At 67.1% G+C, this 111,650-nt stretch carries 118 protein-coding genes (2 of these 118 only partly in view); 51 read left to right on the forward strand and 67 right to left on the reverse strand.

The features are described from left to right. The 7 genes from coxB to cysK all read right to left on the reverse strand — a co-directional run. Positions 1-409, reverse strand: partial view of a cytochrome c oxidase subunit II gene (gene coxB / locus VF651_01245; protein ID HEX7964314.1) — the 5' portion only. It extends 899 nt beyond the left edge of the window; only the first 409 of its 1,308 coding nucleotides appear in the window; its start codon is at positions 407-409; its stop codon lies off the left edge, out of view. A 265-nt stretch (positions 410-674) separates the two neighbouring features. Beyond that, a complete protein-coding gene (bioD, locus tag VF651_01250) occupies positions 675-1,373 on the reverse strand; it encodes a dethiobiotin synthase (protein HEX7964315.1) in 699 nt (232 codons plus the stop codon). Beyond that, a complete protein-coding gene (bioC, locus tag VF651_01255) occupies positions 1,370-2,251 on the reverse strand; it encodes a malonyl-ACP O-methyltransferase BioC (protein ID HEX7964316.1) in 882 nt (293 codons plus the stop codon). The genes bioD and bioC overlap by 4 nt, the downstream gene beginning before the upstream one ends. Then, positions 2,248-3,036 (reverse strand): pimeloyl-ACP methyl ester esterase BioH, encoded by a 789-nt coding sequence (bioH, locus tag VF651_01260; GenBank protein HEX7964317.1) that lies wholly within the window; start codon positions 3,034-3,036, stop codon positions 2,248-2,250. Before bioH ends, bioC begins: the two co-directional genes overlap by 4 nt. Further along, positions 3,033-4,202, reverse strand: a complete 1,170-nt coding sequence (gene bioF, locus VF651_01265) for an 8-amino-7-oxononanoate synthase (protein ID HEX7964318.1) — start codon at positions 4,200-4,202, stop codon at positions 3,033-3,035. Before bioF ends, bioH begins: the two co-directional genes overlap by 4 nt. Next, positions 4,177-5,217, reverse strand: a complete 1,041-nt coding sequence (gene bioB / locus VF651_01270) for a biotin synthase BioB (GenBank protein ID HEX7964319.1) — start codon at positions 5,215-5,217, stop codon at positions 4,177-4,179. Before bioB ends, bioF begins: the two co-directional genes overlap by 26 nt. A gap of 184 nt (positions 5,218-5,401) precedes the next feature. Further along, complete coding sequence (cysK, locus tag VF651_01275; protein HEX7964320.1) at positions 5,402-6,883, reverse strand: cysteine synthase A; 1,482 nt, start codon at positions 6,881-6,883, stop codon at positions 5,402-5,404. Between the two features lie 107 nt (positions 6,884-6,990). Between cysK and VF651_01280 the strand changes: the two genes are divergently transcribed. Together VF651_01280 and VF651_01285 are read left to right on the forward strand one after the other, a co-directional pair. Further along, positions 6,991-7,683 carry a ComF family protein gene (locus VF651_01280; protein HEX7964321.1) on the forward strand — a complete coding sequence of 231 codons (693 nt, stop codon included), beginning with the start codon at positions 6,991-6,993 and terminating at the stop codon, positions 7,681-7,683. Between the two features lie 255 nt (positions 7,684-7,938). Next, positions 7,939-8,418 carry a hypothetical protein gene (locus tag VF651_01285; GenBank protein HEX7964322.1) on the forward strand — a complete coding sequence of 160 codons (480 nt, stop codon included), beginning with the start codon at positions 7,939-7,941 and terminating at the stop codon, positions 8,416-8,418. On the opposite strand, the gene VF651_01290 is transcribed toward VF651_01285, so the two are convergent. The 4 genes from VF651_01290 to recG form a co-directional block, all read right to left on the reverse strand. Then, positions 8,415-8,795 carry an ACT domain-containing protein gene (locus VF651_01290; GenBank protein HEX7964323.1) on the reverse strand — a complete coding sequence of 127 codons (381 nt, stop codon included), beginning with the start codon at positions 8,793-8,795 and terminating at the stop codon, positions 8,415-8,417. The two genes, VF651_01285 and VF651_01290, sit on opposite strands and share 4 nt — an antisense overlap. Before the next feature lies 1 nt (position 8,796). Then, positions 8,797-9,663, reverse strand: a complete 867-nt coding sequence (ubiA, locus tag VF651_01295) for a 4-hydroxybenzoate octaprenyltransferase (GenBank protein ID HEX7964324.1) — start codon at positions 9,661-9,663, stop codon at positions 8,797-8,799. 64 nt (positions 9,664-9,727) lie between these two features. Continuing rightward, the gene (locus VF651_01300; GenBank protein HEX7964325.1) at positions 9,728-10,276 is read right to left on the reverse strand and encodes a chorismate lyase; all 549 of its coding nucleotides are present in this window, start codon (positions 10,274-10,276) and stop codon (positions 9,728-9,730) included. Between the two features lie 19 nt (positions 10,277-10,295). Beyond that, positions 10,296-12,392, reverse strand: a complete 2,097-nt coding sequence (recG, locus tag VF651_01305) for an ATP-dependent DNA helicase RecG (GenBank protein ID HEX7964326.1) — start codon at positions 12,390-12,392, stop codon at positions 10,296-10,298. Between the two features lie 144 nt (positions 12,393-12,536). Here recG and VF651_01310 point away from each other — a divergent pair, with 144 nt between their 5' ends. Then, positions 12,537-13,079, forward strand: a complete 543-nt coding sequence (locus VF651_01310; protein ID HEX7964327.1) for a hypothetical protein — start codon at positions 12,537-12,539, stop codon at positions 13,077-13,079. A 3-nt stretch (positions 13,080-13,082) separates the two neighbouring features. Here VF651_01310 and VF651_01315 read toward each other — a convergent pair whose 3' ends face one another. Beyond that, positions 13,083-13,466 carry a RidA family protein gene (locus VF651_01315; GenBank protein ID HEX7964328.1) on the reverse strand — a complete coding sequence of 128 codons (384 nt, stop codon included), beginning with the start codon at positions 13,464-13,466 and terminating at the stop codon, positions 13,083-13,085. A 166-nt stretch (positions 13,467-13,632) separates the two neighbouring features. Between VF651_01315 and VF651_01320 the strand changes: the two genes are divergently transcribed. From VF651_01320 to VF651_01330, 3 genes are all read left to right on the forward strand, one after another. Next, positions 13,633-14,214, forward strand: coding sequence for a hypothetical protein (locus VF651_01320; protein ID HEX7964329.1), 582 nt, complete (start codon positions 13,633-13,635; stop codon positions 14,212-14,214). Positions 14,215-14,334: 120 nt separating this feature from the next. Further along, positions 14,335-14,856 carry a hypothetical protein gene (locus VF651_01325; GenBank protein HEX7964330.1) on the forward strand — a complete coding sequence of 174 codons (522 nt, stop codon included), beginning with the start codon at positions 14,335-14,337 and terminating at the stop codon, positions 14,854-14,856. A gap of 147 nt (positions 14,857-15,003) precedes the next feature. Beyond that, on the forward strand, positions 15,004-15,552 hold the full coding sequence (locus VF651_01330) for a hypothetical protein (GenBank protein ID HEX7964331.1): 549 nt from the start codon (positions 15,004-15,006) through the stop codon (positions 15,550-15,552). Between the two features lie 206 nt (positions 15,553-15,758). Here VF651_01330 and VF651_01335 read toward each other — a convergent pair whose 3' ends face one another. The 5 genes from VF651_01335 to VF651_01355 all read right to left on the reverse strand — a co-directional run bounded on the left by VF651_01335 (position 15,759) and on the right by VF651_01355 (position 20,091). Further along, positions 15,759-17,921, reverse strand: a complete 2,163-nt coding sequence (locus tag VF651_01335; GenBank protein ID HEX7964332.1) for a bifunctional (p)ppGpp synthetase/guanosine-3',5'-bis(diphosphate) 3'-pyrophosphohydrolase — start codon at positions 17,919-17,921, stop codon at positions 15,759-15,761. Positions 17,922-17,943: 22 nt separating this feature from the next. Then, complete coding sequence (rpoZ, locus tag VF651_01340) at positions 17,944-18,213, reverse strand: DNA-directed RNA polymerase subunit omega (GenBank protein HEX7964333.1); 270 nt, start codon at positions 18,211-18,213, stop codon at positions 17,944-17,946. 77 nt (positions 18,214-18,290) lie between these two features. Beyond that, a complete protein-coding gene (gene gmk, locus VF651_01345) occupies positions 18,291-18,914 on the reverse strand; it encodes a guanylate kinase (protein ID HEX7964334.1) in 624 nt (207 codons plus the stop codon). Then, the gene (locus tag VF651_01350; protein HEX7964335.1) at positions 18,911-19,228 is read right to left on the reverse strand and encodes a hypothetical protein; all 318 of its coding nucleotides are present in this window, start codon (positions 19,226-19,228) and stop codon (positions 18,911-18,913) included. The genes gmk and VF651_01350 overlap by 4 nt, the downstream gene beginning before the upstream one ends. Next, positions 19,225-20,091 (reverse strand): YicC/YloC family endoribonuclease, encoded by an 867-nt coding sequence (locus VF651_01355; GenBank protein ID HEX7964336.1) that lies wholly within the window; start codon positions 20,089-20,091, stop codon positions 19,225-19,227. Before VF651_01355 ends, VF651_01350 begins: the two co-directional genes overlap by 4 nt. 109 nt (positions 20,092-20,200) lie before the next feature. On the opposite strand from VF651_01355, the gene VF651_01360 reads away from it, so the two are divergent. The 11 genes from VF651_01360 to VF651_01410 all read left to right on the forward strand — a co-directional run bounded on the left by VF651_01360 (position 20,201) and on the right by VF651_01410 (position 28,699). Beyond that, positions 20,201-20,941 carry a PP2C family serine/threonine-protein phosphatase gene (locus VF651_01360; protein HEX7964337.1) on the forward strand — a complete coding sequence of 247 codons (741 nt, stop codon included), beginning with the start codon at positions 20,201-20,203 and terminating at the stop codon, positions 20,939-20,941. A 73-nt stretch (positions 20,942-21,014) separates the two neighbouring features. Continuing rightward, a complete protein-coding gene (gene rph, locus VF651_01365) occupies positions 21,015-21,728 on the forward strand; it encodes a ribonuclease PH (protein ID HEX7964338.1) in 714 nt (237 codons plus the stop codon). Then, entirely contained in the window at positions 21,728-22,324 is a 597-nt protein-coding gene (gene rdgB / locus VF651_01370) for an RdgB/HAM1 family non-canonical purine NTP pyrophosphatase (GenBank protein ID HEX7964339.1), read from the forward strand. The genes rph and rdgB overlap by 1 nt, the downstream gene beginning before the upstream one ends. A 6-nt stretch (positions 22,325-22,330) precedes the next feature. Continuing rightward, positions 22,331-23,500 carry a radical SAM family heme chaperone HemW gene (gene hemW / locus VF651_01375; GenBank protein HEX7964340.1) on the forward strand — a complete coding sequence of 390 codons (1,170 nt, stop codon included), beginning with the start codon at positions 22,331-22,333 and terminating at the stop codon, positions 23,498-23,500. Between the two features lie 34 nt (positions 23,501-23,534). Beyond that, positions 23,535-23,789 carry a Rho-binding antiterminator gene (locus tag VF651_01380; protein HEX7964341.1) on the forward strand — a complete coding sequence of 85 codons (255 nt, stop codon included), beginning with the start codon at positions 23,535-23,537 and terminating at the stop codon, positions 23,787-23,789. Positions 23,790-24,228: 439 nt separating this feature from the next. After that, the gene (rpmE, locus tag VF651_01385) at positions 24,229-24,444 is read left to right on the forward strand and encodes a 50S ribosomal protein L31 (protein HEX7964342.1); all 216 of its coding nucleotides are present in this window, start codon (positions 24,229-24,231) and stop codon (positions 24,442-24,444) included. Positions 24,445-24,613: 169 nt separating this feature from the next. Further along, positions 24,614-24,892, forward strand: a complete 279-nt coding sequence (locus VF651_01390) for a hypothetical protein (GenBank protein HEX7964343.1) — start codon at positions 24,614-24,616, stop codon at positions 24,890-24,892. A gap of 19 nt (positions 24,893-24,911) precedes the next feature. Continuing rightward, a complete protein-coding gene (locus tag VF651_01395) occupies positions 24,912-25,553 on the forward strand; it encodes a thioredoxin domain-containing protein (protein HEX7964344.1) in 642 nt (213 codons plus the stop codon). After that, positions 25,550-26,221, forward strand: a complete 672-nt coding sequence (locus tag VF651_01400; protein ID HEX7964345.1) for a PDZ domain-containing protein — start codon at positions 25,550-25,552, stop codon at positions 26,219-26,221. The genes VF651_01395 and VF651_01400 overlap by 4 nt, the downstream gene beginning before the upstream one ends. A gap of 201 nt (positions 26,222-26,422) precedes the next feature. Further along, positions 26,423-27,715: a citrate synthase gene (locus VF651_01405; protein ID HEX7964346.1), complete on the forward strand. Its 1,293-nt coding sequence runs from the start codon at positions 26,423-26,425 to the stop codon at positions 27,713-27,715. A gap of 189 nt (positions 27,716-27,904) precedes the next feature. After that, complete coding sequence (locus tag VF651_01410; GenBank protein HEX7964347.1) at positions 27,905-28,699, forward strand: FkbM family methyltransferase; 795 nt, start codon at positions 27,905-27,907, stop codon at positions 28,697-28,699. Here VF651_01410 and VF651_01415 read toward each other — a convergent pair. Then, positions 28,696-29,313, reverse strand: coding sequence for a hypothetical protein (locus VF651_01415; GenBank protein HEX7964348.1), 618 nt, complete (start codon positions 29,311-29,313; stop codon positions 28,696-28,698). The genes VF651_01410 and VF651_01415 overlap by 4 nt on opposite strands. A gap of 213 nt (positions 29,314-29,526) precedes the next feature. Then, positions 29,527-31,824, reverse strand: a complete 2,298-nt coding sequence (locus VF651_01420; GenBank protein HEX7964349.1) for a penicillin-binding protein 1A — start codon at positions 31,822-31,824, stop codon at positions 29,527-29,529. Between the two features lie 266 nt (positions 31,825-32,090). On the opposite strand from VF651_01420, the gene VF651_01425 reads away from it, so the two are divergent. Genes VF651_01425 through hemE form a run of 11 tightly spaced genes read left to right on the forward strand, consistent with a single transcriptional unit; the run spans position 32,091 to position 43,727 of the window. Continuing rightward, a complete protein-coding gene (locus tag VF651_01425) occupies positions 32,091-33,149 on the forward strand; it encodes a pilus assembly protein PilM (protein ID HEX7964350.1) in 1,059 nt (352 codons plus the stop codon). A 1-nt stretch (position 33,150) separates the two neighbouring features. Beyond that, the gene (locus tag VF651_01430; GenBank protein HEX7964351.1) at positions 33,151-33,741 is read left to right on the forward strand and encodes a PilN domain-containing protein; all 591 of its coding nucleotides are present in this window, start codon (positions 33,151-33,153) and stop codon (positions 33,739-33,741) included. Next, a complete protein-coding gene (locus tag VF651_01435) occupies positions 33,741-34,433 on the forward strand; it encodes a type 4a pilus biogenesis protein PilO (GenBank protein ID HEX7964352.1) in 693 nt (230 codons plus the stop codon). Before VF651_01430 ends, VF651_01435 begins: the two co-directional genes overlap by 1 nt. Then, positions 34,430-34,963 (forward strand): pilus assembly protein PilP, encoded by a 534-nt coding sequence (locus VF651_01440; protein HEX7964353.1) that lies wholly within the window; start codon positions 34,430-34,432, stop codon positions 34,961-34,963. Before VF651_01435 ends, VF651_01440 begins: the two co-directional genes overlap by 4 nt. A gap of 17 nt (positions 34,964-34,980) precedes the next feature. Then, positions 34,981-37,305, forward strand: a complete 2,325-nt coding sequence (gene pilQ, locus VF651_01445; GenBank protein ID HEX7964354.1) for a type IV pilus secretin PilQ — start codon at positions 34,981-34,983, stop codon at positions 37,303-37,305. A gap of 45 nt (positions 37,306-37,350) precedes the next feature. Continuing rightward, entirely contained in the window at positions 37,351-39,090 is a 1,740-nt protein-coding gene (locus VF651_01450) for a hypothetical protein (protein ID HEX7964355.1), read from the forward strand. A 16-nt stretch (positions 39,091-39,106) separates the two neighbouring features. Next, positions 39,107-39,637 carry a shikimate kinase AroK gene (gene aroK / locus VF651_01455; GenBank protein HEX7964356.1) on the forward strand — a complete coding sequence of 177 codons (531 nt, stop codon included), beginning with the start codon at positions 39,107-39,109 and terminating at the stop codon, positions 39,635-39,637. Between the two features lie 14 nt (positions 39,638-39,651). Further along, positions 39,652-40,731, forward strand: coding sequence for a 3-dehydroquinate synthase (gene aroB, locus VF651_01460; protein HEX7964357.1), 1,080 nt, complete (start codon positions 39,652-39,654; stop codon positions 40,729-40,731). Between the two features lie 3 nt (positions 40,732-40,734). Next, positions 40,735-41,889 carry a deoxyguanosinetriphosphate triphosphohydrolase gene (locus tag VF651_01465; protein HEX7964358.1) on the forward strand — a complete coding sequence of 385 codons (1,155 nt, stop codon included), beginning with the start codon at positions 40,735-40,737 and terminating at the stop codon, positions 41,887-41,889. Positions 41,890-41,937: 48 nt separating this feature from the next. Next, positions 41,938-42,660, forward strand: coding sequence for an orotidine-5'-phosphate decarboxylase (gene pyrF / locus VF651_01470; protein ID HEX7964359.1), 723 nt, complete (start codon positions 41,938-41,940; stop codon positions 42,658-42,660). Further along, positions 42,657-43,727 carry a uroporphyrinogen decarboxylase gene (gene hemE / locus VF651_01475; protein HEX7964360.1) on the forward strand — a complete coding sequence of 357 codons (1,071 nt, stop codon included), beginning with the start codon at positions 42,657-42,659 and terminating at the stop codon, positions 43,725-43,727. The genes pyrF and hemE overlap by 4 nt, the downstream gene beginning before the upstream one ends. Before the next feature lie 199 nt (positions 43,728-43,926). On the opposite strand, the gene VF651_01480 is transcribed toward hemE, so the two are convergent. After that, complete coding sequence (locus tag VF651_01480; protein HEX7964361.1) at positions 43,927-45,456, reverse strand: M48 family metallopeptidase; 1,530 nt, start codon at positions 45,454-45,456, stop codon at positions 43,927-43,929. A gap of 133 nt (positions 45,457-45,589) precedes the next feature. Here VF651_01480 and pepE point away from each other — a divergent pair, with 133 nt between their 5' ends. The 4 genes from pepE to VF651_01500 all read left to right on the forward strand — a co-directional run bounded on the left by pepE (position 45,590) and on the right by VF651_01500 (position 47,409). Further along, positions 45,590-46,318: a dipeptidase PepE gene (pepE, locus tag VF651_01485; GenBank protein ID HEX7964362.1), complete on the forward strand. Its 729-nt coding sequence runs from the start codon at positions 45,590-45,592 to the stop codon at positions 46,316-46,318. Between the two features lie 70 nt (positions 46,319-46,388). Continuing rightward, positions 46,389-46,514 (forward strand): 30S ribosomal protein THX, encoded by a 126-nt coding sequence (locus VF651_01490; protein HEX7964363.1) that lies wholly within the window; start codon positions 46,389-46,391, stop codon positions 46,512-46,514. 17 nt (positions 46,515-46,531) lie between these two features. Further along, on the forward strand, positions 46,532-47,011 hold the full coding sequence (locus VF651_01495) for an FKBP-type peptidyl-prolyl cis-trans isomerase (GenBank protein ID HEX7964364.1): 480 nt from the start codon (positions 46,532-46,534) through the stop codon (positions 47,009-47,011). Then, a complete protein-coding gene (locus VF651_01500) occupies positions 47,011-47,409 on the forward strand; it encodes a hypothetical protein (protein HEX7964365.1) in 399 nt (132 codons plus the stop codon). Before VF651_01495 ends, VF651_01500 begins: the two co-directional genes overlap by 1 nt. Here the strand turns inward: VF651_01500 and VF651_01505 are convergent. Beyond that, on the reverse strand, positions 47,406-49,175 hold the full coding sequence (locus tag VF651_01505) for a sulfotransferase (GenBank protein HEX7964366.1): 1,770 nt from the start codon (positions 49,173-49,175) through the stop codon (positions 47,406-47,408). The two genes, VF651_01500 and VF651_01505, sit on opposite strands and share 4 nt — an antisense overlap. Beyond that, the gene (locus VF651_01510) at positions 49,165-50,883 is read right to left on the reverse strand and encodes a sulfotransferase (GenBank protein HEX7964367.1); all 1,719 of its coding nucleotides are present in this window, start codon (positions 50,881-50,883) and stop codon (positions 49,165-49,167) included. Before VF651_01510 ends, VF651_01505 begins: the two co-directional genes overlap by 11 nt. Before the next feature lie 286 nt (positions 50,884-51,169). On the opposite strand from VF651_01510, the gene VF651_01515 reads away from it, so the two are divergent. Then, positions 51,170-54,043: a TonB-dependent receptor gene (locus VF651_01515; protein ID HEX7964368.1), complete on the forward strand. Its 2,874-nt coding sequence runs from the start codon at positions 51,170-51,172 to the stop codon at positions 54,041-54,043. 182 nt (positions 54,044-54,225) lie between these two features. Here VF651_01515 and VF651_01520 read toward each other — a convergent pair whose 3' ends face one another. Beyond that, the gene (locus VF651_01520) at positions 54,226-55,833 is read right to left on the reverse strand and encodes a sulfotransferase (protein HEX7964369.1); all 1,608 of its coding nucleotides are present in this window, start codon (positions 55,831-55,833) and stop codon (positions 54,226-54,228) included. Between the two features lie 71 nt (positions 55,834-55,904). Between VF651_01520 and rlmM the strand changes: the two genes are divergently transcribed. The 4 genes from rlmM (at position 55,905) to VF651_01540 (ending at position 61,446) form a co-directional block, all read left to right on the forward strand. After that, complete coding sequence (gene rlmM, locus VF651_01525) at positions 55,905-56,897, forward strand: 23S rRNA (cytidine(2498)-2'-O)-methyltransferase RlmM (GenBank protein HEX7964370.1); 993 nt, start codon at positions 55,905-55,907, stop codon at positions 56,895-56,897. Between the two features lie 43 nt (positions 56,898-56,940). Next, complete coding sequence (pepQ, locus tag VF651_01530; GenBank protein HEX7964371.1) at positions 56,941-58,266, forward strand: Xaa-Pro dipeptidase; 1,326 nt, start codon at positions 56,941-56,943, stop codon at positions 58,264-58,266. Positions 58,267-58,376: 110 nt separating this feature from the next. Next, positions 58,377-59,909 (forward strand): peptidase S10, encoded by a 1,533-nt coding sequence (locus VF651_01535; protein HEX7964372.1) that lies wholly within the window; start codon positions 58,377-58,379, stop codon positions 59,907-59,909. A 22-nt stretch (positions 59,910-59,931) separates the two neighbouring features. After that, positions 59,932-61,446, forward strand: coding sequence for a peptidase S10 (locus tag VF651_01540; protein ID HEX7964373.1), 1,515 nt, complete (start codon positions 59,932-59,934; stop codon positions 61,444-61,446). 56 nt (positions 61,447-61,502) lie between these two features. Here VF651_01540 and VF651_01545 read toward each other — a convergent pair whose 3' ends face one another. From VF651_01545 to VF651_01560, 4 genes are all read right to left on the reverse strand, one after another. After that, positions 61,503-62,792 (reverse strand): MFS transporter, encoded by a 1,290-nt coding sequence (locus VF651_01545; GenBank protein HEX7964374.1) that lies wholly within the window; start codon positions 62,790-62,792, stop codon positions 61,503-61,505. A 162-nt stretch (positions 62,793-62,954) separates the two neighbouring features. After that, positions 62,955-63,575, reverse strand: coding sequence for a DUF6502 family protein (locus VF651_01550; protein HEX7964375.1), 621 nt, complete (start codon positions 63,573-63,575; stop codon positions 62,955-62,957). A gap of 175 nt (positions 63,576-63,750) precedes the next feature. Then, on the reverse strand, positions 63,751-64,347 hold the full coding sequence (locus VF651_01555; protein HEX7964376.1) for a glutathione S-transferase family protein: 597 nt from the start codon (positions 64,345-64,347) through the stop codon (positions 63,751-63,753). A gap of 3 nt (positions 64,348-64,350) precedes the next feature. Further along, complete coding sequence (locus tag VF651_01560) at positions 64,351-65,115, reverse strand: TonB family protein (GenBank protein ID HEX7964377.1); 765 nt, start codon at positions 65,113-65,115, stop codon at positions 64,351-64,353. Positions 65,116-65,219: 104 nt separating this feature from the next. Between VF651_01560 and VF651_01565 the strand changes: the two genes are divergently transcribed. Next, on the forward strand, positions 65,220-66,308 hold the full coding sequence (locus VF651_01565) for a PA0069 family radical SAM protein (GenBank protein ID HEX7964378.1): 1,089 nt from the start codon (positions 65,220-65,222) through the stop codon (positions 66,306-66,308). On the opposite strand, the gene VF651_01570 is transcribed toward VF651_01565, so the two are convergent. From VF651_01570 to VF651_01580, 3 genes are all read right to left on the reverse strand, one after another. Then, on the reverse strand, positions 66,305-66,766 hold the full coding sequence (locus tag VF651_01570; GenBank protein HEX7964379.1) for an SRPBCC family protein: 462 nt from the start codon (positions 66,764-66,766) through the stop codon (positions 66,305-66,307). The two genes, VF651_01565 and VF651_01570, sit on opposite strands and share 4 nt — an antisense overlap. Further along, complete coding sequence (locus VF651_01575; GenBank protein HEX7964380.1) at positions 66,759-67,091, reverse strand: metalloregulator ArsR/SmtB family transcription factor; 333 nt, start codon at positions 67,089-67,091, stop codon at positions 66,759-66,761. The genes VF651_01570 and VF651_01575 overlap by 8 nt, the downstream gene beginning before the upstream one ends. 93 nt (positions 67,092-67,184) lie before the next feature. Next, a complete protein-coding gene (locus VF651_01580) occupies positions 67,185-67,877 on the reverse strand; it encodes a glutathione S-transferase N-terminal domain-containing protein (GenBank protein ID HEX7964381.1) in 693 nt (230 codons plus the stop codon). 201 nt (positions 67,878-68,078) lie between these two features. On the opposite strand from VF651_01580, the gene VF651_01585 reads away from it, so the two are divergent. Beyond that, positions 68,079-69,560: an oligopeptide:H+ symporter gene (locus VF651_01585; GenBank protein HEX7964382.1), complete on the forward strand. Its 1,482-nt coding sequence runs from the start codon at positions 68,079-68,081 to the stop codon at positions 69,558-69,560. Here the strand turns inward: VF651_01585 and VF651_01590 are convergent. Further along, positions 69,557-70,165, reverse strand: coding sequence for an NAD(P)H-dependent oxidoreductase (locus VF651_01590; GenBank protein HEX7964383.1), 609 nt, complete (start codon positions 70,163-70,165; stop codon positions 69,557-69,559). The two genes, VF651_01585 and VF651_01590, sit on opposite strands and share 4 nt — an antisense overlap. Positions 70,166-70,223: 58 nt before the next feature. On the opposite strand from VF651_01590, the gene VF651_01595 reads away from it, so the two are divergent. Then, positions 70,224-70,982 carry a class I SAM-dependent methyltransferase gene (locus VF651_01595; protein ID HEX7964384.1) on the forward strand — a complete coding sequence of 253 codons (759 nt, stop codon included), beginning with the start codon at positions 70,224-70,226 and terminating at the stop codon, positions 70,980-70,982. 139 nt (positions 70,983-71,121) lie between these two features. On the opposite strand, the gene VF651_01600 is transcribed toward VF651_01595, so the two are convergent. The 7 genes from VF651_01600 to VF651_01630 form a co-directional block, all read right to left on the reverse strand. After that, positions 71,122-71,619, reverse strand: a complete 498-nt coding sequence (locus VF651_01600) for an ATP-binding protein (protein HEX7964385.1) — start codon at positions 71,617-71,619, stop codon at positions 71,122-71,124. Between the two features lie 3 nt (positions 71,620-71,622). After that, on the reverse strand, positions 71,623-72,753 hold the full coding sequence (locus tag VF651_01605) for a saccharopine dehydrogenase C-terminal domain-containing protein (protein ID HEX7964386.1): 1,131 nt from the start codon (positions 72,751-72,753) through the stop codon (positions 71,623-71,625). Between the two features lie 85 nt (positions 72,754-72,838). Then, positions 72,839-73,279 (reverse strand): VOC family protein, encoded by a 441-nt coding sequence (locus VF651_01610; protein ID HEX7964387.1) that lies wholly within the window; start codon positions 73,277-73,279, stop codon positions 72,839-72,841. A 1-nt stretch (position 73,280) separates the two neighbouring features. Continuing rightward, a complete protein-coding gene (locus tag VF651_01615; protein ID HEX7964388.1) occupies positions 73,281-73,805 on the reverse strand; it encodes a DUF488 domain-containing protein in 525 nt (174 codons plus the stop codon). A 3-nt stretch (positions 73,806-73,808) separates the two neighbouring features. Beyond that, on the reverse strand, positions 73,809-74,330 hold the full coding sequence (locus VF651_01620; protein HEX7964389.1) for a hypothetical protein: 522 nt from the start codon (positions 74,328-74,330) through the stop codon (positions 73,809-73,811). Further along, on the reverse strand, positions 74,317-74,850 hold the full coding sequence (locus VF651_01625; protein HEX7964390.1) for a gamma carbonic anhydrase family protein: 534 nt from the start codon (positions 74,848-74,850) through the stop codon (positions 74,317-74,319). The genes VF651_01620 and VF651_01625 overlap by 14 nt, the downstream gene beginning before the upstream one ends. A 166-nt stretch (positions 74,851-75,016) precedes the next feature. Then, positions 75,017-76,150: a GGDEF domain-containing protein gene (locus VF651_01630; GenBank protein ID HEX7964391.1), complete on the reverse strand. Its 1,134-nt coding sequence runs from the start codon at positions 76,148-76,150 to the stop codon at positions 75,017-75,019. A gap of 100 nt (positions 76,151-76,250) precedes the next feature. On the opposite strand from VF651_01630, the gene VF651_01635 reads away from it, so the two are divergent. The 5 genes from VF651_01635 to VF651_01655 all read left to right on the forward strand — a co-directional run bounded on the left by VF651_01635 (position 76,251) and on the right by VF651_01655 (position 82,061). Next, positions 76,251-76,823, forward strand: a complete 573-nt coding sequence (locus VF651_01635; protein ID HEX7964392.1) for a LemA family protein — start codon at positions 76,251-76,253, stop codon at positions 76,821-76,823. Positions 76,824-76,827: 4 nt separating this feature from the next. Continuing rightward, positions 76,828-77,748, forward strand: a complete 921-nt coding sequence (locus tag VF651_01640) for a GIDE domain-containing protein (GenBank protein ID HEX7964393.1) — start codon at positions 76,828-76,830, stop codon at positions 77,746-77,748. Positions 77,749-77,834: 86 nt separating this feature from the next. Next, positions 77,835-79,871, forward strand: coding sequence for a M3 family metallopeptidase (locus VF651_01645; GenBank protein HEX7964394.1), 2,037 nt, complete (start codon positions 77,835-77,837; stop codon positions 79,869-79,871). A gap of 159 nt (positions 79,872-80,030) precedes the next feature. Then, the gene (xth, locus tag VF651_01650; protein ID HEX7964395.1) at positions 80,031-80,801 is read left to right on the forward strand and encodes an exodeoxyribonuclease III; all 771 of its coding nucleotides are present in this window, start codon (positions 80,031-80,033) and stop codon (positions 80,799-80,801) included. Between the two features lie 246 nt (positions 80,802-81,047). Then, on the forward strand, positions 81,048-82,061 hold the full coding sequence (locus VF651_01655) for a hypothetical protein (GenBank protein HEX7964396.1): 1,014 nt from the start codon (positions 81,048-81,050) through the stop codon (positions 82,059-82,061). Between the two features lie 69 nt (positions 82,062-82,130). Here the strand turns inward: VF651_01655 and VF651_01660 are convergent, their stop codons facing one another. The 3 genes from VF651_01660 to VF651_01670 all read right to left on the reverse strand — a co-directional run bounded on the left by VF651_01660 (position 82,131) and on the right by VF651_01670 (position 84,147). Continuing rightward, positions 82,131-82,823: a hypothetical protein gene (locus VF651_01660; GenBank protein HEX7964397.1), complete on the reverse strand. Its 693-nt coding sequence runs from the start codon at positions 82,821-82,823 to the stop codon at positions 82,131-82,133. Between the two features lie 189 nt (positions 82,824-83,012). Further along, positions 83,013-83,363: a DUF488 family protein gene (locus VF651_01665; GenBank protein ID HEX7964398.1), complete on the reverse strand. Its 351-nt coding sequence runs from the start codon at positions 83,361-83,363 to the stop codon at positions 83,013-83,015. Between the two features lie 127 nt (positions 83,364-83,490). Beyond that, positions 83,491-84,147 (reverse strand): CGNR zinc finger domain-containing protein, encoded by a 657-nt coding sequence (locus tag VF651_01670; protein HEX7964399.1) that lies wholly within the window; start codon positions 84,145-84,147, stop codon positions 83,491-83,493. Positions 84,148-84,236: 89 nt separating this feature from the next. Here VF651_01670 and VF651_01675 point away from each other — a divergent pair, with 89 nt between their 5' ends. Together VF651_01675 and VF651_01680 are read left to right on the forward strand one after the other, a co-directional pair. Continuing rightward, positions 84,237-84,686: a hypothetical protein gene (locus tag VF651_01675; GenBank protein ID HEX7964400.1), complete on the forward strand. Its 450-nt coding sequence runs from the start codon at positions 84,237-84,239 to the stop codon at positions 84,684-84,686. Between the two features lie 11 nt (positions 84,687-84,697). Beyond that, the gene (locus VF651_01680; protein HEX7964401.1) at positions 84,698-84,973 is read left to right on the forward strand and encodes a hypothetical protein; all 276 of its coding nucleotides are present in this window, start codon (positions 84,698-84,700) and stop codon (positions 84,971-84,973) included. On the opposite strand, the gene VF651_01685 is transcribed toward VF651_01680, so the two are convergent. The 3 genes from VF651_01685 to glmU are packed head-to-tail and all read right to left on the reverse strand — an operon-like array spanning position 84,974 to position 88,769. Continuing rightward, on the reverse strand, positions 84,974-85,522 hold the full coding sequence (locus tag VF651_01685) for a mechanosensitive ion channel domain-containing protein (protein HEX7964402.1): 549 nt from the start codon (positions 85,520-85,522) through the stop codon (positions 84,974-84,976). It lies immediately after the preceding gene. A gap of 41 nt (positions 85,523-85,563) precedes the next feature. Then, positions 85,564-87,390: a glutamine--fructose-6-phosphate transaminase (isomerizing) gene (gene glmS / locus VF651_01690; GenBank protein ID HEX7964403.1), complete on the reverse strand. Its 1,827-nt coding sequence runs from the start codon at positions 87,388-87,390 to the stop codon at positions 85,564-85,566. Between the two features lie 14 nt (positions 87,391-87,404). Continuing rightward, complete coding sequence (gene glmU, locus VF651_01695; GenBank protein HEX7964404.1) at positions 87,405-88,769, reverse strand: bifunctional UDP-N-acetylglucosamine diphosphorylase/glucosamine-1-phosphate N-acetyltransferase GlmU; 1,365 nt, start codon at positions 88,767-88,769, stop codon at positions 87,405-87,407. A gap of 90 nt (positions 88,770-88,859) precedes the next feature. Here glmU and VF651_01700 point away from each other — a divergent pair, with 90 nt between their 5' ends. After that, the gene (locus tag VF651_01700; protein ID HEX7964405.1) at positions 88,860-89,396 is read left to right on the forward strand and encodes a hypothetical protein; all 537 of its coding nucleotides are present in this window, start codon (positions 88,860-88,862) and stop codon (positions 89,394-89,396) included. A gap of 51 nt (positions 89,397-89,447) precedes the next feature. Here the strand turns inward: VF651_01700 and VF651_01705 are convergent, their stop codons facing one another. The 12 genes from VF651_01705 to rsmG all read right to left on the reverse strand — a co-directional run bounded on the left by VF651_01705 (position 89,448) and on the right by rsmG (position 99,000). Continuing rightward, entirely contained in the window at positions 89,448-89,867 is a 420-nt protein-coding gene (locus tag VF651_01705; GenBank protein ID HEX7964406.1) for a F0F1 ATP synthase subunit epsilon, read from the reverse strand. 14 nt (positions 89,868-89,881) lie between these two features. Continuing rightward, entirely contained in the window at positions 89,882-91,279 is a 1,398-nt protein-coding gene (gene atpD / locus VF651_01710) for a F0F1 ATP synthase subunit beta (GenBank protein ID HEX7964407.1), read from the reverse strand. A 41-nt stretch (positions 91,280-91,320) separates the two neighbouring features. Then, positions 91,321-92,184: a F0F1 ATP synthase subunit gamma gene (atpG, locus tag VF651_01715; GenBank protein HEX7964408.1), complete on the reverse strand. Its 864-nt coding sequence runs from the start codon at positions 92,182-92,184 to the stop codon at positions 91,321-91,323. Positions 92,185-92,202: 18 nt separating this feature from the next. Continuing rightward, on the reverse strand, positions 92,203-93,741 hold the full coding sequence (atpA, locus tag VF651_01720; GenBank protein ID HEX7964409.1) for a F0F1 ATP synthase subunit alpha: 1,539 nt from the start codon (positions 93,739-93,741) through the stop codon (positions 92,203-92,205). A 37-nt stretch (positions 93,742-93,778) separates the two neighbouring features. Further along, positions 93,779-94,324 (reverse strand): F0F1 ATP synthase subunit delta, encoded by a 546-nt coding sequence (locus tag VF651_01725; protein HEX7964410.1) that lies wholly within the window; start codon positions 94,322-94,324, stop codon positions 93,779-93,781. Positions 94,325-94,332: 8 nt separating this feature from the next. Beyond that, positions 94,333-94,806, reverse strand: coding sequence for a F0F1 ATP synthase subunit B (locus VF651_01730; protein HEX7964411.1), 474 nt, complete (start codon positions 94,804-94,806; stop codon positions 94,333-94,335). Positions 94,807-94,840: 34 nt separating this feature from the next. After that, a complete protein-coding gene (atpE, locus tag VF651_01735; protein HEX7964412.1) occupies positions 94,841-95,137 on the reverse strand; it encodes a F0F1 ATP synthase subunit C in 297 nt (98 codons plus the stop codon). A 42-nt stretch (positions 95,138-95,179) separates the two neighbouring features. Then, a complete protein-coding gene (gene atpB / locus VF651_01740) occupies positions 95,180-96,013 on the reverse strand; it encodes a F0F1 ATP synthase subunit A (GenBank protein HEX7964413.1) in 834 nt (277 codons plus the stop codon). Then, entirely contained in the window at positions 96,010-96,399 is a 390-nt protein-coding gene (locus tag VF651_01745; GenBank protein HEX7964414.1) for an ATP synthase subunit I, read from the reverse strand. The genes atpB and VF651_01745 overlap by 4 nt, the downstream gene beginning before the upstream one ends. 167 nt (positions 96,400-96,566) lie before the next feature. Then, positions 96,567-97,439, reverse strand: a complete 873-nt coding sequence (locus tag VF651_01750; GenBank protein ID HEX7964415.1) for a ParB/RepB/Spo0J family partition protein — start codon at positions 97,437-97,439, stop codon at positions 96,567-96,569. Positions 97,440-97,509: 70 nt separating this feature from the next. Further along, positions 97,510-98,295, reverse strand: coding sequence for a ParA family protein (locus VF651_01755; GenBank protein ID HEX7964416.1), 786 nt, complete (start codon positions 98,293-98,295; stop codon positions 97,510-97,512). Between the two features lie 60 nt (positions 98,296-98,355). Further along, positions 98,356-99,000: a 16S rRNA (guanine(527)-N(7))-methyltransferase RsmG gene (gene rsmG, locus VF651_01760; GenBank protein ID HEX7964417.1), complete on the reverse strand. Its 645-nt coding sequence runs from the start codon at positions 98,998-99,000 to the stop codon at positions 98,356-98,358. Positions 99,001-99,058: 58 nt separating this feature from the next. On the opposite strand from rsmG, the gene VF651_01765 reads away from it, so the two are divergent. Beyond that, on the forward strand, positions 99,059-99,613 hold the full coding sequence (locus VF651_01765; protein HEX7964418.1) for a Pycsar system effector family protein: 555 nt from the start codon (positions 99,059-99,061) through the stop codon (positions 99,611-99,613). Here VF651_01765 and VF651_01770 read toward each other — a convergent pair. Genes VF651_01770 through VF651_01780 form a run of 3 tightly spaced genes read right to left on the reverse strand, consistent with a single transcriptional unit; the run spans position 99,610 to position 102,455 of the window. After that, positions 99,610-100,350, reverse strand: a complete 741-nt coding sequence (locus tag VF651_01770) for a CPBP family intramembrane glutamic endopeptidase (GenBank protein HEX7964419.1) — start codon at positions 100,348-100,350, stop codon at positions 99,610-99,612. The genes VF651_01765 and VF651_01770 overlap by 4 nt on opposite strands. A gap of 8 nt (positions 100,351-100,358) precedes the next feature. Further along, positions 100,359-100,631 (reverse strand): hypothetical protein, encoded by a 273-nt coding sequence (locus VF651_01775; GenBank protein ID HEX7964420.1) that lies wholly within the window; start codon positions 100,629-100,631, stop codon positions 100,359-100,361. A gap of 15 nt (positions 100,632-100,646) precedes the next feature. After that, positions 100,647-102,455 carry a GspE/PulE family protein gene (locus VF651_01780; GenBank protein ID HEX7964421.1) on the reverse strand — a complete coding sequence of 603 codons (1,809 nt, stop codon included), beginning with the start codon at positions 102,453-102,455 and terminating at the stop codon, positions 100,647-100,649. Between the two features lie 152 nt (positions 102,456-102,607). On the opposite strand from VF651_01780, the gene VF651_01785 reads away from it, so the two are divergent. After that, positions 102,608-103,207 (forward strand): helix-turn-helix transcriptional regulator, encoded by a 600-nt coding sequence (locus tag VF651_01785; GenBank protein ID HEX7964422.1) that lies wholly within the window; start codon positions 102,608-102,610, stop codon positions 103,205-103,207. Here the strand turns inward: VF651_01785 and VF651_01790 are convergent. Further along, positions 103,204-104,808 (reverse strand): thioredoxin-like domain-containing protein, encoded by a 1,605-nt coding sequence (locus tag VF651_01790; GenBank protein HEX7964423.1) that lies wholly within the window; start codon positions 104,806-104,808, stop codon positions 103,204-103,206. The genes VF651_01785 and VF651_01790 overlap by 4 nt on opposite strands. Before the next feature lie 54 nt (positions 104,809-104,862). Further along, complete coding sequence (locus VF651_01795; GenBank protein HEX7964424.1) at positions 104,863-105,633, reverse strand: arginine deiminase family protein; 771 nt, start codon at positions 105,631-105,633, stop codon at positions 104,863-104,865. A gap of 116 nt (positions 105,634-105,749) precedes the next feature. Here VF651_01795 and VF651_01800 point away from each other — a divergent pair, with 116 nt between their 5' ends. Next, complete coding sequence (locus VF651_01800; GenBank protein HEX7964425.1) at positions 105,750-107,087, forward strand: amino acid permease; 1,338 nt, start codon at positions 105,750-105,752, stop codon at positions 107,085-107,087. 61 nt (positions 107,088-107,148) lie between these two features. On the opposite strand, the gene VF651_01805 is transcribed toward VF651_01800, so the two are convergent. The 6 genes from VF651_01805 to VF651_01830 all read right to left on the reverse strand — a co-directional run. Then, complete coding sequence (locus tag VF651_01805; GenBank protein HEX7964426.1) at positions 107,149-108,219, reverse strand: SRPBCC family protein; 1,071 nt, start codon at positions 108,217-108,219, stop codon at positions 107,149-107,151. Next, the gene (locus tag VF651_01810) at positions 108,216-109,463 is read right to left on the reverse strand and encodes a TCR/Tet family MFS transporter (protein ID HEX7964427.1); all 1,248 of its coding nucleotides are present in this window, start codon (positions 109,461-109,463) and stop codon (positions 108,216-108,218) included. The genes VF651_01805 and VF651_01810 overlap by 4 nt, the downstream gene beginning before the upstream one ends. A gap of 54 nt (positions 109,464-109,517) precedes the next feature. Further along, positions 109,518-109,922: a VOC family protein gene (locus VF651_01815; protein HEX7964428.1), complete on the reverse strand. Its 405-nt coding sequence runs from the start codon at positions 109,920-109,922 to the stop codon at positions 109,518-109,520. Next, positions 109,922-110,326 carry a DUF1761 domain-containing protein gene (locus VF651_01820; GenBank protein ID HEX7964429.1) on the reverse strand — a complete coding sequence of 135 codons (405 nt, stop codon included), beginning with the start codon at positions 110,324-110,326 and terminating at the stop codon, positions 109,922-109,924. Before VF651_01820 ends, VF651_01815 begins: the two co-directional genes overlap by 1 nt. Positions 110,327-110,421: 95 nt before the next feature. After that, entirely contained in the window at positions 110,422-110,700 is a 279-nt protein-coding gene (locus VF651_01825) for a hypothetical protein (protein HEX7964430.1), read from the reverse strand. A 121-nt stretch (positions 110,701-110,821) separates the two neighbouring features. Further along, positions 110,822-111,650, reverse strand: the 3' portion of a protein-coding gene (locus VF651_01830; protein ID HEX7964431.1) for a bifunctional 2-methylcitrate dehydratase/aconitate hydratase. 620 nt of this gene lie beyond the right edge of the window; 829 of the gene's 1,449 nt are visible here — the last part of the coding sequence; its start codon lies beyond the right edge, outside the window; its stop codon occupies positions 110,822-110,824.

Genomic DNA, 111,650 nt, shown 5'->3' on the forward strand with positions numbered 1-111,650 from the left:
TCCACTGGTAGCCGGTGATCTTGATGCTCATGTCCGGGTCGCTGGCGTCGGCCATGCGCACCAGGGTCTTGGCGGCGGGGATCGCCATCGCCACCAGGATGATCACCGGCACGATGGTCCAGGCGATCTCGAGGAAGGTGCTGTCGTGGAAGTTGGCGGCCTGGGCGCCCTTGGACCTGCGGAACTTGAACAGCGCGATGATCATCACGCCGAACACCACCACGCCGATGCCCACGCACCAGTAGAACACCATCATGTGGAGGCCGTAGACCTCGTGGCTGGTCGGCGTCACGCCGACCGGGGTGTTGTAGAGGCTGTCAGCCGGCTGGGCTTGGGCGAGGCCGGCGGCGAGGCCGAGCCCGAGGAGGATGGCGGCGCGGGCCGCGTTCTTGATTGTGTGGAAACCCATGCGATCGTCACTCCTGCTGGCTGTCTCGCGGCCCGGTGGTGGCGCCGTCTTGCGATGGCTTGCGGTGCGCGGGGCGGATTCGGTCGGCGCGACGTGCGCCGCGGCGTCCCCAAGGCCCTTCTCCCCGTGCCGGAACCCCGTCCGGGCAAGGCCCGGAGCCGGGAAAATCAGGCGCCGTATGCTACCGCATGGCCCACGGGGGGTGCAACGGAAAGCCCGCGCGGAAGCCCATGTTTTCCCGGCGATTTGCCGCTTTTCTGCGCGCTCAGGCGAGCGCTTCGCAGGCCCTGGCGAGCGCCGCGGCGGCGTCCTCGGCGCGCGCTTTCGGCGCATACGGGAGCTGACCCAGGAGGGGCGCTCCGAGTCCCGCCGCGAGCGTGGCGAGGTTCGCCTCCGGCCGCTGGAAATGGGAATCAATGGCGTTCGCCACCCAGCCGGCGAGTTCCAGCCCGTCGGCGCGCAGCGCCCGCGCCGTCAGGAATGCATGGTTGAGGCACCCTAAGCGCAACCCCACCACCAGCACCACAGGCAGTTCGAGCTCGCGGGCGAGGTCGGGCAGTTCCAACGTGCCGGAGAGGGGCACCTGCCAGCCGCCCACCCCTTCCACCACCACCGCGTCGGCACCCCGGCAGAGTTCCCGGTAGGCATCCCGCAAGGGCTCCAGCGCGATCTCCACGCCCGCCTCCCGTGCCGCGAGATGTGGCGCCACCGGCGGCGCGAAGCAATAGGGGTTCACGAGTTCATAGGGCCGCTTGAGGGAAGCGGCGGACCGGAGCGCGAGGGCATCCTCGTTGCGCAGGCCTTCCGGCGTCATTTCCGCGCCGCTGGCCACGGGCTTCATGCCCACGGTCTTGAGTCCCGACGCCGCGAGCGCCTTGAGCAGGCCCGCGCTCACGCGGGTCTTGCCCATGCCGGTGTCGGTCCCGGTGACGAAGAAGCCCTTGATTGAGCCCGCGCCGCTCACGGCTTCCTGCCTCCCGCGGCATTAGCACGTCCCTGTGCGTCGCCCTTCAGCGCCGCGGTGGGCATGAACTTGGGCGCCCAGGCGGTGCCGTACACCACTTCATAGGTGGCGGGCAGGCGTCCCTCGTGTCGGAACTTCTCGTAGGCCGCGCCGAAGGCGGCGAGCCGGCCGCGGCCCATGAGTCCGCGCCGGCGCCCCCCGGTGACGTTGTGGGCGCCGATGGCCTTGAGGTCGCGCATCAGGCCGCGCGCGTCTTCATAGGTGAGCAGCATGTGCTCCACGTCCATCACCGGTTCCACGAAACCGGCTCGGATGAGCGCGTCGCCCACATCGTGCATGTCCAGGAAGCGGTTCACGTGGTTGAAGCCGTCCACCGCGCTCCAGGCCGCGCGCAGTTCCTTGAGCGTGTCGGGACCGAGGGTGCTGAAGAGCAAGAGGCCATGGGGCTTGAGCAGGCGCCGCCATTCCAGGAGCGTCCTGTCCAGGTCCTCGCACCACTGCAGCAGCAAGCTCGCGTACACGAGGTCGCAGCTCGCATCCGGCAGCGGCACATCCGAGGCCTCGGCACAGAGATAACGCGCCTTCTTCCCGAACCAAGGCTGGTGGGACTCCGCCACGGCGATCATTCCGGGGGCGAGATCCACTCCGACGACTTCTGCCTTCGGGTAGCGCTTCAGCAGTTGCCGGGTGGGCCGGCCGGTGCCGCAGCCCACGTCCAGCACCCGCGCAGGCGTGAGGGTGGTGAGGTCGAGCCGCTCCAGCAGCCGCTCGCTCACTTCCTTCTGCAGGAAGGCGGCGGCGTCGTAGTCGCGGGCCGCGCGGTCGAAGGACGCGCCGACGCGGCCGGTCTCCAGGGAGAACTCGTCCGCCGCGCTCATGCGGCCGCCTTCAGCTTGTGCACGAAGTCCAGCAGCGATTCGCTGAACGCATCCGCGTGCGAGAGGAAGGGAGCATGGGCGCTCTTGGGGAACACCTCCAGCCGCGCGCCGGGGATGTGCTCCGCCATGTATTCGCCGGCGGCCGCGGGCGTGAGCCGGTCATAACCGCCCGCGATCACCAGCGTCGGCAGGTCCACGTCCCTGAGCTTCGGACGAAGGTCCGAGTCCCCCAATATCTGAAGGCCCGTGGCGAGGCTCGCGGTATCCGGTTCGCCATGGGCGAACAGCGCGTCCCGAAGCTGGCGCAACGAGGCACGGGCGGCTTCGTCACCCCGGACCTGGAGTGACAGGAAGCGCTGCAGCGTCTCCTTGTAGTCCTGCGCCAGGCCGGTGGCGAACTCCTGCAGCAGTTCGGGCGGCATGGCGAGGAGCCAGTCTTCCGTGGCGACGAAACGCGGCGTGGTATTCACGAGCACGAGACCCCGCAGGCGCTGGGGCATACGCAACGCCGCTTCCAGGGCCACGAGGCCGCCGAGCGACCAGCCCAGCACCACCGCGCCCGGCGGCACCGGCGCCATGGTCTGCAGCGTGAGTTCCGTCAGGGAATGAGGCATGGGCACGTGGCGGCTGCGGCCGTGACCCGGCAGGTCCAGGCGCGTGACGCGCAGATGAGGGGTGAGCCTGGGCATGAGCGTGTCCCACACGCCGCCGTGCAGGCCCCAGCCGTGCAGCAGCAGGAGGTCCGGCCCTTGCCCCTGCGTCTCCATATAGAGAGCCGGGCTCATGTGCTCGCCGCCTTCAATGCTTCCAGCAAGCGATCCACCTGAGCCTGGGTGTGGGCGGCAGTGAGGGTGATGCGCAGGCGCGCCGTGCCGGTGGGCACCGTGGGCGGGCGGATCGCCGCCACCAGCAAACCCCGCTCCTTGAGCCGCGTGGAAAGCTCGAGTGCCCTGTCCGGCTCGCCCACCACCAGGGGCTGGATGGGCGTGGTGGATTCCATGAGCTTGAGGCCGAGATCGGAAGCGCCGTCGCGGAAGCGCGCGATCAACTCATTCAAGTGATCCCTCCGCCAAGTCTCGGTCGCGACGAGCTTCAAGGCAGCACGGTTCGCCTCCGCGAGGGCCGCGGGGGTGGCGGTCGTATATATATAAGTGCGCGCGCCCTGGATCAGGCTCTCCACCAGCACCTCGCTGCCTGCCACGAAGGCGCCGAAGCAGCCGCAGGCCTTGCCCAGGGTCGCCATGTATACCGGCACTTCCGCGGGACCGAGGCCGTGGTGCTCCAGGCTGCCGCGCCCGCCGGCACCGATGACGCCGAAGCCATGGGCGTCGTCCACGGCGAGATGCGCGCCGTGCCGGTCCGCGGCCTTCGCCAGCGCCGGCAGCGGCGCCACGTCGCCGTCCATGCTGAACACGCCGTCCGTGAGGACCAGCGTGCGGCCCTTGCCCTCCTCCAGCTCACGCTCGAGCGAGACGGCGTTGCCGTGGGCGTAGCGGGAGAACGCCGCGCCCGAGAGCAGGCCGGCATCCAGCATGGAGGCGTGGTTCAGGCGGTCCTCGAACACCCGGTCGCCGCGGCCCACGAGGGCGCAGGCGATGCCGAGGTTCGCCATGTAGCCGCTGGAGAAGAGCAGCGCCCGCGGCCGGCCGCAGAACGAGGCCAGCTCCTCTTCGAGCGCGTGGTGGGCGGTGCTGTGGCCGGTGACGAGGTGGGCGGCGCCGGAACCGGTGCCGTAGCGGTCCAGCCCGCGCTTGGCGGCTTCCGCGAGGCGCGGGTCGGCGGCGAGCCCCAGGTAGTCGTTGCTGGAGAAGTTCAGAAGCGGCCGGCCGTCGGCCGTGAGCTCCGGTCCCTGCGGCCCTTCGATGAGCCGCCGCAGGCGGTAGAGGGACTTCTGCTTCAGCGCCTCGAGTTCAGGAGCCAGCAGCTCATCGAGTCGCTGCGACGCGTCCATGCTCGTCCGCGGTGATGTCCAGGTGCGCGGTGCCGCTCCGCTCCTTCAGCTCCTCGGGCTTGATGCCGAGCCGCGCGAACAGCGCGCGGTCCTTCTCCATGTCCGGGTTGCCGGTGGTCAGGAGCTTCTCACCGTAGAAGATGGAGTTCGCGCCGGCTAAGAACGCCAGCGCCTGCATCTCGTCGTGCATCTCGCTGCGGCCGGCGGACAGGCGCACGTGGGCCTTGGGCATGAGGATGCGCGCCACCGCTATGACACGGATGAAATCGAACGGATCGATGGGCTCGGTGCCGTCGAGCGGCGTGCCCTCCACCTGCACCAGCTGGTTGATGGGCACGCTCTCCGGGTGCTCCGGCAGCGTGGCCAGCGTGTGCAGCATCTTGGCGCGGTCTTCCTTCTGCTCGCCCATGCCGACGATACCGCCGCAACAGACGTGCATGCCCGCCTCGCGCACGTTCTCGAGCGTGTCGAGCCGGTCCTGGAAGCTGCGGGTGGAGATGATGTCCTTGTAGTACTCGGCGGAGGTGTCGATGTTGTGGTTGTAGTAGTCGAGCCCCGCGTCCGCGAGCTTCTGCGCCTGCCCGCGGGTCAGCATGCCCAGCGTGCAGCAGGTCTCCATGCCTAAGCTCCGCACGCCCTTGATCATGCCGGCAATCTGGTCGAGATCCTTGTCCTTCGGCGAGCGGTAGGCGGCGCCCATGCAGAAGCGCGTGGCGCCGGCGTCGCGGGCGATCTTCGCCTTCGCCACCACGTCGTCCACGCACATCAGCTTCTCGGCCTTGAGACCGGTGTCGTAGCGCGCGCTCTGGGGGCAGTAGGCGCAATCCTCCGGACAGGCGCCGGTCTTGATGGAGAGCAGGGTCGAGACCTGCACCGTGTTCGGCTCGAAGTGGCGGCGGTGCACCGACTGGGCGCGGAACAATAGGTCATTGAAAGGAAGGGCAAACAGCCCCTGCACCTCGGCCAAGGTCCAGTCGTTGCGGACATCCGGCGCGGTGGGCATGACGGCTGACATAGGCTTGTGCCTCTGGCGGTGCGTGGAGGGCGCCAGTGTAGTGGCTCGCCGTCAACTTTTGAATGTATCTGAAGTTTACGGGTGGCGATAATTAGCGCTAATCGAAGATAACATATAAATATTAGTTAAAACAATGGCTTGCATGGGAGCCGCGGGCGTGAAATCCGGACCTAAGCCCGGACCGTCACCGGGGATGCAGCCAGTGGGGCAGGAACTTGTAGGGGTCGTCCGTCACGGCCTCATCGAACTTCACGCCATGCTGTTTGAGCGCCTGCTGCATGCGCCCGTCGCGCAGGCGGTCGAAGGTGTCCGTGCAGCCGCCGATGAACTCCCCGGCGACGAACAGCTGCGGGATGGTGACGCTGCCGGTCCTGGCCTGCAGTGCGACGCGGATCTTGCGGCCCCGCTCGCCCTCCTTGTAGGCCACCGAGTCGAGGTCCACGGACCGGTAAGGGATCCCGTAGCGGGCGAAGGTCTTGCGGACCGACCAGCAGAACTCGCACCACTCGTGCGCGAACATGACCACGACGTCCTGATCGTCCGCGATGGCGGCGTCGATGAACGCCACGGCCTCCGCGTCCAGCTCGGCGGGCGCCACCGCCGGCGGCGGGCCCGCGGACGGCGCGCGCAGGTCGAAGCGCGCGCTGGGCGTGGACTTCGACAGCTCGAGCTCCGCGTCGGTCATGTCGACGGGGATGTCCTCGAACAGCGGCGTGGAGAGGTAGCGCTCGCCCGTGTCCGGCAGCATGCAGAGGATGTTGGTGCCGGGCGGGGACTCCGCGGCGAGGGCCAGCGCGCCCGCCAGGGTCGCGCCGCCGGTGATGCCGCAGAAGATGCCTTCCTTCCGGGCCAGGTTGCGCGTGCGGCGCAGGGCCTCGTTGCCGTCGATGGGCAGCACGCGGTCGATCAGCCCGCGCGCCTCGTCCGCCAGCTTGGGGATGAAGTCCGGGGACCAGCCCTGCATGAGGTGTGGCCGGAAGTTCGGATGCGAGCGCGCGGCGGAACCGTCGGGCCGGCGCTCCTGGGGTATGCCGCTGCCCAGGGTCTGGGAGTTGTCCGGTTCGCAGACCGCGATCTTCGTCCGCGGGCTGTCCTGCTTGAGCTTGCGCGCGATGCCGTTCAGGGTGCCGCCGGTGCCGAACCCGGTGACGAACCAGTCGAGCCCGCGGCCGGCGAAGTCCTCCAGGATCTCCACCGCCGTGGTGCGCATGTGCATCTCGGCGTTGGCTGGGTTCTCGAACTGGCGGCACAGGAACCAGCCGTGCCGCTCCGAGAGCTCCACGGCCTTCTGCAGCATGCCGCTGCCCTTCTCGGAGGCCGGCGTCAGCACCACCCGCGCGCCGAGGAAGCGCAGCATCTTGCGGCGCTCCACGCTGAAGTTCTCGGCCATGGTGACCACCAGCGGATAGCCCTTGGCGGCGCAGACCATGGCGAGTCCTATGCCGGTGTTGCCGGAGGTGGCCTCGATGACGGTCTGGCCGGGCTTGAGCGCACCGCGCCGCTCGGCGTCCTCGATGATGCCCAACGCCAGGCGGTCCTTGACCGAGCCCATGGGGTTGAAGGATTCGACCTTCACGAACACGTCCACGCCCGGCGGCGACAGCGTGTTCAGCCGCACGACCGGTGTGCGGCCGACGGTGGCGAGGATGTCGTCGTATATCGGCATGGGTGCGGATCCCGGCGGATGTCAGCGCAGAAAGTGTACAGGGCCCCCGGCGGCGGCGCGGAGATATGCGACGTCTGCACAAACCCCCGCCGGGTTAGCATGGGCTCATGGACCTCCTCGGCCTCCTCTACCCCGCCCATTGCGCCCTGTGCGGCGGCCGCGGCGGCCGGGGACTGGACCTGTGCCAGGCCTGCTTCGACGAGCTGCCCTGGAACCGCCATGCCTGCCCGCGCTGCGCGGCGCCGCTGCCGCCGGACGCGGACGCGGCCCTCTGCGGCGCCTGCCTCAAGCAGCTGCCGAGCTGGGACGAGGCGAAGAGTCCCCTCGCCTATGCCTATCCCGTGGACAAGCTGGTGCAGCGCTTCAAGTTCGAGGGCGACCTCGCGGCGGGGCGCCTCCTGGGTGAACTGCTGGCGGAGTTCCTGGCGGCGGGCGGCGAGAAACCCGACTGCATCGTGCCGGTGCCGCTACATCCTGAGCGCCTCAAGGAGCGCGGCTTCAACCAGGCGGTGGAACTGGCGCGTCCGTTGTCGAAGCGCTTGAAGATAGGAGTCAGGCTCGACCTCTGCGAGCGCGTGCGCGCGACGGAGGTGCAGTCGAAGCTCGACTCGGCGGAGCGGCACAAGAACCTGAAAGGCGCGTTCAGCGTCACCGGCGGGGTGCAAGGGAAGCACGTGGCGCTGCTGGACGATGTCATCACCACCGGCGTCACGGTGGAGACCCTGGCACGGGAGTTCCGGGATGCCGGCGCCGCGCGGGTGAGCGTGTGGAGCGCGTGCCGCGCCGCCGCGCCGGCCTGACTTTACCGATGACAGTTGCGGACCTTCCATATACGCGCCGCCGCGTGCGGCGCATCACAGCGTTGCAGCGCCATTGAAGTATCTCGGGCATCGAGCCATCGACGGATTGGGCCTTCGCCCGATTCAGCGGGTAAATGTCGTACGCGATAGTGCAGCTGTATCCCGCATGGATGCGGACGGTTGCCGATGCATTCTTCGATCAAGTCCCTGTTCCTTTGCCTGACACTCGCGGCCTGTACCCATATGGACCCGCGCTTGAGCCCTCAGGGCGCACTGTTCGCCGGGCAGCTCGAGCGCATGACCGGGGACTACAACCTGGCCCACGGCACCGACTACCCGGCACCGCAGCTCAGCCTCGACGCCATGCCGGCACAGCCCTCGGTGATCGGCACCGCGGACTACTCCGCCTGGACCATCCACATCAACTCCGCGTGGCTGAAGCGCAACCCCTGCCTCGTGCAGGGCGAGGCCCTGCCCCATGAGCTGGCGCATCTCTTCGTCTACTACGACAAGTACGGCCCGCCCCAGACTGCGACGCTGAACGGCCGCCATGGCCCGGTACAGGTGGCCATGAACGGTCCGGGCCTGCAGGATCTCTCGGAAGAGCATGGGAAGGAATGGCAGGCCACGGCGCGCGCCCTGGGCGCGGATCCCTGCCGGGAGGGTTACTGCTACTCGGTGAAGCCCTACAAGAAGTATCCGCCGGACTGCAGCGGCAGCCTTGCAGCGCGCTAGCACTGCACCCGCGAGATCTTCTCCAGCGCGCTGATCGCGCCTTCCAGGTCCTTCTCCCGCACCAGCAGGTAATCCGTGTCGAAGGTCGCCACGGTGAAGACGCTTATCTTCGCCTCGGCGAGCGGAGCCGTGAGGGCCGCGATGATGCCTGTGAGGGAGAAGTCCAAAGGTCCCTGCACCTTGAATGCGCGCCAGCCGTGCTCGGCCTTCGCATCCTTCGGCACCAGCGCCTCGGGACAGACGACGGAGAGCTCGTCGGCGGTGCGGGTGATGCTCAGAAACTCCTGAGCGCCCAGCGTCAGCGTGGAAGGGACAGCCGCATCCGGCTCCAGCTTGCAGACGGTGTAGCGCCCGACCAGCAGCTTCAAAGTCAGCATGTCAGGCGTGGTTGAAAGTGTAGTGCAGCATGATGCCCACGAAGACGGCACCACCGAACCAATTATTGTTGAGGAACGCCTGGAAGCATCTCTGGGGATCGCGCCTGCGGATCAGGTATTGCTGGTAGGCCGCGAAGCAGGCGGCGGCGGTGAGGCCCGCGTAGTAGGCGCCGCTGAGCTCCAGGCGCGTGCCGATCATCACCAGGTTGACGAGCAATGCCGCCTGCAGGATCGCGAGGATGGCCCGGTCCATGGAGCCGAACAGGATGGCGGTGGACTTCACGCCGATCCGGAGGTCATCGGCCCGGTCCACCATCCCGTACAGGGTGTCGTAGACCGTGGCCCAGAGGACGTTGGCGATGAAGACGAGCCAGGCCTCCGGCGGCACCGCGCCGGTGGCGGCCGCGTAGGCCATGGGGATGCCCCAGCCGAACGCGAGGCCGAGGTAAGGCTGCGGCAGGTAGGTGTAGCGCTTCATGAACGGGTAGCTCATGGCGAGCGCGAGGCCCACGAACGCGAGCTCGATGCAGAGCGTGTTGAGCGTGAGCACCAGGGCGAAGGCGATGAGTCCCAGGATCACGAACAGTACCCAGGCCTCCACCACGCTCACCTCGCCGGTGGCCAGCGGCCGGTCCTTGGTGCGCGCGACGCCCGGGTCGTAGCGCCGGTCGGCATAGTCGTTGATGATGCAGCCGGCGGCACGCATCACGAACACGCCCGCCACGAACACCGTGAACAGCTTCGGCGTGGGATGGCCGGCGGTGGCGAGCCACAGGGCCCAGAGCGTGGGCCACAGCAGGAGGAACGCGCCGATGGGCTTGTGCAGGCGCATGAGCCGCGCATAGGCCCAGAGGTCCGCGCGCAGCATCGGCCACCATTCTTTAAATGGCCGGCTGTAGCGGAACTTGAGCCAGTAGGGCTTGAGGCGCGGATCAAGCATGGCTAAGCCCCGGCAGGAAGCATTCATAGATGAGGATGCCGGCGCCGCCCACGGTGATGAGCGAGCGGCGAGCCCACAGCGGCGTTTCCGGCAGCCGGTCGAGGCCCGCCACCGCCTCCTTATAGAGGTGGTCGTGGACGTCCAGCTCGGCCACCTGGATGGGACCGCGCTTCGCGTCCGCTTCCGCGAACACCCGCTCGCCCAGCGGCTGCTCCCCCAGGTCCTTGAGCCAGCGCTCGGCGCCGCCCACGGCGAGGGAGCGTGCGTACACCAGCGGGGCGCGGCCCCAGAGGTATACCTGCCGCACGAAGCCCGCTTCCTCCGGCTTGGCATCCAGGAGCAGCATGTCCTCTTCACTCAAGGCGAAGTGGCCCTGGTTGATGAGCTGCACGCGGAACGCGGCGCCCGCCTTCGCGCGCAGGCGCTCCGTGAGGGAACCGGCCTCGGCGATGAAGGACCAGAGCGCGGCGGGGCACCGGGCGGCGGGCCGCTCCGCCACCGGCTTCCAGGTCTGCGCGTCCTGAAGGGCTGTCGTCGTCATGCAGGGAGATTGTAGCCGCTCAGGCGTGGCCGTAGCGCTCGGTCTCGCCCAGCCATCTCCTCACGATGAGATTCACCCGCTCAGGATACTTCTCGAGCAGCAGCGCCGCCGCCTGCTGCACCTTGGGGATGAGCGGCGCGTCCCGCAAGAGGTCCGCGATGCGCAGGTTCACCTCGCCCGCCTGGCGCGTGCCGAGCAGCTCGCCGGGACCGCGCAGCTCCAGGTCCTTGCGCGCGATCTCGAAGCCGTCGTTGGTGGCGCGCATGGTGTCGAGGCGCGCGCGAGCCATGGAGCCGAGCGGCGGCTTGTATAGCAGCACGCAGCTCGACTCCGCCGCGCCGCGCCCGACCCGGCCGCGCAGCTGGTGTAGCTGGGAGAGGCCGAGACGCTCGGCGTTCTCGATGATCATGAGGCTCGCGTTCGGCACGTCCACGCCCACCTCCACCACGGTGGTGGCCACCAGCAGGTGCAGAGTGCCGTCCTTGAAGCGGTCCATGATCGCATCCCGCAGCTTGGGCTTCTGGCGGCCGTGCAGCAGGCCCACCTTGAGCGCGGGCAGCGCGGCGGCCAGCGCCTTCGCCGTGTCCTCCGCCGCCTGGGCCTGCAGGAGCTCCGATTCCTCGATGAGCGGGCATACCCAGTACACCTGGCGGCCCTCGCGGCAGACCTGCTCCACCCGCGCCACCACCTCGGCGCGCTTGGACTCCGCGAGCGCCACGGTCTTCACCGGCTTGCGGTTCGGCGGCAGCTCGTCGATGGCGGAGACATCCAAGTCCGCGTAGGCGGTCATGGCGAGGGTGCGCGGGATCGGCGTCGCGGTCATGATGAGCTGGTGGGGATGCAGGCCCTCGCCGCCGCCCTTCTCGCGCAGCGCGAGGCGCTGGTGCACGCCGAAGCGGTGCTGCTCGTCGATGATGACGAGCGCGAGATGCCTGAAGCGCACCTCCTCCTGGAACAGCGCATGGGTGCCGATGGCGAGCTGGGCGCTGCCGTCCTTGAGGCGCGCCATGGCCGCCTCGCGCTCCGCCGGCTTGCTGCGGCCCGAGAGCCACACCGGCTCGATGCCAAGCGACATCAGCCAGTTCGAGAAGTTACGGAAGTGCTGCTCCGCCAGGAGTTCCGTGGGCGCCATCAGCGCCGCCTGCTTGCCTGCCTCGATGCAGGCGAGCGCCGCGAGCGCCGCCACCACGGTCTTGCCGCAGCCCACGTCGCCCTGCACCAGCCGCATCATGGGATGGGGTCGGCGCAGGTCCCGCAGGATCTCCGCCGCCACCCGTTCCTGCGCGTGCGTGAGCCTGAACGGCAGCGCGGCGCGGAAGCGCTCAGCGAGACGCCCTTCACCCGCGAACGGCACGGCGCGGCTCTCGTCCTCCGCGAGGCGCAGGCGGCGCAGGCTGAGGTGATGGGCCAGCAGCTCCTCGAACGCGAGGCGCTGCTGCGCCGGATGACTGACCTCCATGAGCTCCGCCAGCGGCGCATCGGTGGGCGGGCGGTGCACGTAGCGCAGCGCCTCCGCCAGGGCCGGCATGTCCGGGCCCAGCAGTTCGGCGGGCAGGAGCTCGGGCAGCGGCGTGGCGGAATGGTCCAGCAGCCGCAGGGCCTGGTCCGTGAGCGCGCGCAGCTTCATCTGCTGCACGCCCTCGGTGGCGGGGTAGATGGGCGTGAGCGCAGGCTCGCGTGGCTTCAAGTCCTCCGCGCCGAGCAGCTTGTACTCGGGATGCACCATCTCCAGCGTGGCCTTGCCGGGACGCACCTCGCCGTAACAGCGCAGCCTGGCGCCGCGCGCCAGCATCGCCATCTGCGCTGCGTTGAAGTGGAAGAAGCGCAGCGTGAGCGCGCCGGTGCCGTCGGCGATGCGGCTGAGCAGCACGCGCCGGCCGCGGTAGGCGGTCTCGGTGAGTTCCACCGTGCCTTCCACGCTCGCATGCAGGCCGGGACGCAGGGCGCCGATGGGGGTGATGCGGCTGCGGTCCTCGTAGCGCAGGGGCAGGTGGAACAGCAGGTCGCCGACCTCCCGGATGCCGAGCTTCTCCAGGCGCTCGGCCACCTGCGGGCCGACGCCGCGCAGGCGCGTGACCGGTGCGCCGGCTCCCACGGCCCCGGGCCGCACGATCACCGGCCCATGCCCATCAAAAATGATTCAGGAATTTTCAAGGCTCGCTCCGGCTTCGGCCGCTGCTGGTGGGCTATACCCAAAGGCAGCCGGCACCATGTTAAACGGCGGTGGCGGCGTAAAACCACAAAGATGGAGGGGACACCCATGCACCTCGGGAACAGACTGACCGCGTTCTGCCTCATGGCCGTCTTCGCGCTGGCGACCTCCCACGCGGCCGAACAGGCTCCACCCGCCTCCACCGCCGAGGTGCCCCAGACCTTGGATCTCGGTTCCGTCCACGTGAGCGGGAAGATCCAGGTGGCCCAGGTGCTCGCCACCATCAAGCAGGCGCTGAAGGCGCCCGACTCCACCGACGCCAAGCACCGGGACGACCTCGTATGCCGCTTCGTGAAGGAGCTGGCGAATCCACGCACCTATCTAGATTGCGCCACCAATGCCACCAACGGCCAGCGGCGCACCAACACCCAGACCTCGCGCTTGGCGGCGGCCTGCAGCTCCCAGACCTGCGACAAACCACAGGACTTCAACGTCATCATCCACACGCTGGTGGCGAACCAGCCGGGAGACCGGCTGCACGTGCAGGTGAATCCCCATGACTTCAGGAAGATGCTGGAAAGCGTGACGGTGGCTCCGCCCGCCTCCACCGTGCCCGCTGCAGCGCCCGCTGCGGCGACCCGCGGTCTTTGACGGTCAGGCCACCACCATCACCGCGTCGATCTCCACCCGCGCGCCGCGCGGCAGCGCTGCGACGCCGATGGTGGCACGGGCCGGATAGGGCTCCTGGAAGTATTCGGCCATGACTTCGTTCACCTGGGGGAAGTGCCCGAGGTCGGTAAGGAAGATGGTGACACGGACCACGTCCTTGAGCCCGTCGCCCGCGGTCGAGGCGACTGCCTTCAGGTTCTCGAACACCCGGCGTGTCTCCTGCTTGATGTCGCCGCTCACGAGCTCACCGGTCCTGGGGTCCAGCGGGATCTGCCCCGAGAGGTACACCGTGTTGCCGGCGCGGACCGCCTGGGAGTACGGGCCGATGGCGCGGGGAGCCTGGTCGGTGAACACGCTGGTGCGGGCCATGGGACGGACCTCTTGGAAGGTGGATGCGGCAGGCACACATATTAGCGCAGGCCGCCCGGCGGGCCGCCCCGGAGGCCGGCTAAGAAATGATTCAGAAATCGGCCAGCCCCGGCTCAGGTCTCCGCTGCTAAACCCAGTATGAGAACAACCACATCCGGGGACGACCATGCACCGCAAGAGCCCGTTCCACCTCAAGGCCGCCGCCACGCTGCTGGCCCTTGCCTGCCAGCTGCCGGCTCACGCCGACGAGCCCAACAAGGACGAGGCCACGCTCTACCTCGGCAACATCACCATCGTCGGGCAGCAGAAGATCGTGAACGCGCTGCGCGCCATCAAGCTCGCACTGCACACGCCCTACTCCGACGACCCGGCCCACGCCGACGACGTGGTCTGCCGCATCAACAAGGGCCTGGGCGAGCAGCATGAGTACCTGGACTGCGCCACCAACAAGAACTACAGCAGACGCCGTGGGGCGACGCAGGTAGCGGTGCTGGTGGGGACGTACGGCATCCCCGACCACGGAGTCCAGCAGATGTTCGCCGCCATGATAGCGACCCAGCCGAACCACGCGCTGCACGTGCCGGTGCAGGGCGGCGCACTGCAGGCGCTCCTGGCGCAGGTGCCGGACGACGCCCGCGTGGTGGAGCCCGGTGAAGACGTCCACACGGTGCCGGCGGCGGGCACCGTGACGGCGCCGTCCGGTGCCACGGGTGGGCCCACCGACCGGTATCGAGCGGGGCGTGGCTAAGAAATGATTCACAAATCTGCCATGCCTGCCGTGCCCGGGGCCTGCTAAACCGGATATACGGAAAAGCAAAGCCGTACACGCGCTCCACGCCGAGCGCACCATCAAAACCGGAGGACGACCATGAGTACCAAGATCAAGACCCTGACCCTGCTCGGCAGCGCGCTGCTGGCGCTGTCCTTCACCCTGCCGGCGCTGGCCGATGAGCCCGCCGACGCCGCCGACGGCGACGTGATGACGCTCTACTTAGGCAAGCTGCCGATCACTGGCAAAGAGAAGATCGTGGCCACCCTGGTGGCGATCAAGAAGGCGCTGCACGAACCGCTCTCCAACGATCCGGAGAAGGCCGAGACGGTGGTGTGCAGCGTCGTCACCGACACCGACAGCCGCAAGGAGTACCTGGACTGCGCCACCAACGCGGCCTATGCCGGACGCCGCCAAGCCACCACCGTGGGAATGATCAGCCGCAAGCTCGGCATCCCACAGGGCGGTGGCGAAGACGGCATGACCCAGGCGGATTTCGACTCGCTGGTGGCCAACCAGCCGAACAACCGCCTCCACGTGCCGGTGAATGGCGCCGCGCTGCAGTCGCTGCTGGCTTCCATCCCGGACGACGCGACCGTGGTTGAGTCGTCGGGCGGCTGACGACGCCGACGACAGGCGCATCCCGCCGTCCTACCCCCCGGCGGGATGCGCCTTCTTTACGCCAGTCCCCACTCCCGGGAATGCAGCCGGGCCGGTGCGGGTTATCCCGATTGGGAGCACCCTGCTCCCTCACCTTGGAGCAGAGCCATGTCCCGCACCCTCCTCTTGTTAGCTTCATGCTGCCTGTCCCTCGCTGCCCTGGCGGACGAACCCGCCACGGAGCCCCCGCCGACGCTCCAGCTCGGCACGGTGTCAGTGACCGGCGAGCGCAAGATCATGGAGACACTGCAGGCCATCAAGGTCGCCCTGCATGCGCCTTTCTCCAGCGACGCCGCCCACGCGAACTACGTGGTGTGCCGCATCAACAAGTCGCTGGGTGAGGCCCGTGAGTATCTGGACTGCGCCACCAACCGCGATTTCACGCAACGTCGCGAGGCCACCCAGACAACGATCATGATCGGGACATATGGCGTGCCGGGCGGAGGCAATCCGCTCGATTACTTCGTCGCGGCCCAGCCGAATCACCAGCTGCACATGCCGGTGCAGGGCGCCGCGCTGCGTGCGCTGCTGGCGCGGGTCCCGGACGCGCCGACCGACGAAGGTGCAAGGCTGCAAGCCTCGCCGGCCGCGGCAACCCGCGTGCCTCCGGCCTCTACCAAGGCGCCGGCACCGGGCGCTCAGCCAGTCAGTTGGTGAGAGGCTAGGCACATGCGCGCGCCGCATGCGACGCGCGGCCCACCATGGACGGCGGAGCTGGAAACGACGCCAGGGACGGCTCGGTGACCGGCTCTAAGCCTTGCTGCGCGATATGCGCATGACTTGCGGGTGAGCGGCGAAGCCGCGAACGACATGCCATGGATGGCATGGCTGGAAGGCACACCAGGGATGGGTAAGAACTAGAGCTAAGCCTTGCTGCGCGATATGCGCATTACTTGCGGTAAACCGCGCAGCCTGCGCAGGATGCGTGCCAGGTGGGTGCGGTCCCGCACGCCGATGACGAAGGTGAGTACCGAGGTCAGGTCCTCGCGCTGCTGCTGGTTCACATGCTCGATGTTGGAACCGAGGTCCGCGATGGCGGCGGCCATGGTGGCGAGCACGCCGCGCTGGTTCGCCACCTCTGCCCGCACCTCCACGGGGAAGTCGCGCTTGAGCTTCTTCTCCCACTGCACCTCGATCAGCTTCTCCGGCTGGTTCTTGTACTCGGCGAGGTTGCCGCACTGGTCGCGATGCACCACGATGCCGCGGCCGGCGGTGAGCACGCCGACGATGCGGTCGCCGGGGATGGGATGGCAACAGCGGGCGAACGTCACCACCAGGCCCTCGGTGCCGCGGATCAGGAGCGGCGCGCTGGCCTTGGCGGCCGGCGCCTCGTCCTCGCCGCGGGCCGGCATCAGGCGACGCGCCACCAGCGGCGCCAGGTGGTGGCCGAGGCCGATGGACTCGTACAGCTCGTCCGCGTCCTCCAGCTTGAACTCCTTCACCACCGCCGCCAGCTGCTCGTCCGGGATGCGGCCGAGCTTGAGCGAGAGCGCAGCGAGAGCACGCTCCAGCATGCGCTTGCCGAGCTCCACCGCTTCGTCACGCTTGAGGTTCTTGAGGTAGTGGCGCACGTTGGCGCGCGCCTTGGCCGTGACCACGAAGTTGAGCCAGGCCGGGTTGGGGCGGCCGTTCGGTGCGGTGATGACCTCGATCGTCTGGCCGTTCTCGAGCTGGGTGCGCAGGGGCACCAGCCGGCGGTCGATCTTGGCGGCCACGCAGGCGTTGCCCACGTCGGTATGCACGGCGTAGGCGAAGTCCACGGCGCTGGAGCCGCGCGGCAGGCGGCGGATGTCGCCCTGCGGCGTGAACACGTAGACCTCGTCCGGGAACAGGTCCACCTTGACGTTCTCGAGGAACTCGAGCGAGTTGCCCGTACCCTGCTGCATCTCCATCACGCCCTTCAGCCATTCGCGGGCGCGCACCTCGGGGGCGGTGGCGCCGCCCTCGCCGGTCTTGTACTGCCAGTGGGCGGCGATGCCGGACTGGGACACCTTGTGCATGTCCTCTGTACGGATCTGCACCTCCAGCGGCACGCCGGCCGGGCCGATCAGCACCGTGTGCAGCGACTGGTAGCCGTTGGCCTTGGGGATGGCGATGTAGTCCTTGAACTTGCCCGGCACCGGCTTGAACAGGTTATGCACCACGCCGAGCACGCGGTAGCAGTCGTCGATGCGCGGCACCACGATGCGGAACGCGTGCACGTCCAGCACCTCGGTGAGCGGCAGGCGCTTGGCGCGCATCTTGCGGTACACGCTGTAGAGGTGCTTCTCGCGGCCTTCCACGTCGGCGGCGATGCCCTCGCGCTGCAGCGCCTGGGTCAGGCTCTTGCTGATCTTCGCCACCATCTCCTTCTGGTGGGTGCGCGAACGCTTGAGGTGGCGGGCCAGCACCTTGTAGCGCATCGGGTGCAGTGCGTGGAAGCCGAGGTCCTCCAGCTCCATGCGCATGTCGCTCATGCCGAGGCGGTGGGCGATGGGGGCGTAGATCTCGAGCGTCTCGGCGGCGATGCGGCGGCGCTTGGGCGCGGGCATGGCGTCCAGCGTGCGCATGTTGTGCAGCCGGTCGGCGAGCTTGACCATGATGACGCGGATGTCCTCGACCATGGCGAGGACCATCTTGCGGAAGTTCTCGGCCTGCGCCTCGGCGCGGCTCTTGAACTTGATCTGGGTGAGCTTCGACACGCCGTCCACGAGCTGGGCCACCTCGGGCCCGAAGCGGGTGAGCAGCTCCTCCTTGAGGGTGGGCGTGTCCTCGATGACGTCGTGCAGCAGCGCCGCCTCGAGGGTGCGATAGTCCATGCGCAGCTCCGCGAGGATCTGCGCGACGGCGACAGGATGGGTGATGTAGGCCTCACCGGAGAGACGGCGCTGGCCCTCGTGGGCGTCGGCGCCGAACAGGTAGGCCTGGTTGACCTCCTCCACCTGGGACTCGGGGAGGTAGGTGCGGAGCTTGACGAGCAGCTCGTCGATGCCGGTCGCCCGCTTCCCAAGGACCCTTTCGAAGATGGAAGAAGCGACCTGGCTCATATGTTGCGGGACACGCTCTTCGTTAGAGCGGGTCCTCCGCGTCCATCATCACGACGGGCTGCTGCTCCACCGGCTCTTCCTCGGGGATGACCTCGACCTCGTCCAGGATCGCCGGGCCGACGTTGCCGGCCGCGATCTCGCGCAGCGCCACCACGGTGGGCTTGTCGTTCTCCCAGGGCACGGTCGGCTCCACGCCGCGGGCGAGCTGACGCGAGCGCTTGGTCGCGACCAGCACCAGCTGGAACAGGTTGTCCACGTTGCCCAGGCAATCTTCGACAGTGACACGCGCCATCTGGAACTCCGGCAAAAAGGCTTGGAAAAACAGGGTCTAATAGTCTACCGGAGGGGTAGGGTTATTGGAACCCCGCGTCAGCCCAGGAGCGTGTCCAGGATGGGCTTCAGGCCCGGCCGGTCAGCCCGGGCGGCCTGGCCCCGGCCGCTGGCGATGCCGGAAAGCTCCGCCAGGGCATGGTCGAAATCGTCGTTCACCACCACGTAGTCGAACTCATGCCAGTGGGACATGTCCCCCACCGCGTCCTTGAGGCGCCGGGCGATGACCGCGTCGTCGTCGGTGCCGCGGGAGCGCAGGCGCCGCTCCAGCTCGGCCCGGCTGGGGGGCAGGATGAACACCGAGACCGCCTCGGGCATGAGCTTGCGCACCTGGGCCGCCCCCTGCCAGTCGATCTCCAGCAGCACGTCACGGCCGGCGGCGAGCTCCGCTTCCACCGCCTTGCGGGAGGTGCCGTAGTAGTTGTCGAAGACCCGGGCGTGCTCCAGGAACTCCCCGGCCGCCGCCATGCGCTCGAACTCGGCCTTGTCCACGAAGTGGTAGTCGTGGCTGTGGGTCTCGGTGGGCCGCCGCGGACGGGTGGTGTAGGAGATGGAGAACCGGATGTTCGGGTGGTCCTTCAGGAGCGCGCGCACCAGGCTGGTCTTGCCGGCGCCGGAGGGCGCCGTGACCAGGTACAGGTGGCCGCGCTTGGCGGCGCTCACGTGCCCTCTTCCGGTTCGCGGCAGGCCACCATCAGGGTGCGGTAGGTCCGGTTGCCGCCATAGGGCTGTTGGGTGTCGCGGCCCATGCCGTTCACCTGCTGGGACGATTGGGATAAGACGTCGTAGCCATGAGCGCAGCTGCGCTGAGCCTTCTTGTAGCAGTCCTCCCAGGCCTGGTCCGCGCCGGAGCAGTCCACGGAGTAACCCGCCTGCATGCCGGGCTGCATGACGGGAGGCGAAGCGCAGGAACTGGCGGCGGCCAGCAGCACGGCGACCGGCAGGGACAGCGCAGACGTGGGGAGACGGCGCATCATTCGAGGTTCTGCACCTGTTCCCGCATCTGTTCTATGAGCACCTTGAGATCCACCACCTGCTGGGTGATGGCCGCGTCCTGGGACTTGGAGCCCAGCGTGTTCGCCTCGCGGTTGAACTCCTGCATCAGGAAGTCCAGGCGCCGGCCCACGGCGTCGCCGCTCTTGAGCGTGTCCGAGAACTCCTTGAGGTGGCTGCCGAGCCGGTCCAGCTCCTCGGCCACGTCCAGGCGCTGCGCCACCATCACGAGCTCCTGCTCCAGGCGCTGCGGGTCCACCGTGCCCTTCAGCTCCTCGACGCGGGCGCGCAGCTTGTCGCGCAGCGCGTCCAGCATGGCGCCCTGCTTCTTCTTGAGCTCGCCCACGATGCGCGCGATCTCGGCGGCGCGCTCACGCAGCATCGCCGCGGTGCGCTCGCCCTCGCGGCCGCGGGCGGCGAGCAGGTCAGCCAGGGTTTCGTCCAGGAGCTTGAGCGCCGCCTGGGCCACCGTGTCCACGTCCAGCGGCGGCTCCTGGACCACGCCGGGCCAGCGCAGCACCTCGGCCGGGTTCACCGGCGCCGCGGCGCCGACCAGCCCCGCCACCTGGGCCAAGGCGTTGCCCACGGCCCGCGCCCGCGCCTCGTCCACCTGCAGCGACGCGCGGCCGCCGCCGGCCGGCTCGAACCTGAGCTGCCCGTCCAGCTTGCCCCGCTTGACCCGGGCGGCGATACGCTCGCGGCACTCGCTCTCGAGCGCGCGCAGCTCCTCCGGGAGCTTCAGACCCATGTCCAGGTAGCGGTGATTGACGCTGCGCACCTCCCAGATGAGGACGCCGAAGTCGCCGCGCGCCTCGCGGCGCGCAAAACCGGTCATGCTGCGAGCCATGTCGTTCCTGAGTTCCGGCCGGGAATGTCCGGGGGTTTGCAATGGTAAGCTAAACGGCAGGCACGCCCAAAGCGCCGGTCGCAGGGGCCGGACATCAGGGGACAGCGCAGTGAACGTCGAGACAGCCCAGGTCAGCCGCCAGGGCAACCGCAACGATAACCAGGACCGGGCGTCCATCGTGGTGACGGACACCCGCATCCTGCTGACCGTGGCGGATGGCATGGGCGGCCACATCGGCGGCGACGTGGCGGCGGAGGCCGCCATCGACGCGCTGGTGCGCAGCTTCAAGCGCCTGCGCGGCGGCATCCGCGACGCCGGCGACTTCCTGCGCGAGAGCATCGTCGAGGCCCACGAGGCGGTGGTGATGCTGGGCGCCTCGCTGGCGCCGGAGCTCAGGCCCCGCACCACCATCACCGTGTGCGTGGTGGCGGACAACACCGCCACCTGGGCCCACGTGGGCGACAGCCGCATCTACCTCGTGCGCGACCAGAAGGTCCTGATCCGCACCCGCGACCACAGCGCGGTGGAACTGCTGGTGCAGCAGGGCCTGCTCAAGGACGCTGACGTGCATACCCACCCCATGCGCAACTTCGTGGAGCAGTGCCTGGGCGGCGACCCCGAGATACCCCAGATCACCATCACCGAACCGCGCGCGCTCATGGCCGGTGACGTGATGCTGCTCTGCTCCGACGGCTTCTGGGCGCCGCTCCAGGAGGACCACGTCGCGAAGGAACTCAACTCGCACCTGGAACTGCAGGACATACTGGACGTGCTGGCGCGGGAAGCCGAGGAAGCCGCCGCGCCAAGCAGCGACAACGTGACCGCGGTCGCCCTGCGCTGGATGGACTGATTTACGACCTGTCGCGCCGCGTTCGAGGCCACGCCTTTATAATCCCTGACCTGTCCTGACCCTGGTGATCCCCATGCGCACCGGCCGCGCCGCGCACGAACTGCGTCCCATCGCCCTCACCCGCCACTACACCCGCCATGCCGAGGGGTCGGTGCTGGTGTGCTTCGGCGACACCAAGGTGGTGTGCACCGCCAGCGTGGAGGAGCGGGTGCCGGGCTTCCTCAAGGGCCAGGGCAAGGGCTGGGTCACGGCGGAGTACGGCATGCTGCCCCGCGCCACCCACACCCGCTCGGACCGCGAGGCAGCCCGCGGCAAGCAGGGCGGCCGCACCCTGGAGATCCAGCGGCTGATAGGGCGGGCCTTGCGGTCGGTGATGGACATGGAAGCGCTGGGTGAGCGCACCCTGACCCTGGACTGCGACGTGCTGCAGGCGGACGGCGGCACCCGCACCGCCGCCATCACCGGCGCCTACGTGGCACTGAAGGACGCGGTCGCGAACCTGCGCAAGCGCGGCCTGTTGAAGAAGGATCCCGTGCACGGCGCGGTGGCGGCGGTGTCGGTGGGCATCGTAGCGGGCCAGCCGGTGCTCGACCTCGAGTACACCGAAGACTCCCAGGCCGAGACTGACATGAACGTGGTGATGAACGACGCCGGCGCCTTCGTGGAAGTGCAGGGCACCGCCGAGGGCCACGCCTTCCACCGCCACGAGCTGGACTCGCTGCTCAAGCTCGCGGAACAGGGCATCGCCGAACTGCTCAAGAAGCAGCGCGAGGCGCTGGCGCAGTAATGCGCAGGGTCGTCCTCGCCACCAGCAACGCCGGAAAGGCGAAAGAACTCAACGCGATGTTGAGCGGGCTCGACATGGAGATCGTGCCCCAGAGCGCGCTCGGCGTGCCGGAGGCGGAGGAGACCGGTTTAACCTTCATCGAGAACGCTATCCTCAAGGCGCGCAACGCCGCGGCCCGCACCCAGCTCCCGGCCATCGCCGACGACTCGGGGCTGGAGGTGGACGCGCTGGCCGGCGCGCCCGGCATCTACTCGGCGCGCTACGCCGGCGCCGGAGCCGGCGACCAGGCCAACCTGGAGAAGCTCCTCCATGCGATGCAGGACGTGCCTGACTTCGGCCGCGCCGCGCGCTTCCGCTGCGTGATCGTGTACCTGAAGCACGCCGCCGACCCGGCGCCGCTGGTGACCGAAGGCGTATGGGAGGGCTCCATCCTGCGTGCACCCAAGGGCACGAACGGCTTCGGCTACGACCCTGTGTTCTGGGTGCCGGAGAAGGGTTGTTCCTCGGCTGAGCTGCCGCCGGAAGTGAAGAACCAGCTCAGCCACCGGGGCCAGGCCCTGGCCCGGCTCGCCGCCCATTTCCGGGCGCGCCACTAGAAACCCATGGCCCTGCCGCCGCTTTCTCTCTACGTGCACCTGCCCTGGTGCGTGAAGAAATGCCCTTACTGTGACTTCAACTCCCATGGGCTCAAAGGCGCACTGCCGGAGAGCACCTACGTGGATGCGCTGCTGAAGGACCTGGACCAGGACCTGCCGCGCACCGGCGGGCGCGAGGTGCAGACCATGTTCTTCGGCGGCGGCACGCCCAGCCTCTTCAGCGCCGAGAACATCGGCCGTTTCCTCGCGGGCGTGCGCGCACGCATGCCGGTGGCGACGGATGTGGAGGTGACGCTGGAGGCGAACCCGGGCACCGTGGAACATGGGCGCTTCGCCGCTTACCGGGAGGCCGGGGTCACGCGCCTCTCCATCGGCGTGCAGAGCTTCGACCCGAAGAAGCTGGAAGTGCTGGGGCGCATCCACTCCAGCGAGGAGGCAGGGCGCGCGGTGGAGGAAGCCCACGCCGCGGGCCTGCACAACTTCAACCTGGACCTCATGTACGGGCTGCCGCGCCAGACCCTGGAGGAGGCGGAGGCGGACATCAGGCAGGCCATGGCGCTCATGCCGGCCCACATATCCCATTACCAGCTCACCCTCGAGCCCAACACCCTGTTCCACGCGCATCCCCCGGTGCTGCCGGACGAGGAGACGATCTGGAGCATGCAGCAGCGCTGCCAGGAACTGCTGGCTGCGCACGGCTACAGCCAGTACGAGGTCTCCGCCTACGCGCAGGCAGGCCGCCAGGCGCGCCACAACCTCAACTACTGGCGCTTCGGTGATTACCTCGGCATCGGTGCCGGAGCCCACGGCAAGCTCACGGATGATGCAGGCACTGTGACGCGGTTGTGGAAGCTGAAGCACCCGGATGCCTACCTCGACAGCGCCGGCACGCCCAAGTCCCTGGGGGGCGTCTCGCAGCTCTCGGAAGGAGACCTCGCCTTCGAGTTCATGCTGAACCGGCTGCGCCTCACCGCGCCCTTCAGCGCCGCTGAGTTCGAATCCGCCACCGGCCTGCAGCTGGAGCGCATCCAGCCGGGCCTGGACCGCGCCGTGGACCTCGGCCTGCTGGAGGCGGTGCCGGAGGGCTGGAGGGTGACGTCCCGCGGGCAGAATTACCTCAATGACCTGCAGTCATTATTCCTGCCGGCGGATGCAAGCCGTAAGGTTAGAGCCTAGACTGAAATGAGGTCTTAGCGTCGAGGATCCAAGCATGACGGATTACCAGCCCATCTCCTGCGACCTGCACAGTGAGTACGAGCTGGCCATCATGCACCGCACACCCCTCACCCTCTGCTGGCGCGGCCAGGATGGGCTCGATCACCTGGAGACCTTGCTGCCCCAGGACCTGGAAACCCGCAACGGCGAGGAATTCCTGGTGGTCCGCAACGGCGCCGGCGAGCAGTTCAAGGTGCGACTGGACCGCATCAGCGCGGCCCATGTGCGGGCGACTCAGGCAAACACCTGAGAAGGTTTTAGGCGCTGCAACAAGCAGTTATGCACACTTGCTTTCCGTGGAACGCAAGCGTGGAACCTGCATGTAGGTTTTACGACACTTTCCATAATGCGATACATAAGTCATTGTTTCTTATTGCCTTCCCAATTGGCTAGGTTTTGGCCGAAAAACGAATTTCACGCGATTTTCCGGGGGGCGATACGGGTGGTCGGAATCCATCCACAGAGTTATCCACAAGAAATGTGGACAAGCGCAGTTTCAGCATCCACAGCAAGCACTTAAGACCATCTGCTGAGACTCCCGCTTATGTAGCGCGCCTAACTCCAGGCCTTGCCTGGGACCTGCATGGACCCCATATCCTCAGCCTTGCCCATCAAGACCGCGCGCGCTATGATGCGCGCCCTTTTGAGGGCCCAAAAAGCCCTGACATATCCGTCCCAGAGGTTCCGAAATGAAAGCCGCCACCCATCCTGACTACAAAGACATCACCGTGACCTGCAGCTGCGGCAACACTTTCGTGACCCGCTCCACTCTCGGCCACGACCTGGCCGTGGAAGTCTGCTCCAGCTGCCACCCGTTCTTCACGGGCAAGCAGAAGATCGTGGACACCGCCGGCCGTGTGGACAAGTTCCGCAAGAAGTACGCCCGCGGCGGCAAGACGGCCTAAGCATCCCCTTCCGGGCCGCCCCTGTTCGGGTGGCCCGGATTCCCCCACCCCCTCCATTCCAGGGCCTTCCGGCCCCGGGCTTGTATTGCCTCGGCCGGGGCATATACTTGATTTGACACTTTCTGACCGTGTTTTTGGGAACCTCGATAACCATAAAGGGGTGAGAGCGATGTCCCAGGGGAACCTGTTCAAGACTGTCCCGCCCCTCTTGCTGGCCACGCTCGTGGCGGTCCTGTTCGTGGCGGCCTGCGTCTCCTCCGGCAGCGACTACGGCGGCGGCGGCAGTTCCGGTAGCGGCGGCGGCGGCAACGGCTGCCCAGCCGGTGACTGCAACTCCAACGGCTACTGCTGCCCGTCGAACACGCCCTACGGCTGCAACGGCTACTGCTATGCCACCTACAACGATGGCGCGGCGGCCGGCTGCACGGACTATAAGACCGTCTGCTGATCCCAAAGGCGGCGCTCCCATGACCCGTCCTCCTGCCGCGCGTGCGACGCGCTGGCTGCTTGCATTGCTGGCGGTGAGCGTCCTCACCAACCTTCTGTTCGCCTACCGCATCTACCTGCCGCGCTGGGTGCAGCGCTGGCACGAGGCCATGGCGGTGCTGCCACCGGTGCAGGCCGGCGAGCACCTGCGCGGTCCCGCCGATGCCCGCGTGACCCTGGTCGAATACTCGGACTTCCAGTGCCCCTACTGCGCCACCCTGCACCAGGAGCTGCGCGAGGGCGCCGGCGGCGTGCGCTGGGTGTACCGCCACGACACCCTGAACGCGGGACACCCGGAGGCGAACCCTGCCGCCGAGGCGGCCGAGTGCGCCGGCGAACAGGGACGATTCTGGGACTATGCGGATGCGCTGTTCGTGAACCAGAAAGAACTCGGCGCCACGCTCTACTCCAGGCTCGCAGGGGAACTCGGCCTCGACGTCCCGCGCTTCGGCGCCTGCCTGAGTTCGGGCAAGTACCGCACGCTCATCCGGCAGGAAGCCGCCGGGGTGGCGGAGTTGCACCTCATCGGCACCCCCACCTGGTTCGTGAACGGCAAACGCTACATGGGCGCGCGGGACGCCAAGGCCCTGGCGGGAATACTGCAGGCAGCGGCCGCGCCATGAAGCACGTGCTCCTGCTCGTGCTGCTCCTGCCGATGGCGGTCTTGGGCGCGCCCGCGCCGGACCTTACCCTCAGCGGCGTGATCCTGGATGGCGCCGACAGCCTCGCGCTCATCCGCGTGGACGCAGGCCGCGACCGCGGCTTCCGCGTGGGTGACCGGGTTGCATCGGGCCTCACGCTCGCAGGCATCGAGGCGAACCAGGTCTGGCTCGAGGGAGACGGAACGCGGCGCGCGCTCATGTTGGCGGGACTCGGCGAGCACGGCGCCGCGGCCGGGGGCGGTGCCCCGCGCGTGGTTCGGGCGATGCCTGCCCACGCGGACGCGTTCCTCGACCCCATGCCGGGCATCAGCTACGTCAGCGACACCCACTTCATCGTCTCACGCGGCACGTTGCAGTCGTTCCTGGGCTCACCTAAGGCGCTCAGCGAGGCGCGCTGGCTGCTGCAGAAGGACGGCGGCCTCTTCATCGCCAGCATCAAGCGCGGCAGCGCTTACGAGAAGGCGGGTCTTCGGGTCGGCGACGTGCTGCAGCAGGTGAACGGCAAGACCCTGAAGAGCACCGATGATGTATATGCCCTCTACGGCGGACTCGGGAAGCTCGAGCACCTGGACCTCACGGTCCGGCGCATGGGCCGGGAAGAGCACCTGCTCTACGATTTCCGGCCCTGAAGGCCCGTCTCCCGCCCCTCACCGTCCCGGAACCGGGCTCCGGGTTCAGGCATATAATGGGCCGCCGGCGGGTCCTGAGCCCTGTCCGACATCCTCAGAAGCCCGGTCCGGGCCTTGGGATATCCGGCTGAACGCCCCTAAGAACAACGCCCCTGCCGCGGCATGGGCCCCGAGAGCGCGCCTTTCCAGGAGACCACGGTCATGACCAAGACCTACAAGCTGACCAGCCCCGAGGGCAAGAGCACGGACATGCCGCTCAAGGAGGGCACCTTAGGCCCCGGCACACTCGACATCAGCGCGCTCTACAAGGACCAGGGAGCCTTCACCTTCGACCCCGGCTTCATGACCACCGCGAGCTGCGAGAGCAAGATCACCTACATCGACGGCGACCAGGGCGTGCTGCTCTACCGCGGCTACCCCATCGAGCAGCTGGCCGAGAAGAGCAGCTTCCTCGAGATCTGCTACCTCATCCTGTACGGAGAGCTCCCCACCCAGGCGCAGCTCGACAAGTTCAACCATTCGATCCAGCACCACTCGCTGGTGCACGAGGCGGTGCTGCGCTTCTTCAACGGCTTCCACTACGACGCGCACCCGATGGCGATGATGACCGGCGTGGTGGGCTCGCTGTCGGCGTTCTATCCGACCTCGACGGACATCCACAACCCGCGCCACCGCGACGTGTTCGCGCACCGCATCATCGCCAAGATGCCGACGCTGGCGGCGGCGGTGTACAAGCACGGCATCGGCCAGCCGTTCGTGTACCCGAAGAACGACCGGGATTACTGCTCGAACTTCCTGAACATGCTGTTCTCGGTGCCGGCGGAGCAGTACGAGGTGGACCCGGTGGCCGCCGAGGCGCTGGACCTCTTGTTCATCCTGCACGCCGACCACGAGCAGAACGCCAGCACCTCCACGGTGCGCCTGGCGGGCAGCTCCGGCACCAACCCCTACGCGGCCATCGCCGCCGGCATCGCCACCCTGTGGGGCCCGGCCCACGGCGGCGCCAACGAGGCGGTGCTGGACATGCTCAAGGAGATCAAGGACGTCAAGAACATCGACGCCGCGATCGCCAAGGCCAAGGACAAGAACTCCGGCTTCCGCCTGATGGGCTTCGGCCACCGCGTCTACAAGAACTACGACCCGCGCGCCAAGATCATCCGCGCCACCTGCCACAAGGTGCTGGAGAAGCTCGGCCGTGCCGACGACCCGCTGCTGGAGCTCGCCATGCGCCTGGAGGAGGTCGCACTTAAGGACAGCTACTTCATCGAGAAGAAGCTGTACCCGAACGTGGACTTCTACTCCGGCATCATCTACAAGGCGCTCGGCATCCCGGTGAACATGTTCACGGTGATGTTCGCCATCGCCCGCACCGTGGGCTGGGTGGCGCACTGGCAGGAGATGATCGCCGACCCGCACATGAAGATCGGCCGTCCGCGCCAGCTCTACACGGGCCCCACCAAGCGGGAATACGTGGAGCTCGCCAAGCGCAAGTAAGAATCGAAACCGCCTCAGAAGCGTAGCGAGCGAAGGCAGGACAAGGCGCGAGGCGAGCCGGCGGAGTGGACACCGAGTCCATGAGCAAGGCGAGCAGAAGCGCAACGCAGTCATACCGAGCGCAGCAGCTTTTGTGGTGTCTGAGGAAGCGGCCAATGTAGCCGTCTCCCGCTTCATGGGGTGGACCAGATGAAACTGCACAAGGAATCCGCACGCCTGTTCGGCTGGGAGCTCTTGCACATCCGCAAGGACCAGCCGACCCTTGACTCGCACCTCACGCAGCTCTTCGCCAAGCTCGGTGTGGACTGCGTGCTTGACGTGGGCGCGAACCAGGGCCAGTACGGCGCCATGCTGCGCAAGGCCGGCTACCGGGGTCGCATCGTCTCGTTCGAACCGGTGAAGGCCACTTTCGCCCAGCTCAAGGCGCGCGCCGCCGGCGACCCGCACTGGCGCCTCTTCAACTGTGCACTGGGCGCGAGAGCCGGCGAGCAGGAGATCCACGTCACCCATTCCACGGTGTTCGCCTCGTTCCTGGATCCCAACGAGTTCTCCCGCCGCAAGTATCCGGACGCGATGCCGGTACAACGCAGCGAGAAGGTGCGCATCCGCACCCTGGACGAGATGCTGCCGGAAGCGGTGGCCGGACTCGATGCGCCGAAGCTCTTCCTCAAGCTCGACACCCAGGGCTTCGACCTGCAGGTGTTCGCCGGCGCCAAGACCACGGTACCCAAGGTGCTGGGCATGCAGACGGAGCTCTCCATCCAGGCCATCTACGAGGGCATGCCGGATTACCTGGAGGCGCTCGGAACCTACACGAAGGCCGGATTCGTCATGTCCGGCCTCTACCCGGTCAGCCGCGACCGGGACACGCTCGCCCTCATCGAGCTGGATTGCGTGATGCGACGCGTGCCTGCGCCGCAAAAGAAGGCCGCTGCCAAGAAGTCCGCGGGCAGGAACCCGGTCAGGAAGAAGAAAAGAGCCTAGCCCGGAACCGCGAGCAGGAGCTCCACGTCCTTGAGGGAGCCACGCTTCATGGGGCGGCCGTCCACGGGGCTCAAGGGCGCCTCGCGGATGCCATCCACTTCGAACACCGTCACCTCGATCGGCACCTCGCCGGCGACGAACTTGTACACCGGGTACTCGTACTGCACGCCTGTGCCGGACTTGAGCTTGCGCGCCGAGCTCTCATAGGGGATGCCCTTCTCCATGAGGAAGATCGCCACGTCCTCGGCCATGTCGCTGAAGACATGCAGGTACACGATGGCGTGCTCACCGGCGGTGCCCGAGAGCACCGGCCCCACCAGGCGGGCGTTGAACGGCGCAAACAGCTTGAGCGCGTTGCGCGCGGTCTCGCGCAGGTGGCGCAGGTGGCTGGGTTGGGAATCGGAGTGGAACAGCCGCTGGTGCTCGGCCAGGGCCTCCTCCACTTCCATGTTGGTGGGCAGGTGCAGGCTGCGCGGGTCGAAGCCGAGACGCTCGGCGGCCTTGCGCTTGGCGAACAGGAAATCCCGCACGCCCTCTTCGGCCATGATGCGGGCCGCTTCCTGCGTGAGCAGCCGCCGCAGGTCATCCATGTGCGGCGATACGCGTCGGGTCATGGGCACTGCGCGTAGTGAATATGCTTTGAAGATAGCACAGCCGGATGACTATTCCATGTAGCCGGCTCGACCAATAGACGACGAATCAGCGGAAGAAACGGCCGGGCAGGATGCCCGGCGACAGCGAGTCCGGACCTGTGCCGGACTCGCTGCAATCTGCGCAAGCCTGGATGGCTTGCGCAGAGCAATCAAGAAGCGCGCGCTTCGCGCGCGTCAGAAGATGTCGCTGCCGTCCTGCTTCTTCTTGTCGGCCTGCTTCTGCGGCAGGTGCCCTGTCTCGAAGTACTCGAAGATCGAGTCCGGGTCGTCGGCGCTGACCAGGAGGCCCGTGTTGGGATCGATACGCGCCTCCTCGATACCGAAGGGCCGCGGGAATATGTCCTTGGGGATGGGCACGCCCGATAGCGCCGGACCCATGAAGCTCATCCAGATGGGCAGCGCCGCCAGCGCGCCCTGCTCGCCGTTGCCCAAGGTCTGGGACGGCTGGTCGTTGCCCACCCACACCACGGCCACCAGGTGGCTGGTGAAACCGTCGAACCAGGCATCGGTGAAGTCGTTGGTGGTGCCGGTCTTGCCGGCGATGTCGGGGCGGCCCAGGGACTGGGCCAGCGCGCCGGTGCCGGTCCTGATCACCTCCTGCATCATGTTGGTCATGAGCCAGGCGTTCTGCGGCGTGATGACCTGGGGCGCCGCCTGGGGCAGCCCCAAGGCAGGATCGCCCTGCTCCGGCAGCTTGCAGCTGTCGCAGGCGATGTCCGGGGTGGCCTGGAACAGCACCTGGCCGGCGCCGTCCAGCACGGTCTGGATGTAATACGGCGTCACCCGGTAGCCCCGGTTCGCGAACACCGCATAGGCCCGGGCCATCTCCAGGGGCTCCAGGCTCGCACTGCCCAAGGCCAGGGTGAGGTCGCGGGGCAGCGCCTCGGGTGCGAAGCCGAAGTTGGAGTCGTACTGGATGGTCTTGTCCACGCCGAGCTGCTGCAGGATCCGCACCGACACCAGGTTCAGGGAATGGGCGAGCGCGCTCCTGAGGCGGGTCGGGCCGCTGAAGTCGCCCTCGTAGTTGCCGGGGCGCCAGACGTTGCCGTTCTTGGCGTCGTTCACCACCACCGGCGCGTTGGGCACCACGGTGGCGGGCGTGAAGCCGTTCTCCAGCGCCGCCGAGTAGACGAAGGGCTTGAACGAAGAGCCGGGCTGGCGGTGCGCCTGCACCGCGCGGTTGAACTTGCTGGCGCCGAAGTCGAAGCCCCCCACCAGCGCCACCACGGCACCGTCCACAGGGTCTACGGCCACCAGGGCGCCCTGGGCGGTGGGGACCTGGGCCAGGGTCCAGGTGGCAGCATCTACCCGCCGCAGGTAGACCACGTCACCGGGCGCCAGGAACTCCGTGGCGGCCTTGGGCGCGGGACCCATGCCGCTGGCATTCAGGTACTTGCGAGCCCATTTGAGGCCGTCCCAGGCCACATCCACGCTGCCCGCCCCCTCGGCATAGAACCGGGCGCTCTGGGTCTCCACCTTCACCACCACGGCCGGATACAGGCCGCCCACGTGGTCCCGGTCCTGGATCAGCTTCTCGAGCTGGGCATCGCTGGCGTTGGGTGGCAGCTCCACGTGGCCTAATGGGCCGCGCCAGCCGTGTCGCTGGTCGTAGGCGAGCAGGCCGTCACGCACTGCCTTGCCAGCCAGGGGCTGGAGGCGGCTATCGATGGTGGTCACCACCGAGTAGCCGGCGGTGTAGGCCTCATCGCCGTACTTGTCCACCATGTAGTTGCGGACCATCTCGGCGAGGTAGGGCGAGTCCACCTCCGCCGTGGGTTCGTGGTAGGAGGCATCGTCCGGCTCCGCCATGGCCTGGTCGTACTGCGGCTTGTCGATATAACCGTCCGAGAGCATGCGGCCGAGCACATAGCCGCGCCGTGCCAGCGCCCGCTCCGGGTTCACCAACGGGTTGTCGGTAGAGGGGCCCTTGGGCAGCCCCGCGATCATGGCGGTCTGGGCCAGGGTCAGGTGCGCCACATCGGTGCCGTAATAGGCCTCGGCGGCCGCGCCTACGCCGTAGGCGCGGTTGCCGAGATAGATCTTGTTCAGATACAGCGCCAGGATGTCCTTCTTCTCCAGCTGGTGCTCGATGCGGAACGCCAGGAAGGCTTCCCGTGCCTTCCGGGTGAAGGTCTTCTCCGGCGTCAGGAAGAAGTTGCGGGCGAGCTGCATGGTGATGGTGCCGCCACCCTGGGACTTCTCGCCGGTGGTGGCGAAATGCACTCCCGCCCGGAGCACGCCCTGCAGGTCGACCCCGGGGTGCTGCCAGAAGTTCTCGTCCTCAGCGGCCACGAAGGCGTCCACCATGGTCTTGGGGATCTGGTCATATTCCAGGGGGATACGACGCTTCTCGCCGAAGACCGCCAAGAGGCGCCCATCCCGGGTGTAGATCCGCAGGGGGACCTGCAGGCGGATGTCCTTGAGGACCTCCACCGAGGGCAGCCCTGGCGCCAGGGCCAGATAGGCCCCCAATAGCCCTACTAACCCCAACCCAAAGAGGCCCAGGAGGGCCGCAATCACAACATATAGTGCTCGGGGCAGGTGGGGCATGAAAACCTCAGTTCAGACCCCCGGAAAAGGGGCGTTCTAGGCCCATTTCCAGAGGGGGGGAAATGGCAAAAATTTTATTTGATTTAATCATTTGTTGATATATATTGAAGCTGTGACTTAAGACATTGGGACCGGTTCTTCGAGCCGGATTTGGGCGTCCGCGGCTTAATAATTGAGGAACTCAAGACGTGCTGTTCAGGCCTTCGTCACCCCCCCTCTTGGGCATCGACATCAGCACCTCATCGGTGAAGCTCATCGAGCTCGCCAAGCAGGGCGGGTCCTATAGGGTGGAGAGTTTCGCGGCGGAACCGATGCCGTCCAATGCTATCACCGACAAGGTGATCATGGACGTGGACGCCGCCGGCGACGCCGTGCGCAAGGCCGTAAAACACGCCAGCCCCAAGTCCAAGTACGCCGCCGTGGCCCTCTCCGGCCAGGTCATGACCAAGACCATCCAGATGCCCGCCAAGCTCTCCGACAAGGACCTGGGCGAGCAGATCGAGCTGCAGGCCGATCAATACATATCGCAGCCCATCGAGGAAGTGGCCTTCGACTACGAGATCGTGGGCCCCTCACAAAGCGACCCGGATCTCGTGGACGTGCTGCTGGTGGCCGCCCGCCGCGAGAGCGTGGACAAGCTCGTGAGCGTGCTGGACATCGCCGGCCTCACGGCGAAGCTGGTGGACGTGGAGGCCTTCGCCCTCGAGAACGCCTGCAAGCTGCTCACCTACCAGATGATGGACGAGGGCCTGGACCGCACCATCGCGCTGGTCGACTTCGGCGCCGCCACCACGTCCTTCAGCGTGCTGCACGACCGCAAGATCATCTACACCTACAACAGCGACTTCGGCGGCAAGCAGCTGACCGAGGAGATCATGCGCCACTACGGCCTCACCTTCGAGGAGGCCGGCAAGGCGAAGAAAGAAGGCGGCCTGCCCGGCAACTACAAGGTCGAGATCCTCGATCCCTTCACCGACGACATGGCGCAGACCGTGAACCGCTCGCTGCAGTTCTTCCTCTCCTCCACCAGCGAGTACACCCACCTCGACCAGATCATCGTGTGCGGTGGCTGCGCGGGCATCCCCGGCGCGGCCGAACGCATCAGCGAGAAGATGGGCACGCCGGCCGTGATCGGCAACCCGTTCGGGCAGATGAAGGTGTCCTCGCGCGCCAAGACCCAGCTGGTCCAGAGCGAGGCCTCGGCACTGTTGGTAGCCTGCGGGCTCGCGCTGCGGAGCTTCGACTGACATGGCGCGCATAAACCTACTTCCCTGGCGCGAAGAGCGGCGCAAGGCCCGCCAGACGCAGTTCAACATCCTGGCCGGCGTGGTCGCCGCCGCCGGCGCGTTCAGCGTGTTCCTCATGTACCTCTGGATGAACGAGGCGATCTCGATCCAGAACGAGCGCAACGCGTACATGACCGACCAGATCAAGCTCATGGACAGCAAGCTGGATGAGATCAAGGACCTGCAGGACACCAAGCAGAACCTGCTGGCCCGCATGCAGATCATCCAGCAGCTGCAGCAGAGCCGTCCGGTGGTGGTGCACCTGTTCGACCAGCTGGTGAAGACCCTGCCGCCGGGCGTGTACCTGAGCAGCGTCACCGAGAGCGGCGCCAACCTCACCATCGAGGGCAGCGCCGAATCCAGCGCGCGCATCTCCACCTACCTGCGCAACATCGACTCCTCCCCGTTCATGGGTGAGCCCAACCTCACGGTGGTGCAGAAGGATCCCGTCAAGAGTGGCGCGCAGAAGTTCACCATCACCGCCAAGGTCATCGACAAGGCGGCTCTGGCGCAGAAGGCGGCCGAGGCCGCAGCCGGCAAGGGAGGTGCGTGATGGCCCTCGACCTGAACGCCCTCAAGAACTTCGACATCAACCAGCTGCGCTCGCTGGACCCCAAGAACATGGGCAGCTGGCCGCTGCCCATCCGCATCCTGGTGCTCATCGGCATCTACGGCGGCGTGCTGATCGCCGGCTACTACTTCCTGATCTCCGACCAGGTCACCAACCGCGCCAAGCTGGTGGCCAGCGAAGCCTCGCTCAAGGCCCAGTTCGAGTCCAAGGCGCTGCAGGCCGCCAACCTCGACACCTACAAACAGCAGCTGGACGACATGCAGAAGTCCTTCGGCACCATGCTGCGCCAGTTGCCCGGCAAGACCGAGCTGCCCAGCATCCTGCAGGACATCTCGCAGGCCGCACAGGTGGACGGCCTCAAGCAGGACCTGTTCCGGCCCGGCAACGAGGCGACCCGCGATTTCTATGCCGAGAAACCCATCGACCTGCAGGTCGACGGCGGCTTCCACGACTTCGGCAAGTTCGTGAGCGACGTGGCGGCGCTGCCGCGCATCGTCACGCTGCACAACATCGTGATCAAGCCCGCCGCCGGAGCTGGCGGCAGCGACAACCTGACCATGACGCTCACCGCCAAGACCTACCGCTACATGGAAGACGACGAGCAGCAGGCAGCCAAGCCCAAGGCCAAGGCCGCCAAGAAGCCCGCCGGCAAGGACAAGGGGGGTGAAGGGTGACGCGCCGCTCCGCCAAGCTCGCCGCCGGCATCGCCGCGCTCGCGCTGCTCGCCGCCTGCGGCGACCGCATGGGCGACCTGCGCCAGTACACCAACGACGTGAAAGCCAAGAAGGGCGGCCGCATCGAGCCGATCCCGCAGATCAAGCCGTTCGAGGTGTTCACCTACGCGGACCAGGACGAGCGCTCGCCGTTCGTGCCGCAGGCCCAGGGCACCAACAAGTCGAACGTGAACAGCGGCACTTCGACCGCCGGACTGCACCCGGACTTCAACCGCAACCACGAGTACCTGGAGCAGTTCCCGCTGGACGGCCTGAAGATGGTGGGCACGCTCACCCTGAGCGGCAACCTGTACGCCCTGGTCAAGGACAGCGACAACATCCTGCACCGCGTCGGCCTCGGCAACTACATGGGCCAGAACTACGGCAAGGTCATCAGCATCACCGATTCCGGCATCAAGCTGCGGGAGATCGTCCCGGACGGCCAGGGCGGCTGGTCGGAACGCGTCACCGACGTGACGCTCAGCGACTGAGAGCGAGGTACACAGCCATGAACACCAAGACATATACCCTGCACACCGCGCTCCTGGCGGCCGCGCTGCTCGTCGCCGGCCCCGCCGTCGCGGCCGATGCCGGCCACAACCAGCTGCAGAGCATCAACGCCGCCAAGCTCGGAGGCGACCGCGTGCAGATCGCGCTGACGCTCTCCGGCGCGCCGGCTCAGGCGCCGCTCTCCTTCACCGTGAACCAGCCGGCGCGCATCGCGCTCGACCTGCCGGACACGCGCCTGTCCCTCAAGGACCGCAAGACCGACGTGCAGGCGGGCATGGTCAACAGCATCGTGACCGCCGAGGCCGGCGGCCGCTCGCGGGTGGTGATCAACCTCACCACCCTGGTGCCCTACACCGTCAAGACCGACGGCAACACGGTCTACGTGATCGTCGGTGCCAACGCCGCCGACACCGCCGTCGCCAGCGCCAACATCTCGAGCTTCGGCCCGCAGGCCACCGGCATGCCGGCCGCCGCGGCGCCCGAGAGCAAGCCGGCCGCGGTGGCAGCGGCTCCGGTCCCGGTCCCCACTCCGGCTGTCGCACCGAGTCAGGTTGCGCAGGCGCCTGCCAGCGCGCCCCAGCAGACGGTCGCCCCGGCCCGTGCCGCGGCGCCTTCGGGCGGCAACGTGATCGCCAACCTCGACTTCCGCCGCGGCAAGGACGGCAGTGGCGAGATCCTGGTGACGCTGCCCAACCCCGGCATCATCGGCAACGTGCACGACCAGAACGGCAACGTGGCGGTGGATTTCGCCGGCGCCAAGCTGCCCGAGGAACTGGTGCGGCGCATGGACGTGACCGACTTCGCGACGCCCGTACAGTTCGTGGATGCGCAGAACACGCCCACCGGCGCCCAGCTCGTGATCCACTCCACCGGCCGCTTCGAGAAGCTGGCCTACCAGAGCGACGATACCTTCTCGGTCGAGCTCAAGCCCCTGACCCAGGTGGCCCAGGCCCAGTTCGAGGCCAAGAAGCAGTACGGCGGCCAGAAGATCAGCCTTAACTTCCAGAGCATCGACGTGCGCGCGGTGCTGCAGATCCTGGCGGACGCCAGTGGCAAGAACATCGTGGTGTCTGACGCGGTGAACGGCAACATCACCCTGCGCCTGCAGGACGTGCCGTGGGACCAGGCGCTCGACATCATCATGCACACCAAGGGCCTCGCCACCCGCGAGTACGGCAACGTGCTCATGGTCGGCACGGCCAGCGAGATCTCGGCGCAGGAGCAGGCTGAAGCCAGCGCCCAGCAGAGCCTGGCCCAGGTGGAACCGCTGCAGTCGGCATTCATCCAGGTGAACTACGCCAAGGCCATCGACCTGCAGGCCTTGGTGAAGGGCAGCGGCGAGACCGGCATGCTCTCCAAGCGCGGCAGCGTCTCGGTGGACGCCCGTACCAACACCCTGCTGGTGCAGGACACGGCCGACAACATCAGCAACATCCGCGCGATGGTGGCCCGCCTCGACGTGGCCGTGAAGCAGGTGCTGATCGAGTCGCGCGTGGTCATCGCCAACAACGACTTCACCCGCGACCTGGGCGCGCGCCTGGGCTACAGCGGCTCGCGCACCACCAGCGGCAGCTTCATGACCACGTCCGGCAGCCTGACGGGTACCGACAGCCAGGTGGGCGCGTTCATCGACAGCAACAATGCGATCGCGAACGCCATCAACAACGGCACCAACCCGCCGGTGCCTGTGGGCTTCACGGTGCCGGGCATCGGTGACCGGCTCAACGTGAACCTGCCGAGCGCGCCGGCCGCCGGCTCCATCGCCTTCTCGGTGCTGCGCGGCGACTCGATCATCGACCTCGAGCTCTCGGCCCTGCAGGCCGAGGGCCAGGGCGAGGTGGTGTCCGCGCCGCGTGTGCTCACCGCCGACCAGAAGCTGGCCCACATCGAACAGGGCGTGCAGATCCCCTACCAGCAGGCTTCCGCGAGCGGTGCCACCACCACCTCGTTCAAGAACGCGGTGCTGAGCCTGGACGTGACGCCGCAGATCACGCCTGACTCGCGCATCAACATGGATCTCGAGGTCCACAAGGACAGCGTGGGCCAGAACGTGCAGAGCGCCACAGGCGGCAGCGTGCCCTCCATCGATACCCGCGACGTCAAGACCACGGTGCTGGTCAACAACGGCGACACCGTGGTGCTGGGCGGCATCTACGAGACCACCCAGAGCATCGCGGTCACCAAGGTGCCGCTCCTGGGCGACCTGCCGCTGCTCGGCTGGCTGTTCCGCAATACCCAGACCAAGAACGACAAGGACGAGCTGCTGATCTTCGTGACACCCAAGATACTGGACCAGTCGGCCACGGCCGCCATCGGTCAGTGAAAACGCGCCTGACCTGCGCGAGGGGATGAAGCCATGAGAACCGAAATGCACAAGACCATCATCAAGGGATTCGCCGGAGCGCTGCTCGCGGCGTCGCTCGCCTCCTGCGGCAGCGGGCTCGGCACCGTGAGCACTGGCGGCGGTACGACCAACAGCAGCGTCCAGCTGGGCAATGGCACCGGCTCTTCCTTCGTCTCGGGCACCCTGGCCCTGGGTTCCAGCAGCCTCTCCGCGGGCGGCGCCACCAGCGTCACCGCGACGCTGGTGGATTCCACTGGAACACTCTATAGCCAGCCCGTGGACGTGAGCTTCAACTCCCCCTGCGTAAGTTCAGGACTGGCGACCATCACGGATTCCACTGGTGCCGGTAGCGGTACCGTGACCGCCAGCGCTGGCACAGCCATCGCCACCTATACCGCCAAGGGTTGCAGCGGTTCCGATACCATCACCGCCACCGCCACGGTAAATAACATCAAGCTCACCGCCACCGCCACGGTCACCGTGGCCGCCGCAGCGTTAGGTTCTATTCAATTCGTTTCTGCCACCCCCACCGTGATCACTCTCAAGGGCATGGGCGGCGCCGGACTGCAGGAGACATCCACCGTCATCTTCGCAGTGAAGGATTCGGTAGGCGGCGCGGTATCGGGAGCTACGGTCGACTTCTCGCTTAACACCAATGTGGGTGGCGTGGCGCTCTCCGCCAGCAGCGCAGTCAGCGACGCCAACGGCAACGTGCAGACCATCGTGCAGGCTGGTACCTTCGCCGGCCCCGTGATCGTGACCGCTACCACAGTGAAGTCAGGCACCACCATCTCCACTCAGTCGTCCCAACTCACCATCAACAGCGGCATCCCCTCGCAGGACCATTTCTCCCTGTCGGTGCCGCATTTCAATGTGGATGGCGGTGATTTCGATGGGACTGAGAACAAGATAACGGTGCGGCTCGCCGACCGATTCGGCAATCCCGTCCCGGATGGCACACCCATCAGCTTCATCAGTAACGGACCCGCCGGAGGCGGCTCCGTGCAGGGCTCTTGCATTACCGCCAGTGGCACCTGCAACGTAACATGGACAAGCCAGAATCCTCGTCCTGCAACTACCGCCGTTTCACATGTAGGCTTCGCCTATATATTGGCCTATGCCATCGGTGAGGAAAGCTTCACCGACAATAACGCAAACGGCGTCTACGACAGCGGTGATGCACTCAGTGACATCGGCGAAATCTTCGCTAACTCCAGCGAGACAATCTCCGGCGACACCGTCCACGATTCAGGTGAGATGTTTTTCGATTACGACAGCGATAACACTTATTCGATCAAAGATGGAAAATGGGAAGGCGTGAACTGCCAAGGTGGTTCCTCGCTGTGTGGCACTGCAAAATCCCTTGCTGTCGGCACGTATGTCTGCTTCGTGATGTCCACCTCGGAACCCTCCCCCCCCGTGCTCCCCGCGAGCATTCCTGCCACAGGTGGTTTCGTCACCATCGATATCACTGACCTCAATGGCAATGTGATGGCCGCGGGGACCACCATAGAGTTGGTCGAGAATAACGTCACCGATGCGACTCTGACCATGACACCGACCACTGATGGCACGACCTATACGGTTCCTAATACGTCTTGCGCTGCCTCTGCTCTAAGCCCGATTACTACTTTTACCATCACTTTGACCCCGACTGGTCCGGCTCCTTCTGGCAGCTTCCAGCTCAAGATCACCAGTCCAGGCAATGGAAACGCTGAAGGCTCGGGTACAGTAACCACAACGTCTGCGATACCGATCACGTAATCTTTCGCTTACGGCATTGACGTCTAGGAAGGTATTCCTCATCGGCCCCATGGGGGCCGGCAAGACGGCGGTCGGCCGGGAGCTGGCACGGCTCCTCGGCCTCGAGTTCCTGGACGCGGACCATGAGATCGAGCGCCGCACCGGCGCGGATATCGCGCTGATCTTCGAGAAGGAAGGCGAAGCGGGCTTCCGCCGCCGCGAGCGCGAGATAATCGAAGAACTCACCCAGCGGGACAAGGTGGTGCTCGCCACCGGCGGTGGCGCGGTGCTGGATCCGGCCAACCGGGAGGTCCTGAAGACCCGCGGCTTCGTCATCTACCTGAAAGCTTCCGTGGACGCCCAGGCGGCCCGCACCGGCCAGAGCCGCAACCGGCCGCTGCTCGAGACCCAGGACCGCGAAGCCCGCCTGAAAGCACTCTTCGAGATACGGGCGCCCCTCTACGAAAGCCTCGCGGAATTCACCGTCGAGACCGACAGCGGCCAGGTGAAGCAGATAAGCCAGCGTATAATCACCGAGCTGGAACGGCGTGGGGTCGCTTCCGGCTGAGAACACCGGTTCCAATGAAAACCCTCTTAGTTCAACTAGCCAAGCGCAGCTACCCGATCCACATCGGCGGCGGCCTCCTCGCCCAAGGCATGCTCATCCGCGAGCGCTTGCAGAAGGAACGCCTGTGCATCGTCACCGACGATCGGGTGGCGCCGCTGTACCTGGAAAAACTCAAGGCCGCCCTGAAGCCCCTGGTTGTCGAAAGCGTGACGCTGCCCCACGGCGAGGAGAACAAGGACTGGGAGACCCTGGACCTCGTCTTCACCGCCCTGCTCAAGAGCGGCTATGGGCGCGACAGCGCGCTCATCGCCCTGGGCGGCGGCGTGGTGGGAGACCTAACGGGCTTCGCCGCCGCCTGCTACCAGCGCGGCATCCCTTACGTGCAGGTCCCTACCAGCCTCCTGGCCCAGGTGGATTCCTCCGTGGGCGGCAAGACCGCCATCAACCATCGCTACGGCAAGAACATGGTCGGCGCCTTCCACCAGCCGCTGGTGGTAGTGGCGGATACACGCACGCTGGAGACGCTGGAGCCGAGGCAGCTCAGTGCGGGCCTGGCGGAAGTGATCAAGTACGGCCTCATCAAGGACAGCCGCTTCTTCGAGTGGCTGGAAGCGAACATCCAGGCGCTGATGGCGCGGGACGAGGAAGCGCTGGACCACGCGGTGGTGCGCTCCTGCGAGATCAAGTCCGCCATCGTGGCGGCGGACGAGCGCGAGCAAGGCGAACGTGCGTTGCTCAACCTGGGCCACACCTTCGGCCACGCCATCGAGACGGCGCTGGGCCACGGCGAGTGGCTGCATGGCGAGGCAGTGGCGGTGGGCCTCACCATGGCCGCCGCCCTCTCGGTGCGCCAGGGCCACTTCAAGCAGACCGAATACCGGCGCCTCTGCCGCCTGCTGGAGCGGGCCGGCCTGCCCATCGTGCCGCCGGACAACCTCTCCCCCGATGAGATGCGCAAGCACATGAGCCGGGACAAGAAGGTGGTGGCCGGCCAGCTGCGCCTGGTGCTGCCCAAGAGCATCGGCCAGGCGGTGGTGACCACCGAGTTCGACGACGCCGCACTCGAAGCCACGCTCGAGAACGAGCCCGTTTAATCTATGGGCGGCACGGCTAGATTAGCTGCCTACGCCGCCCATTCAGAACAGTCCCGCGGCCGCCGCTACCCCGAACCCTCCCCCACCTACCGCAACGAGTTCGACCGGGACCGGGACCGGATCATCCACTCCACCGCCTTCCGGCGGCTCATGTACAAGACCCAGGTGTTCGTCTACGACGAGGGCGACCACTACCGCACCCGTCTCACCCATTCCCTTGAAGTGGCCCAGGTGGCCCGCAGCGTGGCCCGGGTGCTGTCTTTAAGCGAACCCCTCACGGAGGCCATCGCCCTCGCCCATGACCTGGGCCACACACCCTTCGGCCACGCGGGCCAAGAAGCCCTGAACGCTGTCATGGCGCCCTTTGGGGGCTTCGAGCACAACCTCCAGTCCCTGCGGGTGGTGGACCTCCTGGAGGAGCGCTACGCGGATTTTCCGGGCCTGAACCTTACCTTCGAAGCGCGGGAAGGCATCCTCAAGCACTGCTCCCTCAAGAACGCCCGGGAACTGGGGGATGTAGGACAACGATTCATCGAGCGCACCCAACCCTCCCTGGAAGCCCAGCTCGTAGACGTGGCTGATCTCATCGCCTACAACAACCACGACGTAGACGACGGCTTGCGCTCCGGGCTCATCACCCTGGATGAGCTGCGGGGCATCTCCCTGTTCCATGAGCACTCGGGCACGGTGCTCAAGGCTCACCCGGACTTGCCCTTGCGCCGCCTCATCCACGAGACCGTGCGGCGGATGATGAACGCGCTCATCACGGACCTGATCGCCGAGAGCCGGCGGCGCATCGCCGACGCCGCACCGGGCAGCATCGATGACGTGCGGACCGCGGGGAAGGTGCTCATCGGCTTCAGCCCGGACATGGAGCAGCGCAGCACCGAGCTGCACCGCTTCCTGCGCAAGTGCCTCTACGAGCATGCGCGGGTTAAGGAGATGACAGACAGTGCTGCCCGCATGGTGCAGGGGCTGTTCAAAGCTTACTTCGAGGACATCTCCTGCATGCCGGCGGAGTTCACGGCGCGAGCGGAGCAGGAAGAGAAAGGGAAAGGCCCCTCAGGGCGGGCCCGGATCGTGGCGGACTATATTGCGGGGATGACGGATAGATTCGCGACTAGGGAGTACCAGCGGCACCTGGCTGCCCAGGATTAGCCCCGAAGCGTGCGTGATAAAATCATGCACCCAAAACAAGGTCTTTCCATGCCCTCCACCAACCCTGTCCCCCGCCGCGAGCGGCTGATCGTCGCCCTGGACGTGCCGGACGCGAAGAGCGCCCGCGAGTTCGTGACCCAGCTCGGCGATTCCGCGGTGTTCTACAAGATCGGCCTCGAGCTCTTCATGGCCGGCGGCTACTTCGAGCTCTTGGACTGGCTCATCAAGCAGGACAAGCGGGTGTTCGTGGATCTCAAGTTCTTCGACATCCCGGCCACGGTGCAGGCGGCGGTGAAGCAGCTCTCCGGCATGGGCGCCACCTTCTGCACGGTGCACGGCAACCAGTCCATCATGGAGGCCGCCGCCGAGGTGAAGGGCAAGCTCAAGGTGCTGGCGGTGACGGTGCTGACGAGCCTGGACCGGGGCGACCTGGACGACCTGGGCTTCCAGTGCGACGTGGAGAAGCTGGTGCTCTCCCGCGCCAAGCGCGCGCTGGAGGCGGGCTGCGACGGCGTGGTGTCCTCGGGCCTGGAGGCCTCGAGGCTGCGGGAGTTCATCGACCATCGCCTCCTGGTGGTGACACCGGGCATCCGCCCGGTGGAGAACCGGCCGGACGACGACCAGAAGCGCGCGGTGACGGTGGAGATGGCGTTCCAGAACGGCGCCGACTACATCGTGGTGGGCCGGCCCATCCGCAAGGCGGCGGATCCGCGCGCCGCGGCGGAAGCGATCCAGGAAAGCATCGCGAAGATATTCCCGGCTTCCAAGTGACGGCGCCCGTCCTCAAGAACGACCTTCTCCTTCGCGCGCTGCTGCGCGAGAAGACCCCGCGCACGCCGCTCTGGATCATGCGCCAGGCGGGGCGTTACCTGCCGGAATACCGCGAGACGCGCGCCCGGGCCGGCAGCTTCATCAAGCTCATGAGCACGCCGGAACTGGCCTGCGAGGTCACGCTGCAGCCCTTGAACCGCTTCCCGCTGGACGCGGCCATCCTGTTCTCGGACATCCTGACCATCCCCGCGGCCATGGGCCTGGGGCTGCACTTCGTGGAGGGCGAGGGCCCTGCTTTCGAGCATCCGGTGCGGGACGCGGCGGCAGTGGCCAAGCTCGGCGTGCCGGACCCGGAGACGGAGCTGCGCTACGTGATGGATGCGGTGCGCCTCATCCGCAAGGACCTGGGCGGCCGCGTGCCGCTCATCGGGTTCGCCGGCAGCCCCTGGACGCTCGCCACCTACATGGTGGAAGGCGGCTCCAGCAAGGACTTTAGCCGCATCAAGCAGATGATGTACCGGGACCCGCGCACGCTGCAGAAGCTCTTGGAGTTGCTCACTCGCGCAGTGACCCAATATCTGAATGCCCAGGTGGCCGCCGGTGCCCAGGCGCTGATGATCTTCGACACCTGGGGCGGCACGCTCACGCCTCCCGCCTATCGCGAGTTTTCGCTGCAGTACATGAGCGCGATCGTGCAGGGCCTCAAGCGTGAGAACGAGGGCCGGCGCGTGCCGGTGACGCTCTTCACCAAGGGCGGCGGACCCTGGCTCGAACACATGGCCGAGAGCGGCTGCGATGCCTTAGGTATCGACTGGACGCAGGATCTCGCCGACGCGCGCCGCCGCGTGGGAGACAAGGTGGCGCTGCAGGGCAACCTGGAGCCTTCAGCCCTCTACGCGCAGCCCGAGACGGTGCGGGACCTGGTGTGGAAGACCCTGGCGGCCTTCGGCCACCATGAAGGGCATGTCTTCAACCTGGGGCATGGGATACATGCGGACACGCCGCCGGAGAGCGTGGCGGCACTGGTTAAAGCGGTACATGACCTGAGTCCTGCTTATCATAAATAAATGCAGCGCAGTCCCCCGCTGCCAGTTCAACCATCCCTGTGCGCCTCCCAGCCCCGCCTTCCCTGGCGGGTCGCTCGTCGCATGCGACGAGCCCTGCCCATCACAAGTAAAAGCGGCTGCGCCTGCCACAACAGCGTCGGGTCGCGAAAGAAAGAAAGGGCGCCTCAAGGCGCCCTTTCGATTTCCAGAGGCGTATTCCCTATTTTGCGGGAGCCGCTTCCGGCTGGGGTTCCGGCGGCATCGCGATGACCGGATGCGCCGCATCGTAAGCCTTGATGTCCGGCGTATCGATGTTCTCGGCCTTCCACACCATGGCCCGGTGGATGCGGTTGTAGCCGCTCGGGTGGTCATAGAACAGGATCTCTTCCCACTTGCCCGGCTCCATCTTGCGGTACTCCGAGAGATGGATGGCCGCCTGGGCGAAGCCGTCAGGCTGCCGCGCCGCGTTCAGGCCGAAGGCATCCGCCTCCGCCTCCTGGGTGCGCGTGAGGGTGTTATTGATCGGCGTCAGCACGAACATGAAGACCGTGAACAGCGCGCCAAGCAGCGGCAGGCCGGCCACGTCACCCACGTCGCGGATGCCCCAGTTGGCGCCCCAGCGCGCGCGCACCTTGTCGAAGGCCCACTTCACGAAGGCGAAGCCGATGACGATCAATATGCTGAACTCGAAGATGCCGTGGAACACATGGTGCAGCACGTAGTGGCCCATCTCGTGGCCCAGCACCGCCTTGATCTCCCCTGGTGAGGCGCGGTTCATGAGGTTGTCGTTCATGCTGATCTGGGTGGTGCCGCCGATGCCGCTGACATGGGCGCTCATGCGCTTGGTCTGCTTGGAGGCGTCGAACTCGTACACATCCTTGGCCGGGATGCCGTTGGCGCGGGCCAGGGAGAGGATGTCCTGCTTGAGGGGGCTGTCCGCGAGCGGGTAGAACTTGTTGAAGGCAGGCTCGAGGTAAGTCGGGCCGATGGCCACGCTGAACACGATGAACACCACGCCCACCACGGCACCCCAGATCCACCAGGTACGGGTGAACTTGCGGATCACCGCATACACGATGGGGATGGCGATGATGCCGAAGATGAGCCCGATGACGAGCCCGGTGAGCTCGTCGCCGAGGAAGCCGCCCAGGGCCTGGTTGGACATGCCGTACTGATGCTCGCGGAACCAGCCCTCGTAGATGACCCAGGGCAGGGTGAAGAGGGAACTCAGTACGATGTAGAACGCGGCGTACCAGAACGTGACCGGCCACTTGAAGCCGGCGGCGGAGCCCGGCAGGCGGAACATGGCAGCGCGGATGTTGCTGAAGCAGAGCATGACCAGGGCGGCCGGCAAGATGCAAAGCAGGAACACGCCCTGCATGAAGGCATAGATGTACTGGAGCCAACCGGCGTCAGAGAGGTACTGACCCAGGTCGCGCATCCTGGCCGAGAGCCGGGTGCCCAGGAACAGCCAGGCCACCGCGATGCCCACCACGAAGTCCCACAGGATCAGCCAGTAGCCGCCCTCGAAGTAGGCGTCGGATTTCTTGCGCGCCTCGGGGGACAGGGTGTCCAGCCACTCGCGGGTGGCCTTGTCGGCGTCGAACTGCTTCGCCTGCGGCACGGCAGCAGGAGCCGCTGCGGCCGTTGCAGCCATCGCGGGCTTGGCCGGAGCTTGCGGCGCTGCGGATGCGTTAGCGAAATAGAGCGCCGCGATGGCGGCCAGTAACAAGGACGTCAGGCGTTTCATGCTTCCCATCCCCATGGTGTTGCGTCCGACGAGTATATAAGACCGGGTGACCCGGACAGCCCAAGTGTCGGATAATCTTGGACTCGCATCCGGCGTCTAAGGTTCCTGATCCTGAAGGGGGATGAGAAGGACCATGCCATCCAAGCCTCGCCTCTTGCTGCTCAGCAGTTCCCGCACCCCAGGCGCGGGTTTCCTGGAGCACGCCCGCCCGCACATCCGCGCCTTCCTCGGCGAAGGCGTGCGCTCGGTGCTGTTCATCCCCTATGCCGCCGTGAGCAGGAGCCACGACGAGATGGCAGCAGTGGTGGCACCGGTGTTCGCGGAGCTCGGTTACAGCGTCACCAGCCTGCACAGCGCGGCGAACCCGGTGGCGGCGGTGCGCGCGGCCGAGGCGGTGGCAGTGTCCGGCGGCAACACCTTCCGCCTGCTGCAGCTCATCCAGTCCCAGGGGCTGCTGCAGCCGCTGCGGGAACGGGCCCAGGAAGGCATGCCTTATATAGGCTGGAGCGCCGGCAGCAACCTCGCCTGCCCCACCATCCGCACGACCAACGACATGCCCATCGTCTGGCCCTCCTCCTACGAGGCGCTGGGGCTCATCCCCTTCCAGATCAACCCGCACTACACCGAGCACCTGCCGCCCGAGCACCAGGGCGAGACGCGGGACGACCGGCTGCGGGAGTTCATGCGGCTCAACCCCGGCGTGCCGGTCTTGGGCCTGCGGGACGGTAGCGTCCTCAAGTTGGAGGCGGACCGGCTGGAGCTCCTGGGCACGCAGAGCACCAAGCTGTTCCTGGACGGCCAGAGCCGCGAGCTCGACCCGCAGGAATCGCTGCAGTTCCTGCTCTACGGCAACCCCGCCTGAGGGACGCTTATATATAATGGCCATGGTCGCAGCTGCGGCCGAAACCACTCAAAATTCAGGAGCCTCTTCCATGGGTCAAGGTGACAAGAAGACGCGCAAGGGCAAGATCTGGCGCGGCAGCTACGGCAACACCCGCAAGCACAAGCCGGTGAAGAAGAAGCCCGCCCCGGGGCTCGCCAAGGGCAAGAAGAAGTAACGCCGAGGAGCCGCACCATGCAGCCGCGCCACATCGTGATTGTCCTGGGACTCGCCGGCCTCGCCGCCTGCAGCACCGCCCCCATCGCGCCGGGACAGACCATGCCCCAGCGTGCGGCGGATGCCACGGTGCTGCCGGATGGGCTGGCCTACAAGGTACTGCGCAAAGGCGAAGGCACGGTGCATCCGAAGCTCAGCGACACGGTGACCGCCAACTACAGCCTGTGGTATCCGGACGGCAGGATGATCGAGAGCAGCTGCAAGCCGGACAAGACCTGCGAGCCCGCCACCTTCCCCTTGGACAAGCTCATCCCGGGCTGGCAGGAGGCGATTCCGCTCATGACTACCGGCGAGACCATGGACCTGTGGCTGACGGCTGACCTGGCCTACGGCGATCCGCCGCGCAAGCCGAATCGTCCCGTGGGCCCGCTGGTGTTCCAGATCCAGCTCATCGACATCGGCCGTCCGCTGCCACCGCCGGAACCGGAGACGAAGTGATGATGAAGCGTGCCGCCCTGCCGCTGCTGCTCGCCACCCTCGCCGGCTGCACCTGGGTCACGCCCTCGCCCGAGGCGATGCAGGCGGACATCAAGGTGCTGGACAAGACGGGCGTCGAGCGCTGCCAGAAGCTCGCCATGAACCAGCTAACGGTGGCCCACAAGCTCGGCACGCTCGAGCGCATGCCGGGGGACGTGGAGCATGACCTGCGCGTGATGGCGATGAACCAGGCAGCCGTGGTGGGTGCCGACGCGGTGGCACCGCTCTCCGAGATCATCGACGGCAGCCAGCTCTGGGGGATATTCCGCTGCGAGGGCACGGCGCCCGCCGCGGCCACGGCCGCCGCTCCGGCCGCTGCCAGCGGCATCAAGACGCTTCCCTATACTCCGCCTCGTTAAGAACCCATGAGCGCCGCCTTCAGCGGCGCCAGTTCTTTCTCGTATAGCTTCCAGCGTCCCACCGAGTTCGCGTAGATAGGCTTGCGCACCTGCGCGAGGCTAGCGGTGCGCACTGCACGCGAGGACTCATGGAAGCGCAGGCAGGCTTCGTCCCAAGGCAGGCCGAGGTGCGCCACCAGGCGCCGCGCCTGCCCTTCCACATCCGCCACCAGTTCCTCGTACCTGAGTTCCAGCATCCGGCCTGGCAGCGCCGTCTGCCAGTGATGCATCAGTTCCTGATACATGCGGTGGAAGCGGCCGAGCTCCATCTGCTCGTAGGCGAAGGGATGGCCGGTGGTGAAGAGCTTGGTGTAGCAGGAGAGGCAGGTGTCCAGCGGCTCGCGGGAGCAGTGGACGATGCGCGCCTCGGGGTATAGCAGGCTCACCAAGCCCACGAACACCATGTTGCCCGGCAGCTTGTTGGTGACCCGCGCCGCTCCCGGCGCCACCGCATCGAGATAACGGCCGTAGCGGGCCGCCGCCCGCGCGAATGCCGCCGCGTCCTGGCCCGCGAGCGCCTCCGGCAGGCCGTAATCCCCGGCGTCCGGCGGCAACTCCTCTCGCAGCGAATTGCGCAGCGCATGGGTCTCGCCGGCGCCCCGCACCTCGGAGTGGCTCGCCAGGATCTGCTCCACCAAGGTGGTGCCGGAGCGCGGCATGCCGACGATGAACACCGGCCGCGTGTCCGCGGTGGCTAGCCGGTGGCTGGCGATGAAATCCGCGTCGAACACCCGGGCGAAGTCCTTGAAGAAGCGCGCCTGGCGCGCCTCGTCGTAGTTGAGGGTGGCACGTTTCAGCCGGTTGCCCTGCTGGAAGTGGCCGAAGGCCCGCGCGTAGTCCTTCTGTCCTTCGAAAGCCCGGCCCAGGGCGAACTGCAGGGCGATCTCGTCCGCCGGGGGCAGCGTGCCGGACCGATCCGCGAGCCGCATCAGGCTTGCCCAAGTGGCGTCGTCCGGTGCGATCCGCGCCACGTCCAGGAGGTTGTGGTACGCGCCGGCGTAGTCGGGCTTGAGCTCCAGCGCGCGCCGGTAGTGGCGCTCGGCGCCGGCCAGGTCTCCCACCATGCCGAGCAGGTTGCCCAGACTGTTCTCAGCAGGCGGATAGCCGGGTGCGAGCTCCAGCGCCCGCTCGTGGCAGCGGCGCGCCGCTTCCACCTCGCCCGCCTCCCGAAGCGCCGAGGCCACGCCCAGCAGGCGGTCGACGTCATTGCCGGCTGCTCCTGCAGCCTCGCCATACGCCTCGCGCGCTTCGGGCAGGCGCGCGAGTTGGATGAGCGAGTGCGCGCGGTTGAACCAGGCATCGAAGTTCGCGGGATCCAGAGCCAGGGCTGCGTCGAACTCCGCTAGCGCTCGCGGGTGGTCACCCTGTCCCGCGTACAGGAGACCGAGGCTGATATGCCCGCCGAGATAGCCCGGATTGAGCGCCAGCGCCTCGCGGTAAAGCCGCTCCGCGGCGGCTGAATCGCCGAGTCGCTGCAGCACGCCCGCGAGGTTGCCGCGGTAGAGGTGGCTTCCCGGCGCGAGCGTGAGCGCCGCGCGCAGCAGTGGCAGCGCGTCTTCGCTGCGGCCGCGCTGGTGCAGCAGCAGACCCAGGAAATGAGTGGCATCCGGGTGCTGCGGCATCTCCGCCAGCAGCGCGCGGTATTCCTGTTCCGCCGCATCCAGGTCGCCGCGCTGGTGGGCCGCCACGCCGCGCTGCAGGCGCGGGTCCGGCACTTCAGGCCTCATAGCCGAAGGCCTCGATGTGGGGCCTGAGCTTCTCCAGGTGCGGGGCGAGCCAGGGCGTATAGCGGCGCCAACGGTCGCGTGCTTCCTGGTAGACCGGCCGGCTCACCTGGTTGTAGCTGGGCGTCGGGATGCGGCCGCGCTTGAGCGCATGCTCGGTGTGCTCCAGCACCTTGGACGACCAGGGCACCATCAGGAACTCCAGCAGCCGCTGCAGCTGCGCCTTCGGGTCGGCGATGAGGTCCTCGTAGCGCAGCACCCGGTACTGCATCGGCAGCTTGCGCAGGTAGAGCTGCCAGAGCTCCATCACGCCGCAGTAGAGCGCCACCGCGTCCGCGAGCGCGGTGAAGTGCACGGTGCCGCTGTTGATCTCGAAGTGGTTCATGAAGCAGGACAGCACCACGTCGCAGGGGTGGCGCGCCACGAACACCACCGGCGCACCGGGGTACACCTGCTGGATGAGGCCGAGGTGCGCGGTGGCGAACGGCGACTTGTCGATGAGGCCGCGGATGCCGTCCCAGCCGGCGCCGCGGCAGACCCGCTGGTGCACCGCGCGCAGCTCGGCGCAGCGCTCCGGCGTGAGCCGTCCCAGGTCCTCGGCGTAGGCGAGGCCGAAGCCGAGGTAGGCATCCAGCATGGCCTGTACGCCGGGCTGCTCCTCCAGCACCGTGAGTTCGGGATGGGCCCCCAGCATGGTGTCCAGGAGCGTGGTGCCGGAGCGCGGGAAACCCAGGAGGAACGCCGGCATCGGCTTCTGCGGCGCGCCCGAGGGCAGCAGCCGGTCGCCGTTGTAGAAATGGGTGAGGGATTCGAGCTGGCGCGGGTAGACCTGCGCCAGGGCCGGCGGAGGCGCCGCCAGCGCCAGGGCCTGCGCGTTGGCGGACTCGAAGTGGCGCATCGCGGCTTCCGGCTCGTCCAGCGCGTCGGCGCACCAGCCGAGCTCGAACTCCACGTCACGCCGGAACTCCGGGATCAGCGCGGGCTCCGCCTGCAGGGCCTTCAGCGTCTCGCGCGCCGGAGCGGCGTCGCCATCACGGCGCCGCACCCGCGCCGAGACAAGGCGCAGCTGGGCGTTGGCGGGCCAGCGTGCGAGCCCGGTCTCGAGGGTGCGTCGCGTGTCCTCGATCCGGTTGCTCTGCTCGTAGACCAGTGCCAGGTTCGCGTAGGTCTCCACCTCATGGTCGTCCGCCTCCAGCGCGCGTTCCAGCTCCCGCGCCGCCTCGGCGTAGCGTCCCTGCTGCATGTACACCGCGCCGGAGGCACCCCGCAACGCCGGGTCGCCCGGCATCGCCGTCAGGGCCGCGTCCAGGAACTCGCGCGCCTCGCGGGCGCGCTTGAGGGTCATGAGCGCCTTGCCGAGCAACGCCGCCACCTGCGGCTGGTTGCCGTCGAGGCGGAGGCTGGCGCGCAGGGGCGCCACCGCCTCGCGGCTGCGGCCCAGGCGCAGCAACAGGCTGCCATGGGCGAGGTGGATGGCCGGGTGCTGCACCCCGGTGGCGAGAGCCTGCTGCACCAGGCCTAAGGCCTCCTCCAGGGCGCCAGCCTCGGCCCGGATCAGGGCCAGCATGTGCAGGGCATGGGGGTGCTGCGGCATCGCCGCGAGCACCTCGCGGCAGCGTTCTTCCGCCGCGCTGAGATGCCCCCCCGTGAACAGGCCGATGGCCTGCTCGAAGAGCGCTTCGCTGGGCGCCGGCGAGGGGGGCTGTTGCATCGGGCCGACTCAGACGGGATTTCGTGGCAAGCGGTGCGTCACATTATTACCCAGTTAAATCAAAGGGTTATTCTACAACCGGTGAATCACCGCGTTCGCCGCAAAGTGCAGATTTGTCCCCAAGCAACAATGTATATGCAGCCGTTTGGTCTAGTATAAGGGCCAGCAGCTGTGACCAATTTTGTTACATGGGGTTCTTATCGCTGCGTCCTGGCGTCACCTCCGGCCTTGCGGCCGCCAGTTGAGGCCCGGCATCCACAAATCTGCGTCCGTGAGGAGAATCATAATGTCGAAGCAGAATCTCGTCAGCAAAGCAGTCCGATTCGCACTGGTCTGCGGCGCCGCCTCCGGCTTCGCCGGCAAGGCCTTCGCCGCCGACGATACCGCCGCCACCACCACTGCCGCCACCGATACCAGCACGGCGCAGCTCGGCAAGATCGAGGTGACCGGCACCAAGATCAAGCGCACTGACGTCGAGCAGGCGCAGCCGGTGAACATCATCACCCAGCAGCAGATCAAGGCCACCGGCATCACCACCATCGGCCAGCTGATCCAGAAGCTGCCCTCGAGCGGCGCCGCGCTGAACACCCTGGCGAACTTCGGCGGCAACTTCCAGTTCACGGGCGGCGGCGAGAGCAACGTCGACCTGCGCAACCTCGGCGCCAGCCGCGTGCTGGTGCTGGTCAACGGCAAGCGCTGGGCCACTTCCCTGGTGGGTACCGTGGACCTCAACACCGTGCCGACCTCGATCATCGACCACGTGGAAGTGCTGCAGGACGGCGCCTCCGCGATCTACGGCTCCGACGCCATCGCCGGCGTGGTCAACATCGTGACCGTCAAGGACTACAACTCCCGCGAGGCCAACGCCTACCTCGGCATCTACAACGGCGATGGCCACTACGATGGCCGCACCCAGTCCTACGACTTCACCATGGGCGGCAGCAACGACAAGAGCGGCCTGGTGTTCAACGTGTCCTACACGAACCAGGAAGCGATCCCCTCCGCGCACCGCAACATCTCCAAGGAGCCGGTGATCGGCGCGGGCGCCGCGTCCGGCAGCTCCGCCATCCCGAACGGCCGCTTCGTGATCGTCGCGCCGGGCACCAGCACCGGCAGCGATCCGGGCAACGTGGTGGACCCGACCACCGGCCTCACCCAGGCGCAGTGCCCGACCACCAACCTCAATGCCCCCAGCCAAGCGCCGAACTACCAGCCGCTCTGCGACCTGACGCTGATCCACGGCGTCTCGGGCAAGCCTTCCGTGAGCGACTTCCGCCCGTTCATCAGCGGCGGCCCGAACAGCGACCGCTTCAACTACGCGCCCTACAACTTCGTGCTGACGCCGGAAGAGCGCTACAGCACCTACTTCCAGGGCTACACCGACCTCGCGGACAACCTGACCTTCAAGGCTGACATGATGTACAGCCACCGCGACTCGCGCCAGCAAGCCGCGCCGGAGCCGCTGTTCTTCGCCTCGAGCTCGATCAACATCGACATCCCGGCGAACCAAGCCTACAACCCGTTCGGCTTCGACCTGGACACCAGCAGCAACCTGGGCCTGCTGGGCCGCCGCATGCTGGAGACGGGCAACCGCCTCTACCACGAGAAGGGCGACATGTTCCGCTTCAGCGGCGGGTTCAACGGCTACTTCAACATGATTGGCGGCGAATGGGACTGGGACGCCGGCTACATCTTCTCGAAGGAATCGGAGATCGACACCAACGCCGGCCACTTCGACGTGAGCCACCTGCGCGTGGCGCTGGGTGACCCGGCGACCTGCGCCTCCACCATCGGCTGCGTGCCCCTGAACCTGTTCGGCGGCGCCGCGGGCATCACCCAGTCCATGCTGGACTACGTGAGCTACACCACGCAGAACCAGTTCGAGAACAATGAGCGCATCTACAACGCGGACATCAGCAACGGCAGCCTGTTCGAGATGCCGGGCGGTTCCGCGGGCCTGGCGATCGGCGCGGAGAGCCTCGAGCATGACGGCTTCTTCAATCCGGACTCGGTGGCGCAGAACGGCTACGACAGCTTCAACCCCGGCCGGCCGGTGGCGGCCACCGCGGGCCGCACCAGCGAGCGCTCGCTGTACGCGGAGCTGGACCTGCCGCTGGTGGGCGACGTGAGCGGCATCAAGCTGCTGGACCTGGACCTGGCCGGCCGTCACACCAACTACGACACCTTCGGCAGCAACAACACCTACCGCTGGGGCCTCAAGTACCAGCCGAACGGTGACTGGCTGATCCGCACCAGCTGGTCGCAGGGCTTCCGCGCGCCGAGCATCAACGACCTGTTCTCCGGCAACACCAACCTGTCGGCCAACATCACCGACCCCTGCAGCGGGCCGGTGTCGGGCCGTCCGGCGAGCTGTGCCGGCGTGCCGGCCAGCTACGTGCAGCCGAACGCGCAGATCAACACCCTGGAAGGCGGCAACCCGAACCTGCAGCCGGAGACCTCGGTCTCCCGCACCCTCGGGTTCGTGTACAGCCCCGAGGGCCTGACCGGGTTCAACCTGTCGATGGACTACTACAAGATCGACGTGAACGACACCATCAACCCGATCAGCGGCCAGGCGATCTTCGACGGCTGCTACTTCGGCGGCGACCCGTCGCTCTGCAGCCGCATCACCCGCACGCCCTTCGGCACGGTGAAGACGGTGCAGGACTCGGTCACCAACGTGGGCACCACCTCCACCTCGGGCATCGACGTGGCGGTGAACTACGCGTTCCCGAGCACCGGCATCGGCGACTTCAAGCTGAGCGTCGACGAGACCCACATCAAGTCCTACGACCTGAATGGTCTCGAGCTGGCGGGCTTCGAGCGCGGCGGCACGGTGTTCCCCTTCGGCATCCCGAAGGACAAGCTGCGTGCCAGCCTGGACTGGAGCGCCGGTGCCTGGAGTGCCCAGTACGGCCTGCGGGTGATCGGCCACATGACCGAGGTCCCGACCAACAACCACATCGGCACCACCGTGTACCACGACGTGCAGGTGGCCTATGGGGTGGACTCGATCGGCACCACCTTCACCTTCGGCGTGCGCAACCTGTGGGCGAAGGAGCCGCCGCTGTCGACGGTGCAGGAACTCAACAGCTTCGACCCGACGCTGTACGACGTGCCGGGCCGCTTCCTGTACGCTCGCGTGGGCGTGAAGTTCTAAGCTTCGGACAACAAAGAGTAGTGGGGTAGCTTGAACCCCGCGGTCCGCAAGGGCCGCGGGGCTTTTCTTAACGACAGGATGTTGTTATGCCGCGGAGGCCAGGGAGGGCCGAGAGTGGCGAACAACAGGGCGCGCCGCTGTAGCGCGCTGGAAAGCACACCAGGGATGGTTAGAAGACGGCTTTAGCGATACCCGAACTTATCCACGAACGGCTCCAACACCGGCAATACCGGCGCGAGCTGCGTCTCATATTTTCTCCATCTCTCCCTGGCGCGCGTATAGATGGGCTGCGTCACCTGGGAGTAGCTCGGCGTATTGATGCGCTTGTTCTTCGCGCTCTCCTGGAAGTCCAGCACCTTCGGCTCCCAGGCGAGTCCCAGGAACGCCAGCAGCCGGCGCGCTTCGCCTTCCGTGTCGGCCACCACATCCTCGTAGCGGATGCGGTGCGCCGCCTCCGGCAACCGCTCCAGCGCCGCGTGCCCCACGCCCATCACCGCGGCGTAGTAGCGCGCCGTCTCCTCCAGCGAGAGGAAGTGGCGCATGGCCTCGTTGAGGCCGAAGGTCTGCATGAAGCAGGACAGCACCGCGTCGCGCGGGTCGCGCAGCGCGAAGATGAAGCGCGCCGAGGGGAACAGCCGCCGGATCAGCGGCATGAACACGCTGTTGAGCGGCAGTTTGTCCACGAACAGCGCGCCGGCCGGCCGCTGCGGCATGAGTTCAGCCACCCGCTGCCAGTAAGCGCGGCGGCGCGCGGCGAGGCCGGGGGCATCCAGCTTGAGGAAGGCCTGCAGGCCCTCATCGCTGAGCGCGTGCTCGTGCAGCACGTCCTGCAACGTGTCCTGCTCCTCCAGCACCGCGATGCCGGGATGGCCCGAGAGGATCTGGTCCAGCAGCGTGGTGCCGGAACGCGGGAAACCCACCAGGAACACCGGAGTCGCGCCCTCGGCTACGGGACCGGGAGCGAGCAGCGCCCCGGCATGGCGCGCCATGCGCGCCGCGGCGGCGAAGCCGTAAGCACCCTCCGGCTGGGGTGGCAGGGTCGCCTGCAAGGCCTGCTTCGCCGCCAGGAACTGGGGCCATGCCTCTGCCGGCCGGTCCAGGCGGTCGTATACCGCACCCAGGCGTCCGGCCGCGAGCGCGCGGTTGCGTGGCGTGAGCTTGGTGTTCGTGAGCAGTCGCTCCAGGCGCGCAGCGGCTTCCGCCTCGCGACCGGCCCGGAAGTCCAGTTGCGCCTGGGTGAGGTTGGCCACCGGCTCAGCAGGATCCGCCGCCAGTGCCTCGCCGCTCCAGCGCGCGGCTTCCTCCAGCACGTTGCGCTGCTCCAGCAGCGCAGCCAGGGCTCCCGCCGCCGCGGCGTACCGTGGCATGCGGCGCAGGGTCTCGCGGTAGGCGTGCTCCGCGCCGCTGAGGTCGCCCAGGTTCTCGCTCAGCACCGCCAGGTTGAACTGCGCCTCCGCATCAGCGGGATCGAGCAGCGTCAGGCGCGTGAACGCAGTGAGCGCGCCGCCCGCGTCGCCCGCCTCGGCCGCCACCACGCCAAGGTTGCGCAACAGCTGCGGATCGCCGGGCTTCAGGCCCGCGGCATGCCGGATGAGCCGCAGTGCATTGCCGGCGTCGCCGCTCTGGAACAGGCACAGCGCCAGGAGGTGCAGTGCATCCGGCATCTCCGGCGCGGCCTGCAGTACCTGCTGGCAGGCGGCGGCCGCACGCTGCAGCTCGCCTCTCGCGAAAGCGGCGGCGGCTTCACCCAGCAGGCGGTGGATCTCCGCCGTCGGCAGGTGCTCGGCCATCTGTGCGTTCCGTGGATGAGTTCGGGCGCGCTATCTTACCCCGCGCCCAGGTGCGTGCTTAAATGCACGCCATGGCTGAGACCTGGATATTGCAATGCCGTCCCGGCTTCGAGGCCGAGTGTGCCCTCGAGGCTGCGGGAATGCCGGTGGGCGAAGGCATCATCAGCTCGACAGTTGCGCATCCACTCATCGAGCGGGTGTTCGCGCGCCAGGCCTTCCGGCAGGTGGCGCACGTCACGGACCTGCCTGCCGGCGACCGCATCAACCCCATCCTCGTGGCGCTCGCCGCCCACCCGGGCCCGGTCAGCGCCATCCTGCTGGAGAATCCGGACACCAACGCCGGCAAGGAACTCGCGGGCTTCATCAAGCGTTTCGCACCGCCCCTCGCCTCGGCCCTGGCGAAACGCGGCCTGCCGGTGTTCAAGAAAGCGGAGCGGCGCCTGCATCTGCTGTTCACCGACTCGAAAGAGGTGCGCGTGGGCTTCTCCAGCGGCGGCGAAGGCAGCGCCCACGCCAACGGCATCCTGCGCCTGAAGCTGCCGCGGGAAGCGCCGAGCCGCTCCACGCTGAAGCTGGAGGAAGCCCTGCTCACCTTCCTGGACGAGCAGGAGCGTGAGGAGTCGCTGAGACCCGGGCTCAAGGCGGTGGACCTCGGCGCCGCCCCGGGCGGCTGGACCTGGCAGATGGTGAAGCACCACATCCGCGTGATGGCGGTGGACAACGGCCCCATGCAGCAGGAACTCATGGACTCGGGGCTGGTGGAGCACCGGCGCGAGGACGGCTTCCGCTTCCGTCCGGCGCAGCCCGTGGACTGGCTGCTCTGTGACATGGTGGAGCAGCCGCAGCGCATCGCCGCGCTGATGGGCGACTGGCTTACGCGCGGCGACTGCCGGCGCGCACTGTTCAACCTCAAGCTCCCCATGAAACGGCGCTACGAATCCCTCGTTGCCTGCCTGGACGGGCTACGGGAGCGGCTGGATGGAGCAGGGTCCGGATACCGGCTCTTCTGCAAGCAGCTCTATCACGACCGCGAAGAAGTGACGGCCTATATAGACCTGGCCTAGGCCGGGCTACAATGGCCGCCTCTTCACACCGGCGGATGGCACCATGAGCGACGTCCTGGCACGCGACTACCCGGCTCACCTCGCGGCGGTGCGCAAGCACTTCGACGCGGCCCTGCAGGCCTCGGGCTTCGAGCAGGCGGTGGTGTACGCGGGCGCGCTGCACATGCAGTTCCTGGACGACTCGCCTTATCCCTTCAAGGTCAACCCGCAGTTCAAGTGGTGGCTGCCGCTCACGGAGGCCCACGACTCCTTCGTGGTGTACACGCCGGGCAAGAAGCCCGTGCTGCTGTACTACCAGCCGGATGATTACTGGCACGTCCCGCCGGCTCCGCCGTCCGGTTACTGGGTGGAGCACTTCGACATCCGCATCCTCAAGCACGCGGAGGATGCGCGCCGCGAGCTGCCGGCGTCCGCCCGCCGTGCCTTCATCGGCGAGTGGCGCGAGGAGTTCGCGGCCTGGGGTTTCCAGGGCGTGAACCCGGAGCCGCTGCTGAACCCGCTGCACTACGTGCGCGCCGCCAAGAGCCACTACGAACTCGAATGCATGCGCCGCGCCAGCGCCTCGGCGGTGCGCGGACACCTCGCGGCCGAACGTGCGTTCCGCGCGGGCGCCTCGGAGTTCGAGATCCACGAGGCCTTCGTGGCCGGCTCCGGCCAGTCCGACGACGCCCAGGCTTACCATGCGATCGTCGCGCTGAACAAGCACGCCGCCACGCTGCACTACCAGCACTGGCAGCACGTCAAGCCGCCGCACCACTATTCCTTCCTCATCGACGCCGGCACCCAGTGCCACGGCTATGCCTCGGACATCACGCGCACCTACTCTGCGCACCAGGACGAGTTCCAGGCGCTCATCGATGCCATGGAACGTGAACAGCAGGCGCTGTGCGCGAAGGTGAAGCCGGGGCTCGATTTCCGCGCGCTGCACCTGGAGTGCCACCACGCCGTGGGCCGCATCCTGGAGCAGACCGCGCTGGTGAAGCTGCCGGCGGAGGCGATCGTGGAATCCGGCATCAGCCGCAGCTTCCTGCCCCACGGCCTCGGCCACCTGCTCGGCCTGCAGGTCCACGACGTGGGCGGCTTCATGGCGGGGCCCGCGGGCGGCACGCTGCCCAAGCCCGAGGGCCATGCCTACCTGCGCACCACCCGCACCCTGGAAGAGGGCTTCGTGGTCACCATCGAGCCCGGCCTCTACTTCATCGACTCTTTGCTCGCCCAGCTAAAGGCCGGCGACCAGGGCCGCTTCGTGGACTGGGACAAGCTGGAGCCCTTCCGCAAGTTCGGCGGCATCCGCATCGAGGACAACGTGGTGGCCAAGGCTGCCGGCCCTGAAAACCTCACACGGGACGCCTTTAAAGCGGCAGCCTAAAAAACCCGCGGCCACCCGGAACACGGGCCCGGCCGCGGGGTCTCAACAGGTCTGGATATACCCAGACCGGGCAAGGTACCCTCCCGGTTCCTTCGAACCAGGAGTGCTCCATGCCCCGCCTGTCCGTCCTGATCTGCCTGACGCTGGTCCTAGGCCTCGGCACCGCGGCCCGCGCCGACGACGCCAAGAAGACCGATGCCCCTGCGGCGGCCTCCCAGGACAAGCCCAAGGAAGAGAGCGCGGTCACCCGCCACAGCCTGAGCGTCGGCGGCCAGACCCTCAAGTACACCGCCACCGCCGGCACCCTGCTCATCCGCGACGACAAGGACGAGCCGACCGCCAGCGTGTTCTACGTGGCCTATACCCGGGACGGCGCGGACTTGGAGCACCGCCCGGTGACCTTCCTCTACAACGGCGGCCCCGGCTCAGCGAGCATCTGGCTGCACATGGGCTCGGTGGGCCCCAAGCGCGTCGTGACGAGCGACGGGCAGCCCACCCCGGCCGCGCCCTACGCGCTGCAGGACAACCCCGACTCGCTGCTGGACAAGACTGACCTCGTGTTCGTGGACGCCATCGGCACCGGCTACAGCCATGCGGTGGGCAAGGCCGAGGACAAGGACTTCTGGGGCGTGGACGCCGACGGCCGCGCCTTCTCCAAGTTCATCCAGCGCTACCTCGCGAAGAACGGGCGCTGGAACTCCCCGAAATACCTCATGGGCGAGAGCTACGGCACCACCCGCTCGGCGCTGGTCGCGAACCTGCTCACCAACGACGGCGTGGCGCTGAACGGCGTGGTGCTGGTGTCCTCGATCCTGGATTTCGCCACCGAGAGCTTCAACGTCGGCAACGACCTGCCGTTCGTCACCAACCTGCCCACCTACGCGGCGGTGGCCTGGTACCACAAGAAGCTCGATCCGATGCCGGCGGACCTGCCGAAGTTCCTGGACGAGGTGCGCGGCTTCGCCTTCGGCGAGTACGCCGACGCGCTGCTCAAGGGCGACAAGCTCTCCGCCGCCGCACGCGCGGACGTGCTGAAGAAGCTCGCGCGCTACACGGGTCTCGACGAGGAGACCTACGCCCGGTCCAACCTCCGCCTCGGCTGCTTCCGTTTCATGAAGGACCTGACCCGCGATGAGGGCCACACCGTGGGGCGCCTGGACGGGCGCTTCACCGGCATCGACCACGACGGCGCGGGCGAGTACCCGGAGTTCGACCCGGCGGACGCCTACATCATGGGTGCATTCAGCGCCGCCTTCCACAGCTACATGCACGACGACCTCGACTACACGCCGGACCGGGAGTACAGGCTCGGCAGCGACCAGGCCGGCCGCAACTGGGAATGGAAGCACCGCAACGGCTTCAACCCCTGGTGGCCGGGCTCGCTGAACGTGGCCGAGGACCTGCGCCAGGCCATGAGCCAGAACCCCAAGCTCAAGGTGTTCGTGGTGAACGGCTACTACGACCTCGCCACGCCCTTCGCCGGCAGCGAGTACACCTTCGACCACCTGGGGCTAGACCCCTCGCTGCGCGGCAACGTGCAGTTCGGCTACTACGAATCCGGCCACATGATCTACCTGCACACCCCGGCGCTGAAGGCCATGAAGGCCGACCTCGCCCGGTTCTACGACGCCACCGCGCGCTGATGCACGCGGCAAGGAGAAGACCATGAAGAAGCTTGCCCTGTTCCTGCTGCTCGGCCTCGCGGCCGCCCTGCCCGCCTTCGCCGACGAAGGCGGCGCCAAGAAGGACGACGCGAAAGAGGCCCCGGTGCCGAAGGAGGACAAGTCCGTCACCCACCACAGCGTGAGCGTGGGCGGCAAGAGCATCGCCTACGACGCCACCGCCGGCACCCTGCTCATAAAGAATGAGAAGGACGAGGCGGTCGCCAGCATGTTCTACGTGGCCTACACCGCCGGCGACGGGAAGCGCCCCGTCACCTTCGTGTTCAACGGCGGCCCCGGCTCCTCCAGCATGTGGCTGCACATGGGCTCGTTCGCGCCGGTGCGCATCGTCACGCCGGATGCCGCGTTCACCGCGCCCGCGCCCTACCAGCTCGCGCCCAACGCCTACTCGCTGCTGGACAAGACCGACCTCGTGTTCGTGGACGCGATCGGCACCGGCTTCAGCCGCATCGCGGGCAAGGGTGAGGGCAAGGACTTCTACGGCGTGGACCAGGACGTATCCGCCTTCGGCCGCTTCATCCAGCGCTACATCGGCGTGAACGGCCGCTGGAACTCGCCCAAGTTCCTGCTGGGCGAGAGCTACGGCACCACCCGTGCCGCCGGCCTGTCGCTGTGGCTGGAGAACAAGGGCATCGCGCTGAACGGCGTGGTGCTGGTCTCCTCCTGGCTCGACCCCTACGTGGACTTCTTCGGCCCGGTGTACGCGGTGGACGAGCCCTACGAGCTCTACCTGCCCACCATGGCCGCCACCGCCTGGTACCACAAGAAGGTGCCGGGCGCGCCCAAAGACCTGGCCGCGTTCGTGCAGCAAGCCCGCGACTTCGCGCTGGGCGAGTACGCGACCGCCCTCTCCAAGGGAGATCGCCTGAGCCCGGCCGAGCGCCAAGCCGTGGCGCAGAAGCTGGCCGGCTTCACCGGCCTGTCCGCCGACTTCATCATGAAGGCGCGCCTGCGCGTCACTCCGGACCGCTTCCAGAAGGAGCTGCTGCGGGACGAGGCGCGGGTCACCGGCCGGCTCGACGCCCGTTTCCTGGGCATCGACCATGACTCCGCCGGCGAATCGCCGGAGAACGACGCCGCCTCCAGCGCGTTCGGCCCGGCCATCGTGGCGGCGTTCAACAACTACGTGCGCACCCAGCTCAACTATGGCCAGGACCTGACCTACCGCCCCACCAGCTACGAGGTGGGCAACGACTGGGACTGGGGCCACAGCGTGGACGGCAACAAGGCCCCGCTGTTCGACGTGGCCGAGGACCTGCGCGCCGCCATGAGCCAGGACCCGCACCTCTTGGTGTTCTCGGCCAACGGCTACTACGACTTCGCCACGCCGTTCTTCGAGACCGAGTACACCCTGGACCACATGGGACTGGACGACTCTCTGCGCAAGAACCTGCGCTACGGCTACTATGAGGCCGGCCACATGATGTACATGCACGAGCCGGCGCTGAAGCAAATGAAGTCCGATCTGGCCAAGTTCTATGATGACGCGACGCATTGAGCATCGCGAGTGACGAGTGGAGACAGGAAGCCCGCCGCAAGGCGGGCTTCTTCTTTTCAGGGCCGGGGAAGGCGCGCCTGATCCGGATGGTGGAACAACAGCACCACCAGCACCGATGACAGCGCCAGGCATGCCAGCAGCCAGAACGGCGCCGCGAAGCTGCCGGTGCGCTCCACCAGCCAGCCCGTGAGCGCGGGCGCCGCGAAACCTGCCAGCGCCAGCAGCGTGTCCATCACGCCCAGGGCGGTGCCGGAGCGGTGCTGGGCCACATCCACGTTGATGGCATAGAACGCGGCGTTCGCGCTCAGGCTCAAGCCCACCGCCAGCGACACGAAGATGAGCGCCACCCACAGCTCATGGGTGAAGACCAGCGGCACGATGCATGCCGCCGTCAGCAGCTGCGAGACCCAGATGGGATAGGAACGGGCCAGGCGCAGCTTGCCGGTGCGGCGCAGCACGAAGTCCGAAAGATAGCCGCAGCCCCACAGCAGGACCGCCGCCAGCAGCCAGGGCAGCACCGTGAACAAGCCCACGGCCTTGAGGTCCAGGCCGTAGACCTGCTGGAAATAGCTCGGCAGCCAGGTGAAGAAGAAGAACAGGAAGTAGCCGAACACGAAGAAAGACCAGTTGTTGGCGAGCATGGTCGGGTTGGTGAGCAGGAACCGCCACAGGCCCGGACTGTGGCGCCGTGCCGCGTGCATCGCGCGGGCGTCGCCGTCGCGCCTGGTCTCGGCCCCGTCCCGGATGTGCTTCAGCTCCGCCGTGTCCACCCGCGGGCTGTGCTCGGGGAAGTCCCGGAACAGGAACCACCACAGCGGCAACCACAGGAGCCCCAGGCCCATCAACACCAGGAACATGGTGCGCCAGCCGGTCGCGGCCATGAGCTGGGTCACCAAGGGACCGCCCACCACGCCCGCCAGCGGCACCGCCACCAGGGAGTTGGACAGCGCGATGGCCCGCTCGCGGCTGGAGAGCCAATCCGCCACGGTGCGGTTCACGGCGGGGAAGTTAGGTCCTTCCGCCAGCCCCAGGCCCACCCGTGCCGCGCACAGCATGGCGAAGCCGGTGGCGAGGCCGGTCATGCCGATGGCCAGGGACCAGACCAGGCACGCGCCGGCGAGGGTCCGGTGCGCCCCGTAATGGTCTGCCCAGATGCCGCCGAGGAACACCGTCACCATGTAGCCGGCACCGAAGGCGGCCAGGATCAAGCCCTTGTCGGACGCGGTGAAGCCGAACTCATGGGAGATATCGCCGATGGCGAATGAGATCGCGTTGCGATCCACATAGTTCACCACCGTGATGAAGAAGATGAGGGCGATCACTGCCCAGCGGAATCGGGTGGCCATGCATCAGCTCCGGCGAGGGAGGCCCATAGTACCTACCCGTGGGGAGCGTCGCGAGCGAAGGCAGGGCTAGGCGCGCGAGGCGAGCAGGAGGGAGTGCACTCTGATGTGCATGACCGACTGCGAGCCGAAGCGCAACAACGCCCTGCCGAGCGCAGCAGCTCCCTACCGGCGGGTGTCCGCGTGCAGATGCTTTTCGATGTTGGCCAGCATGCCCTCAAGCCCGTCGCCGGCCTTCTGCAGCGCCTCATGGGAGCCGCGCGGGTAGAGGCGGCCCTTGGACTTGAGCCGCACGCCCTTGCCCTCGACCCGCTCCGCCACTCCGCAGTCCAGGAGCTCGTCCAGGATCGCCCGGTAGGGCACGTCGCCGCCGCAGCTGCGCACCAGCTGCAGGAAGGAATCGCCGCCGCCCTTGATCACGAGCACCTTGGGCGCGCCACGGCCGTCCACGTAGGGCGGCAACATCCAGCCCGCCACCACGCGCGCCGCCCGATTGCGCGAGGCCAGCGCGCCATCCTCGCCCGGCACGGCACGGCGCGACAGGCGCATGACCTCCTTGCGCGAGAGCCCGGTGAGTATGGCGGCACGGGACTTGAACTGCTTGCCGCGCGCGCCGAGCGAGAGCAGGGGGTCGTTGAGCGCCACATCCACGAACACCCAGCGCGCGATGTCCTCGAACTCGAGGCAGGACATGCAATGGCGCAATGCGATGCGCGCGATCGGGCGCAGCGTGCGCACCATCAGCGAGACCAACGTCTTCTGCAGTACCGGCTGTCTTGACGCCATGCCGGATTCTCCCTTTCCGTGCCGCGGACCCCTCCGCGGCCTCCACGTGAGGCCGATCATTCTTGTTGTTCAGCAGGGGGGATATACACCACCCCGCTGGATTCGGAAAGTGCACGTGAGGCGGGATTTTCAGCAGGTTATTTCGTCCCAAAAATTTTTTGGGATTAAAAGGCCATCACCACTGTTGCGGCAGGTGCCGGGGCTCCGCGGCGACGCGCGCGAGCCAGGCTTGCACGGCGGGGAAAGCTGAGAGATCGAAACCACCCTGCTCCGCAGCATGGGTGTAGGCGTAGAGCGCGATATCCGCGATGGTATACGTTTCGCACACAAAAAATTTATGTCGTATGAAGTGGGTTTCCATCAACGCGAGCGCCTTGTAACCGCGCTCGGTCTTCTGCGGCAACGTAGGCTCGTCCGGCTGCTTGAGGAAGTGACGGATGAAGCGCGCAGTGGCGATGTAAGGCTCGTGGCTGTACTGCTCCCAGAACAGCCACTGCATCACCTCGGCGCGGGCCCAGCGGTCCGCCGGCAGGAAGCGCGTGCCTTCCGCGAGGTAGCACAGGATCGCGTTGGACTCCGGGAGCAGCTTCCCGTCCTGGGTCTTGAGCAGCGGGATCTTGCCGTTGGGATTCAGCGCCAGGAACTCCGGCGTGCGCGTCTCCTGCCGGAGCGTGTTCACCTCCACCCACTCGAAGGGCTCACCGAGCTGGGTGAGCAGGAGGCGCACCTTGTAGCAGTTTCCGGAGCTCGCCATGCCGTAGACGGTGTACACGCTTCAGTAGCCCCCGCTCGGCGGCTTGAAGTCCACGGTGACGCTCGCGTGCTGCAGGCCGGCCGGCGCGGCGCCGTCCAATGGCTCGAAGTACCACTGCTGCAGCGCCACCATCGCGGCGGTGTCGAACGCACCGGGCGGCGTGGACTTCAGCACCTTCACGTTGCTGGGCACGCCGCTGCTGTCCAGGTCGAAGCCCAGGGTCACCGCGCCCGCCACCGGCGTGGAGAGCATGGCGTCGGGATAGGCCGGCGTGATGCGGTACACGCGCCACGCACCCTGCACCACGATGTCGCAGCGGTCGCGCGGCCGGTACACCTCGCTGGCGTGCCGGCAGAAGAAGCGCGTGCGGTCCTGCACCGCGCCGGGCCCGAAGAACAGCGGGTAGACGAACTCGTGGCTCGCGGGCTTGCCGTCCTTGAGGTATGGCAGGAAACGCAGCGCCGAGAACGCCGCCAGCACCGCCGTCTCGCTGTCCTCCGGCAGGCGGCTCGTGAGCACGCTCGCCTCCTGCACGCGCCCGTCGGGCTGCAGCGTGAAGCGCAGCAGCACCTGGCTGTCCTCCTTGGGGGAGAGGCGCGCCTCGATGGAAGCAGGCCCCGCCTCGTCCACCGGTGTCGCGATCATGAGCCGCACCGTGGGCAGGCTGCCCGGTGTGCCTGTGGGAGGCGCCACGGACTGCCGGGGTGTCGCGGCGCAGGCGGCCAGGAGCGCGCAGAGCACCGTGAGCAGGTGTCGCGGCTTGGGGTGCAGGGACGGCGGGATCATGGGGCGGTCACCTTAGCACGGGGGTATGTCATGGCCGAAGCGCCCATTTCACGGTACTGCTATACTGTATATATATACAGTTATCTTTGAAGAGAGCAAGGACCATGGGCATCTCCAATCCACAGAAGGGCCGCGGCGCCCTCTCCAACCCGGAGGGCCGCTTCGAGGGCGTGAAGAAGGAACGTGCCGAGGACGGCTGGGAGCGCGCGCGCAATCCAGATGAGGAAGAAGAGACGCTGCCGGTGCTGGAGACCATCCTCAAGCCGGACCCTAGCCGCAGCATCATCAGCCGCAACGACTCGCCGGACATCCCCTTCAGCCAGTCCATCAACCCCTACAAGGGCTGCGAGCACGGCTGCATCTACTGCTACGCGCGGCCGAGCCACGAGTACCTGAACCTCTCGCCGGGCTTGGATTTCGAGACCAAGATCTTCTACAAGGACCGCGGGCCGGAGCTCTTGGAGCAGGAACTGCGGCGGCCCAGCTATCGTCCCCAGGCGATCACGCTCGGCGCAAACACCGACCCCTACCAGCCGGCGGAACGCAAGCTCGAGGTCACCCGCGGCATCCTGGAGGTGCTGAACCGCTTCAACCACCCCGCCTCGATCATCACCAAGAGCACGCTGGTGACGCGCGACATCGACATCCTGGCGGAGATGGCACGCAAGAACCTCATCGCCGTGATGGTGACCATCACCACCTTGGACAACGGCCTCAAGCGCACGCTGGAGCCGCGTGCACCCGCGGGCTCACAGCGCCTGAAGGCCATCGAGGCGCTGGCCAAGGCCGGCGTGCCGGTGGGCGTGATGACCGCACCCATCATCCCGGTGGTGAACGACGCGGAGATGGAGACCATCCTGGAGAAAGCTCACGGCGCCGGTGCCCAGGGCGCGGGCTACGTGCTCTTGCGCCTGCCCTACCAGCTCAAGGACCTGTTCCGGGAGTGGCTCGCCGAGCACTACCCGCTCAAGGCCGAACACGTGATGAGCATCATCAACCAGTCGCGCGGCGGCAAGGACTACGACTCCGCCTTCGGCACCCGCATGCGCGGCACCGGCCGCTTCGCCGACCTGATTGCCCAAAGGTTCGCGCTCGCCACGAAACGCCTGGACATGCAGTTCAACCGGCGCTTCCGCCTGGAGACCGCCCACTTCAAGCCGCCGCCGGAGGGCGGCCAACTGGAACTGCTCTAAGCCTTCGCCGCCGGGTAAGGCTCCTGCATCGCGGTGGCGCCCGTCTCCAGCAGGGATTTGAGGTTGGAGAGCACCTTAGGCCAGCCGCCGGACACCGCCTCGATGAGCTTCGAGGGGTCCTTCTCCACGCTGTGGGTGATGGTGAGCTTCACCGCGCCCGCAGAGGGCTCCAGATCCATGGTGCAGAGCGAGGGGCCCTCCGCCTTGAGCTCGGGCTTGAGTTGGTGCTGCCAGCGGATCACCAGGCGCTTGGGCGGGTCCGCCTCCACGATCTCACCCGAGTCGTAGACCTCGCCGCTCTCGGAGACCAGCTTCCAGGGGGAGCCCGCGTGCCACCGGCTCTCGCAGTGCATGCCGAACCAGTATTGCTTCATGAACCCGGCTTCCGTGAGCGCCGACCACAGCTTCTCCGGCGTGGTACGGATGTAGATCACATAGACGTAGGTCGACTTAGCCATGGGCTTTCTCCAATTTCCGCTTAAGGTCGCCGAGCGCCTTGAGGCGCGGCTTCTCGAACTTCGCGAGCCAGCGCTCGTAGATCGCCTGCAGCGGCACCGGATTCAGGAAATGCAGCTTCTCGCGGCCGACGCGCGCGGTGGCGATGAGGTTCGCCGCTTCCAGGACGCCGAGGTGCTGCGTCACCCCCTGGCGTGTCATGTCCAGATGCTCGCAGAGCTCGTTCAGGGTGCGGCCGTCGTGGGCGTGCAGGAGGTCCAGGAGCCGGCGCCGGCTGGGGTCCGCCAGCGCCTTGAACAGGAGGTCGGTGTCGTGGCGTTCAGTCATGGATCTCTCTACATGCAAGCTATTACTTGCCTTTAGTATAGGCAAGTAATTTATTGCATGTCAAGCGTGGGGGGACCGCGTATTACCCCGCAATCAGCTCTTGCGGCCCTGGCCGAACAGGATCTCCCGCTCCCGGTCCGTGAAGCTACGCTTGCCGGTGTAGGGCTCCTTCACGCCCACGTAGGCACGCTGCACCGCGGGCCGCGCCTGGATGCCCTCGAACCAGCGCTTGAGATAGGGGAAATCCGCCATGTCCTGGTGCAGGCCCTTCCAGGGCACCACCCAGGGATAACAGGCCATGTCGGCGATGGAGTATTCGCCCGCCACGTATTCACGGTCCGCGAGCCGCCTGTCGAGGACGCCGAACAGCCGGTGGGTCTCGCGGGTGTAGCGGTCGATGGCGTAGGGGATCTCCTCCGGCGCGTAGTAACTGAAGTGACCGTTCTGCCCGGCCATGGGACCCAGGCCCGAGTTCTGCCAGAACAGCCACTGCAGCACCTCGGCGCGGCCGCGCGCATCCCTGGGCAGGAACCGGCCGCACTTGTCCGCGAGGTAGAACATGATCGCGCCGGACTCGAACAGCGGTAGTGGCGCGCCCCCGCCTTCCGGCTCGTGGTCCACGATCGCGGGTATGCGGTTGTTGCGCCCGATGGCGAGGTACTTGGGGTCGAACTGCTCGCCCTTGCCGATGTCCACGCGGATCACGCGGTGCGGCAGGCCCGTCTCCTCCAGGAACACCCGTACCTTCTGTCCGTTGGGCGTGGTCCAGTAATAGAAATCCAGCATGAGACTGCCTCGTGGAATGAGTCCAGGACCCTGCGGCATGGCCGAGGGATCGGCGGTGCCCGCGGTCATGTCGCTAGCCAACCCTATATCAGGGAAACCAAGCTTCCCTGTCCGGTCATATTCTGGTACTAAAGGCGTTGGCCATTATGTTGCATCCGCATGACGGGTGCCGGCCTAAACCCAAAGACACCGGAAGATCCCATGAGCACCCAGACCGCCACTGCATCCCGGAGCGCGTCTCCCTCCAAGACGCTCGGTTTCAGCACCCTCTTCCTGATGGAGATGTGGGAGCGCTTCGGTTACTACGGCATGACCGCGGTGATCGTGCTCTACATGGTCCACCAGCTGGGCTACACCGACGACCGCGCCAACCTCACCTTCGGCGCGTTCACCGCCATGGCCTACGCCGTCCCGGCAGTGGGCGGCTGGATCGGCGACAAGATACTCGGCAGCAAGCGGACCACGGTGCTCGGCGCCTCTTTCCTGACCCTCGGCTACATCCTGCTGTCGCTGCCGGTGCCGGCGCTGCTGTTCCCGGCGCTCGCGATCGTCGCGGTGGGCGGCGGCATCTTCAAGGCCAACCCTGCCAACGTCATCTCCAAGCTCTATCAGGGGGAGTCCGCCAAGCTCGACAGCGCCTTCACCATGTACTACATGGCGGTGAACGTGGGCGCCTTCCTCTCCCAGTCCTTCACCCCGCTGTTCGCGGTCTGGTGGGGCTGGCACGTGGCTTTCGCGCTCTGCGCAGCCGGCCTGGCTTTGGGCCAGATCAACTTCTTCTTCATGCGGCGCCATCTTGCACACGTGGGCTCCGAACCGGATTTCAAGCCGCTCGATACCCGCAAGTTCGGCCTGGTGCTTGCCGGCATCGTGTTGGGCATCGTGGCAGTGACCTTCATCATCCAGAACCTGGACCTGGCGCGCGGCATCGTCTGGGCCGCCGGCATCGCAGGGCTCGCCATCTTCGTCTGGATGTGGGCCATCGGCAACGTGCGCGAGAGGAAAGGAGTGCTGGCGGTATTCATCCTTACGTTGCAGACCGTGGCCTTCTTCATCTATTACGGGCAGATGTCCACCTCCCTGACCCTGTTCGCTGACCGCAACGTGGATCTCGACTTCTACGGCTACGTGGCCCCGGCGGGCCAGGTGCAGGTGCTGAACCCGTTCTGGATCTTCGTGCTGAGCCCGCTGTTGGCCCTGCTCTACAACCATTGGGGCAAGAGCAAGGGCGGCGACTTCCATATCTCCACCAAGTTCGCCATGGGCTTCGTGATCCTGGCGGCGGGCTTCTTCATCTACGGTTTCAGCGGCCACTTCGCCGTGGCCGGCAAGATCTCGCTGTGGTGGATGATCTGGGGCTACTGCCTGCAGTCGCTGGGCGAGCTCTTGATCAGCGGCCTCGGCCTCGCCATGGTGGCGCGTTACGTGGGCCCACGCATGCGCGGCTTCGTCATGGGCCTGTGGTTCCTGGCCACCGGAATCTCCCAGTACCTGGGCGGCATCGTGGCCACCTACGCCAGCGTGCCGGACAACATCACCGACCCGGTGCAATCGCTGCCGCTCTACACCAACCTCTGCATGAACCTGGGTTACTGGGCGCTGGCGGGCACTGCCTTCGCACTGGCCATGATCCCAGTGATGAAGTGGATCTCCGCTACCGGCGGCGAGGCGCTCGACCACTAGTGCCTGGCATGGCTTGAGGGCTGCGCGCTCTCCGGGCGCGCAACCCGTGCCTCCCCGGCTTGCACCTGCAGCCGGCGCGTCCAGCCTTCCAGGTTCGCCAGCAGCCCGCCGATCAGCTTGCGGGTGGTCTCGTCGGTGAGCCGGCCCGAGGCGTCGAACGCCTTGGGTGCATCGGCGATCATGACCTCCGGCCGGTTCAGCGGGTACATGTTCACGAACACGCAGACCTGGCGCAGGTGGTACTGGGCGCGCGCGGTGCCCAGCTTGCTGGTGGAGGCGCCCATGATCGCCGCGGGCTTGTCCTCGAAGGGCTGCGACGGCGGCCGCGACACCCAATCAATCGCGTTCTTGAGCACGCCCGGCACCGAGTAGTTGTACTCCGGCGTCACGAACAGCACCGCGTCCGCTGCGCGCACCTGCTCGCGCAACCTCTGCACCTCCGGCGGGAATCCACGCTCGCGCACGTCGTCGTCATACAGGGGCAGCACGCCGATGTCGCCGGTCTCTATCTCCATGCCCGCGGGCTTGAGCTCCAGCGCCGCGCGCAGCGCGAGCTTGTTGTAGGAACCCTTGCGCAGGCTGCCGACCATCGCGAGTACTTTCATGGGACGTGCTCCGTGCATGAGGGGAATACCGGCATCACCCTACCGATATAATGGGGGCATGGCTGCGAACACGTTCAAAGATCACTTCTCCGGGCACGCCGCCGATTACTCGCGCTACCGCCCCGGCGCCTACCCGGCCGGGCTCTACAAGGCGCTGGCGGCGCTGGCGCCGGACACGGCGCGCGCCTGGGACTGCGCCACCGGCAACGGCCAGGCGGCGCTGGGACTCGCGGCACATTTCGCGCGGGTGGACGCGACCGATGCCAGCGCCAAGCAGGTCGAGGCGGCCCAGGCGCATCCCAAGGTGCATTATTCTGTCGCGCCGGCCGAGGCCTGCAGCCTGCCGGACGCGAGCATGTCGCTGGTGACGGTGGCCCAGGCGCTGCATTGGCTCGACTTGCCGCGCTTCTACGCCGAGGTGCGGCGGGTGGCGAAGCCGGAGGCGGTGCTGGCCTGCTGGTGCTACATGCACTGCGCGGTGACGCCGGCGGTGGACGCAGTCATGGGACGGCTCTATGAGGGCATACTCGGCGACGCCTACTGGCCGCCGGAGCGCAAGCACGTGGAGAACGGCTACCGCGACCTGGATTTCCCCTTCACCCGCATCGAACTGCCGGCATTCAGCCTGGAGGTGCGCTGGGATTTCGAGGCCTACGTGGGTTATCTCAGCAGCTGGTCCGCGACGCAGAACTACATCAAGAAGAACGGCACGAGCCCCCTCGAGCTCGTGGGGGATGACCTGCTAGCGGCCTGGGGGGACCCTCGAGGAGCGCGCGACGTGCGCTGGCCTCTCACCATCCTGGCCGGCTGGGTCTAAAGTCGTCTCGAAAGCTGCTGCGCTTGCTGGAACTTCGTTGCGGTCCGGCTCGCCCTCCTCACGTACTGGAATGTACGCTCCGGGGGCTCGCCTCCCGCGCCTTGTTCTAGCTGCGCTCGCGACGCTTTCGAAACGACTTTTAGGAAAGGGCTTTCTCGGCTAGGCGAAACACTTCGTCCGGCGGCAACGTGGCATCGATGCGCACCGCTTTCTCCGGCGCCTCGAAGCGCGCCGCCACTTCCCGCACCAGCGTGGCGTCCCGGTCGCGGGCGGGGTGCGCCTGTGCCGCCACGCGCGCCGCGGCCACGTCCACCGGGCAATCCAGCCACAGCATCACGCAGTTGAACCCATACTCGCGCGCGAGGGCCTGGGCGGACTCGCGCTCGGCGCGGCGGCCGAACGTCATGCCGTCCACGATGGAGCCGCGGCCGGTGGCGCAGCGCTGCCGCAGCTCCGCCATCACCGCCAGGTTGGCGGCATGCTTCTCCGCCTCGGTGAAGCCGCCGCGGGGGAACAGCCGCGCGCGGATGCTGTCCCGGTCGATGTGAGTGTAGTTGTGCCGCTTAGCCAGCTTGGCGGCGAGCGTGGACTTGCCGCTGCCCGGCAGGCCCACCAGCAATACCACGCTGGACGGCATGGCCTAGAGGCTCTCGGTGCGCTGCCGGTAGCGCACGCCGCGCTCGGCCAGGTAGGAGAGCATGTACTCGTAGCAGGGCTGCACCGCGCCCACGTGCTCCGGGGGGTGCACGCCCTTCTCCTTGAAGGTGCCGTCCAGCAGCAGGTTCGCCGCAGCGCAGCAGGTGAAACCGGTGGTGCGGGCCATGGAGGAGAAGCCGGTCCTGGGATCGTACTCGTCGTACATGTCCCACACGTGGCGCACGCGCTTGCCCTGCTCCTCGCCTTCCACGGTCACGCGCATCACGGTGAGCTCGGGCTCGCCGGGCTTGAGCTTCCACTGGTCGATGAGCAGCTTCGCGGTGAGCTTGAGCGGCACCACCTTGGCGCCGTCCAGGTCCAGCGGCTCCTCACCGAAGAAGCCGGCGCGCTTGAAGTCCTCGATGAGCGCGATGTGGCCGGGGTAGCGCAGCGTCTTCTCGGCCATGTCCGGGATGTGCTTCATGGTGAAGAGCAGCGACCGCAGGCCGTCGGTGTTGAACGCCTCGAGCGTGCCCGGCCTGTCGAAGGGGATCATCTCCCGCTCCGTGAGCGCCGGCAGCGTCACCACCTTGCCGCCGCGCTGCAGGCGCGCGGGCCGCGTGTACTCCTCGATCACGTCGATGGGGGAGAACGGCGCCTTGTACAGGAACGGCGGCTCCGGCTTCTGCGGCAAGCCGCCCACCAGGCACTCGAAGCGCGTGACCTTCATGGCCTTGTCATGGTGGCCGAGGATCACGTTGTCCATGCCGGGCGCCACGCCCACGTCGGTGATCACGCGCACGCCCTTGTCCCGCGCTAGGGCGTCCAGCGCCAGGGCGTCCTCCGGGAAGAACGAGATGTCCGCCACGTCCTTGCCGGCCTCGATGACGGTCTTGAGGGTGGCGAAACCCATGAAGCCCGGCACCGCGGTGACCACGAGGTCGAAGGGGGCCACGAAGGCCTTGAGCGCGGCGGGGTCGCGGCTGTCGAGCCGCTGGGTCTTGATGCCCTTCTGGGCGAGGCGCTCCAGCGCCGGAGCGGACAGGTCCGCCGAGGTGACGTCGTGCCGGGCGGCGAGGTCCTGGGCCATCACGCTGCCCACCATGCCCGCGCCGACGATGCCGATCTTGGCCATGCCCGAACTCCTAAGCAGTGCCCGGCCCGGCGGATGCCGGGCGGCGCGGGAGTTTACTGTGCCGGCTGCCCCGTGGGTAGCCGTCTCACCAAGTCCCGGTGTTTGGCATCGATTTCCACGGCTCGGCCGGCGCCAACGGCTCGCCAACCTGCAATAACTCTATAGAGATGTTGTCCGGCGTGCGGATGAAGGCCATATGGCCGTCCCGCGGCGGCCGGTTGATGGTGACTCCCGCGTCCATGAGCTTCCGGCAGAGGCTGTAGATGTCCTCCACCCGGTAGGCCAGGTGGCCGAAGTTGCGCCCGCCGGCATAGCCCTTCTCGTCCCAGTTGTGCGTGAGCTCCACCAGGGGCGCCTTCTGTCGGCGCGCCGCCTCGGCATCGCCCGGCGCCGCCAGGAACACCAGGGTGTAGCGGCCCTTCTCGTGGTCGGCACGGCTGATCTCCGTGAAGCCGAGCTTGTTGCAGAAGAAATCCAGGGTCTGGTCCAGGTCCGAAACCCTGATCATGGTATGGAGGTACTGCATATCAACCTTCCAGCGTGAAAGGGTAGGTTATCTCTGAACCGTGGACCTCGGCGAAAGGCGTCAGCTCGTGCAGCGGCGTCTTGTCCGGGGCCAGGATATCCCGCACCTCCACCCCGCGCACCGTCAAGGCGTCGCCGATGAGCGAACGGTGGCAGCGCCAGGGGACCGCCTCGGCGCACATGATGCAGACGCAGCCTTTCTCCGCCAGCCCGATGAGGATGCCGAGCGCGGCCTCGAACTCGGGCGTCTGCATGTAGTCCGCGAAACCGCGGAACCCGGCGTTGCGCCAACCCATGTTGACGGAATCCTTGCGCGGCTTGCGCAGGCCGCCGAGCTCCGGCATGTGGCGGTAGGCGAGGCCCACGGCGGCCAGCGAGCGCGCCAGCACGTCGCTGTTGTACTGCGGGTTGTGCCGCGAGCGCGGTATCGTGCGAACGTCCGCCAGCAACATCACGCGGTGCTCCTGCAACAGGCCCAGGAGTTCGTCGAAGGGCCGCGTGGAGTGGCCGACGGTCAGTATCAGCACGGGTCAAGGCACCAGGAGGCTCAGGAGATAGACGCCCACCGCGATCCAGGTGCCGTAAGCCAGGGCCGGGATGAGGTGTGCGGTCCAGCGGTCCATGCGCGTGACGTGCAGCGCGTCGCCGCGCGCGAGCTTGCCGCGGGTGTGGCCCCAGAGCATGAAGCTCAGGGCCGGCACGCCGCAGACCATGAAGCCCACGGTGGCGAGGAACAGCAGCGGGAAGTGCGGCCCGGGCGTGCCCGGTGCCGGCAGCCAGGACAGGCGCGCCACCGCCGCGAGGTAGCAGAGCGCCACCAGCCCGGCGAGCGCGCGCGGCGCCCACCAGAAGCGCTGCTGGCTCACCAGCGAGAGCGCGAGGCAGGCAGCCGAGAAGCCCAGCGCGCTGCAGAGCAGCGCCCGCGCCCAGGTCCACTGGCTGTGATACGCGACGCTGAGCCCGAGGCAGGCTACCGTCGCCGCCGGCGCGAGCAGCCACAGCAGGCTGCGGCTGAGCTGCTGGGCGTTGCGGCGCGGTTCAAGCGCCCGCAAGGTAACGGTCCTTGAGTCGTACATAGTGCGCCGCCGAGTATCGCAGCATCTCCCGCTCCCCGTCCGTGAGCGGGCGCACCTTCTGGGCCGGGCTGCCGCGGTAGAGGAACCCGGACTCCAGGCGCTTGCCCGGGCTCACCAGGCTGCCGGCGCCGAGCAGCACGTCGCTCTCCACCACGGCGCCGTCCATGACGATGGCGCCCATGCCGATGAGGCACCGGTCGCCCACCGTGCAGGCGTGGAGCAGGCACTTGTGGCCCACGGTGACGTCGGCGCCGATGACGAGCGGGATGCCACCCTTGCTGTAGGGTCCGTCGTGGGTCACGTGCAGCATGGTGAGGTCCTGGATGTTGCTGCGTGGACCCACCTGGATGGTGTTCACGTCGCCGCGCGCCACCACGCAGGGCCAGAGCGAGGCGTCGTCGCCGAGCGCCACCTGGCCGATGACCTGGGCGCTCTCGTCTATATAGACGCGCTGGCCGATGACGGGTCTGATGCCGGTGTAGCTGCGGATGGCCATAGTAACGCTCGAACCCAATAAGAACACTACCGCGTAAAAGCGTCGCGAGCGAAGGCAGGGCTAGGCGCGCGAGACGAGCAGGAGGGAGTGCACTCTGATGTGCATGACCGACTGCGAGTCCGAAGCGCAACGACGCCCTGCCGAGCGCAGCAGCTTTTACGTGATTCTAACTCGCGACCACCCTGTTGCGGCCGGACTGCTTGGCTCTCAGCAACCTCTGGTCCGCCGCGGTGATGAGCGCCCGGGCGGTGGTGCCATCTTCAGGATACTGGGCCACGCCGGCGCTGACGGTGAGCTTGATGTTGTGGCGCAGGCCGGGGGGCTTGAGCAGCAGCCTGGCCACCATCTGGCGCAGGGTGTCGGCCTTGTCGTAGGCGGGGGTGGCGTCGCTGTCGTGCAGCAGCAGCACGAACTCCTCGCCGCCGTAGCGCACCACCACGTCGCTCTGGCGCACGCCGAGGCGCAGCGCCCGCGCCAGCGCGCGCAGCACCGCGTCACCGGTCGGGTGGCCGTGGCTGTCGTTGATGCGCTTGAAGTGGTCGGCATCGAAGATGACCAGCGCGAAGCGGCGGCCGTAGCGGCGCGCGCGCTCGATCTCGAACTCGAACAGGGTGTCGAAGTAGCCACGGTTGAACAGGCCGGTCATGGGGTCCCGCACCGAACGGTACAGGAGCCGTTCCGAGCGGCGCACGATGGCGTAGCTGATCACCACCGCCGCGGCCAGGAACACCACCCGCGTGAACTGGTCCACGCCACTGAAGTAACCGACCGACGGGTCCTGCAGTTCCGGCGCGTACACGTCGTAGGCGTGGGTGATGAACTCGATGAGCGCCGCGTACTGCAGCACCGTGAACATGCCGATGACGAGGCAGATGCGCCGGTCCTGACGCAGGCTCATGGCTACGATGCTGAGGAAGTAGATGTCGAAGGTGACCTTGCTGTTGGCGGCGATCAGCGGCGAGCCGACGAACACGAACAGTGCGAGCGCCGAGGTGACGAAGCTGTTGTCGAGCAGCGAGCTCAGGAACCCGACCCAGGCGCGGTAGGGGCGCCAGCGCAGGTAGAGATGGATGGCGAGTGCGAACCCCATGGCCACGCCGGTGACCACGAGCCCCCACAGGAACACCGGGTTGTCCGGGTACTCGATGATCTTGTAGATGGGCGTGATGAGCAGCAGCGCCACCACGGTCACGCGCACGCGCGCGGCCAGCCGCTCGCCCTCGCCGCCGGCCACCAGCAACGCCGCGTCGGGCCCGCGCCAGAACTCGCGCCAGCCCTTGTTCCAGTCCAGTGCTCTCATCCCAGGCATCCCCCACTCGCGGCTTCAAGCATACCCCAGCCGGGCGCGCCGCCGCTGCTATATACTCGCGGCAGGGCCTTCCTATAGGGATGGGAAACACATGAGCGTGGGCGGATTCGTGTTCTGGGCGGTGGTGCTGGTGGCCGTGGGCTACCTGGTGATGCTGTTCAACGGCCTGGTGGCCCTGCGCAACAACGTGGGCAAGGCCTGGGCGAACATCGACGTGCTGCTCAAGCAGCGCCACGACGAGCTGCCCAAGCTGGTCGAGACCTGCAAGCAGTACATGAACTACGAGCGCGACACCCTGGAGAAGGTGATGCAGGCGCGCGCCGGCGTGCAGCAGGCGCGCGAGTCTGGCGACGTGGCCGCGCTCGGCCCTGCCGAAGGACAGCTGCGCTCGATGATCGGCAAGCTGTACGCGGTGGCCGAGGCCTACCCGCAGCTCAAGGCCAACGAGTCCTTCCAGCAGCTGCAGTCGCGCATCTCGGGCCTGGAGAACGGCATCGCCGACCGGCGCGAGTTCTACAACGAGAGCGTCAACCTCTACAACACCTCCATCCAGCAGTTCCCGGGACTGGTGATGGCGCGGCTGTTCGCGTTCCAGGGCAAGCCGCTCCTGGAGTTCGGCGCCGACGAGAAGCGCGACGTGGACATGAAGGCGCTGTTCACCTGATCCCATGACCCCGATGGACGACTTGGGCTGGGTCAACCAGCTCGGCACCCGCGAATACCTGTTCCTGCTGGCCGCCGCATGGGCCGCCTGCGTGTTCGGCTTCTTCGGCCTGTGGCGCTCGCTGCGCCGCCTGCGCCTGGTCGAAGGCACGCCCAAGTCCCTGATCCGCTCCGCCGCACAGGGCTACGTGGAGCTGCAGGGTGATGCGCGGCTCATGCCCGGCGATCCCATACTCGCGCCGCTCACGCGCCAGCACTGCGTGTGGTGGTCCTACCGCATCGAACGCTACCGCAGGAGCGGCCGTAACTCGAGCTGGGACACCATCGAGCAGGGGACGAGCGAGGAGCTGTTCCTGGTGGACGACGGCACCGGACAGTGCGTGGTGGACCCCGACGGCGCCGAGGTCTATCCCTCCTGCGACGACACCTGGTACGGCTCCACGCCCATGCCCGAGGGCGGTCCCGCCCTCGGCCGCATGGCGCTCGGCTCCGAGTACCGCTACACCGAACGGCGCGTGCACGAGCGCGACACGCTCTACACGCTCGGCTGGTTCCACACCCAGGGCCCCGCCACCGGCGCCGACATAGACCTGCAGGTGGCGCAACAACTGCGCGCCTGGAAGCAGGACAAGGACTGGCTGTTGCGCCAGTTCGATGCCAACCGCGACGGGCAGATCGACCAGCAAGAATGGGACGCAGCCCGCGCCGAGGCGCGGCGCCTGGTGCTGGCGCAGGAACGCGAAGCCATGCAGCGGCCGGCGGTGAACGTGCTCGGCCGCGACCCGGACGGGCGCACCTTCATCCTCTCGACACTGCCGCAGGGCACGCTCACCTGGCGGCTGCGCCTCTACGCTACGCTCGCACTAGCGGGCTTCATCGGCGGCGGCGCGCTCGGCACCTACCTCCTGCACGCGCGTTTCGGCTGAAGCCGCTTATGTGAGGTGCGCACCGGGCCCCTGGACCCTGCGTGCTACCATGCGTTGCGCCCGATGAGACCCAAGACGAGCCTCCTATGACCAATCCCCTGCTCGGCTGGGACACGCTCCCGCCGTTCTCCCATATCACGCCGGACGACGTGGAACCTGCGGTGGACGCGGTGCTGGCCGACAACCGTGCCGGCCTCGCACACCTCGCGGCATTGCCGCATCCGGACTGGGAGAGCTTCGTGGAGCCCCTGGAGACGCTGGGCGACCGGCTGCACCGGGCCTGGGCGCCGGCCGCGCATCTCAACGCGACGATGAGCGAGCCCAGGATCCGCGCCGCCTACAACGCCTGCCTGCCCAAGCTCGCGGACTACGAGACGGAACTCGGCCAGGACGAGGGCCTGTACCGCAGCTTCCGTCTGCTGCGGGAAGGCGCCGGCTGGAGCGGTTACTCGCCGGCACAGCGCAAGCTCATCGAGGATGCGCTCCTGGACTTCCGTCTCGCCGGCGTGGCGCTGCCGCCGGAGCAGAAGGCGCGCTACCGGGAGCTCATGCAGGAGCTGTCGCGGCATGAGGCCAAGTTCGAGGAGAACCTGCTGGACGCGAGCCAAGGCTGGGTCAAGCAGGTGCAGGACGAGGCGCGCCTCGCCGGCATCCCCGAGGGCGCGCTGCAGCAGGCGCGCCAGGACGCCGCCGCACGCGAGCTGGAAGGCTGGGTGTTCACCCTCGACTTCCCCTCCTACTCCGCCGTGATCACCCATGCCGACGACCGCGCGCTGCGCGAGGAACTCTACGCCGCCTTCGTCACCCGCGCCTCGGACGAGGGCCCGACGGCCGGGCGCTGGGACAACACCGAGGCGATGCAGAACATCCTGCGCCTGCGCCAGGAGTCGGCGCGGCTCACGGGCTTCGAGCACTACGCCGCCTACTCACTGGCGGACAAGATGGCGGCATCCCCGCAGGACGTGCTGACGTTCCTGGAAGGGCTGGTGCAGCGGGTCAAGCCGCTGGCCCAGCATGAGCTCCTCGAACTATCCGAGTTCGCGCTGGAGCGGGACGGCCTGAAGCGGCTCGAGCCCTGGGACATGGCCTATTACGGCGAGAAGCTGAAGGAGGCGCGCTACCACGTCTCGGAGGAGATGCTGCGGCCTTACTTCCCGGCGCCTGCCGTCACCGCCGGCCTGTTCCAGACCATGCACAAGCTCTACGGCATCTCCTTCAGCGAAGTGAAGGGAGCCGAGGTCTGGCACCCGGACGTGAAGCTCTACGCGCTGCACGACGACGCCGGCACGCTGCGCGGCCACCTCTACATCGACCTCTACACCCGCACCGGCAAGCGCGGCGGCGCCTGGATGGACGAGACCCTGGGACGGCGCCGCGCCGGGGCGCGCCTGCAGACTCCGGTGGCGTTCCTCAACTGCAACTTCCCGCCGCCCTTGCCGACCCGGCCAGCACTGCTAACCCACGACGACGTGGTGACGATGTTCCACGAGCTCGGCCACTGCCTGCATCACCTGCTGACGCAGGTGGACTATCCCTCGGTGGGGGGCATCAACGGCGTGGCCTGGGACGCGGTGGAACTGCCGAGCCAGTTCCACGAGAACTTCGCCTGGACCCGTGACGGACTCGACCTCGTGAGCGGGCACTTCGAAACCGGGCAAAAACTGCCTGAGGCGCTGTACCAGAAGATGCTGGGGGCGCGGCACTTCCACTCGGCCCTGTTCCTGCTGCGCCAGCTGGAGTTCGCGCTGTTCGACTTCCGCCTGCACATGACGCCGGGCGTGCCTGACCGGCACTTCGCCCAGCGCACCCTGGAGGCGGTGCGGCGGGAGGTGGCGGTGGTGCAGCCGCCGGCCTGGAACCGCTTCGCCCACGGCTTCTCGCACATCTTCTCGGGAGGCTACGCCGCCGGTTACTACAGCTACCTCTGGGCCGAGGTGCTGGCGGCGGACGCCTACGCCGCATTCGAAGAGGCAGGGGTGTTCGACCGCGCCACCGGCCGGCGCTTCATGGCCAGCATCCTGGAGCAGGGCGGCAGCCGCAAGGCCATGGAACTGTTCGTGGAATTCAGGGGCCGTGAACCGACGCTGGATGCTTTCTTGCGTCTAAACGGCTTGGCTGCCTAGCTTCCATTTCGGCCTGGGAATCGGGAATCTCGTGAAGATCGCATCTTGGGCGAGCCGGTGCCTTTACGCGAAGCACCGCTTCGCGCCGGCGAGCGACAATACAGGGATGTATTGGCTGGGAGGCGCACCAGGGATGGTTCGAAGGTCGGGAGTGATGAATTGAAGATAGCTTCCTGGAACGTAAATTCTTTGCGCGCGCGCATGTCCCACGTGCTGGCCTGGCTGGAAGCCCAGCGCCCCGACGTGCTCGCGCTCCAGGAAATCAAGATGCCCGACATGGAATTCCCGGCGCTGGAGTTCGACGCGCTGGGCTACCAGGCCATCTGCTCCGGCCAGCCCTCCTACAACGGCGTCGCGCTGCTCACCCGCGAGGACTGCGGCGAGGTGTGCACCGCGCTGCCGGACTTCACCGACCCGCAGCGGCGCGTGCTGGGAGCGAAGGTGGGGCCGCTCTACGTGCTCGACCTGTACGTGCCGAACGGCCAGAGCGTGGAGTCGGAGAAGTACCGCTACAAGCTCGAGTGGCTGGCCCAGCTGGACCTCTGGGTCCGCGAGCTCATCATCGAGCAGCCGAACCTGGTGGTGCTGGGGGATTTCAACATCGCGCCGGATGACCGGGACGTATACGATCCCGCCGCCTGGGTGGGCTCGGTGCTGGCGAGCGCGCCGGAGCGAGCCGCCTTCCAGTCCCTGCTCGGCCACGGCCTCAAGGACAGCTTCCGCCTGCTCAACGACGGGGGCGGGAACTTCAGCTGGTGGGACTACCGGGCCGCCGGCTTCCAGCGCAACCTGGGCCTGAGGATCGACCACATCCTGCTGTCCCATCCTCTGGCGGAACGCTGCAGCGCCGCCTGGATAGACCGGGAACCCCGGGGCTGGGACAAGCCCTCGGACCATGCCCCCGTGGTGGTGGAACTCAACCTGCCCTGACCTGGGGCGTCCATTTCCCGGCCAGCTCTTGCGTTGCCCCCATGGGAAAGACCCCGGAAAAGCCGTTTAAAGGCCTTGGGCTGTAAGGCCCGGACCCCGCTTCCCAGGCTGGGGGATAGGCCATATTTTTAACATAATTCTAAACTTGGACAGCATGTCATTTCTGCGTATGCTGCCCCGAATATACATAGGGGACTCGCCGGCGCCATGGGAAGGCGCAGACCAGCCGGCGATGCAGTGGAGCACATGTCGGACTTCAAGACGCGCCGTAGCGACTACGACGTCACCAACCGCATCCAGGTGAGCGATCCCGCGTCCGTGTCGGCCGCGGTGCAGGCCATCTATTCCGACCTCTACCCCCGCAAGTCCCTCAAGCCCCTGCACACCGCCTTCGCCGACTTCGCCCGCATGTACCGCGGCGATGATCCCCGCTTCCACGGCTGCGAGACCGCTTACCACGACATGCAGCACAGCCTGGATGTGACCCTGGCGCTGGCCCGCCACATCGACGGCCATGACCGCAGCCAGACTCCGTCCAAGCGCGTTGGCGCCAAGCGTGCCATGGTGGGCATCGTCTCGGCCCTGTATCACGACGTCGGCTACCTGCGCAGCACCCGCGACCGCCACCACCGCCACGGCGCCGAGTACACCCTCACCCACGTGACCCGTAGCGGCAGCTTCCTGGGCGATTACCTCAAGCGCGTGGGGCTCGGCAGCGAGTCCGCCATGGCCGAGGAGATGGTGCACTACACCGGCTACGAACGGGACATCAACAGGATCCAACTCGGCGACGACGGCTACACCCGCCTCGGCCACCTGCTCGGCACCGCAGACCTCACCGCCCAGATGGCGGACCGCTGCTACCTCGAGAAGTGCCGCGACCGGCTCTATCAGGAGTTCGAGATGGGCGGCATGGCGCGGCGCGTGCTGCCGGACGGCCGGGTGCTGGTGCTCTATTCCTCGCCCCAGGACCTCCTGCAGAAGACCCCGGGCTTCTTCGAGAAGACCCGCCTCGACCGGCTCGACGGCACCTTCGCCGGCGCGTACCGCTACGCCGCCAAGCACTTCGGCGGCCAGAACCTGTACATGGAGGCGGTGCGCCACAACCTGGCCCACCTCGGCCGCATCATCCGCGACAACGGCTGGACGGAACTGCGCCGGCGGCCGCCGCTATTCACCGCCGAAGAGATGCGCTGGAAGGGCATGCCGCCGCTGCGGTCGCAGCGGATGAAGGAGCAATCCAAAAGAGCGGCTGGCTGACGCCACCTCGCTGCACATAAAGAAAAACGGCGCCTGGTGGCGCCGTTTTCGTTTCCGGCCAGCCGGAGCTTATTGCTTCGCCTGCACTTCGCCGTAGGTGGCGGGGAAGGTGCCGGGGGCGCGGGCCAGGGACCACTGGCCCGGCGAGGTCTTGCCGAAGCTCAGGTTGATCACGTAGCTCGCATAGTCGGCGCTGACGAGCAGGCCGGGGATCCAGATCGCGAAGCCGCCGTCGGACCAGTAGGACAGGCCGCAGGTCACGGGCGACCCGTTCACGGTCATGGCGCACTCGACGCCGGAGACCTGGATCACCACCTGGGTGGCGCTGCCGTCGTTGTTGCGCAGCGTCAGGGCCTGGGCGGGCTTGGCGACGGCCCAGCTCGGCGGGAACGGGTATTGGTTGCCGAGGTCCGGCGCCTGGGTCGCGGTCATGCCGGCCGGGGTGCCGTCGATCTTCACGGTCTTGTCCCCGTCCTTGGTCTTCACGTTGATGGTCATGTGGGCATGCGGGTCGCCCAGGGAATTCGGCTCATCGCTGACGACCGTGCAGGGATAGGTGAGCACGGGGGCATCGGAGTAGAAGCCCACCATGGTCACGTACTTGCAGTCCTTCCCGGAGACCATGAAGTTACCGCTGTTGGTGCCGGAACGCGGGGTCGGGGTGCCGCGCAGGGCATAGGTGTCGTTGCCGCCGGAACAGCCGGCCGCCGCCAGCACCATCGCCCCCAAGAGGCCCGCCACCATCAAGCCGCCATGTCTCATGGTCTTTTCTCCAGGTACTTAGTATTTCTGCAGGGATCCTGCGCGGTATGTGTTAACCCATCCGGCGGCGTTGTGCAACCGGATTCGTCGGCTCATGGGTGCAGGGTGCGGGGTATCCCATGGGGACAAGTCCCCCGAGGCGAGGTGGGGACGTAAGTCGCTGATTTATATGCCCTTAGGCAGAGGAGTTCAGCGCAGGAAGACTTTCAGTGCCGCGGCGTTGTTGAAGCGTTCTTCCTTGGATGAGAACAGCAGTGTCACGGTGGGCTGCTCCCGGCGCAGCCTCTTGAGCTCGGCGAGCGCCTCGCCCTGCCTGGCGCCCTTGAGCTCGGCCCGGTAGCGGCGCTTGAACTCAGCCCAGCGCCGGGGGTCATGGCCGTACCACTTGCGCAGCGTATTGCTGGGGGCAAGGTCCCGCAGCCAGCAGTCCACTCCTGCTTTCTGCTTCGTGAGGCCACGGGGCCAGAGCCTGTCCACCAGCACCCGGAGCCCGTCGCGAGGCTCGGGCTTGAGATAGACGCGCTTGAGCTTGAGCGCCACGGCTTTAGGCCGACTTCCGGCGGTCCCGGAAGTGAGCCGCATGCGGCGAACGGGCAGGCAGGAGCCTGCACCCTGCCCCAAGCGAAACAGGGACAGCGCAGCGCAGGGGCCGCAACATCCTCCTCACTCAGCCGACCTTGCTTCGCTCGCGGAATCGCCGCACTTTCGACACATTCCCGCAGGTCTGCATGGAGCACCATTGGCGCGAACGGTTCTTGGAGGTATCCAGAAATACCCAGCCGCAGTCGTCCGCGCAGCACTGCTTGATCCGGTCCAGGGGCCCCGACTCCAGCAGCTCCACCGCACGCCAGACGATCGGGCCCAGCACGGCCAGCGGCGGGGCACCCTTGAAGTCCCAGCCGCAGCTCACCTTGCGGCCACCTTCGTCGCAGGCGGCGATGCGCCGCCAGGGGGCAGTCTTCTGCACGAGCGTGTTCAGATGGTCGAGGGCGGGCTGGGGCAGCACTTCGTGGCGTGAAGCAGCCAGGAACAGGGCTTGCAGGCTCTTCACCAGCGCCAGCGCCTCATCGAAGGCTTCCGCCTGAGCCTTCTCTGAGCCAGCGGAGAGATTGGCGCTGCTGATGGGGCCGATGAGGTCCGCCCGCCGACACCACTCCAACAAGTCCTGGTAACCATGCAGGTGGCTGCCGGGGCTGTCGCTCTTGGTGCCGCTCACGGTATTGGCGAAGTCCAGGGCCACATGGCCCCCGACCCAGCCGAGGGTTCCCAGGTCCCGGACCGGCGAGTTGGGGGCCTTCTTGGGGGTATCGGTGATTTTTTGCATGTAACCAGTATAACTATCTTGACTAGTTACGCAAGGGGGTCTAGGCTTGTAACCTGTCAATCCTACTATACAGGTTACGGAGCGTAGCCATGCATGCCACCACTGACCTCGACCCCAAGCTGGGTCTGCCCCTGTGGCGGGCCCTGGTGGATTACTTCCGCCGCCATCCGCCCCTGGTTCAGGCAGACCAGCGCCTGCCTGAACCTTCCACCGGCGCCGGCACACGCCTGATCAGCCGGGTCTGGCACGGCTGGGCCCGTCCGGAGAAAGCCGACGCCTATGAGATCTTCCTGCGGGACCGCTCCTTGCCGTCGATCCGCGCCAAGGGCCTGCCCGGCTTCCACGGCATCCAGCTCGCCCGCCGTCCCGACGGCGACGAGGTGGAGTTCATCACCGAGATGTGGTTCGACGACCTGGAAGCGGTGAAGCGCTACGCCGGCGAGGACTACACCCGTCCGGCGGTGCTGCCCGAGGCGGCGGCGATGCTCAGCCGCTACGACTCGCGCGTGCGGCACTACGAGATCCGCATCGAGAAATGAAGGAGAAGACCATGGACACCCGTGACGTGGACCCGAAGTTCGGCCTGCCCCTCTGGTGGGAGGTGGTGCATCACTATCGCAAGTATCCGCCGCTGGTGCAGGTGGACGAGCAGTTCGGCCTGCCGCTGGCCCAACCGGACCAGGCGGCGCAGGCAGGCTACCCTCCCCGCTGGCTGAGCTGGCTTGCGGTGGCGGGGTTGGTGGCGATGCTGTTGCTGGTGAGCACGCCCGGAGCGGGCAGCCAGCCGGGACCGCAGCACGCCCTGCAGCACTATGGGCAGTATTGATCAGGGCGGGGAGCTGAGCGTCTGGCGCGCATGCACCAGGATGATGACGGTGCTGCTCATGACGCTGTTGGGCACGATGATCTGCTGGCCTTCCCGGTCCTGAAGGATGGTGTAACCCAGGGACAGGTTCTTGACCACTCCTGAGACGGCACCCTTGGGTGTGGTGACCAGCACCTCGTCCCCGACGTGGAACGGCCGGTACATCACCAGTGAGAAACCGGCGATGAGGTTGCCGAGAGTAGCCTGCGCTGCCAGCCCGATCACCACGCCCATCACGCTCACGCCGGTGAGCAGGGTGGTACCGAGCTCATGCAGTGCAGGGATGACCCGCGTGTAGATGATGAGCGCGAGCGTGAAGACCAGCACCTTCAGGAGCTGCGTCACGAAGCGCAGCGCGGTGAGGTCCGAGAGGTGCGTCTGGCTGTGGCGCGCCAGCGCATTGATGCCCCGGCCCGCGCCGAGAGCCAGCAGGAACAGTATGACGCCGTAGGTCACGGCGCCGAAGATGTTCGCCGGATCGAAGAGATCCGTGAGGACACGATGGAGCATGTTCGGTCTCCTTGACCATGCCCACTAGCGACGAAGCAGGGTCATTCTACCGTGACGGACTTGGCTAGGTTGCGCGGCTTGTCCACGTCCGTGCCCTTCTTGAGGGCCGTGTGGTAGGCGAGTAGCTGCACCGGCACGGCGTGCACGATGGGCGAGAGGATGCCGGCGTGGCGCGGGGTGCGGATCACGTGCACCCCTGCGCTCTCGGCGAAGTGGCTGTCCTGGTCCGCGAACACGAAGAGCTCGCCGCCGCGGGCGCGCACTTCCTGCATGTTGGACTTCACCTTCTCCAGCAGGGCGTCGTTCGGCGCGATCACCACCACCGGCATGTCGGCGTCCACCAGGGCGAGAGGCCCATGCTTGAGCTCACCGGCCGGGTACGCCTCGGCGTGGATGTAGGAGATCTCCTTGAGCTTCAGCGCCCCCTCGAGGGCGATGGGGTAATGCACCCCTCTGCCCAGGAACAGCGCGTTATGGCGCCGCGCGAAATCGCCGGCCCATTCCTTGATCTGGGGCTCCAGGTTGAGCACGTGCTGCACGCTGCCTGGCACCAGACGCAAGCCCTCCATCAGCAGCGCTTCCTGGCTGGGATCCAGGCGGCCGCGCAGCTTCGCCAGCACGGCGGTGAAGATGAACAGCGCCGCGAGCTGGGTGGTGAAAGCCTTGGTGGAGGCGACGCCGATCTCGGCGCCGGCGCGGGTGTAGAACACCAGGCGCGAGGCGCGCGGGATCGCGCTCTCCGGCACGTTGCAGATGGAGAGGGTCCTGTCGTGGCCGAGCGCCTTGGCGTGCTTCAGGGCCTCCATGGTGTCCAAGGTCTCGCCGGACTGGGAGATGGTGATGACGAGCTGGCGCGGGTCCGCCACCGAGTCGCGGTAGCGATACTCGCTCGCGATCTCGACGGAGGTGGGGAGCTTGGCGATGCTCTCGATCCAGTACTTCGCGGTGAGACCGGCGTAGTAACTGGTGCCGGCCGCCAGGATCAGCACCGCATCCACATCCTTGAATATGGCAGCCGCCTCGGCACCGAACAACTCCGGCGTGAAACCGCCGTCGATCACAGCCTCGATGGTGTCCGTGAGCGCCTTGGGCTGCTCGTGGATCTCCTTCTGCATGTAGTGCTGGTAGGGACCGAGCTCCATGGCGGCCAGGGAAGCCTGGCTGATGTGCTGCGGACGCTCCACCGGCGCATCGTCCTTGTCCATCACCCTGACGCCGGCGCGGGTCAGTTCCACCACGTCGCCGTCCTCCAGGTACATGACCCTGCGGGTGGCCGAGAGGATGGCGGAGACATCCGAGGCCAGGAAGTTCTCGCCCTCCCCCAGGCCCACCAGCAGCGGGCAGCCCATGCGGGCGCCGGTCACCACCTCCGGGTTCTTGAGGGAGAGCACGCCGATGGCGTAGGCGCCGACGAGCTCCCGCGCGGTCTCGCGGGTGGCCTGGAACAGGTCGCCATGCTGCTTGAGGTGATGATGGATGAGGTGGGCGATGACCTCGGTGTCGGTCTGGGACTCGAACACGTAGCCGAGCTGCTTGAGCCGTGCCCGGTGTTCCTCGTGGTTCTCGATGATGCCGTTGTGCACCACCGCGATCTCGCCCATGGAGATGTGGGGGTGGGCATTGGGCTCGGTGACTCCGCCGTGGGTGGCCCAGCGGGTGTGGCCGATGCCGCTCCGGCCCTTGAGCTTCTCGTCCCGGGCGCGGCCCTGCATCTCGGCGACGCGGCCGACGCTACGCACCCTGCGGATGGTGCCATCCAGCACCGCGACGCCCGCGGAATCGTAGCCGCGATATTCCAGCCGCTGCAGGCCCTCGATGAGCAACGGCACTACGTCTCTATTGGCGACAGCCGCGACTATCCCGCACATCCCCTTCGAACCCCCTACTGCTTCTTCGCCGGCGGCTTCCAGCCGGGGATGGTGGCCTGCTTCGCCCGCGCCAGGGTGAGCTGGCCGGCGGGTGCGTCCTTGTTGATGGTGGAGCCGGCGCCGATGTAGGCCCCGGCGCCGATGGTGACCGGCGCCACCAGGGTGGTATCGGAGCCCACGAAGGCGCCGTCCTCGATCACGGTGGTGTGCTTCGCCACGCCGTCGTAATTGCAGGTGATGACGCCGGCGCCGATGTTGACCTTCTCCCCCACCTGCGCGTCGCCCACGTAGGCCAGGTGGTTGGCCTTGCTGCCGGCGCCGAGCCGGCTCTTCTTCACTTCCACGAAGTTGCCCACGTGGGCCTCGTCCCCCAGCACGGTCTCGGGCCGGATGCGGGCGAAAGGCCCGATGCGCACCTTGCGGCCGATGCGGGCGCCGTCCAGCACGCTGTGGGCGAACACCTCGGTGTCATCGCCGATGGCGCAGTCCTTGATCACCGCCCCGGGGCCGATCCTCACGCGGTTGCCGAGCGTGACCTTGCCCTCCATCACGCAGTTCACGTCCACGATGCAATCGCGGCCGAACTCGAGGCTGCCGCGCAGGTCGAAGCGGTGCGGGTCGCGCAGCGTGAGGCCCGCCAGCATCAGCTCGCCGGCCATGCGCACGCGCAGCGCCTCCTCGGCCTGGGCCAGCTGCTGCTTGTCGTTGATGCCGTGTATCTCGTCGTGATGCTCCGCCAGCACGCCGTCCACCATGACCCCGTCCGCCACCGCCAGCGCGATCACGTCCGTGAGGTAGTACTCCTTCTGGGCGTTCTGGTTGCCGACCTTGGCGAGCCAGCCGCGCAGCTTGCCCGCGTTGCAGGCCATGAGGCCGGTGTTGACCTCGTCGATGTGCTTCTCGGCGGCGCTCGTGTCCTTCTCCTCCACGATGCGGGTCACGCGGCCGGCCCCGTCGCGCACCATGCGGCCGTAGCCACGCGGGTCCGGCACCCGGGCGGTGAGCACCGCGAGGTGGCCCTTCCCTGCGGAATCGGTGAGGCGCTTGAGCGTGCCGGGGCGCACCAGCGGCACGTCGCCGTAGAGGATGAGCGCGAGATCGGCATCCTCGAGCTGCGGCAGCGCCTGCATCACCGCATGGCCGGTACCGAGCTGCTCGGCCTGCAGTGTCCAGCTCACCGGCAGGTGGGCATGGCGCTCCCGCACCACCTCGCCGCCGTGGCCGTAAATCACCACCGTCTGCGCCGGTGCGAGCGCGCCGGCGGCGCGCACCACGTGCTCCAGCAGCGTGGCGCCGCCGAGCGGCTGCGAGACCTTGGGCAGGTCGGAGTGCATGCGCTTGCCCTGGCCGGCGGCCAGGATGACGACGCTGAGCGCCATGCTTGGATCCTGAAAGTTAGGGCGAAGACTCGTTATATGATAATCGAAAGGGCCGGTACGGACCCAATCCGGCGCACACGAGAGGGCAGGATGGAAGGTTTCTCACAGCAGATCGGGGCCTGGATACCCTTCTTCACCACCCTGGCGGTGCTCTGCGCCACGCTGGCGGGGCTGCTGTTCGTGGCACTCTCGCTGCACGTGGGCGTGCTCAAGGCCGAGGGCGGGGTGAACCTCCGGCGCCTGGCCCAGCAGACCTTCGGCGACTTCGTGCAGGTGCTGTTCATCGGCACCTTCTTCATCGTGCCCTTCGACAAGCCGCAGTTCTTCGGCCTGGCGGCACTGATGATCGTGGTGGCGGGACTCAAGGAGTCAGGCGGGCGCTTCTGGCAGGCCTGGAGCGACCGCAACCACCCCGAGCACCGGGCCTACTTCATGCGCCGCTTCGCCATGTCCCTGCTCGGCCGCGCGCTGCTGGCGGGGGGCGGCGCCGGGCTGCTGTTCGGCGTGGTCGGCGGGGTGCAGGCGAGGCAGGACCTCCTGTTCATCTTCTCCGGCAGCGTGGTGCTCATGATCGCGGCGCTGCGCAACGCCTGGTTCCTGCTGGTGCACGAGCTGGGAGAGCAATGAAGAAGGCCGGCATGGAGCCGGCCTTCTCGTGTCTTCCGATCCGTGCGCGCCTCAGCGCGTGTTCTTGCGGATCTTCTCCAGGGCCTTGAGGCGCGCCACGGCTTCCATGAGCTCTGCCTGGGCACGGGCCACGTCCAGGTCATCGGACTGGTTGGTCAGGGTCTCCTCGGCCTTGCGCTTGGCTTCCAGGGCGGCAGCCTCGTCGATGTCGGCGGCGCGCTGGGCGGTATCGGAGAGCACCGTCACCACGTGCGGCTGCACCTCGAGGATGCCGCCGGACACGTAGAACACCTGCTCCTCGTCGCCGGACTGCACCCGCACCACGCCGGGCTTCATGCGCGTCAGCAGCGGGGCATGGCGCGGCGCGATGCCGAGCTCGCCCTGCTCGCCCGGCGCGAACACCATGTCAGCCTCGCCCGAGAAGATCTCGCGCTCGGCGCTGACGATGTCGACGTGGATGTTGCTTGCCATGCTCGTTTACCGCCTTACAGCGTCTTGGCCTTCTCGACGGCTTCCTCGATGGTGCCGACCATGTAGAACGCCTGCTCCGGCAGGTGGTCATACTCGCCGGCCACGATGCCCTTGAACGCGCGGATGGTGTCCTTGAGCGACACGTACTTGCCCGGGCTGCCGGTGAACACTTCCGCCACCGTGAACGGCTGGGACAGGAAGCGCTGGATCTTGCGCGCGCGCTGCACGGCCTGCTTGTCCTCTTCGGACAGCTCGTCCATGCCCAGGATCGCGATGATGTCCTTGAGCTCCTTGTAGCGCTGCAACACGGCCTGCACGCTGCGGGCCACGTCGTAGTGCTCCTGGCCGATCACGTTCGGGTCCACCTGGCGCGAGGTGGAGTCGAGCGGGTCCACGGCCGGGTAGATGCCGAGCGCGGCGATGTCGCGCGAGAGCACCACGGTCGCGTCCAGGTGGGCGAAGGTGGTGGCGGGCGACGGGTCGGTCAGGTCGTCCGCGGGCACGTATACCGCCTGGATGGAGGTGATGGAGCCCTTCTTGGTGGAGGTGATGCGCTCCTGCAGCACGCCCATCTCCTCGGCCAGCGTCGGCTGGTAGCCCACCGCGGAGGGCATGCGGCCCAACAGCGCGGACACCTCGGTGCCGGCCAGGGTGTAGCGGTAGATGTTGTCGATGAACAGCAGCACGTCGCGGCCTTCGTCGCGGAAGTACTCGGCCATGGTGAGGCCGGTGAGCGCCACGCGCAGGCGGTTGCCCGGCGGCTCGTTCATCTGGCCGTACACCATCGCCACCTTGGACTTCGAGAGGTCCTTGAGGTCCACGACGCCGGACTCGGCCATCTCGTGGTAGAAGTCGTTGCCTTCGCGGGTGCGCTCGCCCACGCCCGCGAACACGGAGAGGCCCGAGTGCTCGGTAGCGATGTTGTTGATGAGCTCCATCATGTTCACGGTCTTGCCCACGCCGGCGCCGCCGAACAGGCCGACCTTGCCGCCCTTGGCGAAGGGGCACAGCAGGTCGATCACCTTGATGCCCGTCTCCAGCAGCTCCGTGGAACCGGACTGCTCTTCATAGGTCGGGGCCTTGCGGTGGATGGCCCAGGAAGCCTCGCCCTTCACCGGGCCGCGCTCGTCCACGGGCTTGCCGAGCACGTCCATGATGCGGCCCAGGGTGGCCTGGCCCACCGGCACCGAGATCGGCGCGCCGGTGTTCTTGGCCTCGAGGCCGCGCTTCAGGCCCTCGGAGGCGCCCATGGCGATGCAGCGCACCACGCCGTCGCCGAGCTGCTGCTGCACCTCGAGGGTGAGGCCGCTCTCGGGGAGGGTGAGCGCGTCATAGATGGCCGGGATGGCGTCGCGGGGGAACTCCACGTCGACCACCGCACCGATGACTTGAACGATCTTTCCAGAGCTCATGTTTTGATCCTCGATACCGATTCTTCAGGTGTTCTTGATGCTTAGCCGATCGCGGCGGCGCCGCCGACGATCTCCGACAGTTCCTTGGTGATGCCGGCCTGCCGCGCCTTGTTGTAGACGAGCTGCAGGTCGTTGATGATCTCGCCGGCATTGTCCGTGGCCGACTTCATGGCCACCATGCGTGCCGCCTGCTCGCAGGCGGCGTTCTCGACCGCGCCCTGGTACACCTGCGACTCCACGTAGCGGGACAGCACGCCGTCCAGGAGCTCGCGCGCGTCCGGCTCGTACAGGTAGTCCCAGTGTTCGGCCAGTTCCTCGTCGCCGACCGGGGCGGTGGGCAGGAGCTGGCTTACGGTGGGCTTCTGGCTCATGGTGTTCACGAACACGTTGTTCACCACGAACAGCCTGTCGATCTGGCCGTCCCGGTACGCGTCCAGCATCACCTTCACGGTGCCGATGAGGTCGTTCACGTGCGGCGTGTCGCCGAGGTGGCTGGCCTGGGCCAGCACCTTGCCGCCGAAGCGGCGGAAGAAGCCCACCGCCTTGGCGCCGACCACGCAGAACTCCACCTCCACGCCTTGTTCGCGCCAGCCACGCACCGCGGCCACGGCCGCCTTGAACAGGTTCACGTTGAGGCCGCCGCACATCCCGCGGTCGGTGGAGATCACGATCATGCCGACGCGCTTCACCGGGCGCTCCACCATGAAGGGATGGCGGTACTCCGGGTTGGCCTTGGAGAGGTGGCCGATCACCTGGCGCATGCGCTTGGCATAGGGGCGCGAGGCCGCCATGCGCTGCTGCACCTTGCGCATCTTGCTCGCCGCGACCATCTCCATGGCCTTGGTGATCTTCTGCGTGCTCCGGATGCTCTTGATCTGCGTCCGGATCTCTTTTGGGCTAGCCATCGTGCTGTCCGCTTCCGGTTAGGCCTGGGTCTTCTTGAAGTCCTCGACCGCCTTCTTCAGGCCGGCCTCGATCTCCTTGTCGTAGTCGCCGGTCGAGTTGATCTTGTCGCGCAACGCGCCGAACTTGGAGGCGAAGTAGCTGTGCATGGCGGCCTCGAAGGCCACCACCTTGTTCGCTTCCACGTCGTCCAGGTAGCCCTCGTTGGCGGCGTACAGGGACAGCGCCATGTCGGCGGTGCTGAGCGGCGAGTACTGCTTCTGCTTCATCAGCTCCACGACGCGACGGCCGCGGTCGAGCTGCTTGCGGGTGGCCTCGTCCAGGTCCGAGGCGAACTGGGCGAAGGCCGCCAGCTCGCGGAACTGGGCCAGCGCCAGGCGCACGCCGCCGCCGAGCTTCTTGATGATCTTGGTCTGGGCCGCGCCGCCGACTCGGGACACCGAGATGCCGGCGTTGATGGCCGGGCGGATGCCGGAGTTGAAGAGGTCGGTCTCCAGGAAGATCTGGCCGTCGGTGATGGAGATCACGTTGGTCGGCACGAAGGCGGACACGTCGCCGGCCTGGGTCTCGATGATCGGCAGCGCGGTGAGCGAGCCGGTCTTGCCCTTGACCTCGCCCTTGGTGAACTTCTCCACGTACTCGGCGTTCACGCGCGCCGCGCGCTCGAGGAGGCGGGAGTGGAGATAGAACACGTCGCCCGGGTAGGCTTCGCGGCCCGGCGGGCGGCGCAGCAGCAGCGACACCTGGCGGTAGGCCCAGGCCTGCTTGGTGAGGTCGTCATAGATGATGAGCGCATCCATGCCGCGGTCGCGGAAGTACTCGCCCATGGCACAGCCGGAGTACGGCGCGATGTACTGCATGGCCGCGGACTCGGAGGCCGAGGCCGCCACCACGATGGTGTAGGCCATGGCGCCGGACTCTTCCAGCTTGCGCACCACGTTGGCGATGGAGGAGGCCTTCTGGCCGATCGCCACGTACACGCAGAACAGGTCCTTGCCCTTCTGGTTGATGATCGCGTCCACCGCCACGGCGGTCTTGCCGGTCTGGCGGTCGCCGATGATCAGCTCGCGCTGGCCGCGACCGACCGGCACCATCGCGTCGATGGCCTTGAGGCCGGTCTGCACCGGCTGGGACACGGACTTGCGCTCGATCACGCCCGGCGCCACCTTCTCGATGGGCGAGCTGAGCTTGGCGTTGATGGGGCCCTTGCCGTCGATGGGCTCGCCCAGCGAGTTCACCACGCGGCCGAGCAGCTCCCTGCCCACCGGCACTTCCAGGATGCGGCCGGTGGTCTTCACCGGGTCGCCTTCGCGGATGTGCTTGTAGTCGCCCAGCACCACGGCGCCGACCGAATCGCGCTCGAGGTTCAGCGCCATGCCGAAGGTGTTCTTGGGGAACTCCAGCATCTCGCCGTACTGGGCGCCCTGCAGGCCGTGCACGCGCACGATGCCGTCGGTCACGCTCACCACGGTGCCCACGTTGCGGGCCTCGGCCTCGCCATCGAACTTCTCGATGCGCTGCTTGATGAGCTGGCTGATCTCGGAAGGATTGAGTTGCATGGTCGGACCTCGGATTCCTGAAGATTTTTCCGTCGAATTAGTGGATCAGGGCCGCCGTCAGGCGCCCCAGCTTCTCGCGCACCGACCCGTCGATGACCAGGTCGCCGGCGCGGATCACCGCGCCGCCGATGAGCGTCTTGTCCTGCACGTACTTGAGCGTGATCTTGCGGCCGAGCTTCTTGTGCAGCGCGTCAGCGATGAGCTTCTGCTCCGCCGCGTCCACCGGCATGGCCGCCGCGATCTCCACCTCCAGGGTGTTCTCCGCCTCGGCGCGCAGGCGCTCGTAGTCGGCGGCGATCTCCGGCAGGAGGGTGAGGCGGCGGTTCTCGGACAGCAGGGCCACGAAGTTGCGGGCCTGCGGGTCCAGCTTCTCGCCGGCCTTGCCGGCGAGCTCCGCCAGCACCTCGGCACGCACCGCGGGGGCGGCCTTGGGACTGGCGAGCATGGCCTGCACGCTCGGGTCCTCGCTCAGCGCCGAGAGCACGGAGAGTGTCTTGCTCCAGCGGTCGAACGCGCCCTTGTCGCGCGCCAGCTCGAACACGGCGCGGGCGTAGGGACGGGCGAGTGTGCTCTTCTCGGCCATGGGCTACCTCAGTGGATCTGGCCGGCGAGCTCGTCGAGCAGGGCCTTGTGGGCCTTGGCGTCGATCTCGCGCTCGATGATGCGCTCGGCGGCGGCCAGGGCGACCTTGGCCACCTCGGCGCGCAGCGCGTCCTTGGCCCGGTTCAGCTCCTGCTGAATCTCGGCCTTGGCGGCCTCCACCTGGCGCTGGCGCTCGGCCTGGGACTCCTTGCGGGCGCCCTCCAGGATCTGCGAGGCCTGCTGGCTCGCGGTGTTCACCGCGTCCGCCGCCTTGCCGCGCGCGTCCTTCAGGATGTCGCCGGCCTGGCCGTGAGCCTGGGCCAGCTCCTGGCGGCCGCGATCACCAGCGGCGATGCCGTCGGCGATGTGCTTCTGGCGCTCGTCGATGGCCGCCATCAGCTTGGGCCAACCGGCCTTCATCATCAGGAAGATGAACAAGCCAAAGCTGATCATCTCGCCGAGCAATGACAGGTTTATATTCACGATCGTTACCCTCTATGGGCGGTCAGGCCTGGACTCAGTGACCCGCCGCAGCGGCGGCGGCCTTGAGCGCGCCGACGAAGGGGTTGGCGAACACGAAGTACATGGACAGACCGATGCCGATCATGGCCACGGCGTCCACGAAGGCCGCCATCAGGAACATACGGCCGGCCAGCATGCCGCCGAGCTCCGGCTGGCGTGCGCAGCCTTCCAGGAACTTGCCGCCCAGGATGCCGAAGCCGATGGCGGTGCCGAAGGCACCCATGCCGAACACCAGGCACACGCCCAGTGCGGTCAGGCCCTCGATGCTGGCGATCTGATTGATGATGTCCATGAAACTCTCCTTAACTAAAAAAGATGGATTGCTAGAACAGGGTCAATGGTGGGAATTCGAGTCGTGTATCTGGTGCGCCATGTTGAGATATACCACCGACAGCATCATGAAGACGAAGGCCTGCACAGTGATCACGATGAGGTGGAACACGGTCCAGCCGAAGCCCGGCAGCCAGTTGATCCACCATGGCAGCACCGCGATGAGCACGTAGAGGATCTCGCCGGCGAACAGGTTGCCGAAGAGTCGCAGCGACAGCGACAGCGGCTTGGCGAAGGTTTCGACGATGTTCATCAGCAGGTTGGGTAACGCCACCAGCATCCGGCCGACCCAGCCGTGAGCCTCGAACGGGTGGCTGAACAAGAACTTGACGTAGCGGAACGGACCCTTGGCCACGCTGTAATACATGGTCATCAGGAATATGGTCAGCGACATGCCGAAGGTCAGGTTCAGGTCGTTAGTGGGCACGATCTTGAGGTAGACCTGCTCCGGGTCCTTGCCCGCCGCGGCGCCGATGTGCTGCGCCACCCAGGGCAGCGCATCCACCGGCAGCATGTCCATGAAGTTCATGAGCCATACCCACACGAAGATGGTGATGGCCATGGGAGCGATCATCGGGTTGTCGTAGCTGAATACCGATTTCACCTGGTCGTGCAGCTTCTCGACCACGATTTCGACGAAAGCCTGCCACTTGCCGGGCACGCCGGTGGTGGCGCGGCGCGCAGTGAGAATGAAGGTGATGAGGAACAGAGCACCGAGGCCGAAAGAGAATAGCAGGGTGTCCACGTTGATCGCCCAGAATCCCTCGCCCACCGTCCAATAGGTTAGATGGTGATGGATGTACTGGTCGAGAGTAACGTCTTGTGCTTCGCTGCTCATCTCGCCTGCCCGATGTTGCTCTTGAACAGTCCTACCCAGTACGCCACGAGGACGGCCAGGTATCCCACCATCAGCGGCCCGACGGCCACCTTGAACTTAGCGAAGGCGATGATGAACAACATCACCGCCACCATGAACTTCGACATCTCACCCAACATCATCCGCAGCAGGAAGCGCTGCGGGTCACGCTCGATTTTCCCGGCGAAGACCCACAGAGCCAACACCGCGCTGGCACCGGTACCAATCAGGCCGCCCATCAGGGCTGCACCACCGGCCGCCAGGCCGCCCACCGCCAGGGCGAGGGCCGCGGTCACCAGGGCCGCCGATACCTGGAGCGCGACGGCCCTAAGCACCCCTCGGCGCATCTCTTCCAGATAGCCGGCCATCGCTCCCCAACTCCTGGGCAACAAAAAAGCCACGTCGTCACCGTATGCGGCAGCGGGTGGCCCAAGGGCTCCAGTGAGCCCGCTATTCTAGCTGGCCACGCTGGCGTCTTCAATAAAAATGTGGGGGATTTCGGCCCTAAAACAAGGGCCTGCAAGCATTACGGCGCTTACTTGATATGAGCCAGGATGCCGTCCAGTTCGTCCAGGCTCGAGTAGTGGATCACGAGCTTGCCGCCCTTGCCCTTGCCTTCCACCACCACCTTGGCGCCCAGCTTCTCGCTCAGGGTCCGTTCCAGGCGGCTCACGTCCGGGTCGGTCTTCTTGCCCTGGGGGGCGCGGGTCTCGCCGGCCTCCTTGAGCTTGTTGCGCACCAGGCGCTCGGTGTCGCGCACCGTGAGGCCCCGGTCCACCACCTGGCGGGCGGCGGCGGTCTGGCTCGCGCCCTTCAGGGCGAGGAGCGCGCGGGCATGGCCCATCTCCAGGGCGCCCTGGCGCACCAGGTCCTGGACCTCGCGGCTGAGCTCGAGCAGGCGCAGGAGGTTGCTGACCATGACGCGGGAGCGGCCCACCGCCTCGGCGGCTTCCTGGTGGGTGATGCTGAACTCGTTGATGAGGCGCTGCATGGCCTCGGCCTCTTCCAGGGGGTTGAGGTCGGCGCGCTGGATGTTCTCGATGAGCGCCATGGCCATGGCGGCCTTGTCCGAGACCTCCCGCACCACCGCGGGCACCGTCTCCAGGCCCGCCATCTGGGCGGCGCGCCAGCGGCGCTCGCCGGCGATGATCTCGTAGCGCTTGCCGTCTATCGGGCGCACCACGATGGGCTGGACGATGCCCTGCTTGCTGATGGAGTCGGCCAGCTCCTTGAGCGCCTCCTCCTTCATGTCGCGGCGCGGCTGGTACTTGCCGCGCTGCATGCGGTCGAGGGGGAGCTGGCGCAGCTCGCCGCCGGCGCCGGCTTCAGCCACGTTCGCGGGCGCGAGCGCCTCGCCGCCCAGGAGGGCGTCGAGTCCGCGGCCGAGGCCTTTACGCTTGGCTGACACGATGGCAGGGGCTCCCGAAGAGGGTGGGCATTTTAGCAGCAAGCGCCCGGGGCGCACGCATTTGACGCAACTATTGGACGCCCGGGGCTTGTTTCTCGCCGCGCCGCAGCATCTCGCCGGCGAGCGCGAGGTAGGCCAGCGCGCCGCGGGAGGTGGAGTCGTGTTTCAGGGCCGGCAGGCCGAAGCTCGGCGCCTCGGCGAGGCGCACGTTGCGCGGGATCAGGGTGCGGTACACCTTGTCGCCGAAGTGCATGATGAGCTGGGCCGAGACCTCGTTGGCGAGGTTGTTGCGCGGGTCGAACATGGTGCGCAGCAGGCCCTCGATCTCCAGGCGCGGGTTCACGGTCTGCTTGAGCCGCTCCACCGTGGCCACCAGCGCCGACAACCCTTCGAGCGCGTAGTATTCGCACTGCATGGGGATGAACACCCCGTCCGCGGCGGTGAGCGCGTTGAGCGTCAGCATGTTCAGGGACGGCGGGCAGTCGATGAGGATGTAGTCGTAGTCGGCGCGCAGCGGCATGAGCGCGTCGCGCAGCTTGCCCTCGCGCTTCTCGGCGGTGAGCAGGTTCACCTCGGCGGCGGTGAGGTCGCCGTTGCCGGGCAGCAGGTCGTAGCCCGCCGCCGGCACCTTCACCACGGCCTGGGCCGCGGGCACCTCGCCCATCAGCACCTCGTAGGCGCCGGCCTCGATCTCATGCTTGTTGACGCCGCTGCCCATGGTGGCGTTGCCCTGGGGGTCGAGATCCACCAGGAGCACGCGGCGCTTGGTGGCGGCCAGGGACGCAGCCAGGTTGATGGCCGTCGTCGTCTTGCCGACGCCACCCTTCTGGTTCGTGACTGCGAGGATCTTGCTCATGGAAGACTGGTATATGAAGACCGGGAGGTGGAATACCGTACAGGATACCTCGGGGTAATCCTAGGTTTTTTGCAGCACCACCAGGCAGCGCTCGGCATCCAAGCCCGGCACCTTGAGGGGGTGCACCGCCAGCAGCCGGAACCCGGGCGGCAGGTCCTGGAGTTCCGGGTCCGGCCGCGCGCCCTTCATGGCCAGGAGCCGCCCGCCGGGCGCCGCCATGCCGCCCGCGAGGGCGGCGAAGTCCTTCAGCGACGCGAAGGCTCGGCTCATGACCTGGGCATAGGGCGTGGCCGGCCGGTGCGCCTCGGCCCGCGCCTGCACCACCTCGACGTTCGCGAGCTTGAGTTCCGCCGTCGCGTGGGTCACGAAGCGGGTCTTCTTGCCGTTGCTGTCGATGAGGGTGAAGTGGATGTCCGGCCGCGCCACCGCCAGCGGGATGCCAGGAAGCCCCGCGCCGGTGCCCACGTCCGCCGCGGGACCGGCGCCGAGGAAGGGCAGGATGGCGAGGCTGTCCAGCACGTGCTTCACCAGCATCTCGGCCGGGTCGCGCACCGCCGTGAGGTTGTAGGCCTGGTTCCATTGCACCAGCAGCTCGACGTAGCGCAGGAGCCGCGCCTCGCCGCCTTCCGGCAACGTCACGCCCAGGGCTTTCAGCCCCGGCGCCAGGCCCCGACGCCAGTCACCCGCCATGGAATTGCCTCGCATGCATGACCCACACTACCATGCGACCCGCCGCCATGATCCGGCGGCACTGGAGCGGGGAATGAAGAAGAGAGTGCATCCGGCCGTCGCGGAAGCCTTCGAGGGCATCGAGGGGCGCAGCACCGCCGACGATTTCCTGGGCGTGATCGGCAACCACCATGTGCAGCTTTCCGCCATGGCGGACGTGAAGGCCAACATCATCATCACGGCTTCCTCCATCGTGCTGACCCTGGCGCTCAGCCACTTCGAGGACCCGGTCTACCGCACTACGGCGCTGTTGCTCCTGCCGTTCGTGACCCTGGCGCTCCTGTTCGCCATCGTCGCGGTGCTGCCCAAGCACCGGAACATCCCGTGGGTGGAGGGCGCGCCCCGGCCCTCCACCTTCAACCTGCTGTTCTTCGGCCACTTCGCCCAGCTCTCCCAGGAGCGCTACCTGCGGGAGATGTCGCGGCTGTTGAAGGACGACCGGACGATCTACGAGGCCATGTGCGAGGACATCTACGGCATCGGCCAGTACCTGGATGCGTACAAGTACCGTTTCCTGCGCTGGTCCTATCTCTGCTTCCTGATCGGCTTCCTGCTCGCCGCAGGCTCCGCGGCGTTGCGCTACGCCTAGAGGATGAAGAATAGGGACGAGTTGTAGAGGAAGTGGGCGAACACGCCTGGCCAGAGCGAGCGATAGCGCACCCGCAGCAGCACCAGCAGCGCCCCCAGCATCCCCACCACCACGAAGCCGGGCCACCAGTCGATCTTGTCGAACACGTGCAGCAGCATGAACACCGCGGTGGTGACGATGCCGGCCGGCGACACGCCCCAGCGCCGCGCCACCGCGGCGAACAGCGCGCCGCGGAACAGGAGCTCCTCCACCAGCGGCGCGCCGCCCACCGCCAGCACCAGCACCGTGAAGCGCGGCCAGCCGGGCGCGCCCAGGAGGCGTGACAGGGGGCCGGTGAGCTTGTCCGGATCCGGTGGCAGCACCGCCACCATCAGCGAGGCGAACAGCATGGCCGCGAGCGCGGCGGCGGCGGCTACCGCATAGGCGTGGCGGCGGCGCGGCGCGCACCAGGCGATGCCCCGTGCGTCGCCCTGGCGCAGCAGCGGCCGGGCACGGCGGCGTATATAGAAGACCAGCCAGAGCGCCGAGATGATGAAACCGAGCAGCGCGGCCCAGGCCAGCACGCCGTCGCCGGGGTGCGGCCGCACGGCGGGCGGGCCGTGCAGTTCCGCATCCAGCCCGACACCCACGCCCCACGCCACGTAAGGCAACGCGTTGCCGAGCAACTGGGCCAGCACATAACCCAGCATCAGCCACAGGCCCTGCCAGGGCCCGAACTCCCTCGCCTTGCCCGCCATCTTCGGGCTCAGGCCGGCGGCTTCTTGGTGCCCGGCAGCACACCCTTGAGCGTGCCGATGACCGCTCCCAAGAGGGCAAGCAGCAGGATGGACAGGCGCAGCGTGGTCAGCAGCGAGGCGTGGTCCGCCACGAACGCGGTGGCGGCGTCCATGCCCTGCTGCATGTTGGCGCCCGGCGGCACGCTGCGCGAGGCCCACACGCCGACCACGATGGACATGAGCAGCGTCAGCCCCAGCCAGAACGCGACGAACCACACGATCCCCACCCCGATGCGCTTCATTGTGTTTCCCCGCCTTTAGGTTGACCGGTCTTGCTGCACGGAGGCCGGCGGCGCCACGCGCATCACCTCCTCCACGGTGGTGACGCCCTCCGCCACCTTCTGCGCGCCGCGCAGGCGCAGCGGCTTCATGCCCTCGCGGATAGCCGCGTCCCGCAGGCCGTCCATGTCCAGGCGCTCGGTGACGAGCGGCTTGAGCTTGGGCGTGAACTTCAGCATCTCGTACAGGCCGACGCGGCCCTTGTAGCCGGTGTTGCGGCACTCCAGGCAGCCCACCGCCTCGTAGACCTTGCGCGGCTTCTGCACCTTCCAGGGGCTGACCAGCGCTTCCCAGTCGGAGTCCTCTATGGTGCTCTCGCGCCGGCAGTGCGGGCAGAGCGTGCGCACCAGGCGCTGGGCGATGATGCCGAGCAGCGTGGACTGGATCAGGAACGGCTGCACCCCGAGGTCCAGCAGGCGGCTCACGGAGGACGGCGCGTCGTTGGTGTGCAGCGTGGAGAACACCAGGTGGCCGGTGAGTGCGGCCTGCACCGCCATCTCGGCGGTCTCGGCGTCCCGGATCTCGCCGATCATGATGATGTCCGGGTCCTGGCGCAGCAGCGTGCGCACGCCGGCGGCGAAGCTGAGATCGATGCCCGCGTTCACCTGCATCTGGTTGAAGGCGGGTTCCACGAGCTCGATGGGATCCTCCACCGTGCACACGTTCACCTCGGGCTTCGCCACCTGCTTGAGCGTGGAGTAGAGGGTCGTGGTCTTGCCGGACCCGGTGGGCCCGGTCACCAGCACGATGCCGTGGGGGTTCTCGATCAGCGAGTTCCACAGCTTCTCATCGGTCTCGGTGAAGCCGAGCGCGCGGAAGTCCTTGAGCAGCACGGTCGGGTCGAAGATGCGCATCACCAGCTTCTCGCCGAACGCGGTGGGCATGGTGGAGAGGCGCAACTCCACCTCCTGGCCGGCCGGGGTGCGGGTCTTGATGCGCCCGTCCTGGGGCCGGCGCTTCTCGGCGATGTCCATGCGTGCCAGGATCTTGATGCGGCTGGTCACCGGCGTGAGCACCGCCGCCGGCAGCTGGTAGACCTGCTGCATGACGCCGTCGATGCGGAAGCGGATCACGCCCTGCTCGCGGCGCGGCTCCACGTGGATGTCGCTGGCGCGCTGGTCGAAGGCGTACTGCAGCAGCCAGTCCACGATGCTGATGATGTGGCTGTCGTTGACGTCGAGCTTGCCGCTGCGGCCGAGCTCGACCAGCTGCTCCAGGTTCTGGATGCCGCCGCCCGCCGGCAGGCCCTCGTTCTGTTTCTCGGCTCCGGTCACCGAGCGCGAAATGCCGTAGAACTCGACGAGGTAGCGCGCGATGTCCTCGGGGTTCGAGATGACGCGCCTGATGCGCTTCTTCTGGACCGCGGCGACCTCCCGCTCCCACTCGTCCTCATAGGGCTCGGCGGTGGCGAACACGATCTCCTGCCTGGTGACCTCCACCGGCAGCACGTTGAAGCGCGAGGCGTAGGGCAGCGATACCACGCCGGTGATGCGCTGGACGTCCAGCTTCAAGGGGTCGATGCGCGCGTGGGGCAGGCCGACGCGGCCCGCCAGCCAGGCGGTGAGGGAGTCCACGGTGAGCGGCAGGTTCGGCGGGCGCTCGTCGTTCCAGCCGCGCTTGCCCAGGATCAGCAGCGGATGCTTGTCCTTGTAGGCGCCGCGCTGGTCGAGGCCCCGCAGGAGCTCGGCCTTGTCGGCGCTCACCATGCCGTCCGCGACCATCCAGCCCAGCACTTCGGAGAGCGTGAGCTTGTGGGGCGTGATGCGGGTTTCGCGGGCACTGGACATATCGGGACAGTCTAGCAGCGACTCCGGCTCCGCCGCGCCATTCCTGGAAAAGCCTGTTTATTCCGCGTTATTCACCCGAGATTCATGGCTCGCAGCCTTCCTATTCCCGCCCCCCTGCACCAGACTCCCTGGCATCCGAGCACACCGAGGTCATGCCCATGCCCTTCCACGAGAACCTGCGCACCCTGCGCCTGGCCCGCGGCCTGACGCAACCGACCCTGGCCGAGAAGGCCGGCATCGAACAATCCTACCTCTCCAAGCTGGAGAACGGCCGCTCCAAACCCTCAGAGGACGTGCTGGGGCGACTGGCCCAGGCGCTGGAAGTGAAGCCGGAGACCCTCGCCAACGGCGACGAGACAGAAGAACGCACCCGCTTCTGGCAGCGCGCCGCCATGGCGGCGGCCGCAGTGCTCGCGCTCGGCCTCGCATTCCTGCTGGGCCGTGCCACCGCCGTCTATCCCTTGAGCTTCGGTCAGGTGATCCGCGGCGCCCACGCCGGTGAGAACCTGGTGCTGGACGTGCGGGAACTGGCGCCCCAGGGGATCGAGGTCATCAACGTGGCCAGCAGCGGCGGCGCGCAGGAGCACATCGGCGTGAGCGGCACGACGCCAGACTACGCCACGCTCGATGCCTACATGGGCGGCATCAAGGCCAAGTTCGGCGGGAGCTTCTCTTTCATCCAGCTGGACCCGGCCGCGGCGGGCCAACCCCATCACTTCAGCGTGATCTACGAAGCGCCGCGTTCGCGCTAGAGCTTCTTGTCAGGATCGCTGAGTGCCAGCGGTGCCGTTTTCCCGGTCTTGATGTCCACGGTGACGATGCGGCCGTGGTTGGTGTCGGCCACGTAGAGCGTGTCGCCGGCGAAGCTCAGGCCGCCCGGCTCATCCAGCACGCCTCCTCCCACCAGCGTGACCACGGAGCGGTTGGCGGGATCGAGCACCTTGATCTTGCTGTTGTAGGTGTCGGCCACGTAGATGCGGTCGGCATGCCAGGCGACGCCGAGGTCATGCTGCAGGCGCACCGCGTCGCCGGTACCGTCTTCGTCGCCGAAGGTGAAGAGGCCGCGGCCCACCAGGGTCTTCACCCGGGCGAAGCGGCCGTCGAAGTCGGCCGCGCGCACCGCGCTCGCCTCGGGGTCAGCCACGTAGAGCTTCGCGCCGTCGGTGGCGAGGCCGCTCGGCTGGGCGAAGCTCGCCTGGGTGAGCTCGCCGTCGTCGATGCCTTCGCGGCCGGAGCCGGCGAAGTGGCGGATGCGCTGCTGCTTGGGATCGTAGGTCCAGAGCTGGTGCTGGCCCGCCATGGCGATGTACACCAGGCCATCGTGCGCCAACAGGTCCCAGGGCGTGTTGAGCTCGGCCTTGGCCGCCGGCTGGTCGCCATCGGTCATGTAGCTCTGCTTGCCGTTCCCCGCCACGGTGCTCACCGCGCCGGTCTTGAGGTCGATGCGGCGCAGCGCGCTGTTGTCCGTGTCCGCCACGTAGAGCGTGTCCGGGTCCGCGAGGGCGAGACCCTGGGGATAGTCGAACTCGGCGGCCTTGCCCGCACCATCTTTGAGGCCCGGCTTGCCGTCGCCGTACACGGCGATCACCTTGCCTTCCAGCGTCGTCACCACCACCCGGTCGTGGTTGGAGTCGGCGATGAAGAGCCGCCCGCCCTTGGCGTCCGCCAGCACCTTGCCGGGATAGAGCAGCTGGCTGTCCGGCATCTTCTCCCTGAGGCCTGCGAACCAGAGCGGCTTGGTGTCGAGCTGCTTCTTCGCGGCGAACTCCTTCGCCAAGGTGCCGATGACCTTGTCCAGGAGCGCGTACTGTCCCTCACCCGAGGTCTGTCCCACCACCTTGCCGGCGGGATCGATCACCACCAGCGTGGGCCAGCCCTCGGCGCCGTAGGCTTCCCAGACCTGCATGGCATGGTCGTTCACCACCGGGTGCGCGAGCCCGTAGCGGCGCACCACAGAGGCGATGTGCTCGGTCTTGCCCTCGGTCTCGAACTTGGCGGAATGCACGCCGATGATGACCAGGCTGTTCCCGTATTTCTCCTCGAGCTTCTTGAGGTCGGGGATGATGTGGAAGCAGTTGATGCAGCCATAGGTCCAGAAGTCCAGCAGTACCACCTTCCCCTTGAGCTGGCTGATGCTCACCGGCTTGCCGCCGGTGTTGATCCAGTCGAGGCCGGCAGGGAACTCCGGAGCCGCCTGGCTTCCCAGGTACTCGTCGGGCATGCCCGCGGCGGCGGCCACCAGCGGCAGCGGCGAGGGCCCGCCCCAGCGCAGCACAGCGAGGATGCCGCCGGCGGCCAGCAGGAGGGCGATGAGGTAGGCGGTATGTCTCATGGTGCGGAGGAGTGCGTGCAAGGGTCGGTTCCTGTCCCGGTCATGCAGTACAAGACCCGCCGGGCGGCAGGCTTATTACGGGCCGCCGCCGAACAGGATGCTGCAGCAGGTGACGCCGCCCTCGGCCTTCTCGGTCTCGGACATGTCCACGATGTGCAGCTTCAGGCCCGCCCGCTCCAGCCTGGCGCGGGTGCGGGGGAAGGAGGCGGGATAGACGAGCTCCCGCCCTACCCTGACCGCGTTCGCGGCGGGCGGCTCGGTGGGATCGCACTCGATGAAGTCGAGACCCGGGAACGCGGCCTTGTCCACGAACGCGGGGTTGATGAGCAGCGTCTTCTCCGCCACCCGTGTGGCGGCGGTCTTGAGGTGCAGGCAGCCCTGCACCTCGACGCCCTTCACCTCGTAGCCATGGGGCTTCAAGTGCGCGCGCAGCTGCCCGATGCCGGCGTGGTTGCTGCGGGCGGTGAGGCCCACGTAGAGCGTGCGGCCCGTCTGCAGCACGTCGCCGCCGTCCAGGGTGCCGGGCGCCTCGATGTAGGCCAGTGGCTTGTGGCGCGCCAGCACGGAAGCGGTGGAATCCACCTCGGCGCGCCGCGACTCGGCGCCGGGACGGGTGATGACGGCGAGCTCATCCACCACCACCGCCGTGTCCTCCACGAACACCGCGTCCGCGTTGTCAGGCAGGGATGGCAGGGTCTCCACGCGGCAGCCGAGGCTGGACAGGGTCTCGACGTAGGCGCGGTGCTGGCGCCGGGCCAGTTCCAGGTCGATGGTCACGCGCTCCTGGAAGCTGAGCTCGCAGCGCTCCAGGGCCGGGCTGACGTCACGTACCAGTGCGATGTACAAAATTCGGGCTCTTGTCGGTGAATTTTCCTGTCGGAACTATGTCTTTTTTAGTAGCATCAGGCAAACGGCGCGCCCGGCGCGCGCTCATATATATAGACCGTCTCCAGGGGAACCACATGAAAGCGGCAACGAACACGGCGGACCGTCGCAGCCTCGGCCTCGCCACCACCACGTCCATCGTGCTTGGCAACATGGTCGGCTCGGGCGTGTTCCTGCTGCCCGCCTCCATGGCCGCCTATGGCGCCTACAGCCTCTTGGGCTGGAGCGTGAGCACGGTCGGCGCGCTGCTGCTCGCCTGGGTGTTCGCCAACCTCTCGCGCCGTCTGCCCAAGGCCGGCGGACCTTACGCTTATCCTCGTGAGGCCTTCGGCGATTTCGCCGGCTTCCAGATCGCCTGGATCTACTGGCTCAGCATCGTGGCCACCAACGCCGCCATCGCCGTGGCCTTCGCGAGCTACCTCGTCATCTTCGTGCCTGGGCTGAAGGATCCGCTGTACGGCACCCTCGCCGCCCTGGCCGCGAGCTGGCTGCTAACGGGCATCAACATCCTGGGCGTGAAGGCCGCCGGCCGCCTGCAGCTCATCACCGTGGTGCTCAAGCTCACGCCGCTGGTGGTGCTGGCGGTGTTCGGCCTCAGCCACTTCAGCGGCGCCACCTTCAACTCCGGCCACACCACCGAGGGCCCGCTCTCGGCGGTGAACTCCACCGCCGCGCTCGCCATGTGGGCGTTCCTGGGCCTGGAGTGCGCCACCGTGCCGGCGGACCACGTGAAGGACCCGGAGAAGACCATCCCGCGCGCCACCCTGCTCGGCACCGTGATCGCCGGCGCGTTCTACATCGTCTGCACCTCGGTGGTGATGGGCATCATCCCCGCCGACGTGCTGGCGAAGTCCAACGCGCCCTTCGCCGACGCGGCGCAGCTCTTGTGGGGCGACTGGGCCGGCAAGCTCATCGCCGCCGCCGCGCTCATCTCCTGCTTCGGCGCCCTGAACGGCTGGATACTGATGCAGGGCCAGCTTCCCCAGGCGGTGGCCAACAACGGCCTCTTCCCCAAGGCGCTGGCGAAGGAATCGAAGTTCGGCACGCCGGTCACGGCGCTGGTCGTCTCCAGCGTCATCGCCAGCGGCTTGCTGCTCATGAGCTACTTCGGCAGCACCCTGAACGGCGGCCTGGGCCAGGCGCTGGTGCAGATGTTCAACATCCTGATCCTCATCACCACCTTCTTCACCCTGGTGCCCTACATGCTCTGCGCCCTGGCGGACGTGGTGCTCAGCCGCCGCGACAAGCGCGCGCCCAACGTGCGCATGCGCGATGTGGTGATCGCCTCCGGCGCCTTCGTGTTCGGCATCTGGGCCTGCTACGGCACCGGCAAGGACTCGCTGTTCTACGGCACGCTCATGCTGCTCGCCGGCCTGCCCATCTACGTGTGGCAGACCCGCACCGCCAAGGCCTGACCCGCTGAAAAGAAGAAGGCGCCGGCCTCGCGGCCGGCGCCTTCTTTTTTGCGTCCGGGGCTCAGCGATAGGCTGCGCGAATCAACTCTTGGAAATGGTGCACGCCGGACTCCCGCTTGGGCGAGAGACGACCGGCCTGGTAGCTGCCGGAAGCGAGCCCCTTCTGCACCCGCTCACAGATGCCGATGTCCTCCTTCTGCACCTCGTCGCTGAAACTCAAGTCCTCGGCGATCATCTTCTTGGCTGCCGCTGATTCCATGTCGGTGTAGAAATAATCGAACAGCACTTGGCAGCGGTCCGCCGCCACCGGGACCACCCGATTCGTCTGCAGCCGTCCCGGCAGGATGTTCAGCATCATGTTGGGATAGATGAAGTAGTAGTGGGCATCACCTGCGGTATAAGGGCCTTGGTCACCATCCAGGGGACTGTGCTGGTAGGAATACCAGGGGGCCGTGTGGGTGGTGTATTCCCGGTAATCCAGCAGCTTGTTCAGGCCCGGATGCACATGGGGCAGGTGGTAGCCTTCCAGGTAATTGTCCACGTAGGCCTTCCAGTTGCAGGCCACGTCGTAGACCACGTGGGAGTGATAACGGAACTTGCCGAGTTCGATGGGCCGGATGCGCGCGGTGATACCTTCCAGCAGCGTCGCGAGCGGCACCGGCGGCTCGCCCACGCAGGCGAACACCAGCCCTTCCCACTCCGCCACCTTGATCTCATCCAGGTGGATGCACTTGATGTCGAAGTCCTTGGCCTGCTGCATCTCGTGGGCGGCCCGCAACTGCCCGGCCAGGGTGTAGGTCCAGCCGTGGTACTTGCACTGGAGCTGGCGCGCGTTGCCGTCCGCGAGCGCGAGGGGCCCAGCCCGGTGCCGGCAGACGTTGAAGAAGCCGCGCAGCACGTGGTCGTCGCCCCGCACCAGGATGATGGGCCGGCCGGCGATCTCCGCCACCACGTGGTCACCAGGATTCTTCAATTTTTCCGCGTGGCTGACGAGCTGCCAGGTGCGGGCGAATACCCGCTCCAGGTCGAAACCGTGGAAAGCCGGGTCTGCATAAGAGTAGCCCGGCAGCGTGGACGCTTCCTCCAGCGGCCGTGCCACGAAGTCGGCAGGATCGAAGCTCACAGGCTTCATCCGCCCACCGCCGGCTGCGTCATCTCGGGCTCCAGGTGGCCCGGCCGCGTGGTGCGCCAGGCGATGAAGGCGGCGCAGAGCAGGATGAAGGCGGCCAGCAGGAACGGCGCGCCAGGGATGCCCCAGGCGGCATAGGCACCGATGGCGATGGCGAAGCTCTGGGTGAAGAGGCCAGGGCCGATGCAGCTGGCGATGCCCATGAGGCTGGAGAGCGCGCCCTGCAGTTGGCCCTGCTCCGTGGGTTCCACCAGGTGGGTCATGATGCCCTGGGCGGAAGGGTTGGCGATGCCCCACAGCGACATCACCGGCACGCCCAGCCAGAACCAGTAGCCGGTGGGCGCGAAGCCGTAGATGGCGAAGCCAGTAGCACCGAACAAGAGGCCCAGCACCAGGGACTTGCGTTCGCCGAGCTTGCGCACGATGGGCTTCACCAAGCCGCCCTGCACGATCACGGCGCAGATGCCCACGCCCATGAGCATGTAGCCCACGTAGAGCGCGTCCCAGTGATAGCGGTAAGCCATATACAGCACCGCGGTGCTGGGCAGCACGGCGTGGGCCGTGTTCATGAGGAACTGGGAAGTGGCGAGACCCGCGAGGATGGGGTGCGAGCGGAGCAGCACCAGCGCGCCCACCGGGTTGGCCTTCTTCCAGGAGAAGGACTTGGCGCGCTTCTCCGGCGGCAACGACTCCGGCAACACGAAGAAGCCGTAGCCGGCGTTGATGAGCGCCAGACCCGCCGCGAACCAGAACGGCAGGCGCGGCGCGATGTGTCCCAGCACGCCGCCGACGAAAGGACCGAGCACGAAGCCGATGCCGAAGGCGGCGCCGATCATGCCGAAGGCGCCGGCGCGCTTCTCCTTGGGTGTGACGTCGGCGATGTAGGCGCCGGCGGTGCTGATGCTGGCGGCGCAGATGCCGGAGATGATGCGGCCCGCGAACAGCCAATACAGGTTGGGCGCCACGGCCATGAGCAGGAAGTCGAGGCCGAGACCCGTGCAGGAGATGAGGATCACGGTGCGGCGGCCGAAACGGTCCGAGAGCACGCCCTGCAGGGGCGAGAACAGGAACTGCATCAGCGCCCAGCCGGTGCCGAACAGCCCGTAGATCTCGGCGGCCTTCACCGGATCGCCAGCCATGAAGCTCTGCACCAGCATGGGCAGCACCGGGATGATCATGCCGAAGGCCAGCATGTCGATGACCACGGTGACGAGGATGAAGGCCAGCGCGGCTCTGCGGTTCTTCAAGAGGAGGACTCCACTCCGGGTATCGCCCATTATCCCCGAGCAGGGTGCTTTGCGTCAGCCGGCGATCTCGTCGTAGCCGCGGCCGAGGAACTGCAGCAGGCAGATGCCGTGGCCGAAGGGATCCGCGAGGTGCGCGATGCGTCCCCACTTGTGGGTCTCGATGGGATCTTCAAGCACCGCGCCCGCCGCCACGGCCGCCTTCACGGCGGATTCCACGTCCGGCACGACGAAGTCCAGGTGCACGGGCGTCCAATGGCGCCGGTAGTCCCGGGCCTGGGTGAGGCCCGACGCCGCCGGCGTGCCCGCCGCCTTCACCAGGAGGTAGAGGGGCGAACTCATGCCCAGTAGCTCTACCCCTTCCCTGCCGAAGCGGCGCCCGACCTTGAGGCTGAAAGCCTCCGTGTAGAAGGCGACGCCCTTCTCCAAGTCGTCCACGTCGATGTTCGCTAGCAGCTCCATCAGTGCCAGAGGCCGAGCACCAGGCCGAAGATGAGGAACTGCACCGTGTGATAGCCGCCGTCGATGGCCCAGGCCAGGGTCGAGCGGCCGGCGAACTGGTAGTTGATGCCGAAGCTCGCCGCCACGAAGCAGAAGCCTGCCACCGCGCCCATCGTCAGTGCGCGGCCGAGTTCGGGTTCCGGCCCCAGCATCCAGGCGAAGGCAAACGCGGCGATGAGCGCGAACAGGAAGCTCACGGCGAACACCCGCGCCGGATGATGCCCCTCGCCCGTCTTTTCGCCCCGGTTCATCTCGCGGTTCCAGGCGGTGCCGAAGAGCTTGGCGGAGTACCACGGCCCTCCCAGGAGGAACGTGGCGGCCGCGGCCACGACGATGGCCAGGATGTTCAGTCCGTATGCGTGCATGATCTATCCCCAATGTTGCCCCGGATCGAGTATAGCCGGGCCTGAAAAGAACGAAGCCCGGCGGGGCCGGGCTCATGGACAGGTACGGGGCGCCCTCAGCGGCCCATGAAATGTCCGAGGATGGACATCAGGTTCACCAGCCCCCATACCGCCCAGATCGCCAGGGTGAGACCGGGCATGGGCTTGCGCTTCACCAGCCAGTAGATCCCCGCGGGGATGCCCACCAGCACGAACGCGATAAGGACCGGCATCAGCGCGGCGCCCAGCACGTAGCCGATGCCCGCGGCGCTGGTAGGCGCCACGCCAGACAGCAGCGCCACCAGTACCCCGACTACCAGCGAAGCCGCCAGCAACCCTATGAAGCTCTTGGACATGAGGTTCCCCTTCATCAAGGTATTAACCCGCAGGAGTATAGCTTTCCGCTGAGGAAGCAGGGCCCACGAACGGAAAGCCCGGCGGAGCCGGGCTTTCCTTCACGTCATTGCGCGGTCCAGGTCACACCGTCCACATACCCATGAAGTCGGTGACCGAAGCCGCCTCGAGCTTCTTCTGGTCGCCGCAGAGCGCGTTGATGGACGCGCACTGGCGGGCCGAGAGCCGGCCGGCGATGGCCTTCTCGAACTTGTTCACCAGCACCGGGATGCCCTCGGCGCGGCGCTTGCGGTGGCCGATGGGGAACTCCACCTCCACCCGCTCGGTCTTGGCGCCGCCCTTGAAGAACACCTGGATGGCGTTGCCGATGTAGCGCTTCGCCGGATCGTAGTAGTCCTTGGTGTACTTGCCGTTCTCGCGCACTTCCATCTTGGAGCGCAGCTTGTCCACGCGCGGGTCCTGGGCGACGGCGTCCTCGTAGTCCCCCGCGGTGAGGCGGCCGTGGATCAGCGGGATGGCGACCATGTACTGGATGCAGTGGTCCCGGTCCGCGGGGTTCGCGAGTTCCCCGGTCTTGTCGATGATGCGTACGCCAGGCTCCTGGGTCTCGATCACGATCTTCTCGATCTCGCCGAGCTTGTCCTTCACCTTGACGTGCAGGGCCATGGCGGCCTCGACTGCGGTCTGGGCATGGAACTCCGCCGGGAACGAGATCTTGATGAGCACGTTCTCCATGACGTAGCTGCCGTACTTGCGCTGGAACTTGAAGGGCTGGCCCTTGAACAGCACGTCGTAGAAGCCCCAGGTCTTGGCCGTGAGTGCGGAGGGGTAGCCCATCTCGCCCTTGAGGGCCATGAGGCCGTGGCGCACGGCGCGGCTGGTGGCGTCACCCGCCGCCCAGCTCTTGCGGGAGCCGGTATTGGGGGCGTGGCGATAGGTGCGCAGCGCGCCG

The sequence above is a fragment of the Gammaproteobacteria bacterium genome (assembly GCA_036383255.1).
Taxonomy (GTDB): domain Bacteria; phylum Pseudomonadota; class Gammaproteobacteria; order Natronospirales; family REEB76; genus DASUBN01.

Bases quoted from the DNA above. Each gene is read 5' to 3' on its own strand.
- VF651_01430 (HEX7964351.1), top strand. From the start codon at position 33,151: ATGGCGCGCATAAACCTACTTCCCTGGCGCGAAGAGCGGCGCAAGGCC.
- atpE (HEX7964412.1), bottom strand. From the start codon at position 95,137: ATGGACATCATCAATCAGATCGCCAGCATCGAGGGCCTGACCGCACTG.
- VF651_01395 (HEX7964344.1), top strand. From the start codon at position 24,912: ATGACCCGTCCTCCTGCCGCGCGTGCGACGCGCTGGCTGCTTGCATTG.
- VF651_01725 (HEX7964410.1), bottom strand. From the start codon at position 94,324: ATGGCCGAGAAGAGCACACTCGCCCGTCCCTACGCCCGCGCCGTGTTC.
- VF651_01435 (HEX7964352.1), top strand. From the start codon at position 33,741: ATGGCCCTCGACCTGAACGCCCTCAAGAACTTCGACATCAACCAGCTG.
- VF651_01685 (HEX7964402.1), bottom strand. From the start codon at position 85,522: ATGCTCCATCGTGTCCTCACGGATCTCTTCGATCCGGCGAACATCTTC.
- VF651_01590 (HEX7964383.1), bottom strand. From the start codon at position 70,165: ATGAAAGTACTCGCGATGGTCGGCAGCCTGCGCAAGGGTTCCTACAAC.
- VF651_01480 (HEX7964361.1), bottom strand. From the start codon at position 45,456: ATGAAACGCCTGACGTCCTTGTTACTGGCCGCCATCGCGGCGCTCTAT.
- VF651_01800 (HEX7964425.1), top strand. From the start codon at position 105,750: ATGAAAGCGGCAACGAACACGGCGGACCGTCGCAGCCTCGGCCTCGCC.
- VF651_01625 (HEX7964390.1), bottom strand. From the start codon at position 74,850: ATGGCCATCCGCAGCTACACCGGCATCAGACCCGTCATCGGCCAGCGC.
- VF651_01560 (HEX7964377.1), bottom strand. From the start codon at position 65,115: ATGATCCCGCCGTCCCTGCACCCCAAGCCGCGACACCTGCTCACGGTG.
- VF651_01380 (HEX7964341.1), top strand. From the start codon at position 23,535: ATGACGGATTACCAGCCCATCTCCTGCGACCTGCACAGTGAGTACGAG.
- VF651_01510 (HEX7964367.1), bottom strand. From the start codon at position 50,883: ATGCAACAGCCCCCCTCGCCGGCGCCCAGCGAAGCGCTCTTCGAGCAG.
- VF651_01415 (HEX7964348.1), bottom strand. From the start codon at position 29,313: ATGACCCGACGCGTATCGCCGCACATGGATGACCTGCGGCGGCTGCTC.
- VF651_01355 (HEX7964336.1), bottom strand. From the start codon at position 20,091: ATGGCTCGCAGCATGACCGGTTTTGCGCGCCGCGAGGCGCGCGGCGAC.
- cysK (HEX7964320.1), bottom strand. From the start codon at position 6,883: ATGCCGATATACGACGACATCCTCGCCACCGTCGGCCGCACACCGGTC.
- glmS (HEX7964403.1), bottom strand. From the start codon at position 87,390: ATGTGCGGGATAGTCGCGGCTGTCGCCAATAGAGACGTAGTGCCGTTG.
- VF651_01645 (HEX7964394.1), top strand. From the start codon at position 77,835: ATGACCAATCCCCTGCTCGGCTGGGACACGCTCCCGCCGTTCTCCCAT.
- atpB (HEX7964413.1), bottom strand. From the start codon at position 96,013: ATGAGCAGCGAAGCACAAGACGTTACTCTCGACCAGTACATCCATCAC.
- VF651_01655 (HEX7964396.1), top strand. From the start codon at position 81,048: ATGTCGGACTTCAAGACGCGCCGTAGCGACTACGACGTCACCAACCGC.
- pepE (HEX7964362.1), top strand. From the start codon at position 45,590: ATGCCATCCAAGCCTCGCCTCTTGCTGCTCAGCAGTTCCCGCACCCCA.
- VF651_01450 (HEX7964355.1), top strand. From the start codon at position 37,351: ATGCACAAGACCATCATCAAGGGATTCGCCGGAGCGCTGCTCGCGGCG.
- rpoZ (HEX7964333.1), bottom strand. From the start codon at position 18,213: ATGGCGCGTGTCACTGTCGAAGATTGCCTGGGCAACGTGGACAACCTG.
- VF651_01325 (HEX7964330.1), top strand. From the start codon at position 14,335: ATGAGTACCAAGATCAAGACCCTGACCCTGCTCGGCAGCGCGCTGCTG.
- VF651_01600 (HEX7964385.1), bottom strand. From the start codon at position 71,619: ATGCCGTCCAGCGTGGTATTGCTGGTGGGCCTGCCGGGCAGCGGCAAG.
- VF651_01520 (HEX7964369.1), bottom strand. From the start codon at position 55,833: ATGGCCGAGCACCTGCCGACGGCGGAGATCCACCGCCTGCTGGGTGAA.
- VF651_01610 (HEX7964387.1), bottom strand. From the start codon at position 73,279: ATGCAGTACCTCCATACCATGATCAGGGTTTCGGACCTGGACCAGACC.
- VF651_01660 (HEX7964397.1), bottom strand. From the start codon at position 82,823: ATGAGACATGGCGGCTTGATGGTGGCGGGCCTCTTGGGGGCGATGGTG.
- VF651_01465 (HEX7964358.1), top strand. From the start codon at position 40,735: ATGGGCGGCACGGCTAGATTAGCTGCCTACGCCGCCCATTCAGAACAG.
- pyrF (HEX7964359.1), top strand. From the start codon at position 41,938: ATGCCCTCCACCAACCCTGTCCCCCGCCGCGAGCGGCTGATCGTCGCC.
- bioF (HEX7964318.1), bottom strand. From the start codon at position 4,202: ATGGACGCGTCGCAGCGACTCGATGAGCTGCTGGCTCCTGAACTCGAG.
- VF651_01765 (HEX7964418.1), top strand. From the start codon at position 99,059: ATGAAGAAGAGAGTGCATCCGGCCGTCGCGGAAGCCTTCGAGGGCATC.
- VF651_01705 (HEX7964406.1), bottom strand. From the start codon at position 89,867: ATGGCAAGCAACATCCACGTCGACATCGTCAGCGCCGAGCGCGAGATC.
- VF651_01280 (HEX7964321.1), top strand. From the start codon at position 6,991: ATGGACCTCCTCGGCCTCCTCTACCCCGCCCATTGCGCCCTGTGCGGC.
- rlmM (HEX7964370.1), top strand. From the start codon at position 55,905: ATGGCTGAGACCTGGATATTGCAATGCCGTCCCGGCTTCGAGGCCGAG.
- atpD (HEX7964407.1), bottom strand. From the start codon at position 91,279: ATGAGCTCTGGAAAGATCGTTCAAGTCATCGGTGCGGTGGTCGACGTG.
- VF651_01490 (HEX7964363.1), top strand. From the start codon at position 46,389: ATGGGTCAAGGTGACAAGAAGACGCGCAAGGGCAAGATCTGGCGCGGC.
- rph (HEX7964338.1), top strand. From the start codon at position 21,015: ATGCGCACCGGCCGCGCCGCGCACGAACTGCGTCCCATCGCCCTCACC.
- VF651_01410 (HEX7964347.1), top strand. From the start codon at position 27,905: ATGAAACTGCACAAGGAATCCGCACGCCTGTTCGGCTGGGAGCTCTTG.
- rdgB (HEX7964339.1), top strand. From the start codon at position 21,728: ATGCGCAGGGTCGTCCTCGCCACCAGCAACGCCGGAAAGGCGAAAGAA.
- VF651_01550 (HEX7964375.1), bottom strand. From the start codon at position 63,575: ATGGCGTCAAGACAGCCGGTACTGCAGAAGACGTTGGTCTCGCTGATG.
- aroB (HEX7964357.1), top strand. From the start codon at position 39,652: ATGAAAACCCTCTTAGTTCAACTAGCCAAGCGCAGCTACCCGATCCAC.
- bioC (HEX7964316.1), bottom strand. From the start codon at position 2,251: ATGAGCGCGGCGGACGAGTTCTCCCTGGAGACCGGCCGCGTCGGCGCG.
- VF651_01540 (HEX7964373.1), top strand. From the start codon at position 59,932: ATGAAGAAGCTTGCCCTGTTCCTGCTGCTCGGCCTCGCGGCCGCCCTG.
- bioB (HEX7964319.1), bottom strand. From the start codon at position 5,217: ATGTCAGCCGTCATGCCCACCGCGCCGGATGTCCGCAACGACTGGACC.
- VF651_01505 (HEX7964366.1), bottom strand. From the start codon at position 49,175: ATGAGGCCTGAAGTGCCGGACCCGCGCCTGCAGCGCGGCGTGGCGGCC.
- VF651_01785 (HEX7964422.1), top strand. From the start codon at position 102,608: ATGCCCATGCCCTTCCACGAGAACCTGCGCACCCTGCGCCTGGCCCGC.
- pepQ (HEX7964371.1), top strand. From the start codon at position 56,941: ATGAGCGACGTCCTGGCACGCGACTACCCGGCTCACCTCGCGGCGGTG.
- VF651_01545 (HEX7964374.1), bottom strand. From the start codon at position 62,792: ATGGCCACCCGATTCCGCTGGGCAGTGATCGCCCTCATCTTCTTCATC.
- VF651_01680 (HEX7964401.1), top strand. From the start codon at position 84,698: ATGGACACCCGTGACGTGGACCCGAAGTTCGGCCTGCCCCTCTGGTGG.
- VF651_01500 (HEX7964365.1), top strand. From the start codon at position 47,011: ATGATGAAGCGTGCCGCCCTGCCGCTGCTGCTCGCCACCCTCGCCGGC.
- VF651_01770 (HEX7964419.1), bottom strand. From the start codon at position 100,350: ATGGCGGGCAAGGCGAGGGAGTTCGGGCCCTGGCAGGGCCTGTGGCTG.
- ubiA (HEX7964324.1), bottom strand. From the start codon at position 9,663: ATGCTGCGCGCGGACCTCTGGGCCTATGCGCGGCTCATGCGCCTGCAC.
- VF651_01290 (HEX7964323.1), bottom strand. From the start codon at position 8,795: ATGCTGACTTTGAAGCTGCTGGTCGGGCGCTACACCGTCTGCAAGCTG.
- VF651_01780 (HEX7964421.1), bottom strand. From the start codon at position 102,455: ATGTCCAGTGCCCGCGAAACCCGCATCACGCCCCACAAGCTCACGCTC.
- VF651_01495 (HEX7964364.1), top strand. From the start codon at position 46,532: ATGCAGCCGCGCCACATCGTGATTGTCCTGGGACTCGCCGGCCTCGCC.
- VF651_01580 (HEX7964381.1), bottom strand. From the start codon at position 67,877: ATGCTGGATTTCTATTACTGGACCACGCCCAACGGACAGAAGGTACGG.
- VF651_01595 (HEX7964384.1), top strand. From the start codon at position 70,224: ATGGCTGCGAACACGTTCAAAGATCACTTCTCCGGGCACGCCGCCGAT.
- VF651_01335 (HEX7964332.1), bottom strand. From the start codon at position 17,921: ATGAGCCAGGTCGCTTCTTCCATCTTCGAAAGGGTCCTTGGGAAGCGG.
- VF651_01535 (HEX7964372.1), top strand. From the start codon at position 58,377: ATGCCCCGCCTGTCCGTCCTGATCTGCCTGACGCTGGTCCTAGGCCTC.
- VF651_01575 (HEX7964380.1), bottom strand. From the start codon at position 67,091: ATGACTGAACGCCACGACACCGACCTCCTGTTCAAGGCGCTGGCGGAC.
- VF651_01400 (HEX7964345.1), top strand. From the start codon at position 25,550: ATGAAGCACGTGCTCCTGCTCGTGCTGCTCCTGCCGATGGCGGTCTTG.
- VF651_01605 (HEX7964386.1), bottom strand. From the start codon at position 72,753: ATGGCCAAGATCGGCATCGTCGGCGCGGGCATGGTGGGCAGCGTGATG.
- VF651_01350 (HEX7964335.1), bottom strand. From the start codon at position 19,228: ATGATGCGCCGTCTCCCCACGTCTGCGCTGTCCCTGCCGGTCGCCGTG.
- VF651_01390 (HEX7964343.1), top strand. From the start codon at position 24,614: ATGTCCCAGGGGAACCTGTTCAAGACTGTCCCGCCCCTCTTGCTGGCC.
- VF651_01315 (HEX7964328.1), bottom strand. From the start codon at position 13,466: ATGGCCCGCACCAGCGTGTTCACCGACCAGGCTCCCCGCGCCATCGGC.
- VF651_01300 (HEX7964325.1), bottom strand. From the start codon at position 10,276: ATGACGACGACAGCCCTTCAGGACGCGCAGACCTGGAAGCCGGTGGCG.
- VF651_01745 (HEX7964414.1), bottom strand. From the start codon at position 96,399: ATGGCCGGCTATCTGGAAGAGATGCGCCGAGGGGTGCTTAGGGCCGTC.
- VF651_01310 (HEX7964327.1), top strand. From the start codon at position 12,537: ATGCACCTCGGGAACAGACTGACCGCGTTCTGCCTCATGGCCGTCTTC.
- VF651_01515 (HEX7964368.1), top strand. From the start codon at position 51,170: ATGTCGAAGCAGAATCTCGTCAGCAAAGCAGTCCGATTCGCACTGGTC.
- glmU (HEX7964404.1), bottom strand. From the start codon at position 88,769: ATGGCGCTCAGCGTCGTCATCCTGGCCGCCGGCCAGGGCAAGCGCATG.
- VF651_01565 (HEX7964378.1), top strand. From the start codon at position 65,220: ATGGGCATCTCCAATCCACAGAAGGGCCGCGGCGCCCTCTCCAACCCG.
- VF651_01675 (HEX7964400.1), top strand. From the start codon at position 84,237: ATGCATGCCACCACTGACCTCGACCCCAAGCTGGGTCTGCCCCTGTGG.
- rsmG (HEX7964417.1), bottom strand. From the start codon at position 99,000: ATGCGAGGCAATTCCATGGCGGGTGACTGGCGTCGGGGCCTGGCGCCG.
- VF651_01570 (HEX7964379.1), bottom strand. From the start codon at position 66,766: ATGGCTAAGTCGACCTACGTCTATGTGATCTACATCCGTACCACGCCG.
- VF651_01330 (HEX7964331.1), top strand. From the start codon at position 15,004: ATGTCCCGCACCCTCCTCTTGTTAGCTTCATGCTGCCTGTCCCTCGCT.
- VF651_01640 (HEX7964393.1), top strand. From the start codon at position 76,828: ATGACCCCGATGGACGACTTGGGCTGGGTCAACCAGCTCGGCACCCGC.
- VF651_01405 (HEX7964346.1), top strand. From the start codon at position 26,423: ATGACCAAGACCTACAAGCTGACCAGCCCCGAGGGCAAGAGCACGGAC.
- atpG (HEX7964408.1), bottom strand. From the start codon at position 92,184: ATGGCTAGCCCAAAAGAGATCCGGACGCAGATCAAGAGCATCCGGAGC.
- atpA (HEX7964409.1), bottom strand. From the start codon at position 93,741: ATGCAACTCAATCCTTCCGAGATCAGCCAGCTCATCAAGCAGCGCATC.
- VF651_01805 (HEX7964426.1), bottom strand. From the start codon at position 108,219: ATGAAGCCTGTGAGCTTCGATCCTGCCGACTTCGTGGCACGGCCGCTG.
- VF651_01700 (HEX7964405.1), top strand. From the start codon at position 88,860: ATGGAAGGTTTCTCACAGCAGATCGGGGCCTGGATACCCTTCTTCACC.
- rpmE (HEX7964342.1), top strand. From the start codon at position 24,229: ATGAAAGCCGCCACCCATCCTGACTACAAAGACATCACCGTGACCTGC.
- hemW (HEX7964340.1), top strand. From the start codon at position 22,331: ATGGCCCTGCCGCCGCTTTCTCTCTACGTGCACCTGCCCTGGTGCGTG.
- VF651_01585 (HEX7964382.1), top strand. From the start codon at position 68,079: ATGAGCACCCAGACCGCCACTGCATCCCGGAGCGCGTCTCCCTCCAAG.
- VF651_01815 (HEX7964428.1), bottom strand. From the start codon at position 109,922: ATGGAGCTGCTAGCGAACATCGACGTGGACGACTTGGAGAAGGGCGTC.
- VF651_01630 (HEX7964391.1), bottom strand. From the start codon at position 76,150: ATGAGAGCACTGGACTGGAACAAGGGCTGGCGCGAGTTCTGGCGCGGG.
- VF651_01820 (HEX7964429.1), bottom strand. From the start codon at position 110,326: ATGCACGCATACGGACTGAACATCCTGGCCATCGTCGTGGCCGCGGCC.
- pilQ (HEX7964354.1), top strand. From the start codon at position 34,981: ATGAACACCAAGACATATACCCTGCACACCGCGCTCCTGGCGGCCGCG.
- VF651_01670 (HEX7964399.1), bottom strand. From the start codon at position 84,147: ATGCAAAAAATCACCGATACCCCCAAGAAGGCCCCCAACTCGCCGGTC.
- VF651_01775 (HEX7964420.1), bottom strand. From the start codon at position 100,631: ATGAAGCGCATCGGGGTGGGGATCGTGTGGTTCGTCGCGTTCTGGCTG.
- VF651_01320 (HEX7964329.1), top strand. From the start codon at position 13,633: ATGCACCGCAAGAGCCCGTTCCACCTCAAGGCCGCCGCCACGCTGCTG.
- VF651_01755 (HEX7964416.1), bottom strand. From the start codon at position 98,295: ATGAGCAAGATCCTCGCAGTCACGAACCAGAAGGGTGGCGTCGGCAAG.
- VF651_01825 (HEX7964430.1), bottom strand. From the start codon at position 110,700: ATGTCCAAGAGCTTCATAGGGTTGCTGGCGGCTTCGCTGGTAGTCGGG.
- VF651_01635 (HEX7964392.1), top strand. From the start codon at position 76,251: ATGAGCGTGGGCGGATTCGTGTTCTGGGCGGTGGTGCTGGTGGCCGTG.
- bioH (HEX7964317.1), bottom strand. From the start codon at position 3,036: ATGAGCCCGGCTCTCTATATGGAGACGCAGGGGCAAGGGCCGGACCTC.